120 protein-coding genes, 1 tRNA gene and 6 pseudogenes (1 of these 127 cut by a window edge) are annotated in these 113,638 nt (G+C 42.5%); 66 read left to right on the top strand and 61 right to left on the bottom strand.

The genetic code is table 11. The features are described from left to right. Together LGZ99_RS02090 and LGZ99_RS02085 are read right to left on the bottom strand one after the other, a co-directional pair. Positions 1-523 carry the start of an efflux RND transporter permease subunit gene (locus LGZ99_RS02090; protein ID WP_036836947.1) on the bottom strand. 2,627 nt of this gene lie to the left of the window's left edge, so the window shows 523 of its 3,150 coding nt (coding positions 1-523); it begins with the start codon at positions 521-523; its stop codon lies beyond the left edge, outside the window. Positions 524-541: 18 nt separating this feature from the next. Beyond that, entirely contained in the window at positions 542-1,735 is a 1,194-nt protein-coding gene (locus LGZ99_RS02085) for an efflux RND transporter periplasmic adaptor subunit (RefSeq protein ID WP_021323853.1), read from the bottom strand. A 129-nt stretch (positions 1,736-1,864) separates the two neighbouring features. Between LGZ99_RS02085 and acrR the strand changes: the two genes are divergently transcribed. The 4 genes from acrR to LGZ99_RS02065 all read left to right on the top strand — a co-directional run bounded on the left by acrR (position 1,865) and on the right by LGZ99_RS02065 (position 4,811). Further along, on the top strand, positions 1,865-2,506 hold the full coding sequence (acrR, locus tag LGZ99_RS02080; RefSeq protein WP_021323852.1) for a multidrug efflux transporter transcriptional repressor AcrR: 642 nt from the start codon (positions 1,865-1,867) through the stop codon (positions 2,504-2,506). A 417-nt stretch (positions 2,507-2,923) separates the two neighbouring features. Further along, a complete protein-coding gene (locus LGZ99_RS02075) occupies positions 2,924-3,598 on the top strand; it encodes an energy-coupling factor ABC transporter ATP-binding protein (RefSeq protein WP_021323851.1) in 675 nt (224 codons plus the stop codon). Further along, positions 3,595-4,224 (top strand): energy-coupling factor transporter transmembrane component T family protein, encoded by a 630-nt coding sequence (locus tag LGZ99_RS02070; RefSeq protein WP_021323850.1) that lies wholly within the window; start codon positions 3,595-3,597, stop codon positions 4,222-4,224. Before LGZ99_RS02075 ends, LGZ99_RS02070 begins: the two co-directional genes overlap by 4 nt. Before the next feature lie 38 nt (positions 4,225-4,262). Further along, positions 4,263-4,811 (top strand): biotin transporter BioY, encoded by a 549-nt coding sequence (locus LGZ99_RS02065; RefSeq protein WP_023043771.1) that lies wholly within the window; start codon positions 4,263-4,265, stop codon positions 4,809-4,811. Here the strand turns inward: LGZ99_RS02065 and LGZ99_RS02060 are convergent. Together LGZ99_RS02060 and LGZ99_RS02055 are read right to left on the bottom strand one after the other, a co-directional pair. Beyond that, on the bottom strand, positions 4,808-5,713 hold the full coding sequence (locus LGZ99_RS02060; RefSeq protein WP_036836946.1) for a DMT family transporter: 906 nt from the start codon (positions 5,711-5,713) through the stop codon (positions 4,808-4,810). The genes LGZ99_RS02065 and LGZ99_RS02060 overlap by 4 nt on opposite strands. A 31-nt stretch (positions 5,714-5,744) precedes the next feature. Then, positions 5,745-6,509 (bottom strand): 2OG-Fe(II)-dependent halogenase WelO5 family protein, encoded by a 765-nt coding sequence (locus tag LGZ99_RS02055; RefSeq protein ID WP_036836944.1) that lies wholly within the window; start codon positions 6,507-6,509, stop codon positions 5,745-5,747. Between the two features lie 129 nt (positions 6,510-6,638). On the opposite strand from LGZ99_RS02055, the gene LGZ99_RS02050 reads away from it, so the two are divergent. Continuing rightward, the gene (locus LGZ99_RS02050; protein WP_021323847.1) at positions 6,639-7,076 is read left to right on the top strand and encodes a DUF1284 domain-containing protein; all 438 of its coding nucleotides are present in this window, start codon (positions 6,639-6,641) and stop codon (positions 7,074-7,076) included. A 118-nt stretch (positions 7,077-7,194) separates the two neighbouring features. Here LGZ99_RS02050 and rsmS read toward each other — a convergent pair whose 3' ends face one another. Both rsmS and priC read right to left on the bottom strand, forming a co-directional pair. Next, the gene (gene rsmS, locus LGZ99_RS02045; RefSeq protein ID WP_021323846.1) at positions 7,195-7,362 is read right to left on the bottom strand and encodes a pleiotropic regulatory protein RsmS; all 168 of its coding nucleotides are present in this window, start codon (positions 7,360-7,362) and stop codon (positions 7,195-7,197) included. A gap of 21 nt (positions 7,363-7,383) precedes the next feature. Next, positions 7,384-7,926 carry a primosomal replication protein PriC gene (gene priC, locus LGZ99_RS02040; RefSeq protein WP_021323845.1) on the bottom strand — a complete coding sequence of 181 codons (543 nt, stop codon included), beginning with the start codon at positions 7,924-7,926 and terminating at the stop codon, positions 7,384-7,386. A gap of 142 nt (positions 7,927-8,068) precedes the next feature. Here priC and apt point away from each other — a divergent pair, with 142 nt between their 5' ends. The 16 genes from apt to LGZ99_RS01960 all read left to right on the top strand — a co-directional run bounded on the left by apt (position 8,069) and on the right by LGZ99_RS01960 (position 25,271). After that, the gene (apt, locus tag LGZ99_RS02035) at positions 8,069-8,620 is read left to right on the top strand and encodes an adenine phosphoribosyltransferase (RefSeq protein WP_036836943.1); all 552 of its coding nucleotides are present in this window, start codon (positions 8,069-8,071) and stop codon (positions 8,618-8,620) included. Between the two features lie 97 nt (positions 8,621-8,717). Then, complete coding sequence (dnaX, locus tag LGZ99_RS02030) at positions 8,718-10,700, top strand: DNA polymerase III subunit gamma/tau (protein ID WP_021323843.1); 1,983 nt, start codon at positions 8,718-8,720, stop codon at positions 10,698-10,700. 55 nt (positions 10,701-10,755) lie between these two features. Then, the gene (locus LGZ99_RS02025) at positions 10,756-11,085 is read left to right on the top strand and encodes a YbaB/EbfC family nucleoid-associated protein (protein ID WP_021323842.1); all 330 of its coding nucleotides are present in this window, start codon (positions 10,756-10,758) and stop codon (positions 11,083-11,085) included. Then, positions 11,085-11,690: a recombination mediator RecR gene (gene recR / locus LGZ99_RS02020; RefSeq protein ID WP_021323841.1), complete on the top strand. Its 606-nt coding sequence runs from the start codon at positions 11,085-11,087 to the stop codon at positions 11,688-11,690. Before LGZ99_RS02025 ends, recR begins: the two co-directional genes overlap by 1 nt. Positions 11,691-11,972: 282 nt before the next feature. Continuing rightward, positions 11,973-13,865: a molecular chaperone HtpG gene (gene htpG, locus LGZ99_RS02015; protein ID WP_021323840.1), complete on the top strand. Its 1,893-nt coding sequence runs from the start codon at positions 11,973-11,975 to the stop codon at positions 13,863-13,865. A 184-nt stretch (positions 13,866-14,049) separates the two neighbouring features. Then, complete coding sequence (gene adk, locus LGZ99_RS02010) at positions 14,050-14,694, top strand: adenylate kinase (protein ID WP_021323839.1); 645 nt, start codon at positions 14,050-14,052, stop codon at positions 14,692-14,694. Positions 14,695-14,871: 177 nt separating this feature from the next. Continuing rightward, positions 14,872-15,861, top strand: a complete 990-nt coding sequence (hemH, locus tag LGZ99_RS02005; RefSeq protein WP_031280569.1) for a ferrochelatase — start codon at positions 14,872-14,874, stop codon at positions 15,859-15,861. 163 nt (positions 15,862-16,024) lie between these two features. Beyond that, entirely contained in the window at positions 16,025-17,125 is a 1,101-nt protein-coding gene (gene wzz(fepE) / locus LGZ99_RS02000; protein ID WP_262978816.1) for an LPS O-antigen length regulator Wzz(fepE), read from the top strand. 96 nt (positions 17,126-17,221) lie between these two features. Then, positions 17,222-18,532: an inosine/guanosine kinase gene (locus LGZ99_RS01995; protein WP_021323836.1), complete on the top strand. Its 1,311-nt coding sequence runs from the start codon at positions 17,222-17,224 to the stop codon at positions 18,530-18,532. Between the two features lie 519 nt (positions 18,533-19,051). Continuing rightward, a complete protein-coding gene (locus LGZ99_RS01990; RefSeq protein WP_036836937.1) occupies positions 19,052-20,602 on the top strand; it encodes an amino acid adenylation domain-containing protein in 1,551 nt (516 codons plus the stop codon). Then, positions 20,592-20,843 (top strand): phosphopantetheine-binding protein, encoded by a 252-nt coding sequence (locus tag LGZ99_RS01985; protein WP_051769105.1) that lies wholly within the window; start codon positions 20,592-20,594, stop codon positions 20,841-20,843. Before LGZ99_RS01990 ends, LGZ99_RS01985 begins: the two co-directional genes overlap by 11 nt. A gap of 26 nt (positions 20,844-20,869) precedes the next feature. Continuing rightward, positions 20,870-21,811, top strand: a complete 942-nt coding sequence (locus LGZ99_RS01980) for a chlorinating enzyme (RefSeq protein ID WP_036836936.1) — start codon at positions 20,870-20,872, stop codon at positions 21,809-21,811. A gap of 19 nt (positions 21,812-21,830) precedes the next feature. Continuing rightward, positions 21,831-22,514 carry an alanyl-tRNA editing protein gene (locus LGZ99_RS01975; protein WP_262978815.1) on the top strand — a complete coding sequence of 228 codons (684 nt, stop codon included), beginning with the start codon at positions 21,831-21,833 and terminating at the stop codon, positions 22,512-22,514. Next, positions 22,504-23,412 carry a DMT family transporter gene (locus LGZ99_RS01970; RefSeq protein ID WP_036836930.1) on the top strand — a complete coding sequence of 303 codons (909 nt, stop codon included), beginning with the start codon at positions 22,504-22,506 and terminating at the stop codon, positions 23,410-23,412. Before LGZ99_RS01975 ends, LGZ99_RS01970 begins: the two co-directional genes overlap by 11 nt. Before the next feature lies 1 nt (position 23,413). Then, complete coding sequence (locus LGZ99_RS01965; RefSeq protein ID WP_036836927.1) at positions 23,414-24,133, top strand: thioesterase II family protein; 720 nt, start codon at positions 23,414-23,416, stop codon at positions 24,131-24,133. 526 nt (positions 24,134-24,659) lie between these two features. Then, complete coding sequence (locus tag LGZ99_RS01960; RefSeq protein WP_262978814.1) at positions 24,660-25,271, top strand: LysE family translocator; 612 nt, start codon at positions 24,660-24,662, stop codon at positions 25,269-25,271. 206 nt (positions 25,272-25,477) lie between these two features. Here the strand turns inward: LGZ99_RS01960 and ybaL are convergent, their stop codons facing one another. Both ybaL and LGZ99_RS01950 read right to left on the bottom strand, forming a co-directional pair. Then, positions 25,478-27,181, bottom strand: a complete 1,704-nt coding sequence (gene ybaL, locus LGZ99_RS01955) for a YbaL family putative K(+) efflux transporter (RefSeq protein WP_021323833.1) — start codon at positions 27,179-27,181, stop codon at positions 25,478-25,480. A 241-nt stretch (positions 27,182-27,422) separates the two neighbouring features. Continuing rightward, positions 27,423-28,640, bottom strand: coding sequence for an MFS transporter (locus tag LGZ99_RS01950; RefSeq protein ID WP_023043778.1), 1,218 nt, complete (start codon positions 28,638-28,640; stop codon positions 27,423-27,425). Between the two features lie 254 nt (positions 28,641-28,894). Between LGZ99_RS01950 and ushA the strand changes: the two genes are divergently transcribed. Next, positions 28,895-30,553 carry a bifunctional UDP-sugar hydrolase/5'-nucleotidase UshA gene (gene ushA, locus LGZ99_RS01945; RefSeq protein ID WP_262978813.1) on the top strand — a complete coding sequence of 553 codons (1,659 nt, stop codon included), beginning with the start codon at positions 28,895-28,897 and terminating at the stop codon, positions 30,551-30,553. Between the two features lie 59 nt (positions 30,554-30,612). Here the strand turns inward: ushA and ybaK are convergent, their stop codons facing one another. From ybaK to copA, 3 genes are all read right to left on the bottom strand, one after another. After that, the gene (ybaK, locus tag LGZ99_RS01940) at positions 30,613-31,089 is read right to left on the bottom strand and encodes a Cys-tRNA(Pro)/Cys-tRNA(Cys) deacylase YbaK (protein WP_023043780.1); all 477 of its coding nucleotides are present in this window, start codon (positions 31,087-31,089) and stop codon (positions 30,613-30,615) included. A 182-nt stretch (positions 31,090-31,271) separates the two neighbouring features. After that, positions 31,272-32,087 (bottom strand): TraB/GumN family protein, encoded by an 816-nt coding sequence (locus LGZ99_RS01935; protein ID WP_023043781.1) that lies wholly within the window; start codon positions 32,085-32,087, stop codon positions 31,272-31,274. A gap of 341 nt (positions 32,088-32,428) precedes the next feature. Beyond that, positions 32,429-35,164, bottom strand: coding sequence for a copper-exporting P-type ATPase CopA (gene copA, locus LGZ99_RS01930; RefSeq protein ID WP_036836916.1), 2,736 nt, complete (start codon positions 35,162-35,164; stop codon positions 32,429-32,431). A 141-nt stretch (positions 35,165-35,305) separates the two neighbouring features. On the opposite strand from copA, the gene cueR reads away from it, so the two are divergent. Continuing rightward, on the top strand, positions 35,306-35,707 hold the full coding sequence (cueR, locus tag LGZ99_RS01925; protein ID WP_021323829.1) for a Cu(I)-responsive transcriptional regulator: 402 nt from the start codon (positions 35,306-35,308) through the stop codon (positions 35,705-35,707). Here the strand turns inward: cueR and LGZ99_RS01920 are convergent. The 5 genes from LGZ99_RS01920 to tesA form a co-directional block, all read right to left on the bottom strand. After that, positions 35,701-36,156, bottom strand: coding sequence for an NfeD family protein (locus LGZ99_RS01920; protein ID WP_021323828.1), 456 nt, complete (start codon positions 36,154-36,156; stop codon positions 35,701-35,703). The genes cueR and LGZ99_RS01920 overlap by 7 nt on opposite strands. Positions 36,157-36,158: 2 nt before the next feature. Further along, a complete protein-coding gene (locus LGZ99_RS01915; RefSeq protein WP_021323827.1) occupies positions 36,159-37,079 on the bottom strand; it encodes an SPFH domain-containing protein in 921 nt (306 codons plus the stop codon). A gap of 23 nt (positions 37,080-37,102) precedes the next feature. Further along, positions 37,103-37,960 (bottom strand): co-chaperone YbbN, encoded by an 858-nt coding sequence (locus LGZ99_RS01910; protein ID WP_262978812.1) that lies wholly within the window; start codon positions 37,958-37,960, stop codon positions 37,103-37,105. Positions 37,961-38,027: 67 nt separating this feature from the next. Then, complete coding sequence (locus tag LGZ99_RS01905; protein WP_021323825.1) at positions 38,028-38,813, bottom strand: SDR family oxidoreductase; 786 nt, start codon at positions 38,811-38,813, stop codon at positions 38,028-38,030. Between the two features lie 50 nt (positions 38,814-38,863). Then, positions 38,864-39,496, bottom strand: coding sequence for a multifunctional acyl-CoA thioesterase I/protease I/lysophospholipase L1 (gene tesA, locus LGZ99_RS01900; RefSeq protein WP_196815148.1), 633 nt, complete (start codon positions 39,494-39,496; stop codon positions 38,864-38,866). On the opposite strand from tesA, the gene ybbA reads away from it, so the two are divergent. Together ybbA and ybbP are read left to right on the top strand one after the other, a co-directional pair. After that, positions 39,467-40,153: a putative ABC transporter ATP-binding protein YbbA gene (gene ybbA, locus LGZ99_RS01895; protein WP_036836915.1), complete on the top strand. Its 687-nt coding sequence runs from the start codon at positions 39,467-39,469 to the stop codon at positions 40,151-40,153. The two genes, tesA and ybbA, sit on opposite strands and share 30 nt — an antisense overlap. Next, entirely contained in the window at positions 40,150-42,582 is a 2,433-nt protein-coding gene (ybbP, locus tag LGZ99_RS01890; protein ID WP_036836914.1) for a putative ABC transporter permease subunit YbbP, read from the top strand. The genes ybbA and ybbP overlap by 4 nt, the downstream gene beginning before the upstream one ends. A 108-nt stretch (positions 42,583-42,690) precedes the next feature. Here ybbP and LGZ99_RS01885 read toward each other — a convergent pair whose 3' ends face one another. The 3 genes from LGZ99_RS01885 to LGZ99_RS01875 form a co-directional block, all read right to left on the bottom strand. Then, positions 42,691-43,746: an LLM class flavin-dependent oxidoreductase gene (locus tag LGZ99_RS01885; protein ID WP_152552693.1), complete on the bottom strand. Its 1,056-nt coding sequence runs from the start codon at positions 43,744-43,746 to the stop codon at positions 42,691-42,693. Between the two features lie 62 nt (positions 43,747-43,808). Continuing rightward, positions 43,809-45,083, bottom strand: a complete 1,275-nt coding sequence (locus tag LGZ99_RS01880) for an MFS transporter (RefSeq protein WP_023043789.1) — start codon at positions 45,081-45,083, stop codon at positions 43,809-43,811. 55 nt (positions 45,084-45,138) lie between these two features. Further along, the gene (locus LGZ99_RS01875; RefSeq protein WP_235184639.1) at positions 45,139-46,026 is read right to left on the bottom strand and encodes an outer membrane protein OmpK; all 888 of its coding nucleotides are present in this window, start codon (positions 46,024-46,026) and stop codon (positions 45,139-45,141) included. Positions 46,027-46,761: 735 nt separating this feature from the next. On the opposite strand from LGZ99_RS01875, the gene LGZ99_RS01870 reads away from it, so the two are divergent. Next, complete coding sequence (locus LGZ99_RS01870; RefSeq protein ID WP_036837030.1) at positions 46,762-47,385, top strand: riboflavin synthase; 624 nt, start codon at positions 46,762-46,764, stop codon at positions 47,383-47,385. A 102-nt stretch (positions 47,386-47,487) separates the two neighbouring features. Here LGZ99_RS01870 and purK read toward each other — a convergent pair whose 3' ends face one another. From purK to ppiB, 4 genes are all read right to left on the bottom strand, one after another. Next, a complete protein-coding gene (purK, locus tag LGZ99_RS01865) occupies positions 47,488-48,555 on the bottom strand; it encodes a 5-(carboxyamino)imidazole ribonucleotide synthase (protein WP_036836910.1) in 1,068 nt (355 codons plus the stop codon). After that, positions 48,552-49,082: a 5-(carboxyamino)imidazole ribonucleotide mutase gene (gene purE / locus LGZ99_RS01860; protein WP_021323817.1), complete on the bottom strand. Its 531-nt coding sequence runs from the start codon at positions 49,080-49,082 to the stop codon at positions 48,552-48,554. Before purE ends, purK begins: the two co-directional genes overlap by 4 nt. 160 nt (positions 49,083-49,242) lie before the next feature. Next, positions 49,243-49,965: a UDP-2,3-diacylglucosamine diphosphatase gene (gene lpxH, locus LGZ99_RS01855; RefSeq protein WP_036836907.1), complete on the bottom strand. Its 723-nt coding sequence runs from the start codon at positions 49,963-49,965 to the stop codon at positions 49,243-49,245. Positions 49,966-49,975: 10 nt separating this feature from the next. Continuing rightward, the gene (gene ppiB, locus LGZ99_RS01850; protein WP_021323815.1) at positions 49,976-50,470 is read right to left on the bottom strand and encodes a peptidylprolyl isomerase B; all 495 of its coding nucleotides are present in this window, start codon (positions 50,468-50,470) and stop codon (positions 49,976-49,978) included. A gap of 269 nt (positions 50,471-50,739) precedes the next feature. Here ppiB and cysS point away from each other — a divergent pair, with 269 nt between their 5' ends. Further along, positions 50,740-52,125, top strand: a complete 1,386-nt coding sequence (gene cysS / locus LGZ99_RS01845) for a cysteine--tRNA ligase (RefSeq protein WP_036836905.1) — start codon at positions 50,740-50,742, stop codon at positions 52,123-52,125. A 70-nt stretch (positions 52,126-52,195) separates the two neighbouring features. Here cysS and ybcJ read toward each other — a convergent pair whose 3' ends face one another. Both ybcJ and folD read right to left on the bottom strand, forming a co-directional pair. Then, a complete protein-coding gene (gene ybcJ, locus LGZ99_RS01840; RefSeq protein ID WP_036836903.1) occupies positions 52,196-52,408 on the bottom strand; it encodes a ribosome-associated protein YbcJ in 213 nt (70 codons plus the stop codon). Beyond that, entirely contained in the window at positions 52,408-53,283 is an 876-nt protein-coding gene (gene folD, locus LGZ99_RS01835) for a bifunctional methylenetetrahydrofolate dehydrogenase/methenyltetrahydrofolate cyclohydrolase FolD (protein WP_036836901.1), read from the bottom strand. Before folD ends, ybcJ begins: the two co-directional genes overlap by 1 nt. A 188-nt stretch (positions 53,284-53,471) precedes the next feature. On the opposite strand from folD, the gene LGZ99_RS01830 reads away from it, so the two are divergent. Continuing rightward, positions 53,472-53,548, top strand: a tRNA-Arg gene (locus LGZ99_RS01830). 55 nt (positions 53,549-53,603) lie between these two features. Here the strand turns inward: LGZ99_RS01830 and LGZ99_RS01825 are convergent. The 4 genes from LGZ99_RS01825 to LGZ99_RS01810 form a co-directional block, all read right to left on the bottom strand. Continuing rightward, complete coding sequence (locus LGZ99_RS01825) at positions 53,604-53,798, bottom strand: helix-turn-helix transcriptional regulator (RefSeq protein WP_021323806.1); 195 nt, start codon at positions 53,796-53,798, stop codon at positions 53,604-53,606. Between the two features lie 247 nt (positions 53,799-54,045). Next, positions 54,046-54,714 carry a CoA transferase subunit B gene (locus tag LGZ99_RS01820; RefSeq protein WP_021323805.1) on the bottom strand — a complete coding sequence of 223 codons (669 nt, stop codon included), beginning with the start codon at positions 54,712-54,714 and terminating at the stop codon, positions 54,046-54,048. Further along, positions 54,714-55,376, bottom strand: a complete 663-nt coding sequence (atoD, locus tag LGZ99_RS01815; RefSeq protein ID WP_021323804.1) for an acetate CoA-transferase subunit alpha — start codon at positions 55,374-55,376, stop codon at positions 54,714-54,716. Before atoD ends, LGZ99_RS01820 begins: the two co-directional genes overlap by 1 nt. A 625-nt stretch (positions 55,377-56,001) precedes the next feature. Continuing rightward, positions 56,002-56,412: a hypothetical protein gene (locus LGZ99_RS01810; RefSeq protein ID WP_021323803.1), complete on the bottom strand. Its 411-nt coding sequence runs from the start codon at positions 56,410-56,412 to the stop codon at positions 56,002-56,004. 45 nt (positions 56,413-56,457) lie between these two features. Here LGZ99_RS01810 and LGZ99_RS01805 point away from each other — a divergent pair. Together LGZ99_RS01805 and cspE are read left to right on the top strand one after the other, a co-directional pair. Then, positions 56,458-56,829, top strand: a pseudogene (locus LGZ99_RS01805) (IS630 family transposase); the annotation flags it as partial. Positions 56,830-57,427: 598 nt separating this feature from the next. Then, positions 57,428-57,643, top strand: coding sequence for a transcription antiterminator/RNA stability regulator CspE (cspE, locus tag LGZ99_RS01800; protein WP_021323801.1), 216 nt, complete (start codon positions 57,428-57,430; stop codon positions 57,641-57,643). Between the two features lie 256 nt (positions 57,644-57,899). On the opposite strand, the gene LGZ99_RS01795 is transcribed toward cspE, so the two are convergent. The 23 genes from LGZ99_RS01795 to sctN form a co-directional block, all read right to left on the bottom strand. After that, the gene (locus tag LGZ99_RS01795) at positions 57,900-58,292 is read right to left on the bottom strand and encodes a CesT family type III secretion system chaperone (protein WP_039877968.1); all 393 of its coding nucleotides are present in this window, start codon (positions 58,290-58,292) and stop codon (positions 57,900-57,902) included. Beyond that, positions 58,289-59,272, bottom strand: coding sequence for a YopT-type cysteine protease domain-containing protein (locus tag LGZ99_RS01790; protein ID WP_021323799.1), 984 nt, complete (start codon positions 59,270-59,272; stop codon positions 58,289-58,291). Before LGZ99_RS01790 ends, LGZ99_RS01795 begins: the two co-directional genes overlap by 4 nt. A gap of 281 nt (positions 59,273-59,553) precedes the next feature. Next, complete coding sequence (locus tag LGZ99_RS01785; RefSeq protein WP_036836899.1) at positions 59,554-60,171, bottom strand: HrpE/YscL family type III secretion apparatus protein; 618 nt, start codon at positions 60,169-60,171, stop codon at positions 59,554-59,556. Beyond that, entirely contained in the window at positions 60,150-60,776 is a 627-nt protein-coding gene (locus LGZ99_RS01780) for a Yop proteins translocation protein K (protein ID WP_036836897.1), read from the bottom strand. The genes LGZ99_RS01785 and LGZ99_RS01780 overlap by 22 nt, the downstream gene beginning before the upstream one ends. Then, the gene (gene sctJ, locus LGZ99_RS01775) at positions 60,776-61,513 is read right to left on the bottom strand and encodes a type III secretion system inner membrane ring lipoprotein SctJ (protein ID WP_031280950.1); all 738 of its coding nucleotides are present in this window, start codon (positions 61,511-61,513) and stop codon (positions 60,776-60,778) included. The genes LGZ99_RS01780 and sctJ overlap by 1 nt, the downstream gene beginning before the upstream one ends. A gap of 6 nt (positions 61,514-61,519) precedes the next feature. Continuing rightward, on the bottom strand, positions 61,520-61,858 hold the full coding sequence (gene sctI, locus LGZ99_RS01770) for a type III secretion system inner rod subunit SctI (protein WP_021323795.1): 339 nt from the start codon (positions 61,856-61,858) through the stop codon (positions 61,520-61,522). Further along, positions 61,858-62,424, bottom strand: coding sequence for a YopR family T3SS polymerization control protein (locus tag LGZ99_RS01765; RefSeq protein WP_023045018.1), 567 nt, complete (start codon positions 62,422-62,424; stop codon positions 61,858-61,860). The genes sctI and LGZ99_RS01765 overlap by 1 nt, the downstream gene beginning before the upstream one ends. Further along, positions 62,417-62,770: a YscG family type III secretion system chaperone gene (locus LGZ99_RS01760; RefSeq protein ID WP_023045019.1), complete on the bottom strand. Its 354-nt coding sequence runs from the start codon at positions 62,768-62,770 to the stop codon at positions 62,417-62,419. Before LGZ99_RS01760 ends, LGZ99_RS01765 begins: the two co-directional genes overlap by 8 nt. A gap of 2 nt (positions 62,771-62,772) precedes the next feature. Continuing rightward, positions 62,773-63,027, bottom strand: a complete 255-nt coding sequence (sctF, locus tag LGZ99_RS01755; RefSeq protein WP_262978811.1) for a type III secretion system needle filament subunit SctF — start codon at positions 63,025-63,027, stop codon at positions 62,773-62,775. After that, positions 63,011-63,232, bottom strand: coding sequence for an EscE/YscE/SsaE family type III secretion system needle protein co-chaperone (locus LGZ99_RS01750; RefSeq protein WP_021323791.1), 222 nt, complete (start codon positions 63,230-63,232; stop codon positions 63,011-63,013). Before LGZ99_RS01750 ends, sctF begins: the two co-directional genes overlap by 17 nt. Next, complete coding sequence (gene sctD, locus LGZ99_RS01745) at positions 63,229-64,500, bottom strand: type III secretion system inner membrane ring subunit SctD (RefSeq protein ID WP_315903446.1); 1,272 nt, start codon at positions 64,498-64,500, stop codon at positions 63,229-63,231. Before sctD ends, LGZ99_RS01750 begins: the two co-directional genes overlap by 4 nt. After that, positions 64,497-66,335, bottom strand: coding sequence for a type III secretion system outer membrane ring subunit SctC (gene sctC, locus LGZ99_RS01740; protein ID WP_390893997.1), 1,839 nt, complete (start codon positions 66,333-66,335; stop codon positions 64,497-64,499). The genes sctD and sctC overlap by 4 nt, the downstream gene beginning before the upstream one ends. Continuing rightward, complete coding sequence (locus LGZ99_RS01735) at positions 66,323-66,745, bottom strand: YscB family type III secretion system chaperone (RefSeq protein ID WP_036836893.1); 423 nt, start codon at positions 66,743-66,745, stop codon at positions 66,323-66,325. Before LGZ99_RS01735 ends, sctC begins: the two co-directional genes overlap by 13 nt. Positions 66,746-66,759: 14 nt before the next feature. Further along, entirely contained in the window at positions 66,760-67,596 is an 837-nt protein-coding gene (locus LGZ99_RS01730; RefSeq protein ID WP_036836890.1) for a T3SS regulon anti-activator ExsD domain-containing protein, read from the bottom strand. A 114-nt stretch (positions 67,597-67,710) separates the two neighbouring features. Further along, entirely contained in the window at positions 67,711-68,529 is an 819-nt protein-coding gene (locus LGZ99_RS01725; RefSeq protein ID WP_036836887.1) for a helix-turn-helix transcriptional regulator, read from the bottom strand. Between the two features lie 850 nt (positions 68,530-69,379). Further along, a complete protein-coding gene (sctU, locus tag LGZ99_RS01720; RefSeq protein WP_021323786.1) occupies positions 69,380-70,435 on the bottom strand; it encodes a type III secretion system export apparatus subunit SctU in 1,056 nt (351 codons plus the stop codon). Beyond that, positions 70,432-71,220: a type III secretion system export apparatus subunit SctT gene (gene sctT / locus LGZ99_RS01715; protein ID WP_021323785.1), complete on the bottom strand. Its 789-nt coding sequence runs from the start codon at positions 71,218-71,220 to the stop codon at positions 70,432-70,434. The genes sctU and sctT overlap by 4 nt, the downstream gene beginning before the upstream one ends. Then, on the bottom strand, positions 71,217-71,483 hold the full coding sequence (sctS, locus tag LGZ99_RS01710; protein ID WP_021323784.1) for a type III secretion system export apparatus subunit SctS: 267 nt from the start codon (positions 71,481-71,483) through the stop codon (positions 71,217-71,219). The genes sctT and sctS overlap by 4 nt, the downstream gene beginning before the upstream one ends. A 2-nt stretch (positions 71,484-71,485) precedes the next feature. Beyond that, the gene (gene sctR, locus LGZ99_RS01705) at positions 71,486-72,139 is read right to left on the bottom strand and encodes a type III secretion system export apparatus subunit SctR (RefSeq protein ID WP_021323783.1); all 654 of its coding nucleotides are present in this window, start codon (positions 72,137-72,139) and stop codon (positions 71,486-71,488) included. Next, positions 72,136-73,065, bottom strand: coding sequence for a type III secretion system cytoplasmic ring protein SctQ (gene sctQ / locus LGZ99_RS01700; RefSeq protein ID WP_036836884.1), 930 nt, complete (start codon positions 73,063-73,065; stop codon positions 72,136-72,138). The genes sctR and sctQ overlap by 4 nt, the downstream gene beginning before the upstream one ends. Further along, entirely contained in the window at positions 73,062-74,417 is a 1,356-nt protein-coding gene (locus tag LGZ99_RS01695; protein WP_051769097.1) for a type III secretion system needle length determinant, read from the bottom strand. The genes sctQ and LGZ99_RS01695 overlap by 4 nt, the downstream gene beginning before the upstream one ends. Before the next feature lie 11 nt (positions 74,418-74,428). After that, positions 74,429-74,890: a type III secretion protein gene (locus tag LGZ99_RS01690; protein WP_036836881.1), complete on the bottom strand. Its 462-nt coding sequence runs from the start codon at positions 74,888-74,890 to the stop codon at positions 74,429-74,431. After that, on the bottom strand, positions 74,887-76,212 hold the full coding sequence (sctN, locus tag LGZ99_RS01685; protein WP_021323777.1) for a type III secretion system ATPase SctN: 1,326 nt from the start codon (positions 76,210-76,212) through the stop codon (positions 74,887-74,889). Before sctN ends, LGZ99_RS01690 begins: the two co-directional genes overlap by 4 nt. Before the next feature lie 187 nt (positions 76,213-76,399). Between sctN and sctW the strand changes: the two genes are divergently transcribed. The 15 genes from sctW to LGZ99_RS01610 all read left to right on the top strand — a co-directional run bounded on the left by sctW (position 76,400) and on the right by LGZ99_RS01610 (position 86,511). Continuing rightward, complete coding sequence (sctW, locus tag LGZ99_RS01680) at positions 76,400-77,272, top strand: type III secretion system gatekeeper subunit SctW (protein WP_021323776.1); 873 nt, start codon at positions 76,400-76,402, stop codon at positions 77,270-77,272. Then, positions 77,253-77,540: a TyeA family type III secretion system gatekeeper subunit gene (locus tag LGZ99_RS01675; protein WP_021323775.1), complete on the top strand. Its 288-nt coding sequence runs from the start codon at positions 77,253-77,255 to the stop codon at positions 77,538-77,540. Before sctW ends, LGZ99_RS01675 begins: the two co-directional genes overlap by 20 nt. After that, positions 77,537-77,908: a type III secretion chaperone SycN gene (gene sycN / locus LGZ99_RS01670; protein ID WP_021323774.1), complete on the top strand. Its 372-nt coding sequence runs from the start codon at positions 77,537-77,539 to the stop codon at positions 77,906-77,908. The genes LGZ99_RS01675 and sycN overlap by 4 nt, the downstream gene beginning before the upstream one ends. Continuing rightward, positions 77,905-78,270: a YscX family type III secretion system protein SctX gene (sctX, locus tag LGZ99_RS01665; protein WP_021323773.1), complete on the top strand. Its 366-nt coding sequence runs from the start codon at positions 77,905-77,907 to the stop codon at positions 78,268-78,270. The genes sycN and sctX overlap by 4 nt, the downstream gene beginning before the upstream one ends. Before the next feature lie 2 nt (positions 78,271-78,272). Then, entirely contained in the window at positions 78,273-78,602 is a 330-nt protein-coding gene (sctY, locus tag LGZ99_RS01660; RefSeq protein WP_021323772.1) for a type III secretion system chaperone SctY, read from the top strand. Then, entirely contained in the window at positions 78,599-80,716 is a 2,118-nt protein-coding gene (gene sctV, locus LGZ99_RS01655) for a type III secretion system export apparatus subunit SctV (RefSeq protein WP_023045030.1), read from the top strand. Before sctY ends, sctV begins: the two co-directional genes overlap by 4 nt. Further along, the gene (locus LGZ99_RS01650; RefSeq protein ID WP_036836880.1) at positions 80,713-81,147 is read left to right on the top strand and encodes an LcrR family type III secretion system chaperone; all 435 of its coding nucleotides are present in this window, start codon (positions 80,713-80,715) and stop codon (positions 81,145-81,147) included. The genes sctV and LGZ99_RS01650 overlap by 4 nt, the downstream gene beginning before the upstream one ends. A 40-nt stretch (positions 81,148-81,187) precedes the next feature. Then, on the top strand, positions 81,188-81,466 hold the full coding sequence (locus LGZ99_RS01645) for an LcrG family type III secretion system chaperone (protein ID WP_021323770.1): 279 nt from the start codon (positions 81,188-81,190) through the stop codon (positions 81,464-81,466). Positions 81,467-81,476: 10 nt separating this feature from the next. Next, the gene (locus LGZ99_RS01640) at positions 81,477-82,415 is read left to right on the top strand and encodes a virulence-associated V antigen (protein ID WP_036836878.1); all 939 of its coding nucleotides are present in this window, start codon (positions 81,477-81,479) and stop codon (positions 82,413-82,415) included. A gap of 9 nt (positions 82,416-82,424) precedes the next feature. Continuing rightward, the gene (locus LGZ99_RS01635; protein ID WP_036836877.1) at positions 82,425-82,934 is read left to right on the top strand and encodes a SycD/LcrH family type III secretion system chaperone; all 510 of its coding nucleotides are present in this window, start codon (positions 82,425-82,427) and stop codon (positions 82,932-82,934) included. Further along, complete coding sequence (sctE, locus tag LGZ99_RS01630) at positions 82,915-84,147, top strand: type III secretion system translocon subunit SseC family protein (protein WP_081858248.1); 1,233 nt, start codon at positions 82,915-82,917, stop codon at positions 84,145-84,147. Before LGZ99_RS01635 ends, sctE begins: the two co-directional genes overlap by 20 nt. 11 nt (positions 84,148-84,158) lie before the next feature. Next, entirely contained in the window at positions 84,159-85,043 is an 885-nt protein-coding gene (locus LGZ99_RS01625) for a YopD family type III secretion system translocon subunit (RefSeq protein ID WP_036836875.1), read from the top strand. 408 nt (positions 85,044-85,451) lie between these two features. Then, entirely contained in the window at positions 85,452-85,895 is a 444-nt protein-coding gene (locus LGZ99_RS01620; protein ID WP_262978810.1) for a type III secretion system chaperone, read from the top strand. Next, a complete protein-coding gene (locus tag LGZ99_RS01615) occupies positions 85,892-86,125 on the top strand; it encodes a T3SS regulon translocated regulator ExsE family protein (RefSeq protein ID WP_021323765.1) in 234 nt (77 codons plus the stop codon). Before LGZ99_RS01620 ends, LGZ99_RS01615 begins: the two co-directional genes overlap by 4 nt. Beyond that, on the top strand, positions 86,122-86,511 hold the full coding sequence (locus LGZ99_RS01610; RefSeq protein ID WP_262978809.1) for a YscW family type III secretion system pilotin: 390 nt from the start codon (positions 86,122-86,124) through the stop codon (positions 86,509-86,511). Before LGZ99_RS01615 ends, LGZ99_RS01610 begins: the two co-directional genes overlap by 4 nt. A gap of 271 nt (positions 86,512-86,782) precedes the next feature. Here the strand turns inward: LGZ99_RS01610 and LGZ99_RS01605 are convergent, their stop codons facing one another. Continuing rightward, positions 86,783-87,022, bottom strand: coding sequence for a hypothetical protein (locus LGZ99_RS01605; protein ID WP_036836868.1), 240 nt, complete (start codon positions 87,020-87,022; stop codon positions 86,783-86,785). A gap of 254 nt (positions 87,023-87,276) precedes the next feature. Between LGZ99_RS01605 and LGZ99_RS01600 the strand changes: the two genes are divergently transcribed. The 4 genes from LGZ99_RS01600 to LGZ99_RS01585 all read left to right on the top strand — a co-directional run bounded on the left by LGZ99_RS01600 (position 87,277) and on the right by LGZ99_RS01585 (position 89,634). Next, a complete protein-coding gene (locus LGZ99_RS01600; RefSeq protein ID WP_021323762.1) occupies positions 87,277-88,074 on the top strand; it encodes an alpha/beta hydrolase in 798 nt (265 codons plus the stop codon). A gap of 363 nt (positions 88,075-88,437) precedes the next feature. Then, a complete protein-coding gene (locus LGZ99_RS01595) occupies positions 88,438-88,761 on the top strand; it encodes a phage holin, lambda family (RefSeq protein ID WP_021323761.1) in 324 nt (107 codons plus the stop codon). A 12-nt stretch (positions 88,762-88,773) separates the two neighbouring features. Beyond that, positions 88,774-89,175, top strand: coding sequence for a hypothetical protein (locus tag LGZ99_RS01590; RefSeq protein WP_021323760.1), 402 nt, complete (start codon positions 88,774-88,776; stop codon positions 89,173-89,175). 9 nt (positions 89,176-89,184) lie between these two features. Continuing rightward, on the top strand, positions 89,185-89,634 hold the full coding sequence (locus tag LGZ99_RS01585; RefSeq protein WP_021323759.1) for a lysis protein: 450 nt from the start codon (positions 89,185-89,187) through the stop codon (positions 89,632-89,634). 76 nt (positions 89,635-89,710) lie between these two features. Here LGZ99_RS01585 and LGZ99_RS01580 read toward each other — a convergent pair whose 3' ends face one another. Then, a complete protein-coding gene (locus LGZ99_RS01580) occupies positions 89,711-90,106 on the bottom strand; it encodes a VOC family protein (protein ID WP_021323758.1) in 396 nt (131 codons plus the stop codon). A gap of 717 nt (positions 90,107-90,823) precedes the next feature. Here LGZ99_RS01580 and LGZ99_RS01575 point away from each other — a divergent pair. The 4 genes from LGZ99_RS01575 to tehB all read left to right on the top strand — a co-directional run bounded on the left by LGZ99_RS01575 (position 90,824) and on the right by tehB (position 95,688). Then, positions 90,824-91,969, top strand: coding sequence for a polysaccharide export protein (locus LGZ99_RS01575; protein ID WP_021323757.1), 1,146 nt, complete (start codon positions 90,824-90,826; stop codon positions 91,967-91,969). Continuing rightward, positions 91,969-92,397 carry an arsenate reductase/protein-tyrosine-phosphatase family protein gene (locus tag LGZ99_RS01570; RefSeq protein ID WP_023043890.1) on the top strand — a complete coding sequence of 143 codons (429 nt, stop codon included), beginning with the start codon at positions 91,969-91,971 and terminating at the stop codon, positions 92,395-92,397. Before LGZ99_RS01575 ends, LGZ99_RS01570 begins: the two co-directional genes overlap by 1 nt. A 71-nt stretch (positions 92,398-92,468) precedes the next feature. Continuing rightward, complete coding sequence (locus tag LGZ99_RS01565; protein WP_023043891.1) at positions 92,469-94,610, top strand: polysaccharide biosynthesis tyrosine autokinase; 2,142 nt, start codon at positions 92,469-92,471, stop codon at positions 94,608-94,610. A 202-nt stretch (positions 94,611-94,812) separates the two neighbouring features. Beyond that, on the top strand, positions 94,813-95,688 hold the full coding sequence (gene tehB, locus LGZ99_RS01560; protein WP_023043892.1) for an SAM-dependent methyltransferase TehB: 876 nt from the start codon (positions 94,813-94,815) through the stop codon (positions 95,686-95,688). On the opposite strand, the gene LGZ99_RS01555 is transcribed toward tehB, so the two are convergent. Next, positions 95,669-97,258, bottom strand: a complete 1,590-nt coding sequence (locus LGZ99_RS01555) for an FGGY-family carbohydrate kinase (protein ID WP_031280593.1) — start codon at positions 97,256-97,258, stop codon at positions 95,669-95,671. The genes tehB and LGZ99_RS01555 overlap by 20 nt on opposite strands. A gap of 620 nt (positions 97,259-97,878) precedes the next feature. Here LGZ99_RS01555 and LGZ99_RS01550 point away from each other — a divergent pair. Then, positions 97,879-99,246, top strand: a complete 1,368-nt coding sequence (locus LGZ99_RS01550; protein WP_031280594.1) for an alanine/glycine:cation symporter family protein — start codon at positions 97,879-97,881, stop codon at positions 99,244-99,246. Between the two features lie 51 nt (positions 99,247-99,297). Here LGZ99_RS01550 and LGZ99_RS24765 read toward each other — a convergent pair whose 3' ends face one another. Both LGZ99_RS24765 and LGZ99_RS01545 read right to left on the bottom strand, forming a co-directional pair. After that, positions 99,298-99,591 carry a VUT family protein gene (locus tag LGZ99_RS24765; protein ID WP_081704172.1) on the bottom strand — a complete coding sequence of 98 codons (294 nt, stop codon included), beginning with the start codon at positions 99,589-99,591 and terminating at the stop codon, positions 99,298-99,300. A 287-nt stretch (positions 99,592-99,878) separates the two neighbouring features. Further along, on the bottom strand, positions 99,879-100,154 hold the full coding sequence (locus tag LGZ99_RS01545) for a FaeA/PapI family transcriptional regulator (protein ID WP_021323753.1): 276 nt from the start codon (positions 100,152-100,154) through the stop codon (positions 99,879-99,881). 1,667 nt (positions 100,155-101,821) lie between these two features. Here LGZ99_RS01545 and LGZ99_RS01540 point away from each other — a divergent pair. The 5 genes from LGZ99_RS01540 (at position 101,822) to LGZ99_RS01520 (ending at position 105,723) form a co-directional block, all read left to right on the top strand. Then, positions 101,822-102,313: a bactofilin family protein gene (locus LGZ99_RS01540; protein WP_231398164.1), complete on the top strand. Its 492-nt coding sequence runs from the start codon at positions 101,822-101,824 to the stop codon at positions 102,311-102,313. A gap of 215 nt (positions 102,314-102,528) precedes the next feature. Next, complete coding sequence (locus LGZ99_RS01535; RefSeq protein ID WP_031280595.1) at positions 102,529-103,062, top strand: GNAT family N-acetyltransferase; 534 nt, start codon at positions 102,529-102,531, stop codon at positions 103,060-103,062. 82 nt (positions 103,063-103,144) lie between these two features. Further along, positions 103,145-103,624 carry a YhfG family protein gene (locus tag LGZ99_RS01530; protein ID WP_031280596.1) on the top strand — a complete coding sequence of 160 codons (480 nt, stop codon included), beginning with the start codon at positions 103,145-103,147 and terminating at the stop codon, positions 103,622-103,624. Between the two features lie 10 nt (positions 103,625-103,634). Beyond that, on the top strand, positions 103,635-104,219 hold the full coding sequence (locus LGZ99_RS01525) for a putative adenosine monophosphate-protein transferase Fic (protein ID WP_023043899.1): 585 nt from the start codon (positions 103,635-103,637) through the stop codon (positions 104,217-104,219). A gap of 1,120 nt (positions 104,220-105,339) precedes the next feature. Further along, the gene (locus LGZ99_RS01520) at positions 105,340-105,723 is read left to right on the top strand and encodes a hypothetical protein (RefSeq protein ID WP_036836864.1); all 384 of its coding nucleotides are present in this window, start codon (positions 105,340-105,342) and stop codon (positions 105,721-105,723) included. A gap of 514 nt (positions 105,724-106,237) precedes the next feature. Here LGZ99_RS01520 and LGZ99_RS01515 read toward each other — a convergent pair. Further along, positions 106,238-107,278: pseudogene (locus LGZ99_RS01515) on the bottom strand (IS630 family transposase). Between the two features lie 322 nt (positions 107,279-107,600). Here LGZ99_RS01515 and LGZ99_RS01510 point away from each other — a divergent pair. Beyond that, positions 107,601-107,888 (top strand): gp53-like domain-containing protein, encoded by a 288-nt coding sequence (locus tag LGZ99_RS01510; protein ID WP_036836862.1) that lies wholly within the window; start codon positions 107,601-107,603, stop codon positions 107,886-107,888. A 262-nt stretch (positions 107,889-108,150) separates the two neighbouring features. On the opposite strand, the gene LGZ99_RS01505 is transcribed toward LGZ99_RS01510, so the two are convergent. Further along, the gene (locus LGZ99_RS01505; protein WP_051769096.1) at positions 108,151-108,405 is read right to left on the bottom strand and encodes a YceK/YidQ family lipoprotein; all 255 of its coding nucleotides are present in this window, start codon (positions 108,403-108,405) and stop codon (positions 108,151-108,153) included. A gap of 505 nt (positions 108,406-108,910) precedes the next feature. Here LGZ99_RS01505 and LGZ99_RS01500 point away from each other — a divergent pair. Next, positions 108,911-109,350: pseudogene (locus LGZ99_RS01500) on the top strand (IS5 family transposase); the annotation flags it as partial. Positions 109,351-109,536: 186 nt separating this feature from the next. Next, positions 109,537-110,238 (top strand): GIN domain-containing protein, encoded by a 702-nt coding sequence (locus LGZ99_RS01495; protein WP_021323743.1) that lies wholly within the window; start codon positions 109,537-109,539, stop codon positions 110,236-110,238. 162 nt (positions 110,239-110,400) lie between these two features. Here the strand turns inward: LGZ99_RS01495 and LGZ99_RS01490 are convergent, their stop codons facing one another. Both LGZ99_RS01490 and LGZ99_RS01485 read right to left on the bottom strand, forming a co-directional pair. Then, positions 110,401-110,739, bottom strand: coding sequence for a helix-turn-helix domain-containing protein (locus LGZ99_RS01490; RefSeq protein WP_023045659.1), 339 nt, complete (start codon positions 110,737-110,739; stop codon positions 110,401-110,403). Beyond that, a pseudogene (locus LGZ99_RS01485) lies at positions 110,736-111,056 on the bottom strand (type II toxin-antitoxin system RelE/ParE family toxin). The gene LGZ99_RS01490 and the pseudogene LGZ99_RS01485 overlap by 4 nt, the downstream one beginning before the upstream one ends. 284 nt (positions 111,057-111,340) lie before the next feature. Between LGZ99_RS01485 and LGZ99_RS01475 the strand changes: the two are divergent. The 4 genes and pseudogenes from LGZ99_RS01475 to LGZ99_RS01460 all read left to right on the top strand — a co-directional run. Further along, a pseudogene (locus LGZ99_RS01475) lies at positions 111,341-111,961 on the top strand (phage tail tape measure protein); the annotation flags it as partial. A 141-nt stretch (positions 111,962-112,102) separates the two neighbouring features. Further along, positions 112,103-112,489 (top strand): annotated as a pseudogene (locus LGZ99_RS01470) (hypothetical protein); the annotation flags it as partial. A 618-nt stretch (positions 112,490-113,107) separates the two neighbouring features. After that, entirely contained in the window at positions 113,108-113,281 is a 174-nt protein-coding gene (locus LGZ99_RS01465) for a hypothetical protein (RefSeq protein WP_011147570.1), read from the top strand. 98 nt (positions 113,282-113,379) lie between these two features. Further along, a partial coding sequence (locus tag LGZ99_RS01460; protein WP_262978808.1) for a contractile injection system sheath initiator occupies positions 113,380-113,638 on the top strand: 259 nt, incomplete at its 3' end.

The following is a 113,638-nucleotide window of genomic DNA, read 5'->3' as shown; positions in this document are numbered from 1 at the left end:
AATCACCCACACCAGTTACACGGCTTAACGGGTCTTTAACGTTTGCGCCAACATAGTCAGCGATATCCTCCTGTGACATGGAGCCATCTTCAGAAATGAACCCTGCAACCATTAGGAAAGAACTGGTGGACTTATCCACATGTATCCCTTGCTGCTGTACTTCTTGTGGTAACAGAGGCATAGCCAGTTGCAGCTTGTTCTGTACCTGTACCTGTGCGATGTCAGGATTAGTACCCGCTTCAAAGGTTAGCGTGATATTCATGTTGCCAGCAGAGTCACTGTCGGAAGACATATAAACCAGATTATCGATACCATTCATATTCTGTTCGATAACCTGAGTAACTGTGTTTTGCACAGTGGTGGCATCTGCGCCGGGATAAGTTGCGGAGATAGAAATTGCCGGCGGTGCGATAGTTGGGTACTGCGCCACGGGTAATTTCATAATTGCCAGCAGCCCAGCCAGCATGGTAATAATTGAGATTACCCATGCAAAGATTGGCCGATCTATAAAAAACTTAGGCATGAATCACCGACTCCTTAATTAAGACTTTTTTGCAGGTTCAGCTTGGTTCGCAGCAGGTTTTGCATCTAAATCCACTTCTTCTGCTTTAACTGGTATGCCAGGTTGAATTTTTTGCAAGCCAGTAACGATAACCCGATCACCTGTTTTCAGACCGGAAGTTACCAGCCATTTGTCACCAATGGCTTGGCTTGCCGTGATAACGCGTGGTTCGACTTTTTCGTCTTTACCGACCACCATAACCGTAGCTTCGCCACGAGGTGTGCGGGTAATTCCTTGCTGAGGAACCAATATTGCATCCCGACGAATACCTTCTTCCAGTTTTGCGCGAACAAACATACCTGGTAGTAATTTTTCATTTGGGTTAGGGAATATTGCACGGATGGTGATAGAACCCGTTGTTTCATTTACAGTGATATCGGAGAATTCCAGATAGCCTGTTTCACTGTAATTTTTACCATCTTCCATAACCAGGTGAACTTTAGCTTTACTACCCTCTTTCTGTACAATACCTCTGGTGATTTCATTTTTAAGACGCAGATAGTCATCACTTGACTGAGTGACATCCACATAAATTGGATCCAACTGTTGAACGGTTGTCAGTGCTGTTGGTTGACCAACAGAAACCAGAGCACCTTCAGTTATAGTCGATTTGCCGGAACGACCGCTAATCGGCGCTGTAACTTTGGTGTATGCCAAATTAATACGGGCAGTCTCTACAGCCGCTTTTGCTGCTTGTACCGCAGCATTCGCCTGTGCAGAGTCAGCGCTGGCCTTATCAAACTCCTGTTGACTAACATAGTTTGTACCTAACAGTGGCTTATAGCGATTCACTGTCAGGCGTGCTATCTCTGCATTAGCCTGAGCTTTAGCCAAATCAGCTTTAGCACTGTCATAGGCAGCTTGGTAAGTTGCTGGATCTATCTGGTATAAAGAAGTCCCCTCTTTTACATCACTTCCTTCTTTGTAGTTTCGCTTCAGAATTATGCCACCTACTTGTGGACGAACTTCTGCAATGCGTAAGGCTGATGTTCGGCCTGGCAGTTCAGTTGTGACCATCAGAGGTTCAGTTTTCAGCGTCACGATACCGACTTCAGGGGCCTGTTGATTTTCAGCAACTTGCTGAGAGTCTTTGTCGTTACATCCTGAAAGAGCTAAGCTGCCTGAGAGTACCAGTACTGTAGCCAGAGGCAAAACTCCCCTGTTTATTCGCATAAGTAAACCTCAATATTTTTAGATGTTGACCTTTCAATACGTAAAACCACTACTCCATTAATAGCAGCATGCTATAATACAAACATACATGAATGTATGTAAATCAGCTTCAGGTTAAAAACAGAGTATATGGCACGAAAAACTAAACAACAGGCTGAGGAGACCCGGCAACAGATTATAGACGCAGCTATAAAAGAGTTTTCTGAGCGCGGTGTCTCTGCTACTTCACTGACAGATATTGCCACAACGGCTGGCGTAACCCGAGGTGCAATCTACTGGCACTTTAAAAATAAAGTAGACCTGTTTTCCGAAGCTTGTAGAATAACAGATTCTAAGATTGATGAATTAGAGAAAGAGTATCAAGGAAAATATCCTAATAATCCACTCCTGATTTTAAGAACTTTAATAATTCATATCCTGACGTCGGTCGTTGATGATCCGAAGAACCGGCTGTTAATGGAAATTTTTTTCCACAAATGTGAGTTTGTTGGTGAAATGTCTGCGTTGGTGGCAGTTCGTCAGGAGCTGTGTGTTGCAGACTATGTTCGTATTGAAGAGTCACTTTCCAACTGTATTGCATCAGGTCAGCTTCCTTATAATCTTAATCTGCGACGAGCCGCTATCATGCTGAGAGGGTTGATAACTGGTTTGCTGGAGAATTGGTTATTTGCGCCAGACAGTTTTGATATTCAGAAAGAAGCTGAACCGTTAGTGGATAGTTTTATCGATATGCTTAAATATAGTGAGCATATGAAAGTCACAGAAAAATGAAAAACCAGAATAATAGAGGTAAATTCTATTTTGGTAATTGCTAACAATGCGGCTAATGGTCAAAAGTCATTATCTTATGCTCTTTGTTTATCGACGGCTATATACAAGGAATAAAACTTAGGAACTGAGCCGAAATTATTTCTAATATCGGATATTGCTGCTGCTGGCCTTGTAGGATAGTGACCAAAGAAAAACTGTAACTTAAAACAAATACTGAAGATTCTGCCTGAGCAAAATGTATTATTTAAATTCGGTGTAAGTAGGTTAAGTTATTTAATATCAATGGATTGTGTTTTTCTTGATGGAATTGAGGTCAGTACGAAGGTTAAGTTTGCTCTACGGATTTTGCAGTCAGATAGAGTGCTAAGTTGGTCCCGTGTTATGTAGCTGGTCACAATTGTTGAGGGATAACCATCTATGTTGGAAATACAAAATGTAACGCATGCTTACAGCGAGCGTGTGGTATTGAAAGACTTAAATTTGCAGTTGAAGGAAAGGCGAATTGCCATCATAGGTAGCAACGGTTGCGGCAAGAGCACATTTGCGCGTCTTCTTAATGGATTACTGGTACCGAAATGTGGTGATGTTTTGGTGGATGGTCTGAATACTAGAACGGAGGGTAAAGCGATCCGGCGCAAGGTTGGTTTTGTATTCCAGAATCCTGATAATCAGATTGTCTTTCCAGTTGTTGAAGAGGATTTGGCCTTTGGAATGAAAAATCTCGGTTTTACCAAGGAGACAATTCAGCAAAGAACGCAGGAGGCACTTTCACGATATGACTTACTTCAGTTTAGAGAGCATCCAGCCCATCTTTTAAGTGGCGGTCAGAAACAACTTCTGGCAATTTCTGGTGTTCTCGTGATGGAACCTGCTTACATAATTTTCGATGAGCCTACGACTTTACTGGATTTACGTAACAAGCGTCGTGTTGCTGAAGCAATCGATAATTTATCTCAAACTGTGATCATAGTTTCTCATGACCTTGAGTTTTTGGCGGGGTTTGACCGCGTACTCGTTTTTGATGATGGTCGTGTGGTTGTCGATGATATTCCCTCTGTTGCTATTCCTGAGTATGTAAGGATGATGTCATGAGCCTGTCTGGGTATGATCCTGGTTCATCACTTGTGCATCGAATCAGCCCTGGGTTCAAAATTATTTCTTTGATCATTCTGGGAACATTACTCTTCATCGTTCCGCGTATCGATCTTTCCATTGCAGCGTTGACAGGTATCGTACTTTTATACTTATTAGCCAGAATTTCATTAAAGACTGCCTGGGCGCAACTACGACCTGCTGTGTGGATCTTTGCGCTTATTTTTATAGTCCAAGTGTTTCTGCATCACTGGACTGCCGGTGTACTTGTAGTCATTCGTCTTGCCTCACTTTTACTGTTAGCCTCGCTTGTCACCCTGACTACTCGTTCCTCCGACATGATCGACGCATTGGAAAAGGGTCTTTGGTGGTTGTATTATTTTAGAATCAATCCAGGAAAAGTGAGCCTGGCTCTATCTCTTGCCTTGCGGTTTATTCCTGTTCTCGCGTCAATTACAGAAGAAGTACGGGAGGCTCAGAAAGCAAGAGGTCTCGATAAGAGTGTCATAGCAATTGCCGTACCCGTTATCGTGCGAACTCTCAAAATGGCAGATGATATTTCTGCTGCTATTGAAGCCCGGTCTTACGATCCAGGGTTTGAGAGAAAGAAATCGGGTAGCAAATAAAGCCTAGTTTGCGGTTTTATCGAAAAAAGGGGGATTAAATGTCTACGAAAGATATTGTTTATATAGCACTATTTGCCGCGCTAACCACAGCACTGGGTTTATTCCCACCGTTGGCTCTTCCCGTTATAGGCGTTCCGATCACAGCCCAATCAATGGGAGCGATGCTTGCCGGCGCTATTGTTGGTGCGAAACGAGGTGGGTTAGCATTGTTGCTCTTTTGTGTTCTTATTGCAGTTGGATTACCGGTAATGGCGGGAGGTATGGGAGGATTGGGGGTATTTTTCAGTCCAAGCGGTGGTTTTGTTTTGGCGTGGCCGATTGCTGCTTTTATTATCGGCTACTTGTATGAGCGGAATCTTGCAAAACTAAATACTTTTAAAGAAGCTGTATTTCTTGTCTTTGGTGGAATTGTGATTGTTTACGTGATGGGTATTCCATGGGTTGCGGCATTTGCCAAAATCAGCTTCTGGCAGGCGGCCATCGGTTCGATTGGATTTATTCCAGGAGATATTATCAAAATCGTACTGGTTATCTTAATTGCGAAAACTGTTCGCCGGGCCTACCCGACTCTTGAATCACGTTCTTAAGTATCGGTCTTTACTGCGGGCTGATATTTGGTTGTGATTACCCAATAATTGCCGCTAAGCGTCATTATTGTACCGATTATGGCCCAAACGGTTGGGCGATAGCCCTCTGTGACGCTGGAGATCGCTAAGGCTACAAGCGGAACGAGAAGCATTGTATAGGCCCCTCGTTCCGCCCCTAAACGACCGACGACGGCGAAATACGTGGTGTACCCAATCACTGAAGGAAACAGGATCAAATAGAATAGAGATGTTACGTAGATTGGTGATGGATCAAAGTTAAACGTTTGTTTAGTTAAAAGGGCATAGCCGAGCAAGAATATGGCACCATATCCCATAGAAATACCTGTCATTGGGAGAACAGTGACCCCCTTTCTCTGTAACTGAACTGCGGAAATGTTGGCGAATGAGAACGCGAGGGTTGCAGTGATAGCGTAACCGAATCCCGCCCAATTCCATTCATTATTTAAAAATTCTGGGCTGAAGACCAAAATTATCCCAGTCAGACCGACCATAGCACCGACCAGAACTGTCCATGAAATTGATTGCCGTAGGAAAAGAATTGCATTCACAGAGTTGAATAATATGACCGAAGAGTAGGTAAGGGCGATTAAACCGGTGGTGATTAAGGCCGCAGCCTTGTAAATCAATAAGAATGCGACAGCGAACCCGAATGCTCCAAGCACAGCGAAAGAGAGGTGTTCGCGCCAGGTATATGTGAGTCTTTCCCGAGAAATTGCAGTAATTAGAAGCAGCAATACCGACGCACATCCAAAACGGTAAATCAGGGATATTACAGGTGAAACATCAGTTAATTGCAATTTTGCCGCATACCACGATGTTCCCCCCGTAATGATCGTCACGACATATAGAACAACGGTAGAGTAAGAAAAGGCGGTCTTCATGCTCAGATTCCAAACATCTTATTGAAATGTATTACGACCATAAGATCAGATTTTTTTCATTTAACAGACCGATGAAGGAGCCTGTTGCAATCCGATTTCCGTTCGCTGGCAGGACGATATGAGGATTACTGGTGTTAAAAATGACGACAGAACCAACTTGAGGCAGGAAAGTGAAAGATTCGCAATCACCCAATAGCGAACTATCATATGGCTTATAGGTTTTATCAACAACAGTACTCTTGAATGGCTGATTATAGATTACTGTTTCCCCTCCTTGTGAAGGAGACGAAACATAGAGGTTCCAAGCGAGCTGGGTGGATATACCTCCGATGGCTAAATTTCTTTTAGCAAAAGTGGGTGCGTAGTCCACATGTAGATCTGATCCACTGGAGATAATACGGACGATACCGGCAAAATAGGGGCCAAGCCCTGGTTCTTCCGCGATCGAAATGCTGAAATCGGTATCGTGATTGATACGTTGTATGAATCGAACAACGGGATCAAAAGCTTGATTGGTAAATTGAGTACGTTCTTGCTCAGCTGCGTTAACTTGAGCGAAATATTCTTCTTTTGGGCGATCACGGTAGTGAGTGAGTGGATTTCCCAAGTAAAATCCCGGCCTACCGAATTCATATTGCTTTGCCTTCATGTCCAGTATTGCCGCAGAAAGCTGTACTGATTCCTCTGTAGTTGCAAAATCATCTATCATTACCGCCGGAATCTTGTTATCTATGATTGCCTGCAAGCTTTCTGATGATAATTTGACAAGTTCTTTTGATGCCCACCTTGACGACATGATTGCTGATTCCTAGTTTATTTTATTTATATTAGAAAAATTGATATATTGAAGGTTGGTGTCAACCGTATAACATTGTTTGTATAATAATGCAACACTTAGCTGCACTTCACACTTAGGAACGCAACAATGACAGTATCTCTGAGAGGTCATCACCTCCTGTGTATTCTTACCTACGCGGGCAACGGATATTCCCCTAGCTTTATTGAAAACTACAATAAGATTATTCCCCGAATTCAGAACGAAGATATCCTGATTGTAGAAGGACCAGATGATATTTGTGCTCCTTTGCTTGGAGAAGATGATCCTCATTGTTTGGGCAAGAGTGTCATTGTCAGGGATAGCCGTGCTTTGGAGGCTGTTGGTGCTCTGATGGGCCGATCAATTGAAGTGGGTTATACACTGAGGCTCGACGAAACCTATTTAAAACAAGCTCGATGGGCTTTTAACCTCAGGATCGTAAGATCTGCCTGTGTAGGTTGTGAATGGGAGCAGCTTTGCACTCGAATCGCTGCGGACGATTATGCTTCAACGTTTCTTAAACTCAGAAATGGAAAAAATGAATGACGACCTCAAGCCATTTTGCAAAGGCTGATCGAGTGCGTGAGAGCAAATTCTAAGACTAACAAATGTAGATCTTTTATGGTATCGACAAAGTATCTACGAGGTGTTTGTAATAAATCGCTCAATATTCCTTCGTAGATTGTGACTGCTTCGTTAACTTTGCTTGATAATCGTGTTTGACTATTTCCAGTGCAGCGAGTGCAATTTCGGGTGCGATTTCATTGCATTCCAATAGATAAATCAGATCAACAGCAAGCTGAACTTCAGGTGGTGCATGTTCGACTGACATAAAACTTCCTCATCTAAGTCGTTAATCCATGTTCTCTTTATATTCGATTGATTTCTCAATTCGCGTCAGAGATTGGCGGCAACGTGCTAGCCTTCCGGCTAATGCTGCGATTTCTTTCTGTATTTTTTGCTGATTACTCAGTGTAGTTTGTTGATTCAATCTTAGCTCTCGATCATTGATCATTGCGAGCAGACGACGCTCATAATCCTGATGTTCAGCCAGCTTGTGATACAGGTCAGTAGCTTGTTGTTTATGTTCGAACCTGCTCTCTTTTTTTCTCAGTGATTGAGTAGACAATTCACGCTTTAATGCTTCCATTTGAGCAACTAAACGCTCGGTCAGAAATGCGACTTGTTCCGTTCGGTTATCCTGAACACACTCTTTGAGTTGTTCCATGTTATGCCTGACTTCTTGCAGATAACCACGGAGTTTATCGCTGCGTCGGTTAAATAGAGTTTGATCAAACCGGGCAGTAGAAAATGGGATATCTGCCAGCGGTGTGAGCTCTTCCGCCAGTATATTGACCTGTTTTTCGAGTAAATTTAATAACGGTTGTGTACTCATTTATACCCTACAATGATTATGTTTTGCGAAGCAGAATTAACCTAGAACGACAAAAAATAGGCTGATGCATTTCATCAGTTGCTTTTTTTTATCAGTTTGCATAGATTTTAGCACTCTCGTGTTCTACTCACTGGCACCGATTATGACCGCAAACGCGCAGCAACTGCAATTTATTAAAGACAGTATTGAAACTATTCCTGATTACCCTAAACCCGGGGTTCTTTTTCGTGATATCACGACCTTATTGGATAACCCTCTTGCCTACCAGGCAACAATTAATCTTCTGGTAGAGCGATATCAGGACAAAGGCATCACAAAAATTGTGGGTACTGAGGCGCGAGGTTTTCTATTCGGAGCTCCAGTTGCGTTGCGTCTCGGTGTTGGTTTTATCCCTGTCCGTAAAGCAGGCAAATTACCTCGTGAAACATTGAGTGAAACTTACGATTTAGAGTATGGCAACGATACACTGGAAATACATAAGGACAGCATTAAAGAAGGTGATAAGGTACTGGTTATTGATGACCTGCTGGCAACGGGTGGCACTATTGAAGCAACTGTTCGCTTAATCCGTCATTTAGATGGTGAAGTTTCTGAAGCTGCCTTTGTTATTGGCCTGCCTGATTTGGGGGGGAGTGAGCGTCTGCGAAAACAAGGCGTGAACAGCTTCACTCTATTGGAATTCCCTGGTCATTAATCTGTTTATTTTCGTATTACTGACATATCGGCCTCGCTGTCTGTAGTGGGGCTGTGTTAGCATTGGTGCCCAATTATATTCAATTTTCCCGGTATCAATGAGCTATCAGGTACTTGCCCGTAAGTGGCGCCCACAAATATTTTCTGATGTGATTGGTCAAGAATATGTCCTGACTGCGCTGGCTAATGGTCTTTCCCATGGCCGGCTCCATCATGCCTACCTGTTTTCCGGCACTAGAGGTGTCGGGAAAACGACGATTGCCCGTTTGTTTGCCAAGGGATTAAATTGCGATACAGGTATTACTGATAAGCCTTGTGGTAAATGTGCTAATTGCCTTGAAATTGAACAAGGGCGATTTGTCGATCTCATTGAGATTGATGCAGCTTCCCGTACTAAAGTTGAAGATACGCGCGAATTGCTGGATAACGTGCAATATGCTCCAGCTCGTGGGCGTTTCAAAGTCTACCTGATTGATGAAGTGCATATGCTTTCCCGCCACAGCTTCAATGCGTTATTGAAAACGCTGGAAGAGCCGCCTGAGCATGTGAAATTTTTACTGGCAACCACTGATCCGCAAAAATTGCCAGTAACTATCCTTTCCCGCTGTTTGCAGTTCCATCTCAAAGCGCTGGGTGTTGATCAGATAAGCGATCAGCTCGAACATATTCTTAAAGCTGAACATCTGGAGAGTGACAGCCGTGCCCGTCAGCTTCTGGCCCGTGCTGCTGATGGCAGTATGCGTGATGCTTTGAGTCTGACAGATCAGGCTATCGCGATGGGACAAGGCCAGGTGACCACTGAAATAGTTAGCCTGATGCTGGGAACGTTGGATGATGAACAGCCGTTATCAATTATAGAATCATTGATTCGGGCTGACGGTCAGCAGGTTATGGCATTGGTGGAACAAGCTGCTTCACGGGGGGCTGATTGGGAGAATTTGCTGGTAGAGATTCTTTCATTACTGCATCGTATTGCAATGATCCAGCTATTACCTTCTCAACCAGAAATCGCTTCTTCTTCCATTGAAGGCCGTTTGCGGATATTGGCGAAAGCAATTTCACCGGAAGATTTGCAACTTTATTATCAAACTCTACTGATTGGTCGTAGAGATCTGCCGTATGCGCCGGAACGCAAGATGGGTGTTGAAATGACGCTGCTCAGAGCTTTGGCATTTCATCCAAAAACAGTTATTGAAGAGGTTGCTGCACCGGTTGTGCATGGACATCCTGCGGCTATCCCATCAATTGCAGCACAGTCGCAACATAATCATCAGGGCAATACGCCATCCGCTTACCGTATTGATGAGTCAATACCGGTGGGCAGTGTTTCTCAGCCGGAACCTCAGATACCTCAGGCACTTGCATCAAGCCCGACAGCGCAGTTGCTGAAAGCAAGGAGTGTGTTATCCCGGCAACAAGAGCAAACGCCACCAAAAAAGCCTAAACCGGCTACGCCTGTTAAGGCGAGGCCGGCAACCTCGGCACTGGAACGAATTGCCGTAGTGTCAGGGCAGCGACCTCAGTCATCAATAGCTAAAACACAGGAAGAAAAACCTGAGAAAAAAGAGGCTTACCGTTGGCGAGCCAAGAATATTGAAGAAAAACCAGAAACCCATGTTGCTACGCCAAAGGCTTTAAGAACGGCTCTGGAGCATGAGAAAACGCCGGAGCTGGCAGAAAAATTAGCTGAAGAATCCAAACAAAGAGATGCATGGGCTGCGGAAGTTGATAAACTTAAAATTCCTAAACTGGTGCAACAATTAGCATTAAATGCGTTTAAAGAGCAGATTAGTGTTAATAATATCTGTTTACACCTGCGTTCGAGTCAGCGCCATCTTAATTCTGCTTTTGCACAAAAATCATTAGCGGAGGCTTTAGGTGAGTTGCACGGTGTAACGATTGAATTCAGCATTATTGAGGATGATAATCCGGAGGAGAAAACTCCACTGGAGTGGCGACAAGCCATTTATGAAGAAAAATTGGCACAAGCTCGCCAATCAATTATTGCGGATAAGACTATTCAGACATTGCGGCAGGTATTTGATGCTGAACTGGATGAAGAGAGTATCCGACCGGTCTAACCGCGCTGCAATCTGTACCTGTTGTACGATGTAGCCATAGCGAAGAGAGAAAACTATGTTTGGTAAAGGTGGTTTGGGCAATTTGATGAAACAAGCCCAACAAATGCAGGACAAGATGCAGAAAATGCAGGAAGAGATCGCTAATCTGGAAGTGACAGGTGAATCTGGCGCCGGTCTGGTTAAAGTGACTATCAATGGTGCTCATAATTGCCGTCGTGTTGAGATTGATCCAAGCCTGATGGAAGATGACAAAGAGATGCTGGAAGACTTGATTGCGGCTGCATTCAATGACGCAGCCCGCCGCATTGAAGAAACTCAGAAAGAGAAAATGGCAAGCGTTTCCAGCGGAATGCAACTGCCACCAGGCTTTAAGATGCCATTCTGATGCAAACCAGTCCTCTCCTTGAATCCTTGATGGAAGCATTGCGCTGTTTGCCAGGAGTTGGCCCTAAATCTGCGCAGCGGATGGCTTTTCAGCTGTTACAGCGTGATCGCAGTGGTGGAATGCGTTTGGCTCAGGCATTGACAAGGGCGATGTCGGAAATTGGACACTGTAAATATTGCCGGACTTTTACTGAGCAAGATCAGTGCACGATCTGCGCTAATCCACGCCGTCAGCAAAATGGTCAAATTTGTGTGGTTGAAAGCCCTGCGGATATTCATGCCATTGAACAAACCGGGCAGTTTGCCGGGCGCTACTTTGTGTTGATGGGGCATCTATCTCCATTGGATGGCATTGGCCCGATGGACATTGGTTTGGATCGTCTTGAAGACCGTCTCTCCACAGAAGAGATTTCAGAGGTGATTCTGGCGACTAATCCGACAGTGGAGGGAGAGGCAACGGCCAATTATATCGCAGAAATATGTGTTCAGTATGGTGTAACAGCAAGCCGCATTGCTCATGGTGTACCGGTTGGTGGTGAGCTTGAAATGGTAGATGGTACAACTTTGTCGCATTCACTTGCTGGGCGGCAGAAAATTACTTATTGATTTTCTGTTAATGTCTTACCGTTTTGTCTGGTAGGAAAAGAGTACGGCTGTATACCCTGCATAGATCAAATCGTAAAGACGTTGAGGCGCTGCATTTATGTGGCGCACGCCTATCAATTCATTCCGCTATAGTTATAACCTATTTAAATATCTAACTTATTCGCGTTATTTGATACTCTTTTGAATAATCAAACTTGAAACCCGGCTTATTTATCCCCATCTGCATACTATCGTCTAATTTTATCTGTCTGAACTGGATTTAGATTGAGGTAACAAATGAGTATGAAAGGTCAGGAAACCCGTGGATTTCAGTCTGAAGTAAAACAACTTCTGCAATTAATGATCCATTCACTTTATTCCAATAAAGAGATTTTCCTTCGTGAGTTAATCTCAAATGCTTCCGATGCGGCTGACAAATTACGTTTCCGCGCATTATCTGCACCAGAACTTTATGAAGGTGATGGGGAACTGCGTGTTCGCCTCTCTTTTGATAAAGAGAAGAGAGCTATCACGATCAGTGATAATGGCATTGGTATGACCCGTGATGAAGTCATCGATAATCTTGGCACTATTGCTAAATCAGGCACAAAAGCTTTCCTGGAATCTATTGGTTCAGATCAGGCTAAAGACAGCCAGTTAATTGGTCAATTTGGTGTGGGTTTTTACTCTGCCTTTATTGTATCTGATAAAGTCACGGTACGTACCCGTGCTGCCGGTGCTTCAATTGATCAGGGCGTATTCTGGGAATCAGCTGGTGAAGGTGATTACACTGTCGCTGATATTGAAAAAGAAACTCGTGGTACAGAGATCACCCTTCATTTACGTGCAGGGGAAGATGACTTCCTGAATGACTGGCGTTTGCGTTCTGTTATCAGTAAATACTCTGACCATATTGCTCTGCCAGTTGAAATTGAAACTAAAAATAAGAGCGAAGAAGAGGGTGAAGAAGATACAGTAACTTGGGAAAAGATTAATAAAGCTCAGGCTTTGTGGACTCGTAGTAAATCTGAAATTACAGATGAAGAGTATAAAGAGTTCTACAAACATATTTCCCATGATTTTACTGATCCGTTGATCTGGAGCCATAACCGCGTAGAGGGTAAACAGGAATATACCAGTATGCTCTATATTCCCTCTCAGGCTCCGTGGGATATGTGGAACCGCGAACATAAGCACGGGTTGAAATTGTATGTCCAGCGCGTGTTTATCATGGATGACGCAGAACAGTTTATGCCAAACTATTTGCGTTTTGTTCGTGGCCTGATTGATTCCAATGATTTGCCGTTGAACGTTTCCCGTGAAATTCTGCAAGATAATTCTATTACCCGTAATTTACGTAATGCATTGACCAAACGTGCATTGCAGATGCTGGATAAGCTGGCGAAAGATGACGCAGAAAAATACCAGCAATTCTGGCAGCAGTTTGGCCTGGTGATGAAAGAAGGCCCGGCAGAGGATAATACGAATAAAGAAGCTATCGCTAAATTGTTGCGTTTTGCTTCTACTCATAATGACAGTTCTGCGCAAACAGTTTCTTTGGAAGAATATGTCAGTAGGATGACCGAAGGTCAGGATAAAATCTACTATATCACTGCGGACAGTTATGCTGCCGCGAAAAATAGTCCTCATCTGGAGCTGTTCCGTAAGAAAGGTATTGAAGTTCTGTTGTTGTCAGAGCGCATTGATGAATGGATGATGGGATACCTTACTGAGTTTGATGGTAAGAAATTCCAGTCAGTCAGTAAAGCTGATGAATCTCTGGATAAACTGGCAGATGAAGACAAAGCTGAACAGGAAGAAATTGATAAACAGCTGGAGCCGTTTGTTGAGCGTGTGAAAACATTACTTGGCGACCGGGTAAAAGAGGTTAAATTGACTCACCGTCTGACGGATACTCCGGCAATTGTGACAACAAATGCGGATGAAATGAGCACTCAGATGGCGAAATTGTTTGCTGCTGCGGGTCAACAAGTGCCGGACGTTAAATACAATTTTGAACTGAATCCTGATCATCAATTGGTAAAACTGGCTGCCGATATCAGTGATGAAACTCAATTCTCGGATTGGGTTGAACTGCTGCTCGATCAGGCATTATTTGCTGAGCGTGGTACATTGGAAGATCCAAACCAGTTTATTCGCCGTATGAATCAGCTATTACTGTCTGAAAAAGCTTGATTTAATTATTTTCTGGTCACGATTGTAAACCACGCCTCTGATAGTGAGATGGGGCGTGGTTTATTTTTTGCAAAAAAATATCACGAAATCGTTTCCCTGTTTTCTTGAGCGAACCCCATTCCAAATGGTATGGTGATTCGTTTTCTTACAAATATAAAAACTAACTAGCAAGGGGATTTACGCAATGCGTATTATTCTGCTGGGCGCTCCGGGCGCCGGTAAAGGGACTCAGGCGCAATTTATCATGGAGAAATATGGGATCCCTCAAATTTCTACCGGTGATATGTTGCGTACTGCGGTTAAGGCTGGCACAGAATTGGGCTTAAAAGCCAAAGAATTGATGGATAATGGCAAGCTGGTTACTGATGAACTGGTTATTGCTTTGGTAAAAGAGCGCATCAAACAAGATGACTGCCACAATGGCTTCTTGTTGGATGGGTTCCCTCGTACTATTCCTCAGGCTGATGCAATGAAAGAGGCTGGTATTCATGTTGATTATGTCTTGGAATTCGATGTTCCTGATGAACTGATCATTGAACGTATCATTGGACGCCGTGTACATGCGCCGTCTGGCCGTGTTTATCACATCAAATTTAATCCACCGTCAGTAGAAAACAAGGATGATGTTACTGGTGAAGAGCTGACTATTCGTAAAGACGATCATGAAGATATCGTGCGTAAACGTTTAGTTGAATATCATCAACAGACTGCTCCTCTGGTATCTTATTACCAGAAAGAAGCTGAAACAGGTGATACCCAATATTTCAGAATTGATGGTACTCGCAAGGTATCTGAAGTTAGCGAAGAATTAGTCAAAATTCTGGATTAATCAACCTTAGTGATGTTTAAAAGGCGGCTTATAAGCTGCCTTATCTTATATTATTTCTTTACTGTTTCAGGTAAATCAGTCGGTCTTTATTTATTGTTCTAATGGATAAACATGATTTTCATCTCTATTTTATTGTGTTAGGGTGCTCACCAGAGAAGACAATAGGGAGTCGGCATGATGAGCAGCAGTAAGTATGGCGTTTTATTAGTTAATCTTGGTACTCCTGATGAACCGACAACTGCGGCTATAAAACGTTACTTAGCTGAGTTTCTGAGCGATAAAAGGGTTGTCGATTTTTCCAGATTTATCTGGATTCCAATACTATATGGCGTTATTTTGCCTCTCCGCTCTTCACGTGTGGCAAAGTTGTACCAGAAAATCTGGACTGATGAAGGCTCTCCCTTGTTAGTATATAGCCGTCGTCAGCAGAAATTGCTGGCAGAAAAACTGGCAGAGATTCCTGTTGAATTGGGAATGAGTTATGGTTCTCCATCGCTTGAGCAGGCAATTGACAATCTGCTCAAACAGGGTGTTGAGCAATTGATTGTCTTGCCACTGTATCCTCAGTATTCCTGTTCTACATCTGCGGCTGTGTTTGATGGTGTCAGCAAAGTATTGCAGAAATACCGCACTATCCCTGGAATTCACTTTATCCGTAGTTATGCTGACCATCCTGCTTATATTTCTGCATTGAAAGAGACTATTGAGCAGAGTTTCCATGAGCATGGCAAGCCGGACAGATTACTATTTTCCTACCATAGTATTCCACGGCGTTTTGTTGATACAGGTGATATTTATTCTGAACAGTGTGCGTTAACAACCCAGTTGCTAAAGCAAACAATTAACTATCCGGCAGAACAGGTAATGATGACTTATCAGTCGCGGTTTGGTCGTGAACCTTGGTTGACGCCATTCACTAATCAAACCATGAAATCATTACCTGATCAGGGAATAAAGCATATTCAGGTACTTTGCCCCGGTTTTTCGTCCGATTGTCTGGAAACGTTGGAAGAGATAAAACAGCAGAATAAAGAGATATTTCTTAAGGCTGGTGGGCAGAAATGTGAATATATTCCTGCGCTTAACGACAATAGTAATCATATTTTTCTGCTGGAAGCGTTGGTGAGCGGGTTTGTCGGAAGCAAAACGAATAGTATATACAATTAATCTAACATTAGGATTAAATGACTCTTTAATGATATATTCTCACGCGGGAGTCTATCTATCCGAGCTGTTTTGCCCGGTTTTTCAGGATATAAACTGACGGCTCTGTGGGATGATGTTTTGTAGAATAGTTAGCAACAGTCATATTTGAATTTGGACATAAATAATGAGTATTAAACCGATTAAAAGCACTAACTCCAGTGAAGAATATTTTAATTATTACAATTCAAAACAAAACGATGAAATTGATTTGTTTGAGTTATTCTCTGTTTTATTTCAATCAAAGTTATTGATTATTGCTGTTACTATCATTTTTGCTGTTATTGGTTTTACGGCGGCATCTCTTATGCCACAAAAATGGACCAGTTCAGCTTCAGTTATTCAACCTCAACTTGAAGAAATACAGCCACTTAAAAACATTCTGACTAAGTTAGAGGTTTTAAGTTTACAACCATCGGTAACTTCATCATCATTGTATGATAGTTTTTTAAATAATTTTAATTCACGTGTTTTACGAGAAGAGTATCTGGTTAATACAGAATATTTTAAAAATCTGATAGCTGAATCAGATGATCATTCACCACTTGCAAAAAGAAAACTTATTGAAAAGATTGTAAATAGTAATATTTCATCTGCAAAAAGGGAAAAAGATGATGAAAGTGGTGAAACTAAACTGACTTTCAGTGCCGGAACTGCTGAGGATGCATATAACCTGCTAAGTGGCTATATCAGCTATGTGTCGTCTGTTGTCCATCAGCGGTTGGAAAGTGAATTGAGTGATATGGTAAAACAGAAGCTTGCTTACTCCGAAGGCTTGTATACAGTTGATTTGAACCGTGTTCATAATATACAGAGAGCTAATGTTGAGCGATTGAAATATTCATTATCTATTGCCAATTCAGCGGGAATTAAAAAGCCTATTTCCAGCGAAGGAGCAATGATCAAAGATGATCCAGATTATTCCATTGCTTTGGGCGCTGATGCATTACAACGTAAGCTGCAAATTACCGAAGAGATCAAAGATCCATCCTTGATTGATGGTGATTTGCGTAACCGCATGTTCTATATAAACGAACTTAAATCATTTAGAATAGATAAAGTTAACTTCCAGCCATTCAAATATATGCAGGCTCCTTATGAACCAACGGCGAAAGATTCGCCTAAGCGTCTGCTTATCCTGGTAGGCAGTGCCTTTATTGGTTTGATCCTAGCGGTAATGTTTGTTCTGATTCGTCACGTGGCGCGCAATCGTCAGCAAGTGGCTTAATCTCTCTGGCAGCCGGTGTCGCAATGACCTTGCTGCCTGTCAGTTTTTATTGTGCTAACATGCTGCATCTTTTCCGCGTTATAGCATCAATCAAATATGAAATTCCCTGGTAAACGTAAATCAAAACACTATTTTCCCGTCAGCCTGCGTGATCCTTTACTCCAGCCAATTAAAGAAATGATGGATGGTGAGAATAACCGAGCTTATATCGTTGGTATCGATCAGACATTAGTGGATATTGAGGCGAAAATAGATGAAGATTTTATCCGGCGTTACCACCTCAGCCAGGGGCACTCATTAGTTATTGAAGATGATGTAGCTGAAACCTTGTATAGAGAATTAACTGATAATAATCTTATCAGCCACGAATTCGCTGGTGGCACTATCGGTAATACCTTGCATAACTACTCAGTGCTTGCAGATGATCGTTCCGTCTTACTGGGCGCTATGTGTAACAGCATTCAGATTGGCAGCTATGCTTACCGCTACTTATGTAACACCTCCAGCCGAACTGATCTAAATTATTTACAGGGTGTGGATGGCGCAATTGGCCGCTGTTTTACGCTGGTAACAGAAAATGGTGAACGGACTTTTGCCATTAGTCCTGGACAAATGAACCAACTAAAACCGGAGAGTATTCCTGAGCAGATTATCGCCGAAGCTTCAGCCTTGGTATTAACCGCTTATTTGGTTCGTTGCAAGCAAGGAGAACCAATGCCAGAAGCGACAATGAAAGCCATCGAATATGCGAAAAAACATAGTGTACCTGTCGTTCTGACTTTGGGGACAAAATATGTTATTGCGGATGATCCACAATGGTGGCGCGATTTTCTGGTTGAGAATATTTCTGTTCTGGCAATGAATGAAGATGAAGCTTATGAGCTTACTGGTTTCAGTGATCCATTATTGGCGTCAGATATGGCTCTGGATTGGGTTGATTTGGTTTTGTGTACCGCTGGCCCTGCGGGATTATATATGGCGGGGTATACGGAAAAAGACTATAAGCGTCAGACAACTCACCCACTGCTACCAGGTGCTATTGCTGAATTTAACCGTTATGAATTCAGCCGTGCTATGCGAAAATCTGATTGCCAAATCCCAATGAAAGTTTACTCCCATATTGAACCTTATATGGGCGGGCCAGAAAAAATTATGAATACTAATGGTGCAGGTGATGGTGCTTTATCTGCTTTATTGCATGATATAACCGCTAACAGCCATCACAGAATGAATGTGCCTAATTCCAGTAAGCATATTCGTACTTACCTGACATATTCATCACTTGCTCAGGTTTGTAAATATGCAAACAGAGTGAGTTATCAGGTATTGAGTCAGCATTCACCACGATTAAGCCGTGGTTTACCAGAAAAAGAAGATAGTTTGGAAGAGTCTTACTGGGAACGGTAATTATTAAATAATATCAGCTCATTATATTCATCATTGAATAATTTAATACGGCTGTAAACTACAGCCGTATTTTTTTCTAAACGGAAGCGATTACACTGATCACTAACATACGTAATGGCATGAGAGAAAAAGCCTGACTTCTTTGGGATCGGATGATGCTAATAAATATTTCTCAGATAGAATATTCAAGACATTGTGGCCGTCAGTTTTTTGCTGGAGAGAGCATCAGGATTGATAATTTATACGTTATTTAGGATAGCTCCTTAATTATTTATTATTATAATAGTTGTGTATTGTGATTTTATGTCTTATTAGTAAATGGTTTTTTTTAATATGAGTGTTTTTTTTAACATTATCACTTCCTTTATAAGGATTAAACTTAATGTTGTTTTTTTATTTTCAACAAATCAATCGCTTTATTATAATGTTTCATTTTGTTATTCTAAATTAACATAAAAAACACATTTGTTTGTTTTGATTTTTATTGTATTGTTAACCTAATAAAAAGGAGATGTTGTAGTGATACAATCATTGATAAATCCTCAGCATAAATGCACGATGCTGAGTCGTTTTTTTTACATTACTCAAAAAAATAAACACCTGACAGCGGTGAAATATAGAAATCAGACAGTTTCTTATGGGCTTTTAAACCAATGGGTTGGAAAGATTGCATCTTATCTTTCATTAAATGGTGTTAAACCGGGAGATTTTGTCGCTGTAGAGTTAACACATTCGGCAGAGTTAATTGCATCATTGTTGGCTGTTCAAGCTTTGGGGGCAGCCTATGTACCTTTGGATAAAAAGGCACCCATAGAAAGAAACCAACTGATTTTGGAAGATGTTAAACCTGTATTTATTATCGGGGATAAGGATAACTTTCATCAGAAAGATTACCCCTTTTGTGATATTTACCATTGTATTCAGCAAATGGATATATCCCAGTCAGTGAGCGATTCATCGCAGTTGACCGGTGTGGCATATGTTATTTATACCTCTGGTACAACGGGTAAGCCTAAAGGGGTACTAATAACGCACAATAATTTGAGTGCACTGTTCGAAGTTACGGAAAGTTTTTATCAGTTTAATTCCAGAGATGTGATTATGTTATATCACTCTTATGCTTTTGATTTTTCCGTATGGGAAATATGGTCTGCTATCGCCTATGGCGGGACATTGTTAATACCAGATGATGAGACACGAATTGAACCTGAAAAACTCTCACAGCTAATAAAAAATGAAAATGTAACAGTATTAAATCAAACACCAACGGCTTTTTCTATTAATGCACCTAAATTGATGGATTTTAATCGTTCGGAACTAGCGTTACGTTTTATTATTTTTGGAGGAGAGCGGCTTAACTTTCAGGCATTGAAGTCGTGGGAGAAAAAATTTGGTTTAGATTCTCCGTTACTCATTAACATGTATGGCATTACTGAGACTACTGTTCATGCGACTTTGCATGTAGTTAAAAAAAACGATCTCGATAAACTAGAATCTATTATTGGTAAAGTATTACCGAGTTTTAATTATATACTTAGGAAGCTCCAAGATTCACCGTCTTCTAATGATAGTGGCGAATTACTCCTTTCCGGAAGACAGGTTACTAAAGGATATCTGAACAGCGATAATACTTCATCAGGAAAGTTCATCGAAATAGAGAATAATAATTTATCAAGAGTCTATTATTGTTCTGGTGACATAGTAAAATGTAACGATAATGGAGAATTAATCTATCAGGGTAGAATTGACCAACAAGTTAAAGTCAACGGCTATAGAATTGAAACTGGTGAGATTGAATCTATTATGGCTCAACTTGATGGGATTGAAGATGTTTGCGTTATAGCATTAAGGTCTGAAATGCTTGGGGACTATCTGCTTTGCTGTTTTTCTTCTTCTATAGAGTCTGATGTTACATTGATAGAAAGATTTAAAATATTGGCTAAAGATAAACTTCCTGTTTATATGAGGCCTCTTAAATATAAAAGGTTAGATAGAATCCCAAGAACCGTTAATGGAAAGATAGATAAATCTACGATTATACATTCACTGGAGTTAGCATATGTTAGTTGATGAGTTATCTGAAAGTAATATAAGAGATGATAAGGTAAAAGCCTTAAAGGATTATATAACATGGTTGCAAGATATCTTGGAAGTGTCTGTAACAGAGGACGATAACTTTCTTGATTTGGGTGGGCATTCAATGATTGCAATCTCGTTGAATGAACGTATTAATAAACAATATGGTCTTTCTATCTCAATGGAGAGGCTTTATAACGTGTCATTAATCGAAGCATTCTCTCAGGCCAAATAATCTTAATTTCAAGTTGGTAATATATTATGAATAAAGAGTTATTTTTGACTGAACAACAGCTAGACGATTTTAACAAGAATGGTTTTATTGGACCTTTGACAATCTATACCCCGGAAGAAATGGCCGAGATATGGAAGAATGTAAGAAGAGCATTACCAGATAGAAGCCATGCGGCGTATGCTGCGGATTCTTACAGCGCAGCAACGAATATCTCAAATTATGATCGTCACTTAGATATTGAACTGTTAAGCAAGCATATTATCAACCCGCGTATTGTAGCGCCAGTGTCAAGTATTTTGGGTGATGATGTTTTATGCTGGCGTACAGAGTTTTTCCCTAAATACCCTGGGGATGAAGGTACTGATTGGCATCAAGCTGATACATTTGCTAATGCCAGTGGGAAGCCTCAGATTTTATGGCCTGGAGAAACGGAGAATAGTTTTGGTAAGGGGACATTAACTGTCTGGACTGCATTTACGGATGCTACTATTGAAAATGGATGTTTGGAAATTATACCAGGCACACATCATAAAATGAATTATGATGAAAACAAATCAATGGACTATCAGGCCGATATTATTAATGAGCTTGAGAAAGAGGGCAAAAAACGCGGCTTTTTTGGCTACGATTATCGTAACTTGCAAATAGATTCTGATTGGAAACCTGATGAAAATCAGGCTGTGCCTTTGGTAATGAAGGCGGGGCAGTGCGTAATATTTTGGTCGACACTGATGCATGCGTCTTACCCAAATAGTACGGAAAAAGATTACCGTATGGGATTTGCGGCGCGTTATGCGCCAAGCTACGTTGACATTTATCCTAATACAGATACTGTGCATGAATATGGAGGAAGCATTCCTCTGGATAAATTTGGTAATGTTATCGTGGCAGGTAATAGTAATAACCCAAATAATAGAATTGCAACGCATAACCTGCGAGGCTACAAGTTTAATACATTATTAGTGTAATAACCGCGGTGGAATGATTATGACCCAGCATCAATGTTATATTAGTGATACTTATTGCTTGCATTTAGCCAGCTCCGTTTTAGTAACGGGCAATGATGAATATGGTCACTGGATTGCGCTAGAGGAAAACATCTTTCATCCTCAGGGCGGAGGGCAACCGGCAGATAGCGGCTGGGTTAATAATGTTCCGGTTAAAGTAAAAAGACAACCTTCAGGATTGATTGTTCTTTACCCTGAAAAAACACTGGATGTGGTGCCTGGGGAAAAAGTTGAAGCATCAGTGTCCCAGTCAGAACGTTTATTAAATACGGCGCTGCATAGCGCCGGTCATTTGCTTAATTGGGAACTGCGCCGGTATGGGTGGTTGGCGAAAACCGGGCACCATTTTCCAGGGGAATCAAGGGTTGAATTTACAGCAATGGGTTCAGATACAGTTCCCGTAAGCGAATTACCGCTTGCAGGAATTGAAACTTCAATGCAAGAGAAGATAAAAGCGAATCTGCCGGTTAAAACTTGGATAGAAAATGAAATACGCTTCTGTTTGATTGAAGGAACTGAAGCTATGCCTTGCGCTGGGACACATGTTAAGACATTGGGAAGTATCGTTGAATTTTCAATCAAGGCTGTGAAGCTGAAAAAGAGCACACTACGGATCAGCTATGATGCCACCCACGGTGATTTAAGGTCTGACTATGCTGAATGATACCTTGCGTCCACCAAGAGCACGACTTTATCTGATCGATATTGGTTTGATTGCTGTTGCCCTCTCATGGGGGGCAAGTTATTCTCTGATGAAATTAATCATTCAGGCCGGTGTTGCCGTACCATTGTTTTTAATGCTGCGCTTTGCTTTGTCTGTTCCTTTTATGTTTATGGGGACGCGGATTAATTTTGCCAAAATACGGCAGGGTGAAGTAGTAAATGGTGTTATCTTTGGTGTTTTACTGTATGCAATTCTGACCTTTGAAACTTTAGGTGTTAAGTATACAACTGCCTCAAATGCGGGATTTCTGATTGCCCTGTCGGTTATTCTTGTTCCAATTTTTGAACGAGTGATTGGTAAGAAACGGCAGAGTAATATGGTTTATCTTATGTGCCTGCTCTCTTTAGTTGGTGGTGGATTACTGAGTTTTTCCGATAGCAGGTTTTTTAGCTTTAATAATGGAGATATACTGATTTTACTTGCTGCATTGATCCGTGGTTTCCAAATATTTATGTTTGGACGGCAAACAGTGGGGAAAGATTATTCATTGGTGCATATTACCTTAATTGAATTGGTGACGGTGGCTGTATTGGGCTTGGTAGGTGTATCGCTATTTTCTCCATCATCGTTTAGCATGATTTTACATATTCCATATCATATATGGGGATATATTTTATTTCTCAGTTTGTTTGCTACGGCATTTGCATTTTTAATGCAGTTATACGCCGCTAAAGTCACAAGTCCGACTCGTGTTGGCCTAATCATTTCTCTTGAACCGGCATTTGCGGCGATGTTTGCTATTATCATCATGCAAGAACACATTGGGTTACTGCAAAGTATAGGTGGCGGAATTATTCTGTTTGCTGCACTTGTGGGGAGAATGATTGAGGGAAAATGATATGAATGATTCTTATGGCTTTCATGCTTTGCTATTTCCTCATGCTGGAGGAAGCGCCGCCGTAATGCATGATTTCTCTGCGGCTCTGAAAAAATATTTCTCGGTTCACACAATGGAGTTACCTGGGCGAGGGAAACGCCGTAAAGAGCAGCTTCTTTATAAGATTGATGATGCTATCGCCGATTTTGCTACGAAGATACCATCGCAAGGGACGCTGACTTTTATTGGACATAGCTTGGGAGCTTATTTAGCCTATATGATGGCTCGCTATGTACGATGCCGTCAACCTGAGCGTCAGGTCAATCTGGTTGTTATTTCAAATCTGCCGATACATTTACGCAAGAGCTTTTGCGAAATACGACAGGGGGAAACATCAGAGGATAAACTCCTTGATTTTGCGGCTTATGCTGGCGGGATCCCTGCCTGGTTAAAGAATGAACCTGAGCTAAAATCGCAATTCTTACAAGTTTTGGCGGCCGATCTTTCAATTGCGGATTCTATTAATCAAAATAAAGATAGTCAGCTGGAAAATATTCCTTTATTCGTCATATATGGAAATGATGATCCTCTTTTAGATGAGAGAGTATTGGAGTGGAGTCAATATGGCACCGGAATTTTTAAAATATTAAGTTTATCTGGAGGACATTTCATCTTGTCAGATAAAGGTGAAGAGATTGCTCATCAGATTATAAATTTCGTTCACCCACAAAAAATTAATTGAGAAAGTGTTTTAAGGTACTTTTTTGCATTATTGATATTTGGGGAGTTAACCTCTCTATTCTGTAGCGAATTGTCATGTGAGTATAGAAATAAAATATGATAACTGTTGCACTTACTATTTCATCAACGCAAACATAAGCGTGTGGAGCATTACCATTAAATGCAAAAAAGTTACTAGCTTGTAAAATAATGCTTTCATCTGTGGCCGGGTGTAATATTAATACGCCTGAATGTACCATAATATGCTCATGAATACTTTGTGTGGGCAGGACTATTGATAACAGCACTTGGTTTTATTTGGAGATGTTATATTTCAGTGACATTTACTAAACCGACACGGAATTTCATATTTTGTGCATAGTCTCCTTTCATAGGTTGCGACTAAATGAAATTAATAGCATTCAGTAACTATAATTTTATTGTTGGTAATTTGAGGGGGGAGAAACAAATGTTGAAACTTATAATAAGGGTTTCCTATTACACTTCGAATGATTAAATTATTATGTATAACAGTCATTGAGGATACTATGAGTAGTTATTATGATTGTATAAAAATTGCTAGTATGGTGATTATGGTCTTAGTTATACCGGGACCTACAAATACCCTTTTGGTATCATCCGGATATTCACATGGTTTTATTATCACACTCAGGCTGATGTTGGCTGAGATGTTTGGCTATCTAATAGCAATTAGCTTGTGGGGACTATTGTTATCCACGATCTCTCATGCTTTCGTATGGTTAATAATAGTCTTAAAGCTTTTCGCTGCGGTATATATTGCTTATCTGGCATTTAAAGTTTGGCATTTCTCATTAGGCAAAAAGGAGACGAAAGTCCATTTTAGCACTGTATTATTTACTACGGTGCTCAATCCCAAGGCTTTTGTGTTTGCTACATATGTATTTCCTCTGACCGCATTTACTCTGTGGTCAGATTACATTTCCTCCATGACGACTTTTGTTTGTGCATTGTTACCCGTTTCCCTGATTTGGACGGGGGTGGGAAAAATACTATATCGGGAAGGACAGGAAGCTGGTCGTTTAAAACCTAATCTGTTTTATCGTTTTGCTTCTTTAGTACTATCTGTTTTCTCATTCTCAATGTTTTACTCCTCAATCAAGGGTATTTTATATCTCTGATGTAATATTGAGATTTGATATTATTTTCCTATTAGTTTTTTAAAAAAGAAGATTTATTCAAAGAGATACTGGAGACTGTCGAATTCGTGTTTGATTTTCTCTGTTCTGAAATTGAGTAAAATGGGTCATGGAATATCTCATATGATAAAAATCATGACCCAGCTCGGTTATGGATGGGAAATTATTCCATTATCAGCGGCATTTCCTTAAGGCGATGAAGAAAATGGTGATACGGCGGGATCAACCGGATAACCTTGTTCACTGTTTACCAGCACATTTGCCATTGTTTTGGCGATTTCGTGTTCGCCAATAATGACATGGCTGGCTCCACGCTCCGTGATATAGGTAACTTCGTCATCATAGTCAGCACGGACAATAATATTAATATCCGGGCGGATTTCTCTTGCGCTGGCGACAATCTCACCTGCCTCATAACCATTAGGGATTGTCAATAACAGGGAACAAGCACAGTCCAGGCGCGCCAGCGACATAATATCTTTGCTGGCCGCGTTACCCATGACTGCACTGATACCTTGTTCACCCAGTTCCTCAAATTTGGCTCTGGTATTTTCAATAACAACCAGAGGTAACTCATTTTCCTGCAAGCGTTGACATAGTAAGCTACCAGTACGTCCGTAGCCGACAACGATAGTGTGACCACAGATATTGACCGGAATTTGCGTCTCTTCTTCCAGCGTTTCTTCCAGTAGCTGTTCTTCAATTGTTTCTGTTTTTTCCAGATAACGATCCAGCAGGGTAAACAGAACTGGGTTCAGCATGATAGAAACAATCGCACCAGCCAGAACAAGGTTACGGGCATTCCCGTCAAGCAGGCCAAGTGCAACGCCAAGACCAGCCAGAATAAAGGCAAATTCACCGATTTGTGCCAGACTGACCGAAATCGTCAGTGCAGTACGGCGTGAATGACCGAACATCTTTACCAGCAACATTGCAGCGGCAGATTTACCGATAATGATAATTGCCAGTGTTGCCAGTATCTCGAGTGGTTGCTGAATCAGTACCATCGGATCAAACAGCATACCAACGGATACGAAGAACAGAACAGCGAAAGCATCTCTGAGTGGCAGAGTATCCTGAGCAGCCCGGTGGCTGAGTTCTGACTCGTTCAGTACCATACCGGCGAAGAATGCACCCAGCGCGAATGAGGCATCAAATAGTGTAACGGCACCGTAAGCGATACCCAGCGCGATAACCAATACGGCAAGGGTAAATAGTTCTCTGGAGCCGGTACTGGCGGTTTTTGCCAGTACCCACGGGATTAGACGGCGGCCAACAACAATCATCAGCAGAATAAACGCGATAACTTTTCCGACAGTAATGGCAAGTTCCATAATTAACTGCCCGGCATTGGCTTCCTGATTACCCAGAATACCAGCCGCCGCAGGCAGTAATACCAGCGTCAGTACCATCGCCAGATCTTCAACAATCAGCCAGCCGATAGCTATCTGACCGCGCTGGCTATCGATCAGTTGACGCTCTTCCAGCGCTCGTAACAGAACGACAGTACTGGCAGTTGATAGACAGAGACCAAAGACGATACCGCTAAATAATTCCCAACCGAGTATTGCCGATAGCCCGACACCAAGTAGTGTTGCTACCAGTATTTGTGCAATAGCGCCGGGGATAGCAATGGATTTTACTGCCAGCAGATCCTTGAGTGAAAAATGCAGTCCGACGCCAAACATTAATAAGATAACACCAATTTCGGCCAGTTCCGGTGCCAGTGATGCATCAGCGACAAAACCGGGGGTGAAAGGACCCGCGAGTACACCGGCGGTAAGATAACCAACCAGTGGTGAGATTTTCAGACGTTGTGCCAACATACCAAGCAGATAAGCGAGGACGAACCCGCCAACGAGAGTGGTGATAAGTGGTGTCGAATGCTCCATTAAGACTCCTTCTTGCTGAGGCTATTAAATAGCATAGTGAAGAGGTAGGTGTAACCGTATTTTATAGATAATTCGAGGTAAATTCGCTAAAAAAATGAATAAAACATCAAAAAATATGGATTGAAAGGATTAAATTACCCGTAACATCGATTTGTATTGATTTGTTTGGACATTTATGAAGTATATAAAGGTTATTCCCACATAAAAAATAACTTTTATGTGGGGCTATTTGGCAATTTTTCTAGTTCTTATCTTCTATATTAGGTAATAATGCGGTAAATATTCCAAGTAACGGCAGAAAAGCACAGATCTGATAAACCAGTTCAATACTTGTCCTGTCCGCAATGTAACCCAATACCGCGGCGCCAATACCTCCCATACCAAAAGCCAGTCCGAAAAACAGGCCGGATACCATCCCGGTTTTACCCGGAATAAGCTCCTGAGCATATACTAGGATTGCAGAAAACGCGGATGCTAGAATCACACCAATAATCACTGACAGAATGCTTGTCCAGTACAGAGAAGCATAAGGCAGAATCAATGTAAAAGGTGCAACGCCAAGGATTGATATCCAGATAACGTATTTTCTGCCGATTTTATCACCAAGAGGTCCGCCAATGATAGTTCCAGCCGCAACTGCGAATAAAAAGATGAACAGATGAAGCTGGGCGTTTTGTACGGAAATGCCAAACTTGTGCATTAAGTAAAAAGTGTAATAGCTGCTGATACTGGTGAGATAAAAATATTTGGAAAATACTAAGATCAACAGAATAGTCAGAGAACCGATCACTGTTTTTCTTGATAAAACTTTAACAACAGGGACGGTTTTGGCTTGATTTTTTTTGGTATGATTTTGGGTCTTATACCATTTACTGACCTGCAACAGCACGACAATTCCTAGTAACGCAGCCAGAGAGAACCAGCCGACGTTGCCTTTACCATAAGGTGCGATAAACGCAGCTGCCAGCAAAGGCCCGAGGGAAGTGCCAAAATTACCGCCGACTTGAAAAAGAGATTGAGCCAGCCCGTGGCGACCACCGGATGCCATGCGTGCTACGCGCGACGATTCAGGGTGGAATACCGAAGAGCCGGTGCCAACTAATGCAGACGCTAATAAGATTATGGGGAAACTGTCAGCATAGGCTAGCAGTAACAGACCTGATAAGGTAAAGCTCATCCCAATGGGTAATGAATAGGGCTGTGGGTGTTTATCAGTATAAAGACCTATCAGCGGTTGTAATAAAGACGCAGTAATCTGATAGGTTAACGTGATCATGCCGATTTGCACGAAACTCAGGTTGAATTCTGATTGCAGTAAAGGATAAATCGCCAGAATCAACGATTGGATCATATCATTCAACAAGTGTGAAATACTGATCGCACCAAGAATAGTAAAAACGGTGTGCTTGGTTTTTCTTGCATGAGGTGGAACTATAGTGGTGTTGCTCTGTTCGCTCATATTAACTGCCAGCCTGTCTTATTTTGGGAGTGAGTTCATTGGTTATTTGTTGCACTTAAATATATATTAGGCTGATAGTTGATTTTTTACTATCCCAGATAATAGTTTGATAAGATGCTCGAAAAGATGAAATGAATCATGTTCTAATAATCGCGTAAGTGACCTATCCCATAGAATGATCAGTTAATCCCGCCTTGTTAGCTTATGAAGCTGTTTTTGCATGGCAATTCACTAAAAAAACATGGAGATATACCATGACGTTTTCGTTTAAAACCTCAGCTTGTGCTTTGGTTGTTTCTATGACACTACTTCCAGCAATGGCAAATGCATGGGAAAAAGATAAAACCTATGACATTACTATCTTGCACACGAATGACCATCATGGTCATTTTTGGCATAACGACTACGGCGAATATGGTTTGGCCGCTCAGAAAACGGTAGTTGATGAAATTCGTCAGGAAATCGCTAAAAAAGGCGGTAGCGTATTACTGCTCTCCGGCGGAGATATTAACACCGGCGTACCAGAGTCCGATTTGCAAGATGCAGAGCCTGATTTTAAAGGTATGAACCTGGTGGGTTATGATGCAATGGCGTTGGGTAACCATGAGTTTGATAACCCTTTGCAAGTGTTGCGTCAACAGGAAAAATGGGCAAATTTTCCATTTCTTGCGGCTAATATTTACAAGACAAGCACCGGTAAACGTTTGTTCAAGCCTTATACCATTTTTGATAAACAAGGTGTGAAAATTGCGGTTATTGGATTGACTACCGATGATACGGCAAAGATTGGCAGCCCTGCTAATTTCCCAGATGTTGAATTTCGTGTTCCCGCTACAGAAGCCAAAATGGTAGTTGAGGAACTGAAAAGAAGTGAAAAACCAGATGTCATTATTGCGGCAACGCACATGGGACACTATGACAACGGTAATCATGGTTCCAACGCACCGGGTGATGTTGAAATGGCGCGCAGTTTGCCTGCGGGTTATCTGGATATGATTGTAGGTGGTCATTCTCAAGATCCGGTCTGTATGTCTGCGGAAAATAAAAACTACAAACAGATTGATTATGTACCAGGAACACCATGTTCGCCTGATCGCCAGAATGGCACCTGGATTGTTCAGGCTCACGAGTGGGGCAAATATGTTGGTCGTGCTGATTTCCAGTTCCGTAATGGTGAATTAAAGCTGACTCACTATCAGTTGATCCCCATTAATCTCAAGAAGAAAGTGCAAAAGGAAGATGGTTCTGCTGAACGTGTTTACTACACTCATGAAATTGCTCAAAACCCGGAAATGATCAAGTTGCTGACGCCTTATCAGGATAAAGGTGATAAACAGCTTGGTATAAAAGTAGGTTCTGTTGAGGGTAAATTGGAAGGAGATCGCAGCAAAGTTCGTTTTTTTCAGACTAATATGGCCCATGTTGTTCTTTCTGCCATGATGGAACGCGCTGATGCTGATTTCGCGATTATGAGTGGTGGTGGTATTCGTGATTCAATTGAATCAGGCGACATCACTTATAAAGATGTGTTGAAAGTGCATCCATTTGCTAACACATTGGTTTACGTTGAGATGAAAGGCAGCGAAGTTGAACAATATCTGGCGACGATTGCGAATATGAAAGTTGATTCTGGCGCTTATGCTCAGTTCGTGAATGTCAGCCTGGTTGCTGATGGTAAACGTGTTAAAGAGGTAAAAATTGGTGGTAAGCCATTGGAGCCAAATAAAATTTACCGCATAGCAATGCTTGATTTTAACGCTATCGGTGGTGATGGTTACCCACGTATTGATAATTACCCAACCTATGTCAACACCGGTTTTGTTGATGCAGAAGTTCTGAAAGGCTATATCGAAAAGCACTCACCACTGAAAGCGGCTGATTATGAGCCAAAAGGTGAAATTGTTTATCAATAATCCCTGACAAGGTGATGAATTGAAAGGGCTGCCAATCTGGCGGCCCTTTTGGGTTGAGATTAAGCTTTTGCTATATCGGCAAAAGTACCCTTCAGCAAACAACACAGCTCAGCCGGTGTCAGTTCAATATCTAATCCCCGTTTACCGCCAGAGATAAACATAGTTGGGAACTGCTGCGCCTGATTATCAATAACTGTTGGTAAGTGTTTTTTCTGTCCTAACGGGCTGATCCCACCGACCAGATAACCCGTGATTTTTTGGGCTATGTATGGATCAGCCATATCTGCTTTTTTGGCTTTAAAGACTTTGGCGACCTTTTTCAAATCCAGTTGACCTGAAACGGGGGTAATGGCGACTACTAAATTTTTAGCATCACCATTAAGTGCGACCAGCAACGTTTTAAACACTTGTCTGGCATTTAATCCTAACTTCTTAGCCGCTTCATCACCAAAGTTATGCTCATTGGTATCATGTTCATAGGTATGAAGAGTAAAGTTAACTTTTTGTTTTTCTAATAAAATGATCGCCGGTGTCATAATTTCATTACAGAGGATAATTTTGTAATCTAGGATAACGGATGAAATAGAATTGTGAAATTGATATTCTGGCTTTCGGCTCTGTTGCCTGTATACAAATGGGTAATACTCCGAATAATAAGAATAACGAAAATAACAGGTTATTCCTCTTTTGACTGGCCAATAGAAATATTGGCCTTTTTTTAACTCTGCTCTTCCATCAACATCTGAGGCAAATTACCCTCACCATATAAGTGCAAAGCTCCGACAGCGATCAAATACCGGCCGGCAGGTAATTCCCGTAAGCGCTGATTCCATTGCTTATTACGTTCAGTCATCAGCAGTTGATATATTTCTTCACTGAAAGTTGTTGGTAAAGCATGTTTTTGCTGTTCGGGCTGATAATCCATCCACCAACTTATCATCGTTTGTAAAGCGCGAGCATTGGCGTACCAATGGGCTAATGTATCTTCCAGTAGTGGCAGGCCGTTATTCGGTATTTGATTGAGTAACTTAATCTGTGATTCAGCACCTTCCAGTTCGATAATTGTTTTTCCCCGTGCTTTGGCTGCATTCAGTAGCTGATAATCGATACCATAGTGAGGGTACAATCCAAGATTCTGCGCTTGTTCAGCCTGTAAAATTAAAGCGATTTGCCATGAGGGTAATAAATTGAGCCATTCTTCGTGTTGCCGGATCTCATGGCAGCAGCGCTGAAAATCTTGATACATTTCAGAGGATAGACGTTGTTCAATACGGGAATACGATTGAAACTCATCATCATGAAATGGGAAATCTGCCTGAGTAATATCTGCTTCTACGATTAATGTATCGGATTGATTAAGCTGCTCCATTAATATTTCTGGAAGTGGAAACATGTTTTCCGTGCCCATATGAATACTGCCTACCAGATGCAGATGTTGGCCACCTGTCAGTGTAATATCACAAGCTGGATAAGGATAACGGCGGGATGAGTTCAGCCCCAGCATATTGGTAAGGTATTTAATCAGTCGTCCCATTTGAACTCCAGTTCAGCATTTATTTTTTAGGCTAACTATTTTCAGGTTAATATTACAGCTGTATCTTTATTCATTTCTATTGAATGTTTCTTTACTACTATCAGTATACAAGGAGATTTTCTTTCATGGCGGCACTTACCTTTGCCAACTCTTTAGTAATGACCATAATCTTTATCGATCTGAATGAGAACATTGACGGAGATGTGGTGATTTAATGCAGCGGCATGGATGGACATTGCTGTATGAGAATGTGCTGGGGTGGAAGTATAAGGCATGATCATGGATATGCATTTTTACGATCCACCCCAACATCATCAAAGCAGACTCATTTCTCTGGTGATTCAGAATTTAGGCTTAAACCTCAGTAATCGGTTAGCGTTACTTACCACCGTAATTGAAGAAAGCGCCATAGCTGCACCTGCTACCACCGGATCTAACAATGTTCCGGTAAAGGGATAGAGCACGCCAGCGGCAATTGGAATCCCTAATGTGTTGTAAATAAATGCGCCCAACAGGTTCTGTTTCATATTGCGCAGAGTTCCTTTGGACAGTTCAACCGCATCAGCCACACCATGCAGACTGTGACGCATCAGTGTTATTGCTGCGGTTTCAATAGCGATATCACTACCGCCGCCCATTGCTATCCCAACATCAGCTTGTGCCAGTGCGGGCGCATCGTTAATACCATCCCCCACCATAGCAACCTTGTGGCCTGCTGCCTGAAGCCTCTGAATAGCTGCGGCCTTGCCATCTGGTAACACACCCGCGATCACCTGATCAATACTCGCTTCTTTGGCAATTGCATTGGCAGTCACCGGGTTATCTCCAGTCAGCATCACTAAACGGTAGCCCTGATGATGTAATCGTTTCAGTGCGCTAAGGGTATCTTCACGCAATGGGTCACGAATTGACAGCACTGCCGCCGCTTTGCCGCCTGCTGCCAGAATAACCGGTGTGATACCTTTCTCTGCTTGTTGAGCAATCAGCGGTTTTAATTCCTGTGTATCAATTTGATTTTGTTCCAGTAATGCCTGATTACCCAGCAACAGTGCTGTACCATTCACTTCACCACTGATACCCAGTCCAGCCAGAGTGCGGAATTGTTCAACTTGCGGTAATTCCAGTCCTTCGGCTTTGGCAAGAACTGCTTTGGCTAATGGATGGTTAGAACCACTTTCCAGAGCGCCTGCCCAAATCAATACATTTTGTTCACTATATCCGTTGAAAGTATGGATATCAGTAACTTGTGGCATACCTTCAGTCAGCGTCCCGGTCTTATCGAAAACAAGGGTGTCCAGTGCGCTTGCTTGTTGCAGGGCATCGGCATCCCGTACCAGAACCCCGAATTCTGCGGCGCGGCCAACACCCGAGATAATTGACATAGGGGTCGCCAGCCCAAGAGCACAGGGACAGGCAATAATCAGCACCGTGGTAATAATGACCAATGAATACATAATCTGTGGTGCCGGACCAACAAAATACCAAATGGCGCCTGCAATCACGGCAATCGCTACGACAACCGGAACAAACACAGAGGAGATTTTATCTGCTAACTGACCCATCTCGGGTTTACTGCTTTGTGCCTGACGTACCAGTTTGATAATTCGTGCTAATGTCGTTTGGCTGCCGACTGCGGCGGCAGTAAACAGCACGGTGCCATCCTGCACGGTTGTACCCGCGTGAACGTTATCACCTCTGGATTTCTGTTGTGGAATCGGCTCACCGGTCAGCATTGCCTCATCTAGCCAGACTTCACCCTGAATGATTTCACCATTAACCGGAACACGATCACCTGTCGTCAAACGCAATGTCATTCCCGGTTTAACATCGGCCAGAGGGATCTCTTTTTCGCCATCTTCTGTCACCACTCGGGCAGTCGGTGGGGTCAGATCCAGCAGGCGCTCCAGTGCTTTTGAAGAGCGCTGGCGGGCACGTTGTTCCAGAGCATGTCCCAAGTTTATCAAACCGATAATCATGGCGCTGGCTTCGTAATAAAGGTGACGGGCTTGTGGTGGAAAAATATCCGGCCACAGGTTGACACTGATGGAGTAAAACCAGGCGGCACCTGTTCCTAATGCCACCAGTGTGTCCATTGTGGCACTGCCATTTTTCAAGCTTTGCCACGCGTTGCGATAGAAATGACCACCGGCAAAAATCATCACGGCAAGCGTGATAATCCCGATAGTTAGCCAGATGTTATGGTTTTCCGGGGTGAGCACCATATTATCGCCCATCATGCCCCATACCATTACTGGAATGCCGACGACCAAGGCTAATGTCGATTGCCAGCGGAAACGGCGCATATTGGCTTCAGAAACTTGTTGCTGGCGCTCACGACGCTCAGTTTCGTCCTGGATCAATTCTGCACCATATCCTGCTTTTTCCACTGCCTGAATCAGCGCGTCAGGTGATGCGCTACCGGTAATCAAAGCGCTGCGTTCAGCAAGGTTCACTCTGGCATTTTCCACGCCATCGACACTTTGCAATGCTTTCTGAACCTTGTTCACACAGCTGGCGCAAGTCATACCATCCAACAGCAACTGGATACTATCATCACTGTCACTGGCCAGGAATACATCAGTTTTTTCGACCGGAATAGAAGAGGTTGCCGCTGCCAAAGGTTCCGGTCTGTTTGAAGCAGGTATTGTCAGCGGCTTAGATTTTGGGGAGTTTTGACCGGCAGCCAGTTTTGCGTGATAACCCGCCTGCTCAATGGCGGCAATCAACGTATCGGTATCAGCTTTACCGTAAACTTTAGCGGTTTCAGTATTCACATCTGCGGCGATAACGCCATCTACAGCTTCCAGCGCTTTACGTGCAGTACCTGCGCAATGCATACAACTCAGGCCAGAAAGTTCCAGTTCGACATCAGGTTGGCAGGCAATGGTGGCTTCGTAACCCGCTTCTTTAATTGTTTCGATTAAAGATTCAGGAGAGGCTTCGCTGGTTACTTTGGCATAATCAATAGTAATATCTGTTTGCTCCACATCGGCACGATTTTCCAGTGCTTTTTTCACACGGTTAACACAGTGCATACAGGAGAGTCCCTGTAATGTTAAAATAGTGGTATGTGACATAAAAAGCCTCCTAACACATAGTGATATAATTATTCTTCACATCGGTATGATAATTGATGATGATATCTACATAGTTCAAGTGAATTTCTGACTTGTTGCGAAGGTTAAACCTTCCCGCAAGGGTAAGGTCAAGGGGAAAAAATGAACATCAGTGAAATTGCCCAAAGAACCGGCCTGACCAGTAAAGCTATTCGGTTTTATGAAGAAAAGGATCTGATCACACCGCCGGAAAGAGGTGATAATGGTTATCGTTATTATCGGCAGAAACATATTGATGAATTAACGCTGTTGCGTCAGGCGAAACAGGTCGGTTTTACGCTTGAGGAGTGTCGTGAGTTTTTAGTGTTATTTCGAAATCCCAATCGTCACAGTGCCGATGTAAAAGCGGCAACGTTGCATAAAGTGGCTCAGATAGAAAAGACGATTAAAGAGTTACAGGGAATCAGAAGTAAATTGTTATCTTTGGCGGAAGAGTGTCCAGGAGATGACGGGGCTGCGTGCCCCATCATAGATCATTTGTCTGGTTGCTGTCCTCATCAATGAGAATCGACGGGTTTTACTTTCAGTGTAATACCATCAACAGCAATGACTTCTACTTCGGTATTGGCGGATAGTTCTCTATCACAGTGAACTCGCCAGCTTCCATCTGCAAGCTTGATCCGGCTGTAACCATTTTCGGTATCCGCAGTCAGTTTAGCCTGGGTACCGATGAGCTGGTGGTCTTTCTGGTTCAGTGTATCGCTGCCTTTTGACGGACGGCTACGTAACCAGTAGCGCCATAGCACCGCAGAGAGCAGCGTCAGCGTTGCAAACAGAATACCTTGCAATTCCCAGCCCATTCCTGGTAGTAACCAGGTGATAAATGCAACAACGAGAGCGGCTATACCGGTCCATAACAGATAGCCGCCGGTTCCCAGAAGCTCTGCGATTAACAGTAAACCGCCGAAAGAGAACCAAAGCCAGGTTGTTTGAGCCGCAAGTTGTGCAATCATGGTTATTTACCTTTTTTGCTTTCGCCAATCAGTTCAGCAATACCACCAATAGCGCCCATCAGATTACTGGCTTCCAGCGGCATCATAATCACTTTGCTGTTATCGGAGGCGCCAATGCTGGTCAGTGCATCGGTATATTTCTGGGCAACAAAGTAGTTAATGGCTTGCATATTACCGTCAGAAATCGCGTCAGAAACCATTTTGGTTGCGCGGGCTTCCGCTTCAGCGGCACGTTCACGCGCTTCTGCCTGAAGGAACGCGGACTGACGTTCCCCTTCGGCTTTCAGAATCTGAGACTGTTTTTCCCCTTCGGCTTTCAGAATCGCCGCCTGACGGATACCTTCCGCTTCCAGAATATCAGCACGTTTGGTACGTTCTGCTTTCATCTGAGCGTTCATGGCAGAAATCAGTTCCTTCGGTGGGCGCACATCACGGATTTCAATACGGGTAATTTTCACGCCCCACGGGTTAGTGGCTTCATCAACAATATGCAATAGACGGCTATTGATGGAATCACGCTGTGACAGCATTTCGTCCAGCTCCATTGAACCCAAAACGGTACGGAAGTTCGTCATAGTCAGGTTGATGATGGACAGCTCAAGGTTGCTGACTTCATAGGCGGCCCTAACGGGATCGACAACCTGAATAAAGCAGACTGCATCGATAGTCACATTAGCATTGTCGCGGGAAATCACTTCTTGTGAAGGAATATCCAGCACTTGTTCCATCATGTTAATTTTACGACCAATGCGATCGATAAAAGGGATAATAATATGCAGGCCCGGTAATAAAGTCCGGGTATAACGGCCGAAGCGTTCTACTGTCCATTGATAACCCTGTGGCACTGTTTTTACGCAAGTAAATACAATAACTACAGCGATAAATATCAGAATAGGGACGGCACCAAAAGCAAATAAGTCCATAGCAATTCCTTAATCAAATAAAATCAGTAAAGCAGCGAATAAACCTGGCGACGGTATTTTGAAGCCAGAGCGTTACCGGTTCCCATTGCAGACATAATATCCATCATTGTTTTCCGTACCGCACCGTTGGCAGCGGAAAGATCCTTTTTCAGGAAGCCCAGTAATAATTCCAGAGCTTCTTCATTGCGGTTGACTTCGTGCAGCTTCAGAGCGAGCTTAACAGCCAGTTCTGCATTTTCCGGTTGAATGGCGAATTCTTGTTGCAATTGCTGGATTTCCGGTGTATCCGCCGCTTGCTTTTGTAACTCAATTTGAGCCAGTAAACTATGATAATGAGAGTCTTGATCCTGTAATGGAATAAGATTCAGAATTTCCTGAGCTTCTTCTATATTATTGAGCATAATTTGCACTTCGGTCAATATAAGAGCAATTCCACTATTTTTAGGGGCTAAGTGCCAGGCTTCTTTCAACAGAGGCAGTGCTTCCAGCGGCTTTCCTTCCGCGATAAGTTCTTCTGCCTGAGCCGCTTTCAATTCTTCCGGTTTGGGTAATACGCGGGAAAGCATCTCTCTAATCGCGTTTTCAGGTTGTGGCCCCTGGAAACCATCTACTGGCCGGCCTTGTTGCAACATATAAACCGTAGGAATGGCCCGTAAGCCAAACTGGGCGGCGACCATTTGCTCTTTATCACAATCTACTTTTGCCAATATAAATTGATCTGCATATTCTGCTGCCAGTTTATCCAGAATTACGCCCAATTCCTGACAGTGGGGGCTATGTTCAGACCAGAAATAAAATAAAACAGGTACAGTCATAGACTGTTCAACAGTTTGGTGCAGGTTACTTTCGTTAACGTTAATTCCAGAAGTCGTTGGTAGCATATAATTAGTCTCTTAAATTCGATTGTCGCAGAGGAATATTAAACAGATGAGGTTATTTTCCTGACTTTCAAGTTGTACCACTCTGTTTACTCAGTATTTTGTCCATTAATCTTCCCGGCAAAAACCGGCGCATAATAGTGACAGCATGGGTTATCCAAGTAACCGGATAACGTAATTTAGGATTCGGACTTTCCAAAGCATGAATCAGTTTGCGCACAACGGCTTCGGGTGTCAGGGTGAAATGGCGGGCGATCCTGGAATTTACGACGGGTTTATCGCGTTGGGTTTGATTCACATTTTCTGCAAAACGTGTTTTTATCGGGCCAGGTACAATCAAACAAGATTTAATTCCTGTTCCTGCCAATTCCATTCTTAATGCATCTGACCATGCTTCCAAAGCATATTTACTGGCAGAATAAGCACCGCGACCTGGAGTTGAAATCAGTCCCATAACTGAACTGGTTTGGATAATACGGCCTTCACCATGAAGCTGCATTGCCGGGAGTAATAAACAGGTAAGTTGATGTGTACCAAACAGATTGGTAGAGAATTGGCGTTCCAATTGTTCACGGCTGATGGTATTTAACGGGCCATAAATACCAAAGCCGCCATTATTAAACAGTCCGTAAAGGCGACCATTGGTTAATCGGATAACTTCGGCAGCGGCACGTTCGACACTGATTTTATCGTCAAGATCCAATGCGATAGGTTCCAGCCCCAATTCGCGCATATGTTGTAAATCCTCGGGCTTCCGGCAGGCTGCTAATACTCGGTAGCCCCGTTGATGGAGTGTTTTGGCCGCCACCAGACCAATCCCACTGGAACAGCCGGTGATAAGAACTGACTTTTGCATAACTTTACCTGCTTATATACATCTATTTGTAAAAACTGATGGTTTACTACTTAAGAATGATTAAGGTGTACTAATAATATGTCAGATATCCAGTCGGCGATAAACGGTTGAGCGGCCAGATTGGGATGTAATCCATCTTGTTGTACCCATTCTGGTTTAATAGCGACTTGTTCCATGTAAAACGGCAGCAAGGGAATTTGATTGTGTTCTGCCAGTTTGGGATAAATCCTGGCAAAAGATTCGGTATAACGGCGTCCATAGTTTGGTGGCAAACGGATCTGCATCAATAAAGGCTGAATATTGGTTTGTTTCACTAAGGTGATGATCTGTTGCAGATCCTGTTCTGTTTGTTGTGGAGGAAAACCGCGTAATCCATCATTGGCGCCAAGCTCTATCAGGACCCAACGGGGTTTATGCTGTTTAAGTAATTCGGGTAGCCTTTCAAGGCCCTGAGCTGCGGTATTACCGCTGATGCTGCCGTTGATCACAGTGATATTATTGCCGGATTTCTGCCACTTTTTGTCCATCAAAACAGGCCATGACTGTTCAACCGGCAGATGGTAACCAGCGCTAAGGCTATCACCCAGAATCAAAAGGGTATCAGCGGCAGTCGTTCTGGCGCTGAATAGCACTATCAGTAAAAGGAAGGGTAAATGGTAACGGGGAATATTCTTGAAGTTCAGCATCTCAGTAAGCACGTTGGTCAGGGGGAACATAGGATCACTATATTGCAGGGAGTCGAGTTGGTTGTCGAGCCTGCACAGACGATTGCTTTAGTGGGCGAATCGGGTTCGGGTAAATCTACGTTGCTCGGTATTATTGCTGGGTTGGATGATGGCAGTGACGGCGAGGTTCGGCTGCTGGGGCATAATTTAAGCCGGATGAATGAAGAACAGAGGGCACAACTGCGGGCTGAAAATGTTGGTTTTGTCTTTCAGTCATTTATGTTAATTCCGACGTTAAACGCATTGGAAAATGTCCAGCTTCCGGCTCTATTACGTGGTGAGTCGGAAAGTAGCAGTAAGAAACGGGCGGTTGAATTGCTTGAACAACTCGGATTGGGGAAGCGTTTAAAACATATGCCGGCACAACTTTCTGGTGGGGAGCAACAGAGAGTGGCGTTGGCACGGGCATTCAGCAGCCAACCCAAAATTTTGTTTGCTGACGAGCCAACAGGGAATCTGGATCGACAAACGGGAGACCGTATTGCAGATTTACTGTTTTCTCTCAATCGTGATTACGCCACAACATTAATTCTAGTCACTCATGACAGCCAGCTTGCGGCCTGTTGCCAGCGTTGCTTGCGGTTGGTCGATGGTAAATTGAGGGAAGAAAAATGATTTGGCGCTGGTTTTGGCGCGAATGGCGCACTCCTTCTTTATTGATTGTCTGGTTATCTCTGACGCTGGCCGTGGCTTGTGTGTTGGCATTGGGAAGGATCAGTGATCGCATTGATCAAAGTGTTCATTACCAGAGCCGGGATTTTCTGGCGGGTGATTTAGTTCTGCGTGCCTCTTACCCGGTAGATGAAGGGTGGTTACAACAGGCGGGAAACCTTGGGCTAAAGTTGAGCCGCCAGCTCTCTTTCTCCACAATGACTTATGCTGGGGATATTCCTCAACTTGCCAGTGTCAAAGCCGCAGACAGCTATTATCCATTATATGGTGAGCTGGAAACCAATCCACCGGGTTTGAAAGCAGAAAAGGGCACGGTGCTGGTAGCATCTCGTTTGCTTGAACTGTTGAAAATTAAAGTTGGCGATAATCTGGATGTGGGTGATACCACGTTAAGGGTAAGTGGAGAATTAATTCAGGAACCAGACAGTGGTTTCAATCCATTCCAGATTGCACCGCGGATTTTGATCAATCTTGATGATGCGCAATCCACCGGCGCTATTCAGCCCGGTAGCCGTTTGACGTACCGTTATATGTTTTCTGGTGATAAAGAAGCGGTTTATCAATATCAACAGCTAATTGATCCCCAACTTAAGGCTGATCAACGTTGGAATACCTTGAAGCAGGATAGTGGCGCGCTGGCAAAATCTATTGATAGGGCGCAGCAATTCTTGTTGTTATCGGCTTTGCTTACGTTATTACTTGCTGTCGCGGCGGTAGCCGTATCAATGACTCACTATTGCCGTAGCCGCTATGACTTGATTGCGGTGCTTAAAACACTTGGTGCGGGACGTTGGGCGTTACGTAAATGGGTGATTGGTCAATGGCTGGTGATATTGAGTGCGGCAGCGTTGGTGGGGGCGCTGCTTGGATTGATGTTTGAATATCTGCTGGTGCAGATTTTGGCGCCTATGTTGCCGAAGACGTTACCGCAAGCAGGCTTCTGGCCGTGGATATGGGCATTAGGGGCATTATCTGTTATCGCTTTGCTGGTGGGGATACGTCCGTACAAACAGTTAATGGCAACCCAACCATCAAGGGTACTGCGTGATGATATTATCGCGCCCGTCTGGCCGTTGCGTTATTACCTGCCGTTGGTGGCGCTGGTGGTGATTGGCGGGCTGAGTCTGCTGGCTGGAACTAAACCGATGTTATGGGCGTTACTTGCCGGCATGATGATTGTTGCGATATCACTGGCTGTGCTCGGTTGGGGGGGATTGTGGTTGTTGCGTCATCTGAAATTCCGCCAGCTCAGTTTTCGTCTGGCGGTTAATCGATTACTGAGGCAGCCATTGCAGACGGTAACTCAATTGGCGGCTTTCTCTTTATCATTTATGTTATTTGCTTTGTTGTTGGTCGTCAGAGGAGATTTGCTTGATCGCTGGCAACAACAACTGCCAGCGGACAGCCCAAACTATTTTCTGATTAATATGACTGGACAGCAAATTTCACAGGTAGAAAATTTGTTGGCTCAGTATCAGGTTAAACCGGCGGAATTCTATCCGGTGGTATTGGCCCGTTTGACGGAAATTAATGGGCAATCGGCGATAACATGGGCAGATGCCAGAGAACCGGACAGCAACACTGTACGACGGGAATTGAACCTGACATGGAAAGAGGAATTGCCGCCATTTAATACCCTGGTAGAGGGAAATTGGCCACCAAAAGAGGATGAAGTTTCTATTGAGAAGGGGGTTGCTGAACGTTTAGCAATCAAAATCGGCGATAAACTGACATTCAGTGGCGATACGCAGCAATTCAGCGCCACAGTAAGCAGCATCCGACAGGTAGACTGGGAAAGTTTTCGGCCAAATTTCTTCTTTATTTTTCCAAAACAGGCATTGGAAAATCAACAACAAACCTGGTTGACCAGTTTCCATTATCAAGGGGATGGCCGACTGCTAACCAGCCTTAATCGCCAGTTTCCAACGTTGAGCTTGCTTGATACTGGTGCGATGATTAAGCAAATTCAGGGTATTTTGCAGCAGGTAGGCAGGGCGTTGGAGGTTATGGTTGGGCTGGTTATGGTATGTGGCGCATTACTCCTGTTGGCACAGGTTCAGGTAGGGATGCATCAACGACAACTTGAGCTGGTGGTTTACCGTACCTTGGGAGCCAGTAAGCCATTACTGCGCCGTACTCTCTGGAGTGAATTCGCTTTGCTTGGATTAATGGCGGGTTTTACTGCGGCATTAGGTGCTGAAGTTGCGCTTTGGTTGTTGCAGACAAAAGTGTTTGATTTTCCATGGCAACCAGAGTGGCAAATGTGGCTCTTACTGCCAGTCATCAGCAGCCTGTTACTTTCGTCGTGTGGTAGTTGGCTGGGGATCAGGCTGTTACGGGGAACGGGATTACACCGGCGGGTTCAGGGGTAAAAAGGCGATATTTGTAACATCCGGGGAATGGGTAAGATCGCCGATACGGGGTGAACCCATTCCCAAGGAGTCGAAGCCACATTAATTTGCTGATCTGTTTATCGTTGTTTAAGCAAATTCGGTCCTGAGTTGTGGCAGGATTTTGGCACCGAAAGTCGTGAGACCTTCGACATAATCAGGAAAGATCAGCATAACCCCATCCAGTTCACATTCGCGCAGCAAATCTGACAATTGTCTGCGACAAGTTTCTGGGTTGCCGATAGCCGTGTGGGTCATAAAAGCATTTTGGGATCGTTCAACCATAGCATTGCTTTTTTCACCAACATCGACGCCGAAACTATGCATCATGCTTTTAACTGCGCCGATATCCAGGCCATCACGATAGAACTGAGCCAGAGTTTCAGCTTCTTCATCTGTTTCGGCGCAGATAATCGTACACATACAAAAGGTCTTGGTGGTTGTACCGTATTCTGCCGCAATACGTTTGGCCATTAGGCTTATTTGCTGTGTCTCTTCTTCATCCTTACCACCAATGAAACACACATCAGTATTACGCACACTAAAGCGCAGCCCACATTCTGATTGACCGGCACAGACCAAATAAGGACGTGGAACGGAAACAGGTTTAGGTTCAGAAACACAATTCTTCAAGTTAAAGAACTTTCCCTGATGATCAACCTGCTTCTCGCACCAAAGCCGTTTGATTAATTGGGCCCATTCTTCAGTCATTGCATAACGTTGATCATGATCTAAATCATTATCCCATTCTCCCATTTGTTCAAATTCGTCCTTGAATGAACCGGAGACAATATTCAACCCGGCGCGTCCATGACTAATCTGATCCAATGTGGCGATCATCTTGGCCGTCACCGCAGGATTATGTAGCCCAGCGTGCATGGTCGCGATAAGTTTGGCATGATGAGTCACTTCGGCAATACCAGCCATCATCGTGACGGATTCCAGCGAACAACCCCAATGTTCGGTCTCACCGCCGAAGCCACGCCATTTGCTCATGGACATAATGAAGTCCAGGCCGATTTGATCAGCCAGAATAGCGGCTTCACGGTTTTGTTGATAAGAAGCATCCAGTGGTGGTGTATTTTTAGAAATAATCCACCCGCCTTTAGCTATGGGTAGAAATACACCGAATTCTTTTTTTGCCATCATTGATTCCTTCTTTTTATGTTGTAAGGAATACCTTTTCAGGTCCATTTTGTTTTTTAAATTCAGTTAAGCAAAGTACTGTTATCAGAGTGTTTCTTCACTATTTGTGAAGGTGGTTGCATCGTGAATGTGATAATCAGAATGGTAAACACGGGTATGGCAATAATGAAGAATGCGGGTGTAAAACTACCTGAATAATCTTTAATCGCTCCTACCAGGAAAGGAGCGAAACACGCGATAGTGGAGATCAGGTTCACCACCGAGAACAATTCCAGGTAAGGCTTACGCCCAAAGTAATTGAACAGTAATAGGCTGGATGCCAGAAAGGTCATGCCATAACCGATGCCAATACATAAAGTAAACAGGATTAAAAATGTCCATGAAGAGGCAGCACTGAGTGCGATAAGACCACAGATAATTATCGACAGACTGCCGATAAGAAGCTTTTTGGGATCGAGCCATTCACCAACAGCTCCTCCGGCAAATCTTGAAAATGCATTGATAAAAGCCAGAATACTGAGTGACGAAGCGGCAACAGACTCACTGAATCCGTTTTCGGTGATATGGGCCACAGCAAAACTGTTAACGGTTATTCCGCACAATAAGAAAGAGGTATAAGCTGCCGCAATGGCATAGAATTGCCAAGTTTGCAGTGCTTGCCGGGCATTCCAGATTTCCTTGGTGCGATAGATGCTGGAAGGGGTTTGATCTTGTTGATTTTTACTGACTTGTTCAGCATGGGCGCTTTCCTTTTTGCCTTCGCGCATCACTAAAATAGTCAACAGGCTGAACAGGGTCAGTAATACCCCGGAAATCGCCCAGTGCATACGCCAGCTTCCCCAGAATGCGGTTGCCAGGAAATAGATCCATGGGCCAAGCACTCCACCTAATCCACCAATGGTGAAATAGATACCAAAGGCCAGCGACTGTTTTTCAAAAAGCCGGCTAATGACATAAGTTCCGGGAACGGTAGCCATAAGGCTAAAACCGATCCCCAGCAGTGTTGTGCCGGTGAAATAGGCGGTGATACTGTGGGTGTTGTAGAGGATGTAAAAACCGGTGATGAAGATTAGCGTACCGATCAGCAAAGTAGCCCGGACACTCGTATGACGAATAAGCATCGCCGGAAGGTAACTGGACAGCCCACATGACAGGCCAAGTAAAGTGAATCCCAAACCTGCATCAGTCCAACTCCAGCGTAATTCCTTGATCATGCTGGGTAACACAACGCCCAATGAGGTAAATGTCGTTGCGGTGACCAGAAAATAAACCAGACCCAAAAGTATCAGCAGAAGCCACTGATAAGTACGTCCGAACCTGTCGTGTTGAATGGGCATCTTGACTCCATAATGGATAAAGGTCATCAAAAATTTCTGATATTTTATTTCGGTATCAGAAAAAACTATATCGAATAAAGATCCCGTAGCTAAATTGATCTGTTCGATAATAAGGGGTATCTTTTATTTTGTATTTATTTTTTATTGGATTCAGGACAATGCCAGTCCATAAGTGACCTGGTTGATTACCTAGGAATTTTCCTAAATCATAGTGCAACTCGGGTTTGAAATCGATAGTTTCGGGTTGTCCATGTAAGCCTAATGTATAATCAAAAGTCCCGACAACCCGGAAATCACCTAAACGATTATTGAAGGGAATTCCGTAATCAACATGGATTCGCTGATCATTCCAGCTCCCTTTGTCATTATTCTCAAAATAAAAAATTGTACGTAACCAGCTAATCCAGTCTGCTTGCCAGTCAATGCTGATGCCTGGAAAGTAGTCGTAATCCATACCTTTGGTTTTAGCAACCCATTGAGCGAACAGAATATCTTTTAACGGCCCAAAAGAAATGTCATGACCAGTCACTTTACTAAAACTCACTCTTGGTACAAATTTATAATAGTAGGTGCTTTTATCACCGGTATAATCGCTTTGCAGTGAATTTTGCCAAATACTATAGACGTACATATCTCCGATACTGTAGTCACCGAAAGCCTCTAAAATGGGTGAGATCGTTTTTCTGGGATCGACCCGGTTTTCAAATTGTATATAAAGGCTGGTATCAACAGATTGAAAATTAACAAAATCACTTGCCTGAGCTTGATTGATTACCGGTAGTAATAACAATATTGAAGATAATTCTCTCTGTTTTAATCTGGTGCTGATCCAATACCAGGCCATTGCCAGATAAGCAGCACAAGAAAATGGAGAAGAGAGCCCTAAAGTGAAAAAAAACGGTGGGCAGCTTTTAGGATGGTGGGCTTTCCCGGCAAGTAACACGAGGGTTCCCCTTTTCATACGTTATCGAACTAATAATAGCGATAGCATTGATCTAATGAGTCGGTTTTGTCAAAGGAAGATTTGATTTTATTGATGAATGGCGAACTGTGTAGAAAGATAAGATTATTCTAACTTTAGTTATTTTTTAGTATCGCTAATATATTGATTATTTAGTTAGCGATGTTTTTTTGTTTAACTTTATGTTCCAGATCGGAAAGAATATTGTTAATTTATTGTTGTGTGGAAATATTTGTACAATTGTGACTTAGGTCACTGAATTTTATGATTTTATTTATAATGATAGATAGTCATAGAAATGACAACAATGAATTAATACTTTCTATATCATAGTAGAATTAAGGCTAGTAGTGAATTATAATTTAAATATTTTGAGTTGCTATGTGAAATATTTTATGAGATGTAGTCTGTTATTGTTTGCGAAATATTTATATATTTTAGAATTGTCATTAGTTTAAATTACAAGTCTTATTTTATATTTAATTGTTTATTTAACAATAAAGGTGCATAAATTTAATATAATTAAAAATCACTATATTAAGTAAGTAATTAAATTTTTTATTTGTGATGTTTTATATATTAAAATCATAAATATATAAAAACTTGCTAAAATAATTCGTGAAAATACCATTAATAACCCTTTACCAAAAATATATTTCAAGATAACATGAAGGTTATTATTCAATGGTTTTTTTACTTAAATATAATGGGGTGATTATGTATACTGGAATTGTACAAGGAAAAGAAACAGTATTATCTCTTGATAAAAGAAATGGATTTAGTACATTAACGGTAAGTAATATTAACCACTTCTTTGATGATGTTGCTGTGGGTGCGAGTGTTGCTATTAATGGCACGTGCTTGACTGTGACACAATTTAAAAATGATATTGTTTCTTTTGATATTTCAGATTTTACTGCTGATGTGACCACATTAAAACTTTTAGGTGTGGGAGATAAAGTTAATATTGAAAGATCACATCAAATGTATAAAGAAAATGGCGGGCATAGCCTGTATGGGCATATTGAAGGCGTAGCAAAAGTCGTTGATTTTATCGAAACTGGTGAAACTTATCGATTAATTATTAGCATTCCTGAAGATAATATCAAATATTTTTTCCATAAAGGTTTTATCGGTCTTCATGGTTGTAGTTTAACAATAAATGGCATAAATGAAGAAAATAAAACTATAGAATTGAATTTAATTCCGGAAACATTAAGGACGACTAATCTTAGTGATATTAAAATTGGCGATTTACTGAATTATGAAATAGATCAAACAACGAGAACTATTGTAGATACGGTAGCCAGAGCGATTAATGTTAATAAATTAACACAATAATCAAAGGAATATAAAATAATTCGGAACGAATGGGATTGTGGAGCGGTAAATTATTTTATTTCCGCTTCCACATTTAATTCCAGGCTATTAGCTGATAAATGGCTAATTTAATTTTTCTTGCACCCACTCCAGACCACTCTGATATTCAGGTGGCAGCATTGGAATTAGTTTTCGCAACGTATCTTTTAATTCGTTTTTATCTGAATGAGAAAGATTAAGGTGACCGACCTTACGCGCCGGACGAACTTCTTTCTCATACCAATGCAAGTGTACTAATGGCGAACTGAGCCATTGATTATTGATATCTGTGCCAATCAGATTAACCATGACTGATGGTGCGGTAACCTCTGGTTGAGGCATAGGTAAATCCAGAATAGCGCGAAGGTGTAATTCAAATTGGCTGATGGAAGCGCCGTTCTGAGTCCAGTGACCACTGTTATGAACCCGTGGCGCGAGTTCATTAATCAGTAAATGATCATCGACGATAAAACATTCCATTGCCATTACGCCGACATATTTCAGCTCATGCATAATGGCTGACAACATGTTCTGGGCTTGCTGTTGTAAATGGCAGTTTTCCTGAGGAAAGGCAATGCTGGCCCGCAGAATGCCATCTTGATGCAGATTGTGAGTCAATGGATAGAACACACAATCACCCCTTTCATTGCGTGCACCTACCAATGACACTTCACCAGAGAAAGGAATCGCCTGTTCGGCAATACATTCACCATAAATATCGGTCGGTAACTCTGTTTCATCTCCGGGACCGATGCGCCATTGTCCACGGCCATCGTAACCGCCGATACGGCGTTTAACGATGACGAAATGACTGAGTTCTGCGAATAGTTGCGGCCATTGGCGGATATCAGACAGTAATTGCCACGGAGCAGTTGCAAGCCCAAGGCTATCTATTAATTGCTTTTGTGGCAGGCGATCTGCCAGGCGGGGAAAAATATCCCGATTAGCAAAAGCCTTATGGCGGGCGAGTTCCTGGGTAAGGGCGGTTTCCGGCCAGCGCTCAATTTCGGCGGTGATAACACTATTTTGGTAAGGAACGGCTTCGGGTTCTGCATCCAGGCCAACCGGATAAACTGTGATACCTAAAGGCTCGCCCGCTTGACGCAACATCCGTCCGAGCTGACCGTTACCTAATACACAAACTGGTTTCATGCTTCCTCCCGCGGATCGGGATTATCGAGTACATCCTGAGTTTGTATTTCACGCCAACAGGTAAGGCGTTTCAGCAAATCTTTATCATGACGCGCTAGGATCTGTGTTGCCAGCAAGGCTGCGTTTGCTGCGCCTGCTTTCCCAATCGCAAGTGTACCGACGGGAATACCTTTTGGCATCTGTACGATTGAATAGAGGCTGTCTACACCATTAAGTGCTGCACTTTGTACGGGTACGCCCAGAACCGGTACCAGCGTTTTAGCTGCCAGCATTCCGGGTAAATGGGCAGCACCACCTGCGCCAGCGATAATGACATCAAAACCATGTTGTTCAGCTTGTTCGGCAAAACTGAACAGCTTATCTGGTGTACGGTGGGCAGAAACAATTTCAACATGGAAGGGGACATCAAGGGAGGTGAGAATATCCGCCGCGTGCTGCATAGTCGCCCAGTCGCTTTTGGACCCCATAACGATTGCAATTTTGGCGTTGTGTTGAGTTGTTCCTGCTGAATCAGGCCGGGCAGTCATAAATCAAATGCTCCTGTGTTTTTAACGTCCACCAGAACGAAAATAGCGCTTTAAGGCCGCGAATCATACCATGCCCGTAAGCTAAGGAAAACGATTGCGTTGCTTTATACTTTGGTTGTGCTGGTTGGGTGTGAGTGTTCCCTATCAATCAGAATGGGAATCAAAATGGGAAAAAGATAAGATCCGTTGATTCGCCGGTTACTTTGAACATTGATCCTTGATGGTGCCATGCACCAAGCACTCCGCGGTAGTATATTTTGTTATGCAGAGAAATTTCATGTACAGCCGGGCGGTGAGTATGCCCGTGTATCATCCAGTCAGCTTGATATCGCTCAAAAACATCAATAACGGCTTGCTGGTTGACATCCATGATTGCTTCGGATTTTCTGCTGTTGACAGATTGGCTGTTGGCCCGCATTTTTTCAGCGATTTTCTGACGGATAAACAGAGGTAATAATAAAAACAGGCGCTGAATCCACGGGGTATGCACCCGTTTACGATATTGTTGATAACCTTCGTCATCAGTACACAAAGTATCTCCGTGTAAAATAAGCACTCGCTTACCATACAGTTCCACTATTTTTTCCTGTGGTAACAATATCATTCCGCTTTCTTCAGCGAAGCGGGAGCCGATCAGAAAATCACGGTTACCATGAATAAAATAGCAGGTAACACCTTGTTGTTTCAGTGTTTTTAATGCAGCGGCAATTTCATGGTGGAGAGGATTATCATCATCATCGCCAATCCAGTAATCGAACAGATCACCGAGAATATAGAGACTATCAGCCTGAATAGCATCCTCACGCAGAAAACGCAGAAAACCGGCAGTGATTGCCGGTTCGTGTTCGCTGAGATGTAAATCTGCGATAAAAAGTGTGCACATACGCGCTGAATTACTCGCTGACAGTCACTTTTTCGATGATAACGTCTTCGCGTGGTACGTCTTGGTGCATACCGCTGCGGCCAGTAGATACGCCTTTGATTTTATCAACAACATCCATACCTTCGACCACTTCTGCAAATACGCAGTAACCCCAGCCATCAGGGCGTTCAGAACGGAAGTTCAGGAAATCATTATCAACAACATTAATGAAGAACTGCGCAGTCGCGGAGTGTGGATCGTTGGTACGTGCCATAGCCAGAGTACCACGGTTATTTTTCAGACCGTTATTGGCTTCGTTTTTGATAGCCTCGTCAGTCGATTTTTGCTTCATACCAGGTTCAAACCCACCACCTTGAATCATGAAGCCATTAATAACACGGTGGAAAATAGTGTTATCGTAGAAGCTATTGCGGCAGTAGTTCAAGAAATTTTCAACAGTTACAGGAGCTTTGTCAGCGAAAGTATTAATTACGATATCGCCAAAATTGGTATGGAAAGTCACCATAATTGAAATCCTAATAATAGTTTTGATTAACCCGGTTTAGGGCATTTGGACCAGGCGGCTTTTATATCACATCTACCATAATGAGTCAGTACCTATTAATTTCAGTAAGCTATATTGACCGCTGACCTTGCAAAGCGCTTAATATCAGGTTTCAATATCTTATTGGTCTATGCCATATCGAGTATCTATTTATGAGATAAGGACATAAATCCAGAATTATCAATTCGTTATTTTTAATCACACGTACAGTGAATTTACGGAAAATCCCGATGCTAAAAATTTTCAATACCCTCAGCCGCCAGAAAGAAGAATTTAAGCCAATCCATCCAGGGAAAGTAGGGATGTACGTGTGTGGTATCACGATTTATGACCTGTGTCATATTGGTCACGGCAGAACATTTGTTTCCTTTGATGTGGTTGCTCGTTATCTGCGTTATCTGGGATACGATTTGACCTATGTGCGCAACGTGACCGATGTTGATGACAAGATCATCAAACGTGCAGCGGAAAACCGTGAAAGTTGCGATGAGTTGACCAGCCGTATGCTGGCGGAAATGCATAAAGATTTTGACGCGCTGAATATTTTACGCCCTGACTTGGAACCACGTGCGACCCGTCATATCCCAGAGATTATTGAACTGACGGAATCGTTGATAAAACGTGATCATGCTTATGTGGCGGATAATGGTGATGTCATGTTTTCCGTCGAGAGTGATCCGGATTACGGATCACTTTCCCGTCAGGATCTCAGCCAGTTACAAGCAGGTGCACGAGTAGAAGTCGCTGATGTCAAGCGTAACCCAATGGATTTCGTATTGTGGAAAATGTCTAAGCCGGGTGAACCAAGCTGGGAATCGCCGTGGGGAGCTGGTCGTCCTGGTTGGCATATTGAATGTTCTGCTATGAACAACAAACAGCTAGGTAATCATTTTGATATTCATGGTGGTGGTGCTGATTTGATGTTTCCGCATCATGAAAATGAAATTGCTCAGTCTACCTGTGCTCATGATGGCCCGTATGTGAATTATTGGATGCACTCTGGAATGGTGATGGTGGATAAAGAGAAGATGTCCAAATCGCTGAACAACTTCTTTACTATCCGTGACGTACTGGAATATTACGATTCAGAGACGGTACGTTACTTCCTGCTGTCAGGCCACTATCGCAGCCAGCTTAACTACACTGAAGAAAACCTGAAACAGGCGCGTACTGCGCTTGAACGTCTATATACTTCTCTGCGTGGCACGGATGCTTCTGTACAGCCGGCAGGTAGTGAAATGTTTGAGGCGCGTTTCAAGGAAGCGATGAATGACGATTTCAATACGCCAGAGGCTTATTCGGTACTGTTTGATATAGCACGTGAAATCAACCGATTGAAATCAGAAAATATGGCCGCGGCGAATGGCCTGGCGGCTGAGTTACGAAAATTGGCCGGTATTTTAGGCTTATTGGAACAAGAGCCGGAACAATTTCTGCATAGTGGTGTTCAGGCTGATGATGAAGAAACTACCAAAATTGAAGCACTGATTAAACAGCGTAATGATGCCCGTAAAAACAAGGATTGGGTGCTGGCAGATTTTGCCCGTAATCAGTTGAATGAGATGGGGATTGAGCTGGAAGACGGCTCGCAGGGAACGAGTTGGCGTCGTAAATAAGTTAGATATATTTTTGAGTCACTGAGCTGGCTTTATAAAATAGGCTCCCTTTTGGTGGAGCCTATTTTAGTTATTCTTTGATGCAAACAGAGTCACCGTTGAAGGTAACAACCTGCCCGGCAATAATTTTGCAGCGTTTGCGCGTCTCTGTCTGACCATTGACTTCAATCAGACCTTCAGCAATAACTGCTTTGGCGGCCGCACCGCTTTCACTCCATCCTTGGAACTTCAGCAGATCACACAGTTCCACATGAGGATGGCCTTCTAAATAAAAAATTTCCATTAACAACCTTCAGTTTTTTCCACGTTATGGTATTCCTCGCAGGCTTGCAAGGTGTTCTGGATAAGCGTAGCGACTGTCATTGGACCAACACCACCTGGAACGGGCGAAATCCAGCTTGCTCGTTCTGATGCGGTTTCAAAATCAACATCACCAATCACCTTACCGTCTTCCAGACGATTAATGCCTACATCAATAACGATAGCGCCTGGTTTAACCCATTCGCCGGGGATAAAGTTCGGTTTACCGACAGCCACAATCAGCAGATCCGCATGTTCCACATGGTGGCGTAAATCTTTGGTAAAGCGATGAGTCACCGTGGTGGTACAGCCAGCCAGCAACAATTCCAGACTCATTGGACGACCAACAATATTTGAAGCGCCGATAATGACGGCATTCAGGCCATAAGTATTGATTTCGCAGCGCTCAAGCAACGTTGCGATACCGCGCGGAGTACAGGGGCGCAGTTTTGGCGCACGTTGACACAGACGGCCAATATTATAGGGATGGAAGCCATCAACATCCTTATCAGGTTGGATACGCTCCAGAACCTTGACATTGTCGATACCGGCAGGTAAAGGGAGCTGCACCAGAATTCCATCAATTTCTGAATCGTTATTGAGCAGATCGATAAGGTTCAGTAACTCTGCTTCACTGGTAGTATCTGGCAGATCATAAGAACGGGAGACAAACCCGACTTCTTCACAGGCACGGCGTTTGCTTGCGACATAAATCTGAGAAGCGGGATTTTCCCCTACTAAAACAACGGCAAGACCGGGAGCACGTTTTCCCGCTGCGACACGTTGTTGAACACGTTCTGCGACTTCTCTTCTGATTGTCTGCGCAATCGTTTTCCCGTCAATAATTTTTGCTGACATGTACTAATAAATCCATAAATCAAACATTGGGATACCGCCTATTTTGTCAGAACATGAACGTGCTGTCAGTTTTATTGATAATCAGAAAATAGACAGATGGAGATTTATAAGCAGAAAAGCCATTGACTCAAGGGTTTGTCCCCGTATAATCTCACCTCGCATTACAGATGCAGCTCATCTCCCAAGATGCGCCCTTAGCTCAGCTGGATAGAGCAACGGCCTTCTAAGCCGTAGGTCACAGGTTCGAATCCTGTAGGGCGTACCAGGAAAATCAAAGAGTTACCCGCATTTCTGCGGGGGTCGTTGGAAAAGCAGGTGTTCTAACGGGTGCTGTTAGATGTTTGCTCTCTTACCCATTTCTCGTATGCGTTTTCAGGCCAGCCAAGAAATATTCCACCTAGGGTTTTTTCTGGCTCAGGAAACTCTTTTCTCTTTGCACACATCTTCCACAATGTAGGATGGCTTTTTCCTGTTAATTGGCACATTTCTTTAAGTCCAATATACCTTGCCGCCATTTCGTTAATCCCCTTCCTTGGTGTAACCAGCCGCCAAAACTGTTTTAGTTACAGATGCAGGTGGAGATATCATAGGCTCAATCTCTTTATATTTTTTTAGTTCACTTGCTACTGATATTAATTTATTAACTAATACAGATATTAGTGCATTTTTAAAAAATCAGTGTGGTCAGCGGTGTGGTAATTCTCAGTAGATCAAGGAGATAACCGCTGACAAAACCAGTTGGTATGTTGGAAATATGACCAATCATACTCCATCTTTTTTCTGCATTGGAATGGGCATGACTTTGAGATCATGTGCGACTCTGAATTCTGCTTCGGTTTTTGCCTGTAGAGTTTCTAGTGTGATACCTGGCGCATGTTCTTTCAGGATTAGCTGCCCCTGTTCAAAGTAGAAGACGGCCAGTTCGGTGACAATCATCTTGACTTTGTTGACGGCAGTTAGCGGCAGGGTACATTGCTTGAGGATCTTTGCGGATCCGTCTTTGGTACAGTGTTCCATTGCAATAATCACTTTGCGGGCACCCGTAACGAGATCCATCGCTCCCCCCATACCGAGCACCATTTTTCCCGGTATCATCCAACTGGCTAAGTTGGCATGTTGGTCGACTTGCAGAGCACCTAGCACACAAGCATCTATGTGACCACCGCGTATTAAAGCAAAAGAGAATGCACTGTCAAACATGGCGGCACCGGGCAGGATGCCACAGGCTTTTCCTCCGGCATTGACCAGATTCGGATGGGGTTCTGTAACGGGGCCAAGGCCCAGAAAGCCGTTTTCTGATTGTAGGGTAATATGAATGTTATCGGGCAGATAGTTCGCGACTAGTGTGGGAATACCGATGCCGAGGTTAACAACATCGCCGTCTTGTAGCTCAAGTGCAATACGATGGGCAATAAGTTGTTTGGTGTTCATTATGAATTTCCTCTCGGATAAACAATGTAGTCGATCAGTGCGCCAGGTGTCATAACGCAGTCCGGTGCAATCTCACCCACTTCAACCAATGCATCCGGCTCGGCAATCGTGATATCCGCAGCCAGAGCGATCACGGGGTTAAAATTACGGGCGCTTAACTGATAAGTCAGGTTGCCCTGATGATCGGAAAGATGGGCCTGAATCAACGCCAGATCAGCACGCAGTGGGAGTTCCAGCAGGTAGTCTGTTCTGTTGAGGGTTATTTTTTGTTTTCCGGCTTCTACAAAAGTACCCACGCCGGTAGGAGTCAGGAATCCGCCCAAACCTGCTCCGCCGCAGCGAATGCGTTCAATCAACGTGCCTAGAGGAACCAGTTCCACCTCTATTTCTCCAGCAATCATTTGGCGTCCAGTTTCCAGATTAGTGCCAATATGCGAGGTGATAACTTTTTTCACTCTGTTATTAACGATAAGAGGGCCGATGCCAAAGTCGACACGGCCAGTATCGTTAGCAATCAGCGTCAGATCTTTTACACTGGAATTGAGTAATGCGGTGATTAAACCAGGAGGTGTACCTACGCCTATAAAGCCGCCTACCATGATGGTCATTCCATCATAAAAATGCTCGGCGGTTTGCTGTATGCTAATGAGTTTATTTTTCATCAGTTAGCCTCTGGGAAATCCTGTTTTTCAGGGAGGGGAGAAGGCGCTTTTTGGGTTAGAACGATTAATTTTTTCATTTTTATATTTTCCTATAGGGTATCCCTTCCTTCTACTCAATCAGATAGTAAATGATAAGTATAGCTAAAGAGATTATTAGCATAACCTACATGAGCACTTTTCCTGGCAGAGTATATAGTGATAACTTGTTAATATTTTGTGATAAAATTGATAAGTCTGAGAGCATAGAAACCAGAAAATCAGAGATAACAGGTTCTATGTGACAGAAATACCGTTATTTTGAGTATAAATTGTTGCAGGGTGCGAGCAAGGGGCAAAACGGATAAATGTGAAAAGATTCTAATGAGTTTTCTTTGTTTTAGCTAAATGGAGCTGGTGATGTACTGGTTTGTTAAAAAGTTGGAGCATGTGTCATTTCCTTTTTTAGCGAATTTACTGAAATGACACAGAATTTCTAATATTTCCTTTCCCAATCTCTGCGTGTTGTCCATATTCACTATTTATTCACAAGAGCCGTCTGCGACAATGACGTCTACTGGAATAACCTCTTAATTTGGAAAGAATCCATTCAGAGTTTTATGTATCCGTTGCTTGAGGTCATTGCAGATTAGGGATTGTTGAGAGATATAGTTATAGTGCCAACTTTCATAAAGATGGGCATTGCTTCACCATAATTATGATCTCTACGGTTTTTTATTCCATAACTAAAATTAAAATATTTCATCTGATCTCCAGCGCTTAGTACTTCTCCATCGCGTGCGATAAGATTTTGACGAAATATTGTGTTAAGGCCATACACATTAGCGTCTTGTGGGGCGACGTCAATCACAACCTTTCCTGTATTCTGACCTTCTTTGGTCATGAAATTGAATAGACCTTGAGGATATTCTTTATTGTCAAGCTTAAGCGGGTAATTGCTACCATCTGCGGACATGATTTTTAATTCAGGTGTTCCAGCTCCGAGGTTGAAAGGTATTCCCTCTTGGTTAGGAAGATCTGCATTTATACCCGTAATCATTGAAGATGCTTGATTTTATCCGAAATGGAGATCATTATCCTCGCTATGAAAATATTTATTACATCAGAACAAAAAATCAAACTTGAACGTCTTCACGACACCACTCGTGATGGCCAAGTACGAGACAGAATAAAAGCTATCCTTCTGGCTTCTGAAGGGTGGAGTTCCGTGATGATAGCCCAGGCATTGCGACTCCATCAGACCACCGTTGACCGTCATATCAGTGATTACCTCAATCAAGGTAAACTTCAATCTGATAATGGGGGGTCTGATAGTTTATTTTCTCGAGAGCAAACTGACTTTTTAATCAACCACTTATCTAAAAATCTTTTCCATCACACACATGAAATTGTGGCCTATGTTACTCAGCTCTGGAATATTACCTTTAGCATTCCAAGCATGAATAAATGGCTACATTAATACCATAGCCAAATTTTTACCGGATTTGCAAGACAAGGCCACGTTTCTGTGGATATTCAATCGAATTTCTGAGGTGAGCTCAAATGCAAAATAGCAGAATACATTGGCATTATAGTGAGTTCAGTCGGTGTTATTAACGTAATGGGTGCGCTAATGCTGCTATATGTTGTTAAATGGTTGTAAAAGCGTGTGGACAGTGTACGTTTCAGTTCCAGTAGGTTTGTTAAGTGATTCACCCAATTTCCGGCATTCCAAATATGGTTTTAGGATAATAACTTTTTATAATTAGTCAGTTATAGCATTGGTGATGCTATGCAGTATGGGCAAATCAGCAATTTGGGAAAAGGGAAGCATCAAATAGAAAAAAATAAATGAAATTAAAATTTGCCAAATGCCATTAAATGTGAGTTAATAGCGTCACTGGTTTGGAAGTACAGACCTACTTTATGAAAAGCAAGTTAAAGCAGTTCACCATTTAGCGTTATCCACGATACCACTTCATTGCGAATTCCTTCTAATTAGTACCCATAAGTAAAACTGAAAAACAGACCTAATATGCCTTATGGCAACTTAAATAAAATTAAAGGAAAATTCTATGTCTAATGCAATGACTGGTTCAGTAAAATGGTTTAATAACGATAAAGGTTTTGGCTTTATTTCTCCGAAAGATGGTAGCAAAGACGTTTTTGTTCATTATTCTGCAATTCAGAGCAATAATTTCAAAACGCTGGAAGAAGGACAGGAAGTTTCATTCTCTATCGAGAATGGTGCTAAAGGTCCATCAGCGGTAAATGTTATCGTATTATCTTGATTTAACTTAAATGCTTAAATCCATTAACGGCTTTACGATAGCGATGAAGGTGAGAGCCTGAGCAGTTAAAGTTGTTAATAGTAAAAACCCGCTTAATTGCGGGTTTTTCGCATGTGTATTCGCCAAAATGTTACATGCTATTATTCCCTGTTTGTATAGAAAAAATCCGGCATAAGAAATGTATACCGGATTATCTTACAAAGGGCGCTAAATCTTGAGGCCTTCATTGCGCTTATAGCTCGATAGTCGTCCCTTTTCAGACCCGCATCAGGGAAGGAGGGGGCAGATCTTGAGGTTGCTGAGTGTCAGGTGCAAGGCGCTGCTCAATGTCATCAATGAAACGCTCTAACCAAGCCTGTAGTTCAACCACATCTACCTCGGACAGAGGGCGTTGTGACCACAGGATTGCTTGTCCATCCAGATCGCCCTGGACATGGGCGGGCCAATGTTGTCCAAAAAGGTTGTTAGAGCGGCTAACTTCGGAGCCTAATTCACAGAACAACTGTAGCCAATCATCGTGATAGCAGCCAATCAGTACCTGAAAACGTCCGTTGACCTCCAAAGTGTATATGTCATCGTCGGTAGGGGACGCAGGGAGGTCAAGTTTGGAGAACAGGGTTTCTATTAGTTGGTGGTAGTCGTGTGTCATTGTGTTTTAGGCTCGTAGTTAAGAACTTGGAAATGTTGTCCCAGGCCGATTTCCATGTTGTACATGGATTTGGGCCAGAAATCCTGGGTGAACCAGTTGGAGAATGAGGTTTTATCCGGGAAGTTGAACTCGCCGAAGTTAGGATCGAAGAAAGTGACCCCTTTTTGGTCATCTACATAGGCTGCTACTGTGTGTCCAGCCATCTGCCCTGAAAAACCGATCTTCTTGTAGCTAGAACCCTGATCGCCTGTATCCAGGATGGCGTTTAGCAGGTCTTCTGTGCCATTGCTGCCGGTCTGACCATTGATTTCGATTGGATTCTTGTAATCAATTGGTCCGTTGGCGCTTTGATAGGTTATCGTTTTCATGCGGGGTTGGATGCCGTTTTCACTGAGCCAGGATTCGGTCATTGTGTCTTGATCGGCACCCTGGGCTATGCCATCCATCTGTAATTGTTTGATGGAAACCAGAGAGTCGATATGGAACTGACCTTTCTGACCCCCAACATAGAGTTGGTCAAAGACGCTCTCACCTTTGGCATGGGCACTTATCCAGTGGGCGGATATGGATTCACAAACACCGCCAGCGGTGTCTTTGTGTTTCATGATTTGGTCCAGAAAGGCACCTTTGGTCTGGGCAAATTTGAAGGTGACTTCTCCGCCATGCTTACCCGCGGAATCTCGGACGCTCCCCAGCTTAGTGCTGACCGCAAAGTGAATGATTCGGTCCATTATCATACTGAAAGCGAAGCGGCTTTCCTGGTTTTTCTTGCCATCGGTTGTCAGCTGGCGATCGAGCATAGAGTGGCCCGGCAGGTTGCGTTGGATCGTGGCCGAGAGGCGTTCCAGCAACCTAGGTCTGGGTGAAGCGACTTTCAGGGAGCGACCAGAGAGTTCTCCCTGTGGCTGATTAACGGCTGTGGTGTCGAGTTGTTGGGTAGGAAATATTCTTTGGTGATTAATACCTGAGATGGGAGACAATGGTTACTCCTTGAATAGTTTTTTGCGGGATTATTCCAGGGAATATGAACCTGGATATCAGATAGAGTGAATCATAATGTTTTGTCGAAATAGAGAATATTAATAACGGCAGAAGAAATTTTCACTTTCCGTCGAAAACAAGTTGTATATCTGGAATGTTGTAAGACTCTCATTCCAGAAAGGTTCCAACTCTCTTTTTTATAGATGTTGCAGAAATAACGAATTCCCTGGTTATTACGTCAGGAATGTCTGTTTTTTTATCCATTTGGGTGGCGAAATAGTCAACTCTGCCATTGATTATTAATAGCGGACATGAGTGCGTCGAGTTGGCTATCTAAGCTGGCATCAATGATCCCGACTTCTGTTTCCAGAATGCAGCCGCCCTGATCGAGGCGATCATCCGCCGTGACTTCTAAGTAACCGATCTCAGGAAAGTCTTTATGTACCCGGGATATCTGTTCGCGTACTGTTGCGGCCTGTTCAGGATTAACCCGTAGGATGACTTGCTTTTGGTTGCTGACTAATGAAAGGGCTTCACGAACCACCTGTAAGGTAAGGGAAACTTGGTCATAATTCTTCAGGATCTTACGAACAGCTTGTAATACTACATTGCTCATTTGCTGCTCGATTTGTCGGTAATATTGCTGACACTGGAGCTGGGTTTGGTGAATCAAATTGGCTTGTTCTGCGCGGGCAGCATCAATACCGGCCTGCCAACCTAACTCTTTTTGTTGCTCATAAACGGTCTGAGCTTCACGTTCAATTTCCTGAGCCTGGATCTGGGCGGCATCAAGCAGAGACTGGGCGCTGAGGCAGGTTTGATAGTCTGCTTTACGCAATATCAGAAGTTCAGGAGAAAATTGAAGATGTTCTTTTGTTATTTTAATAAAAGGTAACATTCTGTATTCACTTGTTTAGCCAATTTGAGACACAATGCCTGTGCCAGTGGTCGTTCTGCCTGGCTGACAGGCCAGGCCGGGGAATGGTCATGAGGGGGAAGCCGCAAGCTCAGGCGTTTGGCGAAATCGGCAGGGAGTGGTTCCATAGCCATTAGCCAAAACTGTAAGGCACAGGTACGAAAATAGTTCGCATTGATTTCTGGTGGCAATGAACGTTGCCAACCAGTCGGCCAGTTGCCGATAATGATGTCGAGGTACTTTAAGCAAAAGTGATGCCCCTCTCTCCCAAGCGCGTCATGTAAATGGCGAAGTTCTGCCGCCAACAGGCAATGGCGAATAGCTTGCCCGTGAAGTAAGGCTCCCAGCCAGGTAAGAAGTTGTTCTAAGTATGATTGCTCCAGCAAGGCAATGTTTCCCAATCTGGCGGGTAACTCATAATCCACATTCAGGTCAAATTGAGTCAACAGTAGCCCATTGACTCTGGGAGAGCTACGCCATTCAGGAAGGGAGGACAAGACTGAAAGCCAATCTGGTGATAGATGGTCCGCATGAATATAACTGGCAGGGCAAAACCGAAATTGGTAGGGCGTTAGTGCTGTTACCATTATTGCATCCTGCTTCGGTGCCACAGGAACTGAGCCAGATTGCTGATGAATAACAAGGCTAATAATGAAACCAGAATTCCGATCAGGCGGCTTTGTGATTCTTCAGTAACCTGGATAGAGAATAGCGTGGAATAGCGAGGTGCTAACGGTACCTGGCGTACGCCCGCCGCAGGGACTAATACGACGCTAATGCGGTCATAACTCAGTCCTTCGATGCTGTTATTGACCAGTTGCTTTATCTGGGGAATATAAGTATCGAGTTGAACGTCGGCTGCGTGTTTGATAAACACAGAAGAAGAGGCCGGCGATAACTTCTTACCCAGTCTGTCTTGTTCCTCCGGCAAGACCACATGTACCCGTGCTACGAGTACGCCATCAATCTCAGAAAGCGTTCGGGCAATTTCCTGCGCTTTGGCGAAGTTGAGCCGTGCCCGTTCTTCTACCGGTGAGGAGATAAGGCCGTCTTTAGGGAAGACATCCTGTAAAGAGGAGAAATTCTCCCGTGGATATCCTTTACGTTTGAGCACCTCAACAGCTTGTGCGACATCAGATTCTTCGACTAATAGTTTGATATTGTCATCTTTGTCTGGTTGCTTATCAGAGGAAATTCCTGCTTCCCTGAGCAAGGCCAGCATTTCGTTGCCTTCTTTTTGGCTAACTCCAGTATAGAGTTCGATTTTACATCCTGTTAGCATGAAGACGGCTAACAGGATGCAGATTATAGAGTGTTTCTTCACGGCTCCTCACTGGGCTTTCATTAGGGTTTCAACGTTTTGATTCAATCGTCCTACTGTTTTGGCAATCAGCTCTTCTTGCAGGGTGATCCGCATTAGAGACCATTGCATTTGCATCAGGCTATTGGGATCACTGCCGGGGACTGCCAGCTGTGCTTCCAGATCTTGTTTAGCCTGAGTAAGTTGTTGTCTATACTGGCCCAGTTCGCTGATCAGGTTGTTTCCAAGTCCCTGATCTTGATTGGACATAGCCATTTCAAAATGTGCAACATTTTCGGCACTGGCCTGAGGTGTGTTGAGTTCATCCAGGCTGGTTATCAGTGTCTCGCTTATTTGTGGCAGGTCCATTATTCCTCCAAATCGAGTTTGTGTGAGTTTCGTATCAGGTTATCCACCATACCGTTACGGGGGATAAGTGTCTGCAACTCACGTCGGATTAGGTCACTCAGGTACTCGTTACCGTCTAGAGATTTAATCTCGCCGAGTACCTTGAGAAGGACAGTTTCCTGTTGTCGACCTGTGGGCGCGAATTCACGAATGATCGCTCTGAGTTCTGGCAAATCCAGTTGTGGCTTGACGGGTAATGTCAGGCCACCGAACTGCGACCACAGATGTTCTTGTACCGGGGCAATAAGTTTGCCCTCTAACTGAGCACGTTGGGAGGGCTGGCTATCAGTTGATAAGGTCTGATACCACTGCCAGGCGATTTTTCGCTGGGTCGCCGGATCGAAGTCACCTAAAACTTCCTCCAGAGATTCCCCCCGTATCCAGCGTTGTTGCCTCTCTTTCAGCGTCTGTTGATCAGGCATGAGTTCGAGTGCCTGTTCAAAGTCGTGCTTGTGCACAACGCTGACCGAAGGCTGTGCTGTTGGTTGCGACGGTATGTTGTAGGATGATCCTTCGATCCTATTCATGAGTCAGTTGCTCACGCATACCGTCAACAAAAGACAACAATTGCGGGTCGTCACTGCCCGCCATTCGCGTCAGTCTTTGCTCCAGGGCTGATGCCAGTCCCAGACGCCATTCACACAAAGCCAACCAGGGTTCCAGACTGGGCCAGGGAAGATCCCGGCCAAAATCCAGAGCCTGTTGATATTTGCCTTGGTTCGTCAGAGAAGAGAGCCGAATCAGGTTTCCTGCTTCTTGCCCCTCCTCGTTTAACATTAGCCAGTCGGCAATAATATTGGCTTCGTCATGGCAGTGGTGGCCGCTTCCAACCAGAGCAATATCTGCCAGTAGCCCTTTGAGTGAACGTGTCATGATTAGATCTTCTGTAATATACCCTGCATCAGGTCCTTCATGGACCGGGTGACAGTGGAGTTAATGTTGTAGATGACTGACCACTTGTTGATTTTGTGTTGTAAATCTGCCAACACGGCAGGGTTATCCGGACCTTTGTTGAGTTCGACGATTGCATCATTAACGTCGCTGTTGGCTGTATCAGCTTGGGTCTTAAGTTGAGCAGCAACCTTATCAAGTGTATTAACTGTTGTTGCGGAACTAAAAATCTGGGCCATGATGGCCTCCTTCTGTTGTGTTAAGTATTGTGATTGCAGCTTGGAGGGCGTCAGCCTCCTGCTGCCATTGTTGGTATTCTTGTACAGAACCACCACGTCTCAGGCGTTGTTTAATATCGTTCAGCGCCTGAGAGAGGCGGTGTTGAATTTCGTTGACATAAGCGGGATCAGCACCGAACAGTCGTGCTTCCAAGGATGTCATCATAAAGTTGGGCTCCTGTTAAGTTTGACGATAAATTGCTGCTCACCTTTGATAATAACAATGGCATCTCGACGGATAGCTTCGATCCTCAAACCATTTTCTGTTGTTGCTCCGACGGGATAACGCAGGTTATTTTTTAGTATCACGTAAGGTACACGTCCCAGAGAAACCGCTCGGACGTCGAAATTGAGTTCATCATTGCGGGAGAGCCGGTTGTTATTCAGCAATACCAGTGTTGGTCGGTTGCCGAATTCTTGCTTAAATACTTGCTGTAAGCGGTAGAAATTATGAGTCTGGAGTTCATCCAATTGACCTGTGAACTCGATACGATCGCTTTTATCCTGGTAAGTCAGCGAGTTGGGTAAATCATGTTTAGCCAATAACATATCCAGTCGTTTGAGATGACCACCGGTTAGCCGCGTCTGGTTTTCTATACCAAGTAAGCCCGGAACATCACGTTTGAGCAGTGACTCAATGTCATTCCATTGCTGATCAGGATCAGTTAATTCTCCTGTAAGGCGGATCCAACCGGGTAGTTTGCCATCGCCGCTCTGGACCTGGGTATAACCTAATTTTTGTAAAATGAAATCCACTCCCTGACGTAATTCCTCCATGGTACGTAACTCCAGCCGATAATTGAGGGAGTGAGTATCAAGATACTGTTGCAGTGCCAATCGTTGGTGGTTGAAGTTCACGTAACCCTTGAGCAGCAACGACTCATTATTGGGCATCATTTGTACACTAACCTGACGATAGGCTGAATCGTCATTAAGGAAACGGCGCAGTTCCTGTTCGGCCATACCATGGGATGGGTTATGCCTTTGCCACCCTTCATGCCCAAGCAGCGCCAGAAAGCCGAGTGCCAGTACCAGACAGAGTATCAGCATCCCGCCGGCAGCCCGGCTACGATTTTGCCGGGCAGGGCGCTGGTGTGGTGTTACCGCCGGTTCAGCGAGTTGATTTGGGAATGTCTGTTGTTGGTCACAGAAAGCCCATAGTAACGGCCCCGCCTCTTGGCGAGCCAATGCTTGCAGTGAAACCCCCGGTGACAGGGGTTCACCATTCTGACTTGGTACTGCTTCACCGGCCCATTCCAACAGGCGGATTGAGTCTGATTCTACTTCTAAGACGAGGTGTACAGGGGCAACATCTTCATCCACCAGAACGATATCTGCCTGTAAGGGGTCCGAACCGATGGCTAAACGTCCTTCAGCTAAATTGACCTCAATACTTTTATTCAGTCCACGGTAGAAGCGAATTTTCCAACTCATCTGCTCGCCTTATCTTGCGCACGAACACACCAGGTATCCTTAAGTGAACATTGTTGCTCAATGACTCGCCATCCATAAGTCTTGCCCATTCGGCATGAGGCCAAAAATGAGCTTTTACCTGCTTGCCGTAGTGTTTCCTGTGCTTGGCGGGCCGGGGATAAAGATTGGCATTGTGCGCCGGCCAGTACTTTACTCAGAGAAACGCTCTGATTAGAGAGATCTTGTGTTGCCAGTAACCGATGACGTAGATCTTGTCCGTTGCCAAGAGCCAGATAATGAGCTATCCCATCATCAATCAGCCGTGGCTCAATAATAAATAGTCGTACTGAGCGTCGAACTTGTTCAGTGGTACTGCGGAACAAAACACCCAAGTAGGGGATATCGCCTAAAAATGGCACTTTGCGCTGGGTTTCACTCATCTCGTCACGGTAGATGCCGCCGATCAGTAAGCTTTGCCCATGCCCAACCCGGGCAACGGTATCGACAATGGTTCGGCTGATGGTAGGAATGCCATCCAGGCCTGAACTGTTGGGTTTCTGGTTACCATCTTCAATGTGCAGACTCAAACTGATTTCAGGGGAATCTCCGATTTGGATGACTCTGGGAGTCATGCGCAGCATCGTGCCATAGGTGAGGCTTTTAAGCTCGGCAACTCGTTCACCATTAACTTTTACGTAATAGGTTTCATTGTGGTCAATGACTGCTTGAGTATTCTCCTGAGTTAAAAGTGTCGGGCGGGAGACAACCTGAGCACTGCCTTTACTCTCTAACAGGGTTATTTTTGCCAGTAGGTAATCCAGGCCACGGCGATCAACTAAGCTACCCAGTGCTGCTGAACCGATGCTCTCTCCTTTTTCCTTTTTCTCCCTGGTAGTGGTGATATCGATAAGATGGCGAGGTCCGGTATTGATGCCTACCTGCCAGTCGACACCCAGTTCAGAAAGGTTGTCGGCGTTGATGTCGACGATGGAAAGTGCAACTTCAATACGCGCAGAGGGTTTGTCCAGTGCGTTGATTAAATGTGCGTACATGGACATCCTTTCCGGGGTGTCACGTACAATGATTGCGTTTAGGGACGGTTCTGCCTGTACAACAGCACGGCTTGAATGGTTTCCGCCCATAGTCGATGCTGTTTCACCAGTGACAGTCGTCACATTGGCATCGCTGAGCAGGCGGGAGAGAATAGTGGCAATACCAGGCGCTTCAATATTGCTATCACGATACTGGATCTGACGGTCTGTAACTGAAGCGTATTTTAGAGGGAAAATTTCTACTGTTAACGCTCCGGTTTTTTCGCTACGCAGCAGTGATTGCTGTTCCAGTGCGGACGCAGTCTGATCGACCAGTTCAAGATAGCGGGGAGGGCCTGATACGTACACCAGTTGGTTACCTGCATCTGGACGCCAGCCAAAGCGCGGTTCCCAAATACCGGAACGTTTCATGGCTTGCTGTAGCTCTGTTGCGTTGGTTTGTTCAAGCTTAAGGAGACGCGATTGTATTTCGCTGTTTTTGAATACATAAAGCACACTCCCATCGTAATACCAGACCAGGTTATAGAGAGAGGATAAATGTTGCAGGAATTCCTGAGGGCCATCTTGTTCAAAATGGCCGTTAACCTGATCGGTCACCTTATCGCTGACAACCACTGATGCGTCATAGTTAGCACCGAAATTAACCAGCACATCCCGCAAGCTTTCTCCTTTTGCCAGATAGTCATAAGGCATGGGCAGCCAATCCAGATCCTGGCTAAAAGCCGAAGAGAGCATCACGCTACTGATACTCAACGACAACAGTAAGGAACGGCACAGCCGTTGGAACTGTTTCATGGCTGCCATATTACTTGTTTCCATTGAGGGGAAGATTGCGTTTCCGATAATAATTCCATAATTTGTCCCAGTAAATCGACATGCATAGTTAGCATCTGTTCCAGGATTTGAACATCCAGGCTGTCAGGATCAAGGCGAGCCTCCAGAATAAGATTCTCTGATTCATCCAGGGTCAGTGCGTGGGGAGCATGGCGTCCCCAACGAGTGACTTGTTGCAGCAGTGTCTTCAGTTGTTCAGTGCCTGATGGATCTTTTGGGTTATGGCGCCAGTTTAGAGGGCTGGATAACACAAGTTCAGTTCCTTGTTGGCGAAGAAACAGGTTGTAGTTATCAATGTGCAAATGGTAATGCCCTTGTCCGTCGGAAACAAAAGGTTTCTGGCCCAAGCGACTGGCCAAATGATTGAGTAGAGTTTGCATGTTTCCTCTAATGATTAGGTCGTCGTCGATTGCCAATAAAAACTGTCCTGTGGCAAGCACAGGGCACGAGAACAGAGCCATTGTTGCAAGTGGATAGCAGCTTCTGTGTCGTACTTTAAAGCGGTCAACCATGTCCAGCAGGGAGACAGCACTTCAGGAACCGGGGTGAAAACTGTCAAATTGTCGTCGGTCTGGAGTGCATCCAGACCGGTAAACCAGTTGGGCCATGCTTCATGGGCCTGGTTTTCCGCTGTCAACAGCAGTTTTTCTAATAGTTGCTTGCGTTGGTTGAGCGCTGTTTGCAAGGATATAACCTCTTGATAGTGTTGTTCCCGGCATTGAGATGATACGTTTTCAACCTGTTGCCAAAAGTGCGCCTTAGCACGCAGTTGCCGTTCTTGAATCTGCAACTGATCAAGTTCGATGAACCAGAGTTCTATCTCTGGTTCTAGCAGGCGGAGCCACCAATCAAATAGTGGCTGTAGTACCCAATGCTGTAAAAGATGCCTGTCGGCCAAGTTAATGTGGTCACCCAGTACCGTGTTCCAGTCACATTCTGATTTTGCCGCCGCTCTGATTAGCTGTTGCAGGTCATTACGTTTCAAAGCTTGCCCACAATTTAGCCGTCTGCCAAACCAAACAGATTTCATTAAGCTTTCCAGAAGATGTCTGGGCAAAAGGCGTTTTAACAGAACAAACTGTTGGTTATTGATAATGTCTCTATTCTGGTACTGAATAGACGGTAATTTTCCGAGCAACTGTTCTCGGCGCGGAATCCCAGACTGCATGACAGAGATCTTGCGGCCGAGAAACATGCTGGTTCGAGTCTGATTATGGTCTTGCTGGCTCATGCTATGCTCATCTTGCTGCTAGTCACTCTTGTCGATTAGATTAGGAATGGCCTTATTTTATCTGTCAGGCCAATGGTTAACTTGTAAAAAACGTCAGATTATTTTAGCCAATCGTTACTCTTTGCCATATCTGGCACGACTGGGGGTGCAATCAAAGCGTCTCCGATAGCTTTGAGTAAAATAGGATTGGCTGGAGAATCCGGCTTCCATTGAGATATCAACAATACTCATCTCACTATTGAGTAGTAGCTGATGTGCATAAAGAATACGGCGCTCACTGATCCAGGCTCGTGGTGATATGCCGTATACGGAGCGGAATAGCTCTTTGAAAGTGGTTAATCCCATGCCGAATTCTTTAGCGAATTCGCTAAGTTTCCATTCTTTGAGGTAGTGATTTTCCATAAAGCTCTGTAAACGTTCTACCTGGCGGTTGCTCAGTTGTCGTAATACTGACATGAGCAAAATCCCTTGTTCCTCAAAAGACATTAACAATAGCAATTCTTCCGTTCTTAATTGACCCAAGGCTGGGGGGTAATCATGAGCCAATAGATCGACCAGCCCACTAACACTCTGGGATAATAGCGGAGATGAGGTAAATGCAATCAACTCGGGTGTTGGCACATTATGTCGCTCGACTTCGCTGAGCAGAGTACCAAAACGTTGCAGAAAACCGTGAAGGAAAGTGGTACTTAACGGTAACCAGAGTAGCTTGCAGGTATCACTACGCGTTTTTGCTGCGTAACTGCCACGACGAACAAAAAGCAGTTCATTATGAGAGAGATTGTAAGTATTGGTACTGTCCTGCCATGTCATCTCACCTTCGAGCAGGATATATATCCCTTCCTGATGATGCTCTATAACGTTGAAGGCAGGCATGCTACGCTGGAACAGAGTGATATCCATTCCCTTCCCTGATGTTGTGATGCCGTTCATTTTATTGTCCTGGATCTATTGGTGTTGTCTTAAAAAAATATAAATTACGTTATTCTTATTGATATTAAATATATGTTTTCTTTGGTTTTACTACCTGCAATAGACAGGAAGAATAGTTTTATGTGTTTAACGGGATAGCGAGTTATAAGGCCTTTTAATTAAAACGGTTTTTCTTCTGGTGGCATATTAATGTTCTCGATCTGAATAATAGTATTATTCTCACATTTTATAAATGACAGATGAAAAGCGCTCAATTTTTTTACATAGTAAAGATTGCCTGTAGATTCCTCATTCTGAGTCATAAGTTGGGCTTTTTATTTTGTCTCAATTATTAGTTTTCTCCTTTTTATTCAGATAATGTATGGATGATTCAAAATACGTCAATTATTGTCATGATCATCTGAGTATTAATTGATTAAAAAGCGCAGAAGTCAGTGTACAACAAGATCTAATAGCTCAAATAACCCTCGCATACTTGCATAATAGTAGATCACTTGATAAGAAATTCAAATCTGGTTTGAACGATTTTATCAATCGATAAAAAGAAAGAATCAATCTAACTGAATTGGATTGTTTATTATAATATCGTTTAAGGAACACTGAGCTATCAGTAGTCATCTTTATTTATCTTAAATTTGTTGTAATTATGTGGTTTGGTCGCAATGAATTAAGAAGTGAACCTGAGTCGAGTTTTTATCAAGTTGCTTCGTAAAGGTGGTTCAATGCGTTATAAACTGAATAAATTTTAAATACTGAGCCGCTGGGAATGATCGACACATAGCGAACATTGACTTACAGAGCGGTCAATATAGTGCATTTTACACCTAAAGAAGCGCTATTTGAGGGTAGATTACGGCTCAGGAGAGCGATCTTGCCACTGTTCCAGCCAGCGTAAAACTTCTGCGGTGGCTTGAATGAGATCAGCAGGGATATAGTTATCGATGAGGCCATCCTGATAAAGTGCCCGTGCGAGAGGAATTCGCTGTAATACTGGAATACCTTCCTCTTCGGCAATACGCCGGACTTGCAGGGCTTGCGCATCGGTGAACTTAAGCGTAATAAGAGGTAAAGGAGTCTCTCCTTTCTTGTAGCGGATACCGACGGCAATATGAGTTGGGTTGGCAACGATCACTGATGAATTTTTGACGCTGGCGCGCATATTGCTTGATTGTAATTCCTGGTGAAATTGGCGTCGCTTGCTTTTGATCTCCGGGCTGCCTTCACTCTCTTTATATTCGCGCTTAATCTCGTCTTTGCTCATTCTGAGCTTCTTGATATGTTGGTAGTGTTCGAAGGCATAATCGGCAATAGAAATCACGATAAACCCGATACCACATACGGTCATTAACTGAGTTAACATCATACCGAGCACAGGGATAATACATCTTGTTCCACACTCCGGCAGGTACAGCAGCGCCTGTAGATTACCTTCCAGGGTAACCCAGACCAGGATACAGAGCAGCGTCACTTTGAGTATTGATTTGACGAATTCCATCAGACTCTTGATAGAGAAGATTCTTTTGGCCCCTTCAATAGGATTGATCTTTTTGATGTCAGGCTTGATGGAATTCCCACTCAACAGGAAGCCGTATTGGGCAAGGTGTGATGCTAACGATAACAAAGCGGAAACGCACAGAATTGGCAGGCAGAGGTAAACCAGCTCCTGCATCAGGTTTTCAACGACATGATTGAAGGCCTGGGGAAAGGGTTTCTCCAGCAGACTAGCCGGGATCAGCATCAATTTACTCAGATGTTCCAAATAGTATTCGGACATGACTATTATCATACCGATCAGTCCCAGGATTAAGGAGGTCGATACTACTTCGTTGCTTTTGGTTACCTGGCCCTTCTTACGGGCATCTCTGAGTTTTTTGGGAGTAGGCTGTTCAGTTTTTTCTCCACTCATAGCGCCTCCAGGACAGGAATTAACATGCGCACAGGAGAGAGCGTTAACAACACCTTATCATAAGCATGATGCATCAGTAATCGGATATAGATAACCAGTAACAGACTGGCAATTGCACTCTTGATTGGCATCGCCAATACGAAAACATTGAGAGATGGAGCGAAACGGCTAATCAGTGCCAGCCCGAACTCGGCCAGAAACATGGCAATTAATAAAGGGGCTGCCATCAGGGCGCAAAGTTGCAACAGATAGCTGAATTGGCCGTAGAAAAAACTGATCCATTGGCTGGTAATGTGGGGGAAAAACTGAGCCACCGGCCAACTGTTGTAACTCTGAAATAGGGCGCCAAGCAGACTAAGGAAAGCGCCGCCGGAGAAAAAAAGCGTAATCAGAGTTTGAGTCAATAGCAGACCTGTAGGTGAAGTTTGGCTTCCCAGAGATGGGTTAAGTACCGAAGCCATGGTTGCTCCCCGTTGGTTATCGATAATAAATCCGGTGGCTTCCATGGCCCAAAATGGGATAGAAGCGATAAAGCCGATTAGCAGACCAAGCAGGACTTCCTTACCGAGCAACAGCGTCAATTCCAGGCTACCAAATGCCGGCAGGGGGGTATCTGCTACGGTTGGGTAAGCATAGAGAGCCAGTGAGCAAGCCACACCGTTGCGAATCATTCCACCGCCCAGCATCTGTTTGCTGAGTACAGGAAATATTACAAAGCAGCTCATAATGCGGGGTAACAGCAGGGTGTAAGCAAGGATTTGTTGCTGGAGCTCTGGTAGGGTCATTTGATCAGTGGCACCTTAAGAAAAGCCATGTTGGCGAAGCTGTAGAGCTCGTTGCCAAGCCAGGTAGCCGTGGCGAACAAGGTAATAATGACCGCAATTAATTTGATGACAAAACCCAGCGTTTGTTCTTGTATTTGGGTAAGTGCTTGGATCAATGAGACCAATGTTCCCACCGCGGCAGCCATCAGTACCGGTGGCAGAGAAAGAATTAGCACCAGCCAGAGAGATTGGCTGGTGAAGTGCAAAATATCAGCATTACTCATATTCAGGCTCCATAACTGATGACAAGGCCGTGTGTCAGGCGTGTCCAGCCATCAAGCAGGACAAATAGCAGTAACTTGAAAGGAAGAGAGATGGTCATGGGAGAAACCATCATCATCCCCATCGCGAGCAGAATATTAGAAATAATGAGATCGATCGCAATGAACGGCAGATAAAGAAGAAACCCAATTTCAAAGGCTCGGGTTAATTCACTGACTGTAAAGGCTGGCAGCAGGATCAACAGGCTATCTGGCTCCAGCCGGTCTGCATATTGGCTTGGCCAAATCTGTCGGGTGCTATCAATAAAGAAGGTGCGCTCACTGGGCTTAATATGTTGTTTGAGAAAGTTCCGGTAAGGTGCTATTCCTTCTTCCATAAATTTTTCTACCGATTCTGCGTTGCTGAATGAAACTTCATTCTGGCGCAGATAATCTTGAGTAGCGAAACCCACCGGGGCCATGACATAGATGGTGAGGATAATTGCTAATCCATACATAGCCATATTGGGGGGGATTTGTTGTACTCCCAGAGCGTTACGCAACAAAGAAAATACCACTGCAAGTTTGAGAAAAGAGGTGGCCATGACTGCAATAAAGGGGAGCAGAGCCAATAAGGCCAGCCCGATGATAAGATCCAACTCGTTTGGTAGTTGGATCATGATTGTTTCTCCGCAAAGAGATGCTCAACCCTTACACCCAAACGTCCCTGAATATCCACTAACCGCCCTGAACCGAGGCATTTCTGATTGACGAGAATACGTACCTCACCGTCTGGCGGAACACCAAGATCGATCAATGAACCGGGTTGCAGACTGGTAAGCGTATGTAAATCCAGAGTCTGACGACCAACTTCGAAACTGACATGAACCTCCAGGCTGTTTAAGTCCGTTACCGGCAGAGTACTGTCAGGACTGTCAGGAGAGAGAGAGTGCATAGTGATTAACTCCAGTTTATGTTCATGGTATTTAAAGTAGGCCCAAGGGCGTCCTTCCAGATGTGCTAACAGAGGAGCATTTGGTTGTTGCTGCGGGGGCAGTAGCAACACATCCCCTGGTTCCAAGGTGTGAAACTCGTCTAAAGTCAGGCTTATTGCCCCCCATTGCAGAGAAAGTTGTAATGGAATGGGCAAGTACTCGCCAGGTTGACGTTTCGGCAATATGGTAAGTAAGGGCGAGGGTTCTGGTAACCAGAGTGGCAATGTGGCACCTGGCCGCTCAAGGCGTAGTAATAAGCAGGCTGACAAAGAGAGGTCTGTCATGGTTCGCAGCGCGGACCATGACAGATCGGGTAGTGCTTTGCTTTGGTATTCCATCAGTGCCAGCAGCAGATCCTGAGGGAGTGAAGCCAGATCTGCTTGTTGTAGATCGGGGGCGAGCCACAGAGCCAGCTCGGTTGCATGGCAGTAAAAAGAGAAAGTATGCCCCTTCCAGTGGGCGATCAGCACCTTGTCTAGCGTTTGGGGAGGAGAAACGATATCCAGAGTGAGATGACCATCAGCCCAGTTAAATTGTTGCTGATGATGGCTCAGGGTTTGACGCAGAGTCAATTCTTCCAATGAGACTTTGGGTAGGGTCAGGCTATTCATACATCGTTTTTCCATTCTTCATATACGCTGCGACTCTGGCGTGAACCGTGCTCGCTATCTGTTTGAGACGGGAGAGAGAGTTCGACAGTTTGTGTTGGATAAAGGAGCTGTAGACGTTCAAGCAGCTCAAAGCGTGCCTGCTTTAATTGTTGTTGGGCTGCCGGGTTCGCCAAAATCTCTATTTGAAGTTTGCCATTCTCATTGGTTAGTTGAATCTCAATAGCACCCAAGTTAGGGAGTGTCAGATGTAATGTTGGCGGACGTTGCTGCCGTGTTAGTTCGATACTGATTTCCACACTCAATTTATCGATCAACATCTCCAAAAGAGGGGAAATGGTTGAGGTTGCTTGCATTGTAGCCAGTATGCGCTCGCCTGGCAGAAGCTGTGTTTGTGGAAAGAAGGGCATTTTCCCGTTTGATTCATCAGGATAGGAGGGTTGAAGGTCAGACTCTTTTGGCTTTGATGCCAATAAATGGTATGTCTCGATTTCAGTAAGGACCTTTTTTTCCGTGATGCTAATTTCATTAGCATGGGGAATAGGAAAAGCTAGGCCTGCCTGCTGGCGGGGAAGTATGTCTTGCTCTTGTGTATCTTGCTGAGATCTGGATATGTCGGGCGTTGTTTGCGCCACTGCATAATATATCGGTTCATCGTTTGCGTCTTTCTGTGCAGGAATAGTGGCTGTGTCAGGATAGACCACAACAGAGGACATGATATCAACCGGTTTTAGGTTAGTGGCAGGGAGGGCCAGGTCTGGCTGGCGCGCCAGGATAGCGGGTGCTGACAGAGACTCTTTTATCTCGATAGCGATCTCATTGAGACGATCAACAGAGGCCAATAAGCTTTTCTTCTGATTTTGAGGTTGTGCGGGTACATATTGGCCTGGTAATGGATGAGGCACAACCGCAGGTGTCATGTTGGCCGGCTCAAGATTGGGAGTGTGTACTGGGAGGTCAGGCGTCGCCAGAGAGTTTGCCCTTGTATCATGTTCCTGGGACTCTTTTTTTTGCTCCAGGTTAGCTTGGTTCTCTTCTCTCTTATGTGAAAAAGAAGAGGAGCTATGGCATGGCAGTGGTAATGTGTGTTTATGCGGGTCATCAGTTGCCTGGTGTGTGGAGGCAAATGGAGGAAGCTCCTCATTTTCGTCATGCGTGGCATGTAGATCCGCTGTTGTGCTGTTTGTGGCCGAGTCGGTTAATAGTTGGTCCACCCGTCTTGTTGTTGATTGACGTGTATTGTTGGTATGAGTGGCGATAGCCAGTTCGAAACGGCGCTGCAAATCTGCGTCCGCCGCTTCGGGGGACGTTGGGAGGGAGGGGACACTTTTGCCGATAGCTGTCAGTGGGTTCATGCTCTTCTGTTTTACACTCTTTCCTGGCGATGGAACTCTTCTTGTTCCAGCTCTTCCTGGTATTCACTTTGGGCGCGGATCGCTTCTTGTTCCTGGCGACCCAATTCGTTAAATTTTTCCTGCTGCTGACGTGCGTGGTGCAATACACGTTGACACTCTTGTAATTGGCGGAGTTCCAGTTCCACTTTTTCGGTCATTTCAGCGACTTTCTTTTCCAGCAGCGCTTCATTTTCTCGCAACAGGGCAATTTGTTGTTGCCAGCGCTCAAGGCCTTTGCGGTCAATGGGTTGGCCTTGACACAGTTCAAAAAGACGTTGCTCTTCTGCTATTCGCCATTGACAGTAATCTTGCAAGGTTTGCAAGGCCTGTTGATGGTGTTGATGAGCCGTTTGAAGTTTCATTTGTTGCAGGGACAAATGTCGTTCAACGCGTTCAACACGTAGTGCTTTTATGCGTTGTAAACGGCCAATCATTGTTTCGTTATCTGCTGTAAGAGCGCTAAAGTTTGCGGCAAATCACTTGTTTCATGAGTGCCTTGGCGCAACCAGCTACGTATTGCTTCAATGTGTGCAATGGCATTGTCGGCAACGGGATCTTGCCCCTTCTTGTATTCTCCGATCTGTAACAACAGCTCAACTTCTTCATATTTAGCCAGCCAATGACGTAACAGACCCGCCTGAGCCTGGTGTTCAGGAGTGATAATCTGGTTCATCACCCTGCTGGCGGAACGTAACACATCAATAGCTGGATAATGGTTAGCCGCAGCCAGCTTGCGTGACAAAATAATGTGACCATCAAGGATCGAGCGGGTCTCATCCGCTACGGGTTCTGTCATGTCATCCCCTTCCACCAATACAGTGTAAAGGGCGGTAATTGATCCTTTGTCAGATTGACCTGCACGTTCCATTAACCGTGGTAACGCCGCGAAGACTGACGGTGGGTAACCTCGTCGGGTTGGCGGTTCGCCGGCAGCCAGACCTATTTCTCGTTGCGCGCGGGCGAAACGGGTCACGGAATCCATCAGCAGGAGTACACGTTTGCCTTGATCACGGAAGTATTCAGCGATTGAGGTCGCCACAAATCCTGCCTTAGCCCTCTCCATCGCTGGGCGATCTGAGGTAGCGACTACCAGTACTGAACGTTTCAGCCCTTCTTCACCCAGATCCGATTCGATAAATTCCCGCACTTCGCGGCCACGTTCACCGATGAGTGCCAGCACAGTAACATCAACTTCGGCGTTACGAATTAACGTAGATAACAGCGTACTTTTGCCACCGCCCGCAGCGGCAAAAATTCCCATACGCTGACCTTCACCACAGGTTAGCAAGCCGTCAATAGCCCGCACGCCGAGTGAGAGCGGGTGCTCAATCCGTTTACGGCTCATGGGGGCCGGAGCATCCCGATAAACCGGATACAAAGCTTGTGGTTCCGGCAACTGTCCGCCGGAAAATGGATTACCCAGTCCGTCAAGGATTTGTCCTAACAGGTAATCACCTACGCCAACCTGATGCATGGCTCCGGTTGGACTCACTTCAGTATTTGAAGAGATGCCAAACATTTCGCCAAGTGGTGTCAACAGGGCTTGGTGTTGTTGGAACCCAATCACCTCTGCCAGGAGGGATAGCGTATTGTCGGGATTGCGTAAATGACAAAGTTCACCTATCCGCACACCGGGGATGACAGCCTTAAGTAATGTACCCGTGACTTGAGTAACCCTGCCGCGAATCTGAATTAGTCGACATTCATTAATAGCGTGGCTCATTTGGCCGGGAATATGGTCAAGGGAAAGCTTCATAATCGTTTATATAACCTCTGCTGCGAGTACTATAAAGAAGGGAAAGGGTAAGGGATTGCAACCTGAGTCGGGAGTTTTTAGAAAATGGTTTAGTTTGCCTAAAAATTCACGACTGATTTTGGCATAGGCACCGGGACGGTATCTTTATAATTTGTCCATTATTAACTCTGATATGACAGGATAGGCTATGGATATTATCCAGAATCATCTTCATTCGGTAACTTTGTCAGAACCTGATGCCGGGATTACAGCACAACAGGAGCAGGCCAGGGTCGGTCAGTTTCAGGGAGAGAAAGTGGTACTGGTTACTGCATCCCAGTCTTTTGCTGATGCAGCCGAAGAGCTTACTTTTGCATTTTCGGAACGCAAGGATATGCCGCTTTCCAGACGTAAAGTTAGCGATGGACATGCCAGGGTGAGGGAAATTGAGACTTTGGTGGGTGAATACTTGCAGAAAGTGCCGGATCTGGAGCGTCAACAAAAGGTTAAGGCGTTGATCTCTCATTTAAATAGCAGTCAGCTGACTAATATCGCTCAGTTGCAGGCTTATCTGGAAAGTTTCTCTGGAGAGGTGAGTGAACAATTCTATGCGTTGAGTCAGGCCCGTGATGCGTTGGCCGGCAGGCCAGAGGCACGGGCCATATTGACATTGGTTGAACAGGAGTTATCACGTTTAGCGCAAGAGCAAGGTATTGCTATCGAGTTAGGCGCCCGCATTACGCCTGATGCCACGGCAGCAGCCAGAGATGGAGTTGGTAATTTGCAGGCATTGCGTAACATCTATCGTGATGCCGTTATGGATTATCAAGGGCTGTCAGCGGCCTGGCGAGATATCCAGGCCAATTTCAAGAGCAGCTCCCTGATGGAAGTGACAGGATTCATCATGAAAGCCCTGAGCGCTGATCTGGACAGCCAACCGCGACAACTTGATCCTATTAAGCTGGAACGTGTGATGAGTGACATGCATAAGCTCCGTCTGCTTAACAGCTTGTCGGTTCAGGTTGAGCAGTTATGGCAAAGCGTGGTAAAGGGGGAAAATCATGGCATACGAGCCTTCTGACCTTATGGGTGATGTTGTTTCTCTGATTGAGAAACGCTGGGCCAATGTGCGGGATGTTGAAATGCTCGGTCATGCTTTGGAATTGCAGAATAGCCAAACTCAAATTCATTTCTACCGGGAGTTGAAGCGATTGATTCGATTGATTCCGGTGGAAGTTTTCAGTGATGAAGAGCAGCGGCAAAACCTGCTTAATTCTTGTCAACTGGCGCTTGATACAGCAATTGAAAGGGAAGAAGACGAATTGTGGTCAGGAGAGGGAGCATCATGAACTGGATAGAGCCACAATTGCTCCAGTTTTGTCAGGATTTGGGTATGGAGATGTCTGATGCTTCCAGTCCCTTGATCCAAATCGATTTTGAATATTCTGGCACGTTACAGATTGAGCGCTATGGTGGATCATTAACGCTTTGGCTGGCCCGTGAAATTCCCTGGCATCAGGGGAGAGACGCGATGGTTAAGGCGATGTTACTCACCTTTAGCGGTCAGGGGCCAGAACTGCCCTTGCGTTGTGGCTGGCTGGGGGAAGACCGCCTGTTGTTGTTTGTGACATTAGATGAACGGCATATCACGTTGCCTTTGCTGCATCAGGCATTTCGCTCCTTGCTAAGAGTACAGCGTGAGGTGCTCGCTTCGTGAGTAGAATTGCCTCCGCCCATATAGGAATTGAGCAACTGACGGCGATCAGCCGGGAAGAGATAGGGGTTGGCTTGCCTGATCGCTATGCGTTATTGCCCGATGGTCAATCCGTTGAGACTCACTCTGCACGTCTTTATCCAGCCAATAAAGCTGATCAGGCTTTGTTGGCCTTTGCTTGCCCACAAGATGGGTTTCACTCTCTGTTACGTCCCCATGACTTCCGTCAGGCTGTCAGTAGCTTGCGTGCAACCTTGCAACAAGGTGATGACATCAGGGTACAGCATGCTGTCTCCCTGCTGGAAAAGATGAATCAAGATGAACAGTTGTTGCAGATGGCCCTGCACCTGTTGCACAAGGTATAACCATGACTCTTAGTTCTAAACAGCAAAGTGCTTTGCTGCTGCTCGGCTGGCTTCAACTCCAGTACGGTCACCCTGACCGAGCCCGTATTTTATTGGATGCATTGCTGGCTTTACATCCTGAACATCAGGAAGGACGCCGTGCTTTGGTGGTTTCATTACTTAAACTGCAACAGGGGAGCGTGGCAAAAGAACATTGCGCTCTCTTACGGGATCAGGGGGAACAAAGTGAAGCTCTTTGGCTTTGCGTCAGCCGCGCCTGCCAACAGGAAGGGAACCTGGAAGAAGCACGCAGCGCTTATCAGCGTTATCTCTCTCAAGGGACCGTGCTATGAATCGCGGGCTTGAGTTATTAAGCCGGATCGGCGAGCGCAAAGATATTATGCTGGCAATATTATTGCTGGCAGTTGTCTTCATGATGATTCTGCCACTTCCTCCTTTCCTGCTGGACATTCTTATCGCCATTAATATAACCATCTCTGTCGTACTAATGATGATGGCGGTTTATATAAACTCCCCCTTGCAGTTTTCCGCTTTCCCTGCGGTATTGCTGGTAACGACCCTGTTTCGTCTGGCGCTTTCAATCAGTACCACCCGGATGATCCTCTTGCAGGCTGACGCCGGGAAGATTGTTTATACCTTTGGTAATTTTGTGGTTGGTGGAAACCTGATCGTGGGGATAGTGATCTTTTTGATCATTACCATCGTACAATTTATCGTCATCACCAAAGGTTCAGAGCGTGTGGCTGAGGTTAGCGCGCGTTTTTCCCTTGATGCCATGCCTGGTAAGCAGATGAGCATCGATGGAGATATGCGTGCCGGAGTCATCGATGTCCATGAAGCCAGGGAGAGGCGCAGCATTATCGAGAAAGAGAGCCAGATGTTTGGTTCGATGGATGGTGCGATGAAATTTGTTAAGGGTGATGCTATCGCCAGTCTCCTTATCATCTTTGTCAACATTCTGGGGGGGATAACCATAGGCGTCACCCAGAAAGGGATGTCAGCGTCTGATGCATTGCAGCTCTATGCCATTTTGACCGTAGGTGATGGCATGGTTTCTCAGGTGCCAGCCCTGCTGATTGCCATCACGGCGGGTATCATTGTTACCCGGGTTTCGTCGGAAGACTCCTCAGATTTGGGTAATGAGATTGGTGAACAGATCGTTGCTCAACCAAAGGCGCTACTGATTGGTGGTGTTTTATTGGTGTTGTTTGGCCTTATTCCCGGATTCCCGACATTAATCTTTTTTATGCTTGCGCTGGTGGTGACCGGTGGAGGTTATTTTCTGTTCCAGCGTCAGCGGCAAGCCAACGTTAGTCAGCAAGCTGATCTTCCCAGCCTGTTAGCCCAAGGAGCAGGTGCCCCGGCAGCCAAATCTAAGCCTAAGGTTGGCAGTAAAGCCAAAGGCGGGAAACTCGGTGAGAAAGAGGAATTCGCGATGACGGTTCCTTTACTTATTGATGTGGATGCCGGATTACAGGCTGAGTTGGAAGCCATTTCGCTTAACGATGAATTAATACGGGTACGGCGCGCGCTCTATCTGGATTTGGGAGTACCCTTTCCAGGTATCCACTTACGCTTTAATGAAGGTATGAAGCAGGGAGAGTACTTGATCCAGCTACAAGAGGTACCCGTCGCCCGTGGTCGGCTGCGTTCAGAGCATCTGCTGGTGCAGGAACCAGTTAGTCAGTTGGAATTGTTGGCTATCCCTTATGAGGAAGGAGAGCCTCTGTTGCCTAATCAGCCTACTTTGTGGGTAGCCGAAGTACATCAGGAACGTTTAGCTAAGTCTGGAATGGCGGTTTTGTCGATGTCTCAGGTGATCACCTGGCATTTGTCACATGTGTTGCGGGAGTATGCTGAAGATTTTATTGGTGTGCAGGAAACCCGCTATCTTCTGGAGCAGATGGAAGGCAGCTACGGTGAATTGGTCAAGGAGGCCATGCGCATCATCCCATTGCAACGGATGACTGAAATACTGCAACGGTTGGTGGGAGAAGATATCTCTATTCGTAATACACGCGCGATTCTTGAAGCCATGGTGGTATGGGGGCAAAAGGAGAAAGATGTGGTGCAGTTGACGGAATATATTCGCAGTAGCCTCAAGCGTTATATTTGTTATAAGTATGCTAACGGTAACAACATCCTGCCCGCTTATCTGTTGGATCAGCAGGTAGAAGAGCAGATCCGGGGTGGTATTCGTCAGACGAGCGCAGGGAGTTATTTGGCGCTGGACCCGGCGGTGACGCAAAGTTTCCTTGAACAGATGAAAAAAACGGTAGGCGATTTAACGCAGATGCAAAATAAGCCTGTGTTGATCGTATCAATGGATATTCGTCGCTATGTGCGCAAGTTAATTGAAGGTGATCACCACGGTTTGCCGGTGCTCTCGTATCAGGAGCTAACTCAACAGATCAATATTCAGCCTCTTGGTAGGGTTTGTCTATGAATCATGATCCACTTACTCCTTGGTTTGAGGCGCGGGGTTATTCGGTGCAGCCTCACTGTATGGGGAATAGTTCAATTCCTCTTGGCTGGCGTGTGTGGTGTGAAGGCTGTGAAATTGCCTGGCGTTATGATGCACCGAGAGTTTGGATTGTCATGTTACGTCGTACCCGGCAGCGCCGGGGGCTTGCTAATCCATTTGCTCCCCTTTATCTGTTGGCAGCAGCCGCTATAGAAGTGCTTGGAGTGGGTAGTCGGCTTTATGGTCAAGTTAATACCTTGGCTGACTCACCTCTTAATGATGAACGCTTGTCCCGCTTTTATTGCCGTTGGACAGGGGCGAGTGAGGTAGCACCTGGCTGGTTCGAGTTAGAAGCCAGTCGCGTTATCTCGTTACATCAGATGAGAAAACAACAAAAAAAAGTCCAACTTTGACAGGAAAAATCAATATCTGTCTTTATTATAGGAGTCACTGATGCAAGAGGAACCCAATGCCAAAGTACTGCAAGCAGCTGAGGAAGCCATTAAGGACAGTGATCACAGACTGCAATTGCTACAGGAGATGTGGCAGTCTCTTGGCATCAACCCAAATGTAGGTACAGCGCTGTTTGGTCATGCTGATACTTCTTTGGTGCAGGATGCCGAGCAGGAGCTGCTGACAGAAGTTAATCGCTTACGAAGCAACCATCCTCACTCTTTGGAAGAGGGAAAGCGTCTTCGCCGTCCACCTCGTATGCGTGGCATTATTGTATAAGGATTTAAAGATGGAAATTAGGCCATATCAAAATGACCCACAGCTTTTCTTAGCAGATCTGGAGAAGGTTTCGCTGGATAGACTACAAGGTTCTGGATCTTCTGAGCTTGATAGTTTGGTTAAGCTTATTCTCGATAAGAGGATTAAGATTGAAGCGAAATATGATTCGGGTGGGAGCAAGGTTATTACTGACGATGAAAAGCTGTTGAAAAAGCTGATTGCCTATTTCTTGCCAGCAGATGCGGTTGTTAAGGGTGGTCACTTTGATAGCCAAATAAAAAATGGGATCGAAAATCTTAAATCCTTCTTGAATAATCCGACATTAAAGACTGACTGGACATTAAGGGATTTCTTGGCTGCGGTTCATTTTAATTTGACTCCGGATCGTCTTGATGATGATGTCACTGAAGTATTTACCTCTGTCATGTTAGGTCATGATAAAAAACGACTCGAGTTGCGTGATGAACTAGCTGCATTGACTGCGGAGCTAAAGGTTTACAGTGTTATTCAGTCGGAGATTAATGCGAAATTAGCAGCTAATGAGACTCTCAAGATTAATGATGGTAAATCCTTCAACCTGCTGGACCATGAGAAATATGGTTTTAGTGATCAGGGCACTTTTAAGAAGAGTGCTGAATATAAGTTGCTAATCAAGATATCTAATGGATCACCAAACCTCTCCATTAAGGACTTTTTAGAAAGCTCTAAAAAACAAAGTGGAGCTATGACAGATCTGAAGACATCATATGAATATGACAAGGATAATAACAAACTGGCCAACTTTTCTACTTCGGTCAACGATCGTGTAAATCCACTAAACAATACTGTCCAGGAAAAAACCACGCGTTTAAATGATGTTAGCTCTCGCTACAACGCTGCTATTGAAGCGTTAAACCGTTTTATCCAGAAATATGACAGCATTATGCGCAATATTCTCGGCGCAATTTAAGGAATAATTATGGAGCACCAAGAAACATCTACCACTTCTGACCAGTATGCACAAGAGTTGGAGTCCTTTCTTCATGACGGCGGTACCCTTGCCATGTTGAAGGATGTCTCCAGTGATACGCTGGAGCAGCTTTATTCATTAGCGTTTAACCAGTACCAATCAGGTAAATGGCAGGATGCGCATAAGATATTCCAAGCCTTATGCATGTTGGATCATTATGACTCCCGGTTTTTTCTTGGATTGGGTGCATGTCGTCAGGCAATGGGACAATTGGAACAGGCGATCCAAAGTTATAGTTATGGAGCGATGCTTGATATTAATGAGCCTCGTTTTCCATTTCATGCTGCCGAATGCCTCCTGCAATTAGGAGAGCTTGATGAGGCTGAGAGTGGCTTCTACTCGGCTCAACAGTTAGCGGCAGCTTTGCCGGAACAGGCTGCTTTAGCTGCCTGTTCTAGCGCAATGTTAGAAGCCATCACAATAAAAAGGACTCAGGAAGATGAATCTGATCGTAAATGATCCACTACGGGGCGGTTTTCCAGTTGGTGATATCCCTGCGACTACACCTTTTAAAGAGGATTATCATGTTACGCCTAGTCAGGCGGGTAATGTACAACCTAATGTAGTCACGACACGGGGAGTGGCATTACCGGCACCATTGGCAGTGAGTAATACTCGTCTTGATGTTCAGCAACAAGGGAAAATAGCTAGTCTGGTCGCGTCGGTTACGCAAGGAGTAACGTTGGCAGCAGGGCTGACAACAAAGCTGACAGCAGAATTGAAAGAAACTTCGCGGTTGGCTTCTCTGGCATTCTCCTCACCAGAGGAATTCGAAATTGAGCTGGGTAAGCTGACCAGCGATATTGAGCGTACTCAAACAAATCTCAAGATCCAGGATATCCAGCGGGCACGCCAGGAAAGCTTGCAGAAAATGGATGAGAACCAACAGAAGATCAAAGAAGCTGAAAACGCTGCCAAAGAGGCGCAGAAATCCGGGTTGTTCTCCAAAATCTTCGGTTGGATCAGTGCGATTGCTTCAATTGTGATCGGCGCAATCATGGTTGCTACCGGGGTCGGTGCGGTAGCTGGCGCTATGCTGATCGCCGGAGGGGTAATGGGCGCGGTGTCTCAGGGGCTGCAACAAGCGGCTCAAGACGGTTTAATCAGCAAGGAAACTATGAAGTGGCTGGGACCAGTGATGACTGCGATTGAGGTTACAATGGCTGTGGCAGCAGCAGCGGTCAGTTTTGGTGGCTCAGCAGTAGGAATGATAGCCAAGATGGGTGCTAAGATGGGCAAAATAGTGGCTGAAGTGGCATCTAAGGTTGGCAGTAAAGTTGTTGAGGTAGCGGCTAAGGCGGCGGTTGAGGTAGCGTCTAAGCTAGCAGTAAAGGCGGCAGAGTTTTCTGCAAAATTCGCTGGTACAGCAACTAATGCCATGGCTCGTAGCGTGAAAGTGGGTATGCAGGTGAGTGACGTGGTTGTTGATCTAGCGAATGGTGGTGCTCAAACTGCCAATTCTGCGCTCCAGGCTAAGTCGGCTAATCGACAAGCAGATGTGCAACTTTCACGTAGTGAGTTGACGGCATTCCAGGCTGTTATGGATAAGCTTAAAGAGGAGCTGTCCCAGATGGTGGAATCTTTCCAACATGTAATGGAAATGGTTTTCCAGATGCTCAATGCCAAAGGTGACATGATAAATAATCTTGCCAGCCGACCGCACGAAATTTAGGGAGTAAAAAGATGGAAACTATTAATAATGTCAGTAGTCATCAGGTGATCAATGTCAATAACAGTGTTGATATTGTGACTGATAAAAGTTCGGTGACAACAACACATGAAGCAGCTATCCAACAGCTGGAAAAAGCTGCGCGTATGGATAAAGTTGACTTGATTACACCGAAGCAGGGCCTTGATCTTAGCCGGTTAGGTAATGTCAAGCAAGAATTGAGTAATACACTGGATATGCTGTCGCTACTTTTTGAGATTGCCAAGAAGATGCGTGAATTGGGTATCTTGCAGCGTGATACCGAAAATAGAGCGACTATTGATGCTCAGAAGTCACAAGTGGATGAGATGCGTCATGGCGCTAAGTTGATGATTGCTATGGCTGTTGTTTCAGGTGTGATGACTCTTGGTTCAGGGTTGGTAGGCAGTTTCTCTGCTTTTAAAAACAGTAAGTCGGTTAAGCAGCAGAAGATGTTGGAAAATAATATTGCTGGCCGTAAGGAATTGGTCGACATTAAGCTGCAACAGAAAGGTCTGAGTGGGGAGGAGAAGCGTGCTGAATTTAGTCAAATATGGGGCAAAGAACAGCTTGCTGATGAGAATACCTTGAAATCTCTCTCTCGGCTTTTTGAGAATCGCAATAGCAAGCAGCAGCTCTTTAGTTCAGTAGTGAATTCTTTAGGAAAGATGTCCGATAATTCGGTGCAAGTAAGACAGGGGCTTTCTCAGGCCAAAGCCAAGGAATATGAAGTCGATGCGTCTGTTGCTCAGCATGAAAAACAAAAGAGTGAAGAGCAGATATCATTGAATAACAACTTTATGAAAGATGTTTTGCAGTTGTTGCAACAACTCTCTCAGAGCCATAATCAGGCATGGCGTGCGGCGGCTGGTGTGGTGTAATCCTGGTAGCCGATAAACGTTGATATTGTAAGTATGAGCGCCCAGAAAAGGGCGCTCAAATTGTTAATAACGCTTTGGTTTTTTGGTCAGGACTTTGATTTACCAAGGTTAGTATAAAATTAAGATGGCCAAGAGAACCTATCTCATGACAGTATTCACTTGAAATAGTCATCTTCGCAGGACATTTTATAGAGCAGAATGCGTTACAGAAAAAGCATTTCACCGATGATCTGGCACTTGGTTTACAATCACCATAGTGACCTTTTTATTAAAAGAATTGCCTTTGAGTGACAGAGGCATAAAAGATGATGGTAGTAAACTAACTCCCTTTTCTGCGGGAGTAACCCGTTTGCTTAACCGCGCGGTAACTTCAAGTTTACCTGATTTCCTTCTCTGCGGGAGTAATCCATGGATGTGATAGTTATCATCAACCAAGTTTTGGCTGAATTTGCTGCCAAATTTGGCTTGCCAAACTTAGCTTTAAATCATGAAGGTGTGGCTGCTCTCTGTTTTGATGAGCATCTTAACCTCTCTTTGATCTTAATTCCTGAACGTGACCAACTCGTTTTACAGGTAGATGTTGCTGATATCACTGCTGTTGGGGAAGGAATTTTCCGTCAATTAGCCAGTTTTAATCGTCATTGGTATCAGTTTGATCTTCACTTTGGTTTTGATGAATCAACTCAGATGGTACAGCTTTATCGACAAATGTCAGCCAGTCGGCTGAATTTGGTTGCTTTTGAGGAGAGCCTTTCGAGTATGTTGGATCATGCGGAGTTTTGGCAGGAGTTATTGCAGGCTCAAATTCCGACTGATTCTCAACTGAGTAACTCTCTGGGAATGCGAGTATGAAAATTGATAATTCATTACCTATTCATTTAACAAACGTATCCCATGAGAATGACAATCTTTGTTGTGGCCGCCGGGTTATACCTGGGCATGTACCGCAAAATATTCATGAGCCGCTTTCTGTGGTATTGAGTAGAGGTCTTGTAATAGAGCTTGAACATGAGACAGCATTACAGCGCTTGTTGGATGGTCAGCATACCCCGTTATCACAACGTAGAATCAGCCTGTTATGACCAAAATAGGGCTGGTATTGCAGTGTTTGCTGATTACTGGGTGTGTCAGTAAGGTAATCAGGAATGACGCATCACCTCTGATTGAGGGGAATGTAACCATGCCAATTTCTCTGACCAGAACAGCAAATTTTGAACTGTCATTGCTTGCTGTTGTTGAAGGCAAGGTATTGACAGCGGGTGAGATGAATTATCGCCTGGATATGTTACCTCTCACTTTTTCTATGCGTTTAAATCCACAGTTTTCCCATGATGAGTTATTTTTAAGAACCCGCTTACGTTGGGATGGGAAACGAGGAGTACAGGCAAAGAGCCAACAACGAATCGTGGCAGGAAAAAGGATTATAGTACAATTATCTCCTTTACCTTGTTATCCGGAGTGTCTATAAACTTGAGTAGTTAATCTCTTGAGTTATTCAATTCAATTATGTTGAATAATTTTACGGGATATTTTTTTGTTTATATTATCTAATGTGTCATCTAATTGATTTTCAATATTAAATATTTATACAATAATACATTGTATAAATTACTATCTTTATATTCTTACATTTAATATTAAAAATTTAATAATTTCTCTGATAATATTCTATTAAATCCATTTAATCATAGATGGGATAAGAATAATTATTGTGACAATACCTGATGCCGAATTCTATATTAAGTCATGATAAGCTTAATATCCTCTGGGTCTGGAAATGCAGTTAATATCTTTTCTCTTCCTCCTCTGTTGTTTCCTGATATTTCTATTGCTTTGCTATATTTGACTTTTTCACCCTTAAAATATTTAGCCACATTTGTATGTGGAGGATTCCTGTCATCTTGGAAAATCCAAAATATCCTGTTAAATTTATTAATACGTAGGGCAATGACCTTAAGATATTCATGTTGACTTCCCATCTATGGCACTGCCAGGTTGCCATTCCAATCTGTGTATTTTTCAATTGTGGTAAGCCTCTGTCCAAAGTTCTTCAAAATTCATCAGTGAAAGTGTGAATGGTGTTTTATTCTGGATTAACAACGTTGCGCTTATTAGTCTAATCTGCTTTATTAAATAAATTCATTTTTTGTTATCATGTGATGTGTAAATTGCATACAATACTGAAACAAAAACCTAGAATGGTATTTATCATCTCTTTGCTGAGGATAAGATTATGAGTCAATTTCACTGCAATAATATAACAATAGATTACAATGACAATGGAATTGGTCCAATAACATTGTTATTGCTTCCTGGATGGTGTGAACCTAAAACGGTTTTTATTCCATTTGAAGCGTTGGCTGTGGAAACTTTCAGAGTGATTAGCTTGGATTGGCGTAATCATGGGTTGTCCTCACAATCGGCATCGCCACTAACGCCAGAGATATTGTTAAATGATATTGTTTCTTTCATTAATTCATTAAAAATAGAACAGCTTATACTGGTTTCGGTTGCTCATGCCAGTTGGATTGCTACCGATATAGCAGAGATAATGCCAGAGAGAGTATCTGCACTCGTATTTCTTGATTGGATTATGACTAACCCTGATCCTGCATTTTTTCAGTCAATCAGCGATATTCAGGATCCTGAAAATTGGACTTCAGCAAGAGATTCTTTATTTAATTTTTGGATGGGGGGAGAAAATAATAAAATCATTATGGATCATTTAATTAAAGAAATGTCACAAGTGGATTTCCCTGTGTGGGAAGCCGCCGGAAAGGCGATAACTGGAGCATATAATAGATTCGGTTCTCCTTTAGAACGATTGAAAATTTTTTCCGGAGGGCATCAATGTATTCATATTTATTCTTTGGACAGAAGTGATAATTATTTACTTCAGCAGAAAAAATTTTCCTCTGAGCACTCATTCTTCCAGGTTAAGCGATTAGAAAATTCCAGGACCCATTTAGGGATACTTGAACAACCTGAAGAGGTTTATCGTGTATTAAAGGAATTTATATTAAAGGCATGATAGTCAGCCTTGCCTTTTTATTTAAGGATACGATATCGGAAAATTAAAAAATAAATTTCAAATTAGGTTTTTATAGAAGGATTAATAATGGTTGTCAGGGATGATATTATTTATTTGGAATAGTTCATGCATTAATTAAATTATATATCTGTTAATTATTATTCCCTAATACATAATGATACACAACCGGTGTTTGTTGATGAGCACGGAATTATACTAAATGTAAGTAATCACCTTACAAAATTTAAGGCTGCGCTATGTGTGGCCTTTTCTTATTCTACTGATTTCGCAGTATTCCTATTAACTCAAATTTAAGGCTACACGGCAGCCTGTGGATTCCCATTGTATCAATGGGAGGAAAGGATGAAATACATGGATAAACAGCCTGACATTTGGATGCAGCTATGGTTATGGCTGCTGTCAGTCAAAGAGCAAGGTATAGGTGCGGCACTGGCTGCTGCAATGGCTTATCTCAGGGGGAGATATAACGGAGGTAAGTTCTGGACGACAATTATGGATGCCATCATGTGCGCCATGATTGCTTGGTTTATCCGTGATGTGCTGGATTTCTTTGGTATGAGCACGGATTTGGCTTACATCGGCAGTGTCATTATTGGTTATCTGGGAACTGACTATTTCGGTCAGATCTTAAGAAAAGTGGTTAATAACAAAACAGGCAATAAGTAAAAGGAGTAAATGATGAGCAGAGGCATACGAAACAATAACCCCGGCAATATTCGTTGGGGTGATGACTGGCAAGGCTTGGTTCCTGGATCACAGCGTACCGATAACGCTTTTTGTCAGTTTGTCAGTCCTGAATATGGTATTCGGGCAATGATTAAAATTTTACATAATTACAATAGGAAATATGGTCTAAAAACAGTGAAGGGGATCATTTCACGCTGGGCTCCCCCTAATGAGAATAATACTGATGGTTATGTTAATCGTGTGTGTAAAGACACCGATGTTACCTGCGACCAGGTTGTTGATGTGTTTAATCAGGCATTTATGACAAAACTGATTAAGGCCATTATTACCGTAGAGAATGGTAGTCAGCCCTATAACAACGAGGTCATTGATAAGGCCTTTTCACTTTTGTAGGGCGATATGATGAAGTTTAACTCACACGGTTACACCTTCGTTGCACTGGTTCTTGTCTCGTTGGTGGCTCATCACTATTACGGTAAGTACACTAAACAGCTTGATACGACAGTCCAGCTACAGAGCGAGTTACTGGAGCAACAGAATGAAATCGCCAGTCAGCAGGAGAGGATAAAGCTCCTGTCTGAACTGGATAATCAATATACAAAGGAACTTGCCAATGCCAAATCTGAAATTGATACTCTTCGTGGTGATGTTGCCGCTGGCCGCCTCCGGTTGCGTATCGCGGCAATCTGTAATCAAAGCGAAACCGGTTCCTCCGGCAGCATGGGCAATGCAGGAACCCCACGATTTAACCCGGCAGCTGAACAAGATTATTTCGATCTCCGAAGAATGATTGTTGAGAATGAAAAGCAAACTAAATATTTGCAGGAGTATATCAAAACTCAGTGTCAATAGCTGAGTTTTGATCATGTTATTTCACAATGTAAAACAAGGTAGGTGTGGGTTGGTTATCAGGCAAGTATGCTTAAAGTTAAACAGGGGATACTGTGTTTTGTAACACAACCCGATAACCATCAATATCTTCAAATGTTTTACCATTAACATCCCAGTATGGATTGTAAGAAGGAACAGTGATAAAACCGGCGGTTTCCATTAACGATATTTGATGTAACCACTCTGAATGGTCTGATATATAGAAGGCCAGTAAATTATCTTGTGTGGGTGCTCTGCCTACTGTTGTGCCATGATGATGTGTAAATTCGAGATGCCAGGGATGATCTGGATGTCCTAATATGATGCCATCAAAGTTTTCATGATTTTCGAATCGACCTAAAATAATAAACCCTAAACCTTGGCAGTACATGTCGGCAACCTGATTTAAGTTATCGGTTGGTCTGGCTATTCTTAAGATGGTTGATGTTTGCATGATAGTCCCAGTCGATAAAATTTTTATGGAATATATTCAACTTTCAGGTTTTCTGTCTCTAATATAAAACAATCAATAATAGTAGTGGATAACCGTGAAAAGTACAAAGTTGTGCTATTGAAAATTAGAATAGTCTGAAGATGTTAACAATTAGATTATAGTCTCAGAATATTCAATATCACCGAGATATTGTTTGTAATGAAATCAACTTTAGTGTTTTATAATTTATCTTTTTTGATAAAATTATTGGTTGTTTTTTAGTCTTTCATCATCATATAAATCACAAAGTCACTTATGTGAACACCAGCTTGGTACAAATCAGTGTGTATTTTTTCCGCCAATGTAATCTCAATCCTGTATTCAATTTCGATAAATTCTGATGAATGTTCTTGTTATCTTGCATCAGAGGGATGTGGTTCTTACTTTCTGTTTGCAATAGTACCTTATAAAATACATTCTATAATTAAATAGTTAATAAATATATTATTTGTTTGATTTATATTTATTTAATAGTTTGAATTCCTCAAAAGTGTTAAGTTGATTTCTATTGTTTTTACAAAGTGATATGACCAGCAACATAGAGGCTTGTGATACTTAAGCAAAATTTTTATATTATATTATATTTTATTATATTATAATCTAGTTTTCTTAGGGAGATTATAATTAATACTAATTGATGTATTTTTTTGTTTATTATTTTTTAAGGATAAATTTCTGATGAATATTAAGGAATTAATTATAGTTCTGGCATCATCCTGTTCTCTGTTATTAGGTGGTTGTACGGTTACTCCTGGGAGTAGTCTTCCTGTTTATAATAAAGAAATAATCAATAGTAATGATAGTAACTATGATATTAATAATTTGGTAAATGTTTATCCGGTAACACCGCAGTTAATTGAAAAGTTACGAGTAAATTCTGCTATTGCACGTCCTAATCCTGAGTTAGATAAAGAATTACAGCAATATGAATACCGTATTGGTGTAGGTGATGTCATTATGGTTACTGTCTGGGATCATCCTGAATTGACAATACCAGCAGGGCAATATCGTAGTGCCAGTGATACCGGTAACTGGGTGCATTCTGACGGAACGATTTTTTATCCATATATTGGCAAACTTCATGTGAAAGGGAAAACGGTCACTCAAGTGCGTACTCTGATTACAGAGAAGTTATCAAAATATATCGAATCTCCTCAGATTGATGTAAATATTGCTGCTTTTCGTTCACAAAAAGCCTATATAACAGGCGAAGTTGCCAAGTCTGATCAACAACCTATCACCAATGTTCCTTTAACTATTATTGATGCGATTAACCATGCTGGTGGTTTGACCGAAAATGCTGACTGGAAAAGGGTTATTTTGACTCATAAGGGAAAGGAGACGATTATTTCTCTGCAAGATTTAATGCAAAATGGTGATCTGAAGCAAAATCGTCTGCTCTACTCCGGCGATATCTTATACATTCCCCGTAATGATGATTTGAAAGTATTTGTTATGGGAGAAGTCAGAAAACAGAGCACTTTGCGTATGGATCGTAGTGGTATGACCTTGACAGAAGCATTGGGTAACGCTGAAGGTATGGATCAATTATCAAGCGATGCGAGTGGAGTTTTTGTTATCCGTTCATTGCGCAATATACCTGATAATAATGGAAAAATAGCTAATATCTATCAGCTCAATGCTAAGGATGCAACAGCATTAATCCTGGGAACTGAGTTTAATTTGCAACCTTATGATATTGTTTATGTTACCAGTGCGCCAATTGTTCGTTGGAATCGGGTTATCAGTCAGTTGGTGCCAACGATATCAAGCATTAACAACCTGACTGAAACAACCCGATGGATTCGTACGTGGCCTAATTAATGTTTAATTCTATTTTGATTGTGTGTGTGGGTAATCTTTGTCGATCTCCAACAGGGGAGCGTTTATTGCGGCAGCGATTTCCTCAGAAGGAGATTTATTCTGCGGGAATATCGGCTTTGACGGATAAACCTGCACATGAGTTATCAAGTAAGGTTGCGTCCAGACATGGATTGTCTTTGGAAGGGCATACTGCACGTCAGCTAACCAGTGAATTATGTCAGCAGTCAAATCTGATTCTGGTTATGGAAAAAAAACATATTGAGGCTGTAAACCGGATAAACCTAGGGGCAAGAGGGAAAACAATGCTTTTTGGTCATTGGCTAAGTGAAATGGAGATTCCTGATCCTTATAAATCCGATATAGAGGTTTATGAATATGTATATCAATTATTGTTTAAGAGTGCTAATGGTTGGTTAGGTAAATTATAACTTATAAGTATTTTTTGATTCTGGGTTTTTTATTTTTCATTACTTCTTAATAAAGTAATTATAGGCTTTTTATGACTACATCAGATAAATCAAGTCACACACATACGGATAGTGATGAAATTGATTTAGGCCGTCTTCTTAGTGCCTTATTCGATTATCGCTGGGCTATTGGCGGAATCACTCTCTTATTCATGGTTATTGGTCTTGGTTATTCCTTGGTTGCTACACCTGTATACAAAGCGAATGCTTTATTGCAAGTTGAAAAGAAAAGCAGTGCACTATCTTTAGTCGGGGACATGACGGATATGCTGTCTGGAAGACAGTCAGATACATCAGCAGAACTGGAATTATTAGTTTCCAGAATGATAATAGGCAAGACGGTAAAGGACTTGAATTTGGATATTCAGGTTACAGCCGACTATTTTCCTGTGATAGGCAAGGGAATTGCTCGTCTTCGAGGTATGCCAAAGCCTGACATTGTTATTAAAAATTTTACGGTATCATCAGAGCATATTGGTAAAGCTATAAAAATATATGTTGATGATTCAGAAAATTATCAGTTGGAGTTTGACGATCAGGTTTTTCACGGGCAAGTGAACAAGGTACTTGATGCTGATGGCATAAATTTGCTTATCTCAAATATCTTAGCTTCTCCAGGGCAAAGCTTTACATTAGTTAAACGGCCCCGGTTGGATGTCGTTCGTTCATTGCAACAAGCTTTACGGGTGACGGAGAAAGGAAATAATACCGGCATTATCTCGCTTGAAATAGAAGGTGATGACCGTAAAAGAATAAAATCGATACTTGATAGTGTCAGTAAGAATTATTTGCAACAGAATGTGACAAGAAAAACTGAAGAGGCTGAGAGTAGTCTTAGTTTTTTAAAGAATCATTTACCTAAAGTTAAAATGGCGCTCAATAGTTCTGAAGAGCTGCTTAATCAGTATCGTCAGGCTAATGAATCTGTCGATTTATCACTTGAAGCAAAATCAGCTCTGGAGACATTGGTCCAGATTGAGAAACAGCTCAATGAGTTGACTTTCAAAGAAGCTGAGTTACAGCAATTGTATACCAAACAACATCCTGCTTATGTTGCTTTGCTTGATAAACGTAAGACGTTGGCTGAGACCAAAAAGGAGCTGAATCAGTCAATCAAACGGTTACCGAAAACACAACAGGAAATTTTACGTTTAACCCGGGATGTTCAGGTTGGGCAAGAAATTTATGTACAGTTACTCAATAAACAGCAGGAATTGAGCATTCTGAAAGCTGGGACGGTTGGTAATGTGCGTATTATTGATGAAGCTGTTGTAGAAAGTTCAGCTGTAAAACCTAAAAAGCCACTGATCATTGCCGCTATGACGATGTTAGGGCTTATATTGTCAATCGGAGTCGTTTTATTAAGGGTAATGTTCCGTAAAGGGATTGAAGGCCCTGAGCAATTGGAAGAAATAGGGATTTCCGTTTATGCAACTATCCCACTATCTGAGACCCAGGCTAAACTTGAACAGCAACAGAAAAAGAGAACTCATCGTCAGAAATTGCGGTTATTAGCTATTCATGATCCTACTGATTTGGCTATTGAAGCATTGCGGAGTCTTAGAACAACCCTGCATTTTTCAATGATGGAATCCGCGAATAAAGTTATTCTTCTTTCTGGTTCAGCGCCTGAATTGGGAAAATCTTTTATTTCGGTGAACCTCGCGGCAGTATTGGCATTAGGTAATAAACGCGTTCTTTTAATAGATGCAGATATGAGAAGAGGCCATTTGCATAAGGTGCTGGAAAGCCCTCAATCTTTGGGGCTTTCTGAATATCTGGCTGGTCAGAATCAGTTAAAAGAGATTATTACCAGAACTTATCTTACTGAGCTTGATTTTGTCAGTCGGGGTGATACTCCGCCTAATCCGTCAGAGCTGCTTATGCATAATAGATTCAAGGAGTTATTATCTTGGGCAGAAGAGCATTATGATTATGTCTTGATAGATACCCCCCCTATTTTAGCCGTAACCGATGCTGCGATTATTGGGAGATATGCAGGAACTTCATTGTTAATTGCCCGTTATTATAAAACGAGAGTTAAAGAAGTTGATGTTGCTATTCGCCGATTTGAGCAAAATGGCACGCATATTAAAGGGGTATTGCTAAATGCGGTAGAGAAAAACTCCAGTCTCTATTATGGCGGACATTATCAATACAGTTATAAAGATTGACCTTTTTCTCCGGCTTTAGCCGGAGAAATTTTATCAATGAGTTCGCTTGGATAAAAAGAAGATTAATCATTTTTCCTTTTATTTCGTCAGGATAGCGATGGTGAACCTGACGAAATTTTCCTCCCGTTACTTTATGCCTTTACAGTGACAGAATGTAAATATAAGATGCATTTAAAATGCATCTTACTGTCAGGGAACTCCTATGAGCGATTTTGTTTGCTATAAGCGAATGCCAATCTGGCAAAAAAACACCATTCCTGGCATGTTCACTGAAAGACATAACACCAAAGAGGGGACGTATGCTTGTCTTGAGATCCTTGAAGGTGAACTGGAGTTTGTGATTTTTGATGGTGATCAGGAAAAAACGGCATACTTTAATGTGCAAAAGCAACCTCCCATTATTCAGCCAGAGGTCTGGCATAAAATAAAATGGGTGAGTGATGATATTAAGTGCCAGCTCTCTTTCCTATGCGAACCACAATATCTGTTTTATAAGCAAAATAACTTGTCATTGCCTCACTCAGAGATCAGATATTTGGCAGATATTATTTCTCCTTGTAAAACATTGGATTTGGGATCCGGTCGTGGCCGGAATGCTTTCTATCTGGCAGAAAGAGGTTATGACGTTACAGCGGTAGATATCAGTCTGCAACATATTGATGCAATTAATGCTATTAAAGAGAAACAACAGGTTAAAAATATCTATACAGCTGTTTATGATATTAACTTGCACAATATTGTAGAAAAATACGATTTAATTATTTCAACTGTGGTGCTGATGTTCCTGCAACGGGGAAAAATCGCTGATATTATTCACAATATTCAGAAGCAGACGAATAAGGGTGGGGTTAATTTGATTGTTTGTCCGGTTGAAACAGATTCTGCACCATATTCATTACTGCCGTTTAAATGTTTCTTAAAACCAAGAGAGTTGGAGAGTTATTATGCTGATTGGGAAATGATTAAGTATAATGAAAATCCTGGGCATCTTCATAAAACAGATGAAAATGGTAATAGAATAAAATTAAACTTCGCAACGCTTATCGCCAGAAAGAAGATTAACCGCAGGTTTGCATGATTTTGTTATATTGTTGTTGGTCACGGTACATTTGCAGATAGACTTGATATTTAGCCTGATGAAATAAAAAGGTCTCTTTTTCCGGTCTGATAACGTTGCCGTCACGTACCATTGATTTTGCTGCCTGAGTGACGTTTTCAAAGGAATCGCAGGCAACAGCACCGAGCAGGGCTGCACCAAGATTAACGGCATTCTCTTCCTGAGGCAGATGAATTTCGCGTCTGGTGGCGTTGGCGTATTCACGTAGCCATAATGGGTTTTTGGTTGCGCCACCACATATAACTAGTCTGTTTATCTGGTGCCCGGCTTCTACTAATGTATTAATAATGTGACGAGTGCCATAAGCGATAGATTGCAGGGTTGCCAGGTAATAGCGGGCCAGAGCATCACGACCATTTTCCAGCGTGAGCCCACTTACCATTCCCTTGGCGTTAGGGTTTGCCCTTGGTGAACGGTTGCCATGATGGTCAGCTAAAATATGTAAATGAACAGTTGGGTATTTTTCTTGTTTTTCTAACTGCGCAACGGCTTCATTTAGTAGCTGGTAGTATTGATGACCAGATACCTTAGCTTCTGCTTCCAGCTCCTGCCAGCTGTTATGCTGACGAATTGACCACTCAACTAATGCACCGGCGGCGCTTTGCCCACCTTCGTTGAGCCAGTAACCGGGTAGCATTGCGCCGAAATAAGGTCCCCAGACACCTGGAACCATGACAGGATGGGGACTGGCAATCATGTGGCAGTTTGAAGTTCCACTGATAATGACCAGACTGCCTTCTGGATAGGCACCGGCCAGTGCCAACCCACCCGCATGTGCATCGATAATACCACCGGCGACAACAACTCCTGTGTGTAACCCAAAATCTTTAGCCACTTTAGCGGTCAGATAACCGGCTTTCTCGCCAATCTCAAGAATGGTAGATGGAACTTTATCGGTTAAATCTTCTAAACCCACTTCATGAAGTAGATCTTCGCTGAACTGTTTTTGATGAGCCAGATAGTTCCATTTGCAGGTAAGAGTACAGATACTGGCTACATCAGCGGCAGTGGCTTTCCACACTAAAAAATCGGCTAAATCAAAGAAACGCCATACATCCTGATAACGCTGAGGAAAATGGTTTTTTAGCCACAATATTTTCGGTAGTTCCATTTCAGGACTGACTTCACCACCCGCATAGCATAGTGTCGGATCATTGGTCTGATTTATCGTGATGGTTTCTTTGGTTGCCCGATGATCCATCCACATGATGATGTCGTGTTCAGGATCTCCATTTTCAGCTACAGAAAGCGGCAGCCCTTCATTCGCTACAGCGACTAATGAACAGGTAGCATCGAAACCGATTGACTTAACATCAAGGGGATTAATATTCGCCAATGTGACAGCTTCTTTTACTGTTACACACACTTGAGCCCAAATATTTTTAGAAGATTGTTCGATAAAATCGGTTTTTGGATGAAATTGTTGAATAGGGAGAACAGAGAATGCATGTCGTTTGCCGTTTTGGTCAAAAACCGCAGTACGGACACTGGCTGAACCAACATCGATACCAATGAAATATTGTTGTTCCATCATGTGATTCTCCTCTTATTCGTTAACTTAAGCCGACAAAATGAGTTGAATGGAACAATAACACAATGAGGTTATTCAATTATTGTGAAGCGGCTCGAGAAAGATTCGGTAATTTTATGATGATAAAAAATACTACACATATTTTTCTATTGCTTTGTTGACAGGTGTAATAAACCTATTCCAGATAATGGTTTGCTTAAGAGGAAAAATACGATAGATGGAGAAATTTTTTTTCGTAAAAATTTCCGATAATTTATTCTGAGATGTTATTTGTTTAACTCATTACTTTTTTAAAAATAATACAAATAACTCATTAATTAACAGAAAAATTAAGTATGGAAATTGATATTTATTTTAATTAGTTAAAATAGTTAGGTATATAAGTAAGTTATTAATATTCAAGAGAGAGGGGCAGATGTGAAAATTTCGTGATGGATTTGGTATAACAAATTTGGGGTATCCTATCTTAAAATTCTATCGCGTGATATCACTCACAAGTATCAAATCTTTTTCCTTTTTTACGAAATTTTTCCTCGCTTATTTTCTGTAAATATTCTTTTATTTAGATTGCTACGCATATGTTGTTATTTTGTTATGGAATATCTGAGGGCATCTAATCTATGGGGCTAATCACAGAATGGCTAAGTGCTATTAACGGGGTCGTGTTGGGAATACCGATGATGGTCGGTCTTTTGGGGGTTGGGATCTTCATGCAGATCCGTCTCTTTTTTCTGCCTATACGTAAACTGGGAACGGGCTTTAAATTACTGTTTGAGCGTAATCATCAGCGGGGAGAAGGGCAGATATCGCCGTTTAACGCACTGATGACTGCACTTTCTGCCACCATTGGTACAGGTAATATTGCCGGTGTGGCTACTGCGGTTGTATTAGGTGGGCCGGGTGCCTTGTTTTGGATGTGGATAACCGCATTAGTCGGCATGGCGACTAAATATTCAGAGGCTGTACTGGCGGTCCGTTTTCGTGAGGTTGATAAAAATGGTCACTATGTTGGTGGCCCTATGTATTACATAAAAAATGGCCTGGGTAAAAAGTGGGCCTGGTTGGGAACGCTATTCGCGGTATTTGGCAGTATTGCCTGTTTTGGGATCGGTAATACTGTACAGGCGAATTCTGTTGCTGATGTAATGCAAAGTAACTTCGGTGTTTCTACCATGGTAACCGCCATAGTATTGGCGATTCTGGTTGGTGCAGTACTTATCGGTGGTATTAAACGTATTGCTGATGTTGCAGGTAAATTAGTGCCATTTATGACGGTTGCCTACTTAGTTGCTGGGATTATTGTTCTGGGCGTGAATTTCAGTGAAATTCCTGCTGCGTTTGCTCTGATTGTTAAATCTGCATTTACACCTGTTGCTGCGCAAGGTGGTTTTGCTGGTGCGGCAGTATGGGCGGCAATTCGTTTTGGTGTGGCCCGGGGAATTTTCTCTAACGAAGCGGGGTTGGGAAGTGCGCCGATTGCTCATGCAACAGCGAAAACTCAAAACCCGGTTCGTCAGGGGTTGATTGCCATGCTCGGGACTTTCATTGACACCATTATTGTTTGTTCTATCACTGGCTTTACTATCGTCATTACAGGGGGGTGGTTAACCGGTCAGACTGGTGCGACACTAACAGCGGCCTCTTTCTCTGCGGCGATTCCTGGTGGAAACTATATTGTAGCAGGCGCTTTGATAATATTTGCCTTTACTACGATTCTTGGTTGGAGTTTCTATGGTGAAAAATGTATTCAGTATCTATTTGGACAAAAAGCAATTACACCTTTCCGTGTGGTATGGATTATTGCTTTAATGGTTGGTGCTACTCAATCGTTGGATTTTGTTTGGTTACTGGCCGATACATTAAATGCAATGATGGCAATCCCGAATCTGATTGCAATAGCACTGTTAAGCCCGGTTGTTTACCGGCTGACAAAAGAACATATTAAAGATGTGAATGCAGATAGCGTTGATATTAAAGCAAAACTTTGAATAAAAGCCTTCCAGTCTGGAAGGCTCAGATTACTGACAAAGTGCTGGTTATTACCCTAATGGGAGGAATCTTGCCTTTGTCAATAATTTTAGCCGGTAAAGAAGATAGGCGTTTGTGTGTTCAGGAACTATGTATGATACAGATGAGGCAAACAAAACACCCATCATATCGAACACAATGCCGTTGAAACTGGAAGAAAATTCCCAATTATCCAGTGCCGGTATTTTCGTACTTAGGTAAAGTAGAAAACAAAATGTAAGGTTATTCAGAAAAGTAGAATTAATCGCTTTTCTTGCAAAACATAATCCATAAGATTCGTTAAATATATCTGAAATTGTATATATTAATGGTTATTACCTTTCTGTACTTAAATTATTTGTTGAGAATCTTGTAATAAGAAAATAATAAGGTGGGGAATATAATTATAGCAAAAACAGTCAGACAAATTACCCGGATGAAAATATATTTACCATCGTTGGTGTCAGAATCAGTTGGAATGTAGTGTATCCAAAGCCTCTATTTTAACGAAACGTATAGGATTGTATTTTGTTTTTGTAAATTTAGCCTAATAATAGGTCCTGCTGTGCAGAACAGGCACCTATTTTTTCAGATTTTTTTGAAAGATAAGTCGTTAGATGGATTTAATTTTATCTTCTGATATATACCATCGAAGAGAATTTTTAACGGGAGACGGAGTTACCATAACTAATCCTTTGTCAGCCAGTTTCAATAGCAGATAACGAGCTTTATAGATAGTGAAATCACATTGCTCTGCTACATCACGTGTACTGGGCCATGATTCCGGTGGTGGAGCCATTTGCATTTCCTGAACGGTGCATAATTTGGATATGACATTAAGTATTTGATCTGTTTGGGAAGGTTGAGTCGAATTTTTCCGGTTTTCCATATTAACTCCAGGCTTTATCGAACCCAGTTAGATACCTTGGGTTACTTGGGGTAATCCGACGGTTAATTTCAACATATGTGAACAATCTAAATGTCCATTCATAAAGAATTGCCGGGTATATCCTGTTTTGTCAAGGTTGGTTTTTGTACTATGTAGATTGATTATATCGAAAAATTAAAATTTTAGATCTTTTGATTTGATAAACAAGTGCAATAAAGGATTTTATCCTAATATAGATATAATTTGCGACACTATAGATCGCAAATTATAGTATTGAAATGTTATATAAGTATTTTGTTGTGAAGTTATTTGAATTTGTATTTTTTGTTTTTATTTTTTGAATTATTCTGTAATAATTTGAACTTCAATAAGGATATTGCTTATGTATAAATGTTTATGGATGAACTGTGTTTTCATTAACTTATCTCTAATCATGATGAATCCAGTGGAGAGCCATCAATGATATCGTTTTTATTTTTCTGTGCTTAATGGATTTTTATATGTCGTGAATTACCCGCGTTTTTCTAACAGTCATATCTATGTCAATGTATTTTTGCATCTTAACTATTTTAGTTAATGGATTCCATTCATAAAAAGCAAAAGATACTTAATAATCGCAAAAGCATCCATTTAAAAATGAAACTGAATAAAATTATGATGTCGACCACATTAATATTTGTCATTGCTATTATCGGTGGTATTGTGATTGATGTACCGTATTTCATTAATTCGAACAATTTAGAGTACACTATAAGTCTTAGGAAAACTTCCAACTTAGTGTTGAAAGGTGAGGGGAGCCAAATCCCGAAAAATACCGAAATTCGTTTGAAAAATTGTAGTTTGGAACCGGTGGTTCAGCGGTTATTGTCTCGAGTAACTTTAAAAGTGTTGCTGGTTTTACCCCGTGTTATCAATAAACCAGATAAACCACCAAAGCCATGCCAGCGGGAGAAACTTCACATGTTCAGATTAATAGTAAGTTTTATTTTTTAATCGTTATCTTTTGATCATGGGCTCTGATCACAAGATAGAAAAAATTGGTGATTTTTAAGAATAACCTAATGTTTAAATTATCCTTCCTATAGATTCTTCATGTTCCATTTTTAGTTATTGTCATATCAGTCTTATAAAACTTTCAGATTAATATAAAGCCAATGAAAACGTCGTATTTTCCTTTTAAGGGAGATTCTTGGTTTTTCATTATCAGATTATTTGTAAATAAAATTAAACATTAATAACGTGACTTTATTGTTAAATGATGTTATCAAATAGGGAGTTAAGATTTATATTTTAATATTAATTTTTTTTACTTATCATTATCCTGGGATATCATCGGATAGGCAGTAAGAATGAATGATGGTTTTAACCGTTTAATAGCGTTACAAATATCGGCTTACCTTCAGCATTGATTGTTACTTGTTCTGTTAAGATAGTGATTTGATTTGTATTTTCTAATGAAAAAAGTATGAAAAACAATAAGAATGTGAAAGAACATGGCAAAACATCGTTTTTCGAACAATATTTTTCTAAGCTGTATATGGGTCATGTGGAGCATTGCTCTGGGGCTCTATCTGGCTGGTAATCTGTTTAGCTGTACAGTGACAGCGATTCTATCTTTTCTGGCTTTAATATTTTGCTTTATTAACATGAGATCGAGATCAAAAACTATGTTTGGAAAAAAAACAGAAACAGTGGCTGTAGAACCAGTGTCTCAGGCTGGTGATGATAAAAAGAATGCCAGCGTAGAAGCCCGCCGTTGCACTATTGTTGCTAAAAGTTCAGTCTTTAAGGGCGATATTGATGTAGAAGGTGATATACAGATCTGGGGTAAAGTGATTGGGAATATCCGGGTGAAAGAGGGAGCAATCCGCATTATGCATGCCGGGCGGGTTGAAGGTGAACTTAATGCTCCAGAAATCATAATTGACGGTAATGTTGAAGGGACTTGTTGTGCAGCAACATTGGATATTCTTGAACATGGTGAACTGCGTGGTATCAGTCGCTGTGGCAGTATGTCTATCAAGCGTGGTGGTTTATTCTTTGGGCAATCAGAACAGATTGAAAATAAAGCAACATTAGCATCTGAACGTGTTGTACCAATAAAAGATACTAATAATGATAAATCCAAAGATAAGGCTACGGTAAAAACAAGTGCCTGATAAACCAGGCCCGTGTGATGTGTGATTCTGATGGTTTCCGGCATGGGCCACCCTTTCTTGATTTTTAAATTACGTTGTTTTATTCCTCTTTAGTTTTATTCACTATAGCAATTTATCTGTTTAATTGTTTTAATTCTCCTGGTTGAAGTATGTGCTTTTCGCACATATAGGCATTTTGCTTGGCTGCTGATATAGCTGATATTAAGGAAAATATGATGATGACACTGGAAACAGAGAGATTAATAATGCGCGCTTGGAAAGAAGAAGATAGGGGGCCATTCTTTCATTTGAATAGTAACGCAGAAGTTATGGAATACTTTCCCGCCACGTTAACGGTTGAACAAAGCAATGCAATGGTGGATAGAATTATCCAGAGATTTGAACAGCAGAATGGTTGGGGATTTTGGGCCGTGGAACTGAAAGAGACGGGGGATTTTATTGGTTTTGTCGGTTTGAATATTCCTGTAGCAGAATTGCCGTTCTCACCTTGTACTGAAATTGGGTGGCGTCTTGATAAACCATTTTGGGGTAAAGGTTATGCCAGTGAAGCTGCATGCAAGGCACGGGATTTTGCTTTCACTGAATTAAAACTTGAGGAGGTAGTTGCATTTACGACAGTTTCCAATTTGCGATCTCAAAAAGTTATGGAGAGGCTTGGCATGGTGAAAGATGAAAATACTTTCTTGCACCCTTTATTACCGGATGGACATCCGCTTCATGAGCATGTGCTTTACAGAATTCGCCAGTAATAACTCTATATTCTCTTTTCTGGTTTTAGCGACCTTGGTGTTTTATACTGCTATTGCATATATAAGTATTTTGGGAATTCAAATGAAATATGAATTAGCTGTTATGGCGGCTCTGACTAAATTAGAACATCCCAACACGCGTTCGATTGTGGAAGCGACAGGGATATCTGAGCGTAAAGTGCAACAGGTTTTGCAAATACTGCAACAAGACTTAGAGGTAAAGATTAACCGTATAAGAAACGGCAAGGTCAGCTATTTCGAAGTTATTTCTTGGGGAATATTTGAAAGTGGTCAGGCGATTAACTGTAAATTAAGCGAAGTGGATCTGGTCAAGTTTAAATATTCCCGCCAGCATGAGAAAGACATCAGAAATCAAAAGAATAAAAGAACAATAATGACAAGTTATAATGAAAAAAAACATTATTTCGATCGAGTAAAACTAAAAAACTACAGAGATAGTATGCGCCTTGAAGGAATGAGTGTTGTTATGAACAGCTTGCCTGAAACCCAAAAAGAGCAAGAAAATCTGAGAGATCAATTAATCAGAAAATACAGTGTATAGTGAGGTGATTATGGTGGATAAATATGGAGCGGGGCAAGATCCCTACACATATCCAGATACAGACACTCTTATTAATAAATTGGGTATTCGTGATTCAGTTGTTCTTGAACAGGCAGAAAGAGAACTTACTGAGCTTGCTATATTAAATATTTCATTCCAGGAACCACCTTACGATTTAGCCTTTTGGTGTTACCTTCATAAACAGATATTTTCTGATGTGTATGACTGGGCTGGTCAGTTGAGAACCATTGATATATCAAAAGGTAATACTCGCTTTTGTCATGCTAAACGTATTGAAACGGAAGGAAGTAAGATATTTGATATGTTAGGCCGTGAAAATTTTCTCATAGGATTAAATCATTATAAACTCATTAAAAGGCTCGCTGAGCATTATGCGGAATTAAATGCGATTCATCCTTTTAGAGAGGGTAACGGAAGAACACAACGCCTGTTATTTGAATATATAGTTATAAACTGTGGATATAATATCTCCTTTGAATCTGTGGATGCTAAACAATGGATTGAGGCGAATATTTCTGCTTATCAATGTAATTATCAGCCATTAATGAAAATTTTCGGAATTTGTGTTTCTTAAATTATATAAGATGGAGATGATATAATAGTTAATAAGTTTCTGACATCCTATTGTTTAAGATTTTTAGCTATTTAAACTATTATTTATAGGCAGAAAAATAGTTTTAATTGTGAACTTATATTAGGTATCAGAGAATAGGTATTATAAATGAATTTTTCATCTGAGATAACTCGTTGTGGGTTATTTATCTGAACTGTTATTAATATAATTTAGCCCGACAATCTTGGAAATTAATTCACCCAGTTAAGTTGAATTAATTTTATTTAGTGTGAGAGGCTAGTTAAACTAACTAAATTTCCCTGTATTTTTCCTGGCGTTTTTTGATAATTTTTTCTGTTGTTTCTGGTCAGATTGACATATATCTTACTGTATTACAGTAAAGTGACAAGAAAAAAATTATCCTTATCACTTTATTTATTAAATATTTTATTGTTAACTGAATTAGAGACAAATTGTTGCCAAAAAAGGACTAAGAAGAATTACCGGTGCACATACTTTTGCACATTTACCTAGAGAATGTTTGGCTTGAAAACATATATTTGCAGACGCAAAGTTAGGTGTGAAAGAAGTAATACTTAATACTAAAAGACAGGCTGATAACTTTTTCATGGTTGGTACCTCATCAGGTGTTGATTGGAGTCATGTAATTTATCTTAGTTACTAATTATCGTTCAATAATTAATATTGAGTTAATTTTACGCTACTATTTTTGCTGTCTTGTTGAAAATCTGTTGAAGTTACCAAGCTTTCAATTTGTTTTTTTAACTAAATCAAATATATATTGTTGAGCCAGAAATATCTCTATTCACTCAAATGTTGGTCTATACAATCTACAGAACCAAATTATTTGAGTGAGTGAAAGAATAATTTACATAAAAAATCAATCTGACATTTTTATTCACTTATGGAAATAGTTGTTAATAATTAAGAATAAGGAATAAGTGCAGATTGATTACTATAACATTATATTTAGTAACATTATGTTTTATATGGTTTTGATTGTATAATGATATATCAGTCTCCAGTTATAACCCCTAAAATAATAATGGAAATTTGTCATTTATATCATTACATCCATGATAAAGATATCACTCTAATAAACCCAAGATAGGAGATAAAAATGAAAAAAAGCTTATCCTATATTGCCTTAATGGCTGGATTGATTGCCACGCAAGTTATAGCAGAGAAGCTTCCTGAGAAAGGTGAGGTTGCTGCATTACAGTCTAATTCATGTGCGCAAGGTTACATTTCCCAAATCTATGTAACAGGTGCAACAGGAAGTTGGGGTATTCAAGTGGCTCCAGAAACTTATCCAAGTAAGACGACACATTTTGTATCTGATGATTTCGTCACTGTAGATAAAGACGCAGGAAAAGCTTTGTTTTCTCTTGCATTAACCGCATTTGAAACACAAAAATGGGTTAATATTATTAACTTCAATGATGTGATTAAAGATTGCTCTCTACCGAATTCAGAATTCAATCATATTGTTGTATTTAGGTAAAACCGAATGATTCTTTTAAGGCGGTGGGGTTACGACGGTAATCTAATAGTAATATATTGAATTGCGATTGGTTAATAAAAACAATGGAATAAGTTGTGAGTAAGCCGGAATCAACTCCGGCTTAATTATTAACGTTGAAACCAGTCATCAGTTTCATTAGCCATGATTTAATGGGGATTTATAGTTATAGTTTCTGTGAATCTACCTATTATCTTTTCTTATTATAGTTACTTGATTTCATCATATAGTGTAGGTTTAACTTAACATTGCTTTTTTATTTTTAGCCATCCATGATTTTAATCCATTTAATCATCTCAAAATAAACTTATAATCAACGGCTGTTAGTTTTGGATAGTATTCTGGCCTGTGTATCTCTTACGTAAGTTTTCTTAAGTCCTGATAGAGAATGAAGCTAGGATGTTATGTCCAAATAGCGGAAGATTTAGCGTGGAATATCATACAGAGGAAATAGTAGGAGATAGAGAGATAATTCTTCGATGTTATAAATAAGCTTTCATAATAGTGATACACTTATTTTTTTCATTCCAGGTTGTTGTTGTAACGAAAACGCTTTCATGAACTCTTCTACATATCTAAGTAACTGCCACATATACTGACAGCAATGATTTCGTGTTACCGTTTCATGTAACGATTGCCACACGCGTTCAATCTTGTTTAGCCAGGGAGAATAAACAGGTAAAAACAACAGATTAAATTTAGCGTTTTGCTTTAACCATGCCCTGACTTTCCGGCTTTTATGAATACCATAGTTATCTAAAATTACCGTGATACTTTCTGCATGGCGATACTGGACATTCATTTCCTCTAACAGGGTGATAAATAAATCAGAATTCTTTCTTACACCACTGACATACGTGACTTCACCTGTTTGTGCATTGAGACAACCCGCGAGATAGTGTTTTTGATTTTTTCCCGGTGTCACTACCCGTTTTTGCTGCCCCTTAAAGCACCCGTCCGCGCCGATCTTGGGGTTAAGGTCAATATCCACTTCGTCTTCGTAAAAAACGGGGTTTTGCTCTGATATGTTGGACAATGCCGTTGTAATTTTTGCCATTTTCTCGTCATACTCCGGGTCAAATTTTTTTAGGGTAGGCGCGGCCCTTCTCCGCACAATCCCCCTGCGGCAAAAGTAGCGATATAATGTGCTTTTTGAGAATGATAAGTTTAATAATTCATTGATTATGCGAGTAATAAGTTCAAGACTCCAACGTGAACGCAGGTAGCCAAAATCCTGCGGGGAGTGCTGTAATAAGAACGACAATAAAGTAAAAAGTGGAGATAAATGCCAGACAGCGGGTCTTCCTGGCGGCAGGCTTTTTAACCCTTCCAGGCCAGATAATGTAAACCAATTTATCCAGCGATTAACTGAGGAACGTGAACAGTGAAGAGTCCTGGAGACGTGAGAAACAGTACTCCCTTCATGTCACATCAAGAGCGCGGTGAGGCGACGCGCATAGTCCTTATCCCGGGTTCTATGGATAAATTTTTTCATCTGACGTCGTTCGTTTCGGGGTATTGGTGTTATGATTGGCATCACTCAGTCCATTTTGAGATTTGTTTTGATTTGGCGATTAATCAGATCGCAAAAATCGGACTGAGTTCCCTTCAAGTGATCTGCTATTTTGAAATCTTATTTATATAAATAGCTTTGTATATTTTTGGTGTTCAGCATTATTTGTTGGAATTAATAATGTAGGAATAGTTAATCACTATTATTTATAAAAATAATTCATTGTGTTTTATTTGAGAGCTACTATAGTTAAAGTGAATTATAAATACATGATTTATTGTGTTAAATAAATTATTTTTCAGGTCCCTTTTGAAAATATATCAATTATTAACTTTGAGGAAAATTCATGATTAATATCACTGAAAATACTGCTCTAAAAGCCGTAAATGGTTGGTGGAAATGTGGCGATACCGGAATAATTTATCAATGGGGATATAATCCGAAAGGAGGCCCTGGACAAATTACAATAACATATCCAATCCCGTTTCCTACCGCATGCTTATCTATGCAAGTTAGTGTCTATGCTAATGCGATTCCTGCGGATAACTATTCAACAGTTTATGAATTTAATTCTACCAGTGCTGTAATTGGGCGTGACAATTTAGGTTCATATTGGTTTGTAATAGGATATTAAGTAATACGTTATTATAGGGAAAAATCAAGCATCTTCAATGATTACGGGTATATACCCTTTAAGGCGTGAATTTATTAATTCAGAGATTGACGGAAACACGGGCGCGTAAAGAACTTTTGTGCAGGAAATCTGTGTATTGTTGAAGTGGTATCAACCTGAGCATGGACTGTTAGCATGGTTTTTATTCCGAATTTTATGGAAGAGTTGTTCCATCCGGTTTAGCTTATTTTAGCGGGTGTTGACTAATGTAATTCAGCATAGTTTAAGGGTGTGGTTTTTTGCATATTTCATCAGTATATAAGCGATGAGTATCCCACGGAAGTATAAGTGTGTCTGTGATTATCGAGAATGGAAGGTCTATCAGGCTTGAAAATGGGTAGCCTTCCTTAATACCTTGTATATCAAATTGAGTTGCTGGGTAGACTTTGCATTCATAGCCGTGAGTTACACGAGAGCCAAAAGTTCCACATCCTGTTAAAATAGCTGAGATTAAGACAACTCCGATAGGTTTTAGCATTGGTAATACTCCTGATATAATTGAATTAATATATTGAATAGTAACATCCCAATTTCAAATTGAAAATACAAGATTAACAAATTCATTCCAACTTTAATTAAGTTTATATATTTTTATATATGTTCACATTAGTCACTGAATAACTTGATATTGTGCGAATACCTGCTATCAAACGGTTGCCTGGGAGTTTCTGGTGGCAGTGCACAGTTTACCAAAAACGTTTAAAGAAAAAACTTATGAAAAAGTAATAAACAAAGTAGACAATATGCTTATTTCGCTTGACAGATGAATAGATGAAACGAACTCAATATATATTAGTACTACAGCCGTAGATACCAGAAAGTTGTATTTTCCTTGATGCTCACAATTCTGAGAAACCGCATGAACTAAGCTTTTCTATGAGTGTCTTTTCTGTTGAAAAAAGTAAATACGGCTGTAGTACTGTGTCCCTTAATATCAATTAATAGTATTATCCTCTCATTGGTTTCGATGCAGGAACAAGATGATGGCCCGTTACGACATTTCTGATGATGCTTGGATATTGATAGAACCTTGTTTGCCTCCTGTCCGTTCAGCGCGGGCAGGACGGCCATCGCCGTGTGATGAATGGGATGTTCTGGGTGTTATGTTCAGGCGCACCGCGGCGCGATTTGCCGGAACGCTATGGTTCCTGGAAAACGATTTATAACCGATTTAATCGTTGGCCAAAATCGGGCATTATCAACAAGATATTTAACCGCTTACTGTCCATTCTGGATGAAAAAGGCCTCCTTGACTGGCCTGAAATTTGTTTGGATGGCAGCAATATTCGCGCCAGTAAAGATGCCGCCGGGGCGAAAAAAACATCCCTATATCGTTGACGATCATGCATTGGGTCGCTCACGCGGTGGTTATGGCACCAAAATCCACTTGGCAACCGACGGAAGGGGCGTCTCACTCAATATTTATTGATAACATTGATAATATTTATAATGTTGATTTTTGGCAAAAATCATCGACTCCCCAAAAAACTTATTCTAAAGTAGATAAACTTGAGAGTTTCTATGATCTTTGTTAAAAAATTTATAGTGACTCAAGTAAGTTATTTCCTATCTTAAATGAAGTTAATCACTACTAAGGAGTTTTCACAATATGAATTATTTATATTTGAAAGGCAAGAAGTCTAAATTCAAAATAACAGCACTCATTTCGTTGCTTTTATCATCATTTATCAACATAGCTCAAGCATCTGATATGGAAAAACGCATTGAGATAGCACAATTTAATAATATAACATTGGCAAAGGGTCTTGATGTAACCATTATATGCAAAGATACTCTCCCTTATGTTATTGCCAATGGTTCACGAAAAGTCCTAGACAAATTGCAGGTGGATGTTCATCAGAAAAAATTATCCATAATGGGTACCGCTAAAGATTATGACTCATGGGATTTTGCAGACAATAAAGCTACCCTAAAGATTTATACTAATACCCCCATTGAAACCGTCAGGATTATGTTTGGTGTTAAATTTACTGCTGATGCCTGCGCTATTTCTAAAAAAGAATTAAATATAAACGGTAGTATGGGCGCTAATTTTGCTATTAATGGACAAACGGAAAAACTCAACGCAGAACTTTCTATGGGAACCACATTCAACAGTGATATCGATACATTTAAAGTCGATACCGCCAATGTGAGTATGGCGATGGGTGCGGAAGCTAACTTATGTAATGCAAAGGTAATTAACGGCAGTGTGGCAATGGGCGGAATTGTTTATATCGGTTCACATACAATTGACAATATCAACGCGACAATGGGAGCGATGGTAAAAACGCGCAATTGCAAACTATAAAGAACACACAGTTGTTGGAGAGCATAAAAAACCGTGGGGCAATCGTTTAAAGGCTCTCCGCATCAGAATTAGTGAGCGAGCCGGAGTAGTTGAATCATTTTGAAATACCAAGAGGCACCTATTCTAAGTGCCTCCTATTTTGAATTGTTAATAATATGTGCCTTAACCCACCGTAATCTGAACAGGTTTCCCTATACGGATTAACATATTAACCAATGCATCAATGGTGAATTTATTTACTTTTTTATTCACAACATCAGATACTCTTGGACGAGAAATGTGTAACATCTCTGCTACTTCAGCTTGTTTCATTTTTTCATCCACAATCCATAAAGTAATTTCTTCTATTAACCGTTCTTTAATTTGCAGTGTATTTTCTATTTCTTGTAAAGAGGTTGTATGAAGTTGCTGAGCTTCTTGCTCAGTAAAACCTAATTCAGAAAATATATTATGTCCGGCTGGAGTTACCCTACGAATTTCAGTGTCAATTTTAGTGGTCATTTGATATTTCCCCTATGTTGGATAACTGCGTTGTATCGCACTTTAGCGATATCCTTGTCCTGTTTATTCGTTTGTTAAGTTTTCTTCTGAAAACTATGTAATACGTAAAATAGCTTCATCAAATTTAACAACATACATAATGCGATAAATACCTGTACTGTCTCTTAGCCGCATTTCTTTTACACCAGAACCGATGCCAAAAAAGGGTTTCCAGTCTTCCGGATCTATTCCATGCTGTATTCTATGAAACTGATAACCTGAGTCTTTACGTGCGATCTGTGAGGAAAGGCTAACAAATCTCCACAAGAAGAGCCCAAAGTTATTACTAATCCACAGTTTCTGACATGGGGAAACTTGGTCGCGATTTGAAACTGTCTTCCCTCAAACATTATGTTGAGGCGACTGGTAGTAAGTTGTGTCTCGATATCGAGTTGCCCTACAGGCTCGTACTACAGATTCAAAGGAAAAATGGGTAAATTGGATAAACTACAGTCATATCTATGACGGTTAGTTATGTAAAAACTTTTCAATAGATGAAACGCAATTACCGCTTCATTTATTGCGCGAGTGAGGGAAATTTATTGCGCGCGGCGGCATCATCATGTCGAAAACATTTGGTACCAGTATGGAGGAAATCGCGGATTTGATGGAGGGGGCCCGTGCAGCAGGAAAGCATTTCGGGGCAGGCATTGATGAACAATTGGCGGTATTGGGAGAATTGCACCGTTCATTGGGTACCGAGTCCAGCAGTGTTTATGAATCGTTTTTGACCTATGCTGTTGAGGGCGCGAAAAAACTCAGCATCAGCTTTGTTAATGCCTCTGGTCATATGCTAACCCTGCCGGAAATGTTGGAAAAGCTACAGGCCAAATATGGCAAAAGCATTGAGAGCAACCTCAAGGCACAGAAAGAAATTGAGGAAGCGTTTGGCGATTCTGCCATTGTCGTAAAACAATTGTATGGCAATGTGGATATGCTGCGTAAGAATATTTCGGCATTAGGGGCCAATGATGGCCTGAAACGTGCTCGCGAAATGGCCGAGCGGATGGCGAACCCGTGGGCGCGGTTACACGCTATTTGGCAGAATATCTGTATTGCCGTAGGTTCAACATTGCTCCCGGTTATCTCTTCACTGGTCAATAGGCTTGCCAATGCCGGTCAATTACTGGTGCGCTGGCTGAAACTGTTTCCCAATATCGCCCGCTGGGTCGGTTATATCACTCTCGGTATTCTGAGTTTTGCTGCTGCGGGGGTTGCCGCCAATATCGTAATGGGTGTGTCTAAATTTATTTGGATTAGCCTTAAGGGGATTTGGGCGGCCTGTACGCTTCTCATGAAACTGGGGGTGGCGGCGGTGTGTGATGTGGGCAGCGGGGCGCATTCGATGTTTGCGGGAAAACCCGTCGAAATTCCGAATGAATTTAGCCAGCACCAGTCCGCAGGCAATGCGATGACCATTCCCATGATCCCATCGTTGCGTCTGGGTGTGGTGATCAATCAGCACCGGCTGAACAAGGTTAATCTGAACAATGAAAACATGGTCATTACATGGGAAGCCGTCAATAAACTGACCGGTCAGTCGCAGACCAGAACGCCAATGCAGCGTCAGATTGATGCCGCCTACCCCGAATTATCGGCAGGGCTGCATTTACCCAAATTTGCCCGTATTGAGGCACACACTGAAAACACGGTCAGCGGCGATATCTCCGATCCATTCCGGCCACGCTATGCGGTTGATGTGCAATTATTGTTGATGAGCTTAAGCTTAACCTTGCTGTAGGGGATATCTCTGATGATGATTACAGAATCCTTTCTCGCGGATACGGCGAACTAAACTGGGATGAATGTTTGTCTAGGGTAGGAAACAGAGAAGATAAATTTGAATTTTGCTTAAAGCTGGTGGAGTGTGGAAATGTGCAAGGACCTCCTTACTGGGCTAGCTTTATGTACATATTCCATTGATGAGGAAAGTTTTGAAATTCATATGATAGAGAACTTCTATCGTGATGACGCAAAACACCCTTTAAATGGGAAAATGTTTCAACTTACCCTGATGGCTGCTTACATGTTTTGTAAATCTGCACAGGTAAATATATCCGGATCATTGAGCCTGTTGAAGAAGTAATCTCCTATTACTCATCTTATGGATTTAACATGATGAAGTGTGGTTACATTATGGAGGCTGATATTGATACGTTTGAAACAATATTCAAGACAATCAAAGATTGATAAAAAAAAGATTAGACACTAGAGTTTATAGTGATAGCACACGGAAACCGACAAGTATTAGTTTGTTTTTTGTGCAAGGGAAAATTTTGTTAATGTGAACACCCCTTATGGGCGGAGAGAAAATCTCTTAGGAGTCATTATGTCAAAGCAGAAAGCAGCCATTAAAGATATCAAAAAATTTGATACGCAGCAGGTGTATACTGCTGTGGGTGGAGCTATTGACTTGTTGATAAAAGCTGCCCCAAAAATGTTTGAGCATAAGCCAAAAGTTGAGCTTCAAGGAAAGCGTAAGAATCATCGCCAAGCTGCTTAAAATTTTTTGAGTAGTTGTCAATAAACCCGCCCACAGTGCGGGTTTTTTCATATCTACACCGCTTAATTGCGGTTTTTTTATTTCTATAGGGTTCGAAAATGCAAACTCGTTCATTTCTTCTTGATACCGAGTCATGGGATTTAACACTCAATGACTCCGGAAATATCGCCATTACTGATAACCCCTATTCTGTAGTGCAGGATGTCGCTTGTGCCTGTAGTACATATCTGGGTGAGTGTTGGTATGACACAACATTGGGTATTCCTTATTACCAGCAAATTTTGGGACATTGGCCGGGAACTCAGCTAATCAACAGCAAAATGCAACAAGAAGCAATGAAGTTACCTTATGTTCAGT

It is taken from the genome of Photorhabdus temperata, from assembly GCF_025384845.1.
GTDB lineage: Bacteria > Pseudomonadota > Gammaproteobacteria > Enterobacterales > Enterobacteriaceae > Photorhabdus > Photorhabdus temperata.
The sequence above is the reverse complement of the archived record's forward strand: the minus strand, read 5'-3'. Positions and strand labels throughout refer to the sequence as shown.

Bases quoted from the DNA above. Each gene is read 5' to 3' on its own strand.
- LGZ99_RS02085 (WP_021323853.1), bottom strand. From the start codon at position 1,735: ATGCGAATAAACAGGGGAGTTTTGCCTCTGGCTACAGTACTGGTACTC.
- acrR (WP_021323852.1), top strand. From the start codon at position 1,865: ATGGCACGAAAAACTAAACAACAGGCTGAGGAGACCCGGCAACAGATT.
- LGZ99_RS02075 (WP_021323851.1), top strand. From the start codon at position 2,924: ATGTTGGAAATACAAAATGTAACGCATGCTTACAGCGAGCGTGTGGTA.
- LGZ99_RS02070 (WP_021323850.1), top strand. From the start codon at position 3,595: ATGAGCCTGTCTGGGTATGATCCTGGTTCATCACTTGTGCATCGAATC.
- LGZ99_RS02065 (WP_023043771.1), top strand. From the start codon at position 4,263: ATGTCTACGAAAGATATTGTTTATATAGCACTATTTGCCGCGCTAACC.
- LGZ99_RS02060 (WP_036836946.1), bottom strand. From the start codon at position 5,713: ATGAAGACCGCCTTTTCTTACTCTACCGTTGTTCTATATGTCGTGACG.
- LGZ99_RS02055 (WP_036836944.1), bottom strand. From the start codon at position 6,509: ATGTCGTCAAGGTGGGCATCAAAAGAACTTGTCAAATTATCATCAGAA.
- LGZ99_RS02050 (WP_021323847.1), top strand. From the start codon at position 6,639: ATGACAGTATCTCTGAGAGGTCATCACCTCCTGTGTATTCTTACCTAC.
- rsmS (WP_021323846.1), bottom strand. From the start codon at position 7,362: ATGTCAGTCGAACATGCACCACCTGAAGTTCAGCTTGCTGTTGATCTG.
- priC (WP_021323845.1), bottom strand. From the start codon at position 7,926: ATGAGTACACAACCGTTATTAAATTTACTCGAAAAACAGGTCAATATA.
- apt (WP_036836943.1), top strand. From the start codon at position 8,069: ATGACCGCAAACGCGCAGCAACTGCAATTTATTAAAGACAGTATTGAA.
- dnaX (WP_021323843.1), top strand. From the start codon at position 8,718: ATGAGCTATCAGGTACTTGCCCGTAAGTGGCGCCCACAAATATTTTCT.
- LGZ99_RS02025 (WP_021323842.1), top strand. From the start codon at position 10,756: ATGTTTGGTAAAGGTGGTTTGGGCAATTTGATGAAACAAGCCCAACAA.
- recR (WP_021323841.1), top strand. From the start codon at position 11,085: ATGCAAACCAGTCCTCTCCTTGAATCCTTGATGGAAGCATTGCGCTGT.
- htpG (WP_021323840.1), top strand. From the start codon at position 11,973: ATGAAAGGTCAGGAAACCCGTGGATTTCAGTCTGAAGTAAAACAACTT.
- adk (WP_021323839.1), top strand. From the start codon at position 14,050: ATGCGTATTATTCTGCTGGGCGCTCCGGGCGCCGGTAAAGGGACTCAG.
- hemH (WP_031280569.1), top strand. From the start codon at position 14,872: ATGAGCAGCAGTAAGTATGGCGTTTTATTAGTTAATCTTGGTACTCCT.
- LGZ99_RS01995 (WP_021323836.1), top strand. From the start codon at position 17,222: ATGAAATTCCCTGGTAAACGTAAATCAAAACACTATTTTCCCGTCAGC.
- LGZ99_RS01985 (WP_051769105.1), top strand. From the start codon at position 20,592: ATGTTAGTTGATGAGTTATCTGAAAGTAATATAAGAGATGATAAGGTA.
- LGZ99_RS01980 (WP_036836936.1), top strand. From the start codon at position 20,870: ATGAATAAAGAGTTATTTTTGACTGAACAACAGCTAGACGATTTTAAC.
- LGZ99_RS01975 (WP_262978815.1), top strand. From the start codon at position 21,831: ATGACCCAGCATCAATGTTATATTAGTGATACTTATTGCTTGCATTTA.
- LGZ99_RS01970 (WP_036836930.1), top strand. From the start codon at position 22,504: ATGCTGAATGATACCTTGCGTCCACCAAGAGCACGACTTTATCTGATC.
- LGZ99_RS01965 (WP_036836927.1), top strand. From the start codon at position 23,414: ATGAATGATTCTTATGGCTTTCATGCTTTGCTATTTCCTCATGCTGGA.
- LGZ99_RS01960 (WP_262978814.1), top strand. From the start codon at position 24,660: ATGAGTAGTTATTATGATTGTATAAAAATTGCTAGTATGGTGATTATG.
- ybaL (WP_021323833.1), bottom strand. From the start codon at position 27,181: ATGGAGCATTCGACACCACTTATCACCACTCTCGTTGGCGGGTTCGTC.
- LGZ99_RS01950 (WP_023043778.1), bottom strand. From the start codon at position 28,640: ATGAGCGAACAGAGCAACACCACTATAGTTCCACCTCATGCAAGAAAA.
- ushA (WP_262978813.1), top strand. From the start codon at position 28,895: ATGACGTTTTCGTTTAAAACCTCAGCTTGTGCTTTGGTTGTTTCTATG.
- ybaK (WP_023043780.1), bottom strand. From the start codon at position 31,089: ATGACACCGGCGATCATTTTATTAGAAAAACAAAAAGTTAACTTTACT.
- LGZ99_RS01935 (WP_023043781.1), bottom strand. From the start codon at position 32,087: ATGGGACGACTGATTAAATACCTTACCAATATGCTGGGGCTGAACTCA.
- copA (WP_036836916.1), bottom strand. From the start codon at position 35,164: ATGTCACATACCACTATTTTAACATTACAGGGACTCTCCTGTATGCAC.
- cueR (WP_021323829.1), top strand. From the start codon at position 35,306: ATGAACATCAGTGAAATTGCCCAAAGAACCGGCCTGACCAGTAAAGCT.
- LGZ99_RS01920 (WP_021323828.1), bottom strand. From the start codon at position 36,156: ATGATTGCACAACTTGCGGCTCAAACAACCTGGCTTTGGTTCTCTTTC.
- LGZ99_RS01915 (WP_021323827.1), bottom strand. From the start codon at position 37,079: ATGGACTTATTTGCTTTTGGTGCCGTCCCTATTCTGATATTTATCGCT.
- LGZ99_RS01910 (WP_262978812.1), bottom strand. From the start codon at position 37,960: ATGCTACCAACGACTTCTGGAATTAACGTTAACGAAAGTAACCTGCAC.
- LGZ99_RS01905 (WP_021323825.1), bottom strand. From the start codon at position 38,813: ATGCAAAAGTCAGTTCTTATCACCGGCTGTTCCAGTGGGATTGGTCTG.
- ybbA (WP_036836915.1), top strand. From the start codon at position 39,467: ATGGTAACGGGGAATATTCTTGAAGTTCAGCATCTCAGTAAGCACGTT.
- ybbP (WP_036836914.1), top strand. From the start codon at position 40,150: ATGATTTGGCGCTGGTTTTGGCGCGAATGGCGCACTCCTTCTTTATTG.
- LGZ99_RS01885 (WP_152552693.1), bottom strand. From the start codon at position 43,746: ATGGCAAAAAAAGAATTCGGTGTATTTCTACCCATAGCTAAAGGCGGG.
- LGZ99_RS01880 (WP_023043789.1), bottom strand. From the start codon at position 45,083: ATGCCCATTCAACACGACAGGTTCGGACGTACTTATCAGTGGCTTCTG.
- LGZ99_RS01870 (WP_036837030.1), top strand. From the start codon at position 46,762: ATGTATACTGGAATTGTACAAGGAAAAGAAACAGTATTATCTCTTGAT.
- purK (WP_036836910.1), bottom strand. From the start codon at position 48,555: ATGAAACCAGTTTGTGTATTAGGTAACGGTCAGCTCGGACGGATGTTG.
- purE (WP_021323817.1), bottom strand. From the start codon at position 49,082: ATGACTGCCCGGCCTGATTCAGCAGGAACAACTCAACACAACGCCAAA.
- lpxH (WP_036836907.1), bottom strand. From the start codon at position 49,965: ATGTGCACACTTTTTATCGCAGATTTACATCTCAGCGAACACGAACCG.
- ppiB (WP_021323815.1), bottom strand. From the start codon at position 50,470: ATGGTGACTTTCCATACCAATTTTGGCGATATCGTAATTAATACTTTC.
- cysS (WP_036836905.1), top strand. From the start codon at position 50,740: ATGCTAAAAATTTTCAATACCCTCAGCCGCCAGAAAGAAGAATTTAAG.
- ybcJ (WP_036836903.1), bottom strand. From the start codon at position 52,408: ATGGAAATTTTTTATTTAGAAGGCCATCCTCATGTGGAACTGTGTGAT.
- folD (WP_036836901.1), bottom strand. From the start codon at position 53,283: ATGTCAGCAAAAATTATTGACGGGAAAACGATTGCGCAGACAATCAGA.
- LGZ99_RS01825 (WP_021323806.1), bottom strand. From the start codon at position 53,798: ATGGCGGCAAGGTATATTGGACTTAAAGAAATGTGCCAATTAACAGGA.
- LGZ99_RS01820 (WP_021323805.1), bottom strand. From the start codon at position 54,714: ATGAACACCAAACAACTTATTGCCCATCGTATTGCACTTGAGCTACAA.
- atoD (WP_021323804.1), bottom strand. From the start codon at position 55,376: ATGAAAAATAAACTCATTAGCATACAGCAAACCGCCGAGCATTTTTAT.
- LGZ99_RS01810 (WP_021323803.1), bottom strand. From the start codon at position 56,412: ATGATTACGGGTATAAATGCAGATCTTCCTAACCAAGAGGGAATACCT.
- cspE (WP_021323801.1), top strand. From the start codon at position 57,428: ATGTCTAATGCAATGACTGGTTCAGTAAAATGGTTTAATAACGATAAA.
- LGZ99_RS01795 (WP_039877968.1), bottom strand. From the start codon at position 58,292: ATGACACACGACTACCACCAACTAATAGAAACCCTGTTCTCCAAACTT.
- LGZ99_RS01785 (WP_036836899.1), bottom strand. From the start codon at position 60,171: ATGTTACCTTTTATTAAAATAACAAAAGAACATCTTCAATTTTCTCCT.
- LGZ99_RS01780 (WP_036836897.1), bottom strand. From the start codon at position 60,776: ATGGTAACAGCACTAACGCCCTACCAATTTCGGTTTTGCCCTGCCAGT.
- sctI (WP_021323795.1), bottom strand. From the start codon at position 61,858: ATGGACCTGCCACAAATAAGCGAGACACTGATAACCAGCCTGGATGAA.
- LGZ99_RS01765 (WP_023045018.1), bottom strand. From the start codon at position 62,424: ATGAATAGGATCGAAGGATCATCCTACAACATACCGTCGCAACCAACA.
- LGZ99_RS01760 (WP_023045019.1), bottom strand. From the start codon at position 62,770: ATGACACGTTCACTCAAAGGGCTACTGGCAGATATTGCTCTGGTTGGA.
- sctF (WP_262978811.1), bottom strand. From the start codon at position 63,027: ATGGCCCAGATTTTTAGTTCCGCAACAACAGTTAATACACTTGATAAG.
- LGZ99_RS01750 (WP_021323791.1), bottom strand. From the start codon at position 63,232: ATGATGACATCCTTGGAAGCACGACTGTTCGGTGCTGATCCCGCTTAT.
- sctD (WP_315903446.1), bottom strand. From the start codon at position 64,500: ATGAGTTGGAAAATTCGCTTCTACCGTGGACTGAATAAAAGTATTGAG.
- sctC (WP_390893997.1), bottom strand. From the start codon at position 66,335: ATGGCAGCCATGAAACAGTTCCAACGGCTGTGCCGTTCCTTACTGTTG.
- LGZ99_RS01735 (WP_036836893.1), bottom strand. From the start codon at position 66,745: ATGCAAACTCTACTCAATCATTTGGCCAGTCGCTTGGGCCAGAAACCT.
- LGZ99_RS01730 (WP_036836890.1), bottom strand. From the start codon at position 67,596: ATGAGCCAGCAAGACCATAATCAGACTCGAACCAGCATGTTTCTCGGC.
- LGZ99_RS01725 (WP_036836887.1), bottom strand. From the start codon at position 68,529: ATGAACGGCATCACAACATCAGGGAAGGGAATGGATATCACTCTGTTC.
- sctU (WP_021323786.1), bottom strand. From the start codon at position 70,435: ATGAGTGGAGAAAAAACTGAACAGCCTACTCCCAAAAAACTCAGAGAT.
- sctT (WP_021323785.1), bottom strand. From the start codon at position 71,220: ATGACCCTACCAGAGCTCCAGCAACAAATCCTTGCTTACACCCTGCTG.
- sctS (WP_021323784.1), bottom strand. From the start codon at position 71,483: ATGAGTAATGCTGATATTTTGCACTTCACCAGCCAATCTCTCTGGCTG.
- sctR (WP_021323783.1), bottom strand. From the start codon at position 72,139: ATGATCCAACTACCAAACGAGTTGGATCTTATCATCGGGCTGGCCTTA.
- sctQ (WP_036836884.1), bottom strand. From the start codon at position 73,065: ATGAATAGCCTGACCCTACCCAAAGTCTCATTGGAAGAATTGACTCTG.
- LGZ99_RS01695 (WP_051769097.1), bottom strand. From the start codon at position 74,417: ATGAACCCACTGACAGCTATCGGCAAAAGTGTCCCCTCCCTCCCAACG.
- LGZ99_RS01690 (WP_036836881.1), bottom strand. From the start codon at position 74,890: ATGATTGGCCGTTTACAACGCATAAAAGCACTACGTGTTGAACGCGTT.
- sctN (WP_021323777.1), bottom strand. From the start codon at position 76,212: ATGAAGCTTTCCCTTGACCATATTCCCGGCCAAATGAGCCACGCTATT.
- sctW (WP_021323776.1), top strand. From the start codon at position 76,400: ATGGATATTATCCAGAATCATCTTCATTCGGTAACTTTGTCAGAACCT.
- LGZ99_RS01675 (WP_021323775.1), top strand. From the start codon at position 77,253: ATGGCATACGAGCCTTCTGACCTTATGGGTGATGTTGTTTCTCTGATT.
- sycN (WP_021323774.1), top strand. From the start codon at position 77,537: ATGAACTGGATAGAGCCACAATTGCTCCAGTTTTGTCAGGATTTGGGT.
- sctY (WP_021323772.1), top strand. From the start codon at position 78,273: ATGACTCTTAGTTCTAAACAGCAAAGTGCTTTGCTGCTGCTCGGCTGG.
- sctV (WP_023045030.1), top strand. From the start codon at position 78,599: ATGAATCGCGGGCTTGAGTTATTAAGCCGGATCGGCGAGCGCAAAGAT.
- LGZ99_RS01650 (WP_036836880.1), top strand. From the start codon at position 80,713: ATGAATCATGATCCACTTACTCCTTGGTTTGAGGCGCGGGGTTATTCG.
- LGZ99_RS01645 (WP_021323770.1), top strand. From the start codon at position 81,188: ATGCAAGAGGAACCCAATGCCAAAGTACTGCAAGCAGCTGAGGAAGCC.
- LGZ99_RS01640 (WP_036836878.1), top strand. From the start codon at position 81,477: ATGGAAATTAGGCCATATCAAAATGACCCACAGCTTTTCTTAGCAGAT.
- LGZ99_RS01635 (WP_036836877.1), top strand. From the start codon at position 82,425: ATGGAGCACCAAGAAACATCTACCACTTCTGACCAGTATGCACAAGAG.
- sctE (WP_081858248.1), top strand. From the start codon at position 82,915: ATGAATCTGATCGTAAATGATCCACTACGGGGCGGTTTTCCAGTTGGT.
- LGZ99_RS01625 (WP_036836875.1), top strand. From the start codon at position 84,159: ATGGAAACTATTAATAATGTCAGTAGTCATCAGGTGATCAATGTCAAT.
- LGZ99_RS01620 (WP_262978810.1), top strand. From the start codon at position 85,452: ATGGATGTGATAGTTATCATCAACCAAGTTTTGGCTGAATTTGCTGCC.
- LGZ99_RS01615 (WP_021323765.1), top strand. From the start codon at position 85,892: ATGAAAATTGATAATTCATTACCTATTCATTTAACAAACGTATCCCAT.
- LGZ99_RS01610 (WP_262978809.1), top strand. From the start codon at position 86,122: ATGACCAAAATAGGGCTGGTATTGCAGTGTTTGCTGATTACTGGGTGT.
- LGZ99_RS01605 (WP_036836868.1), bottom strand. From the start codon at position 87,022: ATGGGAAGTCAACATGAATATCTTAAGGTCATTGCCCTACGTATTAAT.
- LGZ99_RS01600 (WP_021323762.1), top strand. From the start codon at position 87,277: ATGAGTCAATTTCACTGCAATAATATAACAATAGATTACAATGACAAT.
- LGZ99_RS01595 (WP_021323761.1), top strand. From the start codon at position 88,438: ATGAAATACATGGATAAACAGCCTGACATTTGGATGCAGCTATGGTTA.
- LGZ99_RS01590 (WP_021323760.1), top strand. From the start codon at position 88,774: ATGAGCAGAGGCATACGAAACAATAACCCCGGCAATATTCGTTGGGGT.
- LGZ99_RS01585 (WP_021323759.1), top strand. From the start codon at position 89,185: ATGAAGTTTAACTCACACGGTTACACCTTCGTTGCACTGGTTCTTGTC.
- LGZ99_RS01580 (WP_021323758.1), bottom strand. From the start codon at position 90,106: ATGCAAACATCAACCATCTTAAGAATAGCCAGACCAACCGATAACTTA.
- LGZ99_RS01575 (WP_021323757.1), top strand. From the start codon at position 90,824: ATGAATATTAAGGAATTAATTATAGTTCTGGCATCATCCTGTTCTCTG.
- LGZ99_RS01570 (WP_023043890.1), top strand. From the start codon at position 91,969: ATGTTTAATTCTATTTTGATTGTGTGTGTGGGTAATCTTTGTCGATCT.
- LGZ99_RS01565 (WP_023043891.1), top strand. From the start codon at position 92,469: ATGACTACATCAGATAAATCAAGTCACACACATACGGATAGTGATGAA.
- tehB (WP_023043892.1), top strand. From the start codon at position 94,813: ATGAGCGATTTTGTTTGCTATAAGCGAATGCCAATCTGGCAAAAAAAC.
- LGZ99_RS01555 (WP_031280593.1), bottom strand. From the start codon at position 97,258: ATGGAACAACAATATTTCATTGGTATCGATGTTGGTTCAGCCAGTGTC.
- LGZ99_RS01550 (WP_031280594.1), top strand. From the start codon at position 97,879: ATGGGGCTAATCACAGAATGGCTAAGTGCTATTAACGGGGTCGTGTTG.
- LGZ99_RS01545 (WP_021323753.1), bottom strand. From the start codon at position 100,154: ATGGAAAACCGGAAAAATTCGACTCAACCTTCCCAAACAGATCAAATA.
- LGZ99_RS01540 (WP_231398164.1), top strand. From the start codon at position 101,822: ATGTTTGGAAAAAAAACAGAAACAGTGGCTGTAGAACCAGTGTCTCAG.
- LGZ99_RS01535 (WP_031280595.1), top strand. From the start codon at position 102,529: ATGATGACACTGGAAACAGAGAGATTAATAATGCGCGCTTGGAAAGAA.
- LGZ99_RS01530 (WP_031280596.1), top strand. From the start codon at position 103,145: ATGAAATATGAATTAGCTGTTATGGCGGCTCTGACTAAATTAGAACAT.
- LGZ99_RS01525 (WP_023043899.1), top strand. From the start codon at position 103,635: ATGGTGGATAAATATGGAGCGGGGCAAGATCCCTACACATATCCAGAT.
- LGZ99_RS01520 (WP_036836864.1), top strand. From the start codon at position 105,340: ATGAAAAAAAGCTTATCCTATATTGCCTTAATGGCTGGATTGATTGCC.
- LGZ99_RS01510 (WP_036836862.1), top strand. From the start codon at position 107,601: ATGATTAATATCACTGAAAATACTGCTCTAAAAGCCGTAAATGGTTGG.
- LGZ99_RS01505 (WP_051769096.1), bottom strand. From the start codon at position 108,405: ATGCTAAAACCTATCGGAGTTGTCTTAATCTCAGCTATTTTAACAGGA.
- LGZ99_RS01495 (WP_021323743.1), top strand. From the start codon at position 109,537: ATGAATTATTTATATTTGAAAGGCAAGAAGTCTAAATTCAAAATAACA.
- LGZ99_RS01490 (WP_023045659.1), bottom strand. From the start codon at position 110,739: ATGACCACTAAAATTGACACTGAAATTCGTAGGGTAACTCCAGCCGGA.
- LGZ99_RS01465 (WP_011147570.1), top strand. From the start codon at position 113,108: ATGTCAAAGCAGAAAGCAGCCATTAAAGATATCAAAAAATTTGATACG.